General features: G+C 40.7%; 72 protein-coding genes, 1 tRNA gene and 2 pseudogenes (1 of these 75 cut by a window edge). 52 read left to right on the top strand and 23 right to left on the bottom strand.

The window, feature by feature from the left end; genetic code table 11:
• The 3 genes in view from IPM47_10765 to IPM47_10755 are tightly spaced (at most 37 nt apart) and all read left to right on the top strand, a layout consistent with a single transcriptional unit that may run on beyond the window.
• Positions 1–307, top strand: the 3' portion of a protein-coding gene (locus IPM47_10765; GenBank protein QQS27393.1) for an ABC transporter permease. The gene continues 746 nt to the left of window position 1, outside the view; the window shows 307 of its 1053 coding nt (coding positions 747–1053); the start codon falls outside the window, past its left edge; its stop codon occupies positions 305–307.
• A gap of 13 nt (positions 308–320) precedes the next feature.
• The gene (locus tag IPM47_10760) at positions 321–902 is read left to right on the top strand and encodes a shikimate kinase (GenBank protein ID QQS27392.1); all 582 of its coding nucleotides are present in this window, start codon (positions 321–323) and stop codon (positions 900–902) included.
• Positions 903–939: 37 nt separating this feature from the next.
• The gene (locus IPM47_10755; GenBank protein ID QQS27391.1) at positions 940–1797 is read left to right on the top strand and encodes a nucleoside phosphorylase; all 858 of its coding nucleotides are present in this window, start codon (positions 940–942) and stop codon (positions 1795–1797) included.
• 3 nt (positions 1798–1800) lie between these two features.
• Here the strand turns inward: IPM47_10755 and IPM47_10750 are convergent, their stop codons facing one another.
• The 3 genes from IPM47_10750 to IPM47_10740 form a co-directional block, all read right to left on the bottom strand.
• Positions 1801–3336 (bottom strand): hypothetical protein, encoded by a 1536-nt coding sequence (locus tag IPM47_10750; protein QQS27390.1) that lies wholly within the window; start codon positions 3334–3336, stop codon positions 1801–1803.
• Between the two features lie 187 nt (positions 3337–3523).
• Positions 3524–5620 (bottom strand): T9SS type A sorting domain-containing protein, encoded by a 2097-nt coding sequence (locus IPM47_10745; GenBank protein ID QQS27389.1) that lies wholly within the window; start codon positions 5618–5620, stop codon positions 3524–3526.
• A gap of 194 nt (positions 5621–5814) precedes the next feature.
• Entirely contained in the window at positions 5815–7950 is a 2136-nt protein-coding gene (locus IPM47_10740; GenBank protein QQS27388.1) for a T9SS type A sorting domain-containing protein, read from the bottom strand.
• A 265-nt stretch (positions 7951–8215) separates the two neighbouring features.
• Here IPM47_10740 and IPM47_10735 point away from each other — a divergent pair, with 265 nt between their 5' ends.
• The 3 genes from IPM47_10735 (at position 8216) to IPM47_10725 (ending at position 10538) form a co-directional block, all read left to right on the top strand.
• Entirely contained in the window at positions 8216–8674 is a 459-nt protein-coding gene (locus tag IPM47_10735) for a YbjN domain-containing protein (GenBank protein ID QQS27387.1), read from the top strand.
• A 116-nt stretch (positions 8675–8790) separates the two neighbouring features.
• Entirely contained in the window at positions 8791–9648 is an 858-nt protein-coding gene (locus IPM47_10730) for a hypothetical protein (protein QQS27386.1), read from the top strand.
• A 137-nt stretch (positions 9649–9785) separates the two neighbouring features.
• Positions 9786–10538 carry a ParA family protein gene (locus tag IPM47_10725; GenBank protein ID QQS27385.1) on the top strand — a complete coding sequence of 251 codons (753 nt, stop codon included), beginning with the start codon at positions 9786–9788 and terminating at the stop codon, positions 10536–10538.
• A 25-nt stretch (positions 10539–10563) separates the two neighbouring features.
• Here the strand turns inward: IPM47_10725 and IPM47_10720 are convergent, their stop codons facing one another.
• From IPM47_10720 to sucD, 3 genes are all read right to left on the bottom strand, one after another.
• Positions 10564–12186 carry an ATP-binding cassette domain-containing protein gene (locus IPM47_10720; protein ID QQS27384.1) on the bottom strand — a complete coding sequence of 541 codons (1623 nt, stop codon included), beginning with the start codon at positions 12184–12186 and terminating at the stop codon, positions 10564–10566.
• Positions 12187–12372: 186 nt separating this feature from the next.
• On the bottom strand, positions 12373–13119 hold the full coding sequence (gene fabG / locus IPM47_10715) for a 3-oxoacyl-[acyl-carrier-protein] reductase (protein ID QQS27383.1): 747 nt from the start codon (positions 13117–13119) through the stop codon (positions 12373–12375).
• A gap of 46 nt (positions 13120–13165) precedes the next feature.
• A complete protein-coding gene (gene sucD, locus IPM47_10710) occupies positions 13166–14038 on the bottom strand; it encodes a succinate--CoA ligase subunit alpha (GenBank protein ID QQS27382.1) in 873 nt (290 codons plus the stop codon).
• A gap of 116 nt (positions 14039–14154) precedes the next feature.
• Here sucD and IPM47_10705 point away from each other — a divergent pair, with 116 nt between their 5' ends.
• From IPM47_10705 to IPM47_10690, 4 genes are all read left to right on the top strand, one after another.
• Positions 14155–17313: a PD-(D/E)XK nuclease family protein gene (locus tag IPM47_10705; GenBank protein QQS31348.1), complete on the top strand. Its 3159-nt coding sequence runs from the start codon at positions 14155–14157 to the stop codon at positions 17311–17313.
• Between the two features lie 625 nt (positions 17314–17938).
• On the top strand, positions 17939–18292 hold the full coding sequence (locus IPM47_10700; GenBank protein ID QQS31347.1) for a DUF1801 domain-containing protein: 354 nt from the start codon (positions 17939–17941) through the stop codon (positions 18290–18292).
• Between the two features lie 275 nt (positions 18293–18567).
• Positions 18568–18888 carry a winged helix-turn-helix transcriptional regulator gene (locus IPM47_10695; protein QQS31346.1) on the top strand — a complete coding sequence of 107 codons (321 nt, stop codon included), beginning with the start codon at positions 18568–18570 and terminating at the stop codon, positions 18886–18888.
• Positions 18885–19403 (top strand): SRPBCC domain-containing protein, encoded by a 519-nt coding sequence (locus tag IPM47_10690; GenBank protein QQS31345.1) that lies wholly within the window; start codon positions 18885–18887, stop codon positions 19401–19403. The genes IPM47_10695 and IPM47_10690 overlap by 4 nt, the downstream gene beginning before the upstream one ends.
• Before the next feature lie 15 nt (positions 19404–19418).
• Here the strand turns inward: IPM47_10690 and IPM47_10685 are convergent, their stop codons facing one another.
• Positions 19419–19700: a transposase gene (locus tag IPM47_10685; GenBank protein QQS31444.1), complete on the bottom strand. Its 282-nt coding sequence runs from the start codon at positions 19698–19700 to the stop codon at positions 19419–19421.
• On the bottom strand, positions 19681–20484 hold the full coding sequence (locus tag IPM47_10680) for a helix-turn-helix domain containing protein (GenBank protein QQS31344.1): 804 nt from the start codon (positions 20482–20484) through the stop codon (positions 19681–19683). Before IPM47_10680 ends, IPM47_10685 begins: the two co-directional genes overlap by 20 nt.
• 464 nt (positions 20485–20948) lie before the next feature.
• On the opposite strand from IPM47_10680, the gene IPM47_10675 reads away from it, so the two are divergent.
• From IPM47_10675 to IPM47_10645, 7 genes are all read left to right on the top strand, one after another.
• On the top strand, positions 20949–22283 hold the full coding sequence (locus tag IPM47_10675; GenBank protein QQS31343.1) for a beta-lactamase family protein: 1335 nt from the start codon (positions 20949–20951) through the stop codon (positions 22281–22283).
• 265 nt (positions 22284–22548) lie between these two features.
• Positions 22549–23418: an RNA polymerase sigma factor RpoD/SigA gene (locus IPM47_10670; GenBank protein ID QQS31342.1), complete on the top strand. Its 870-nt coding sequence runs from the start codon at positions 22549–22551 to the stop codon at positions 23416–23418.
• A gap of 85 nt (positions 23419–23503) precedes the next feature.
• Positions 23504–24775: a hypothetical protein gene (locus IPM47_10665; GenBank protein ID QQS31341.1), complete on the top strand. Its 1272-nt coding sequence runs from the start codon at positions 23504–23506 to the stop codon at positions 24773–24775.
• Between the two features lie 55 nt (positions 24776–24830).
• Positions 24831–25376 carry a hypothetical protein gene (locus tag IPM47_10660; GenBank protein QQS31340.1) on the top strand — a complete coding sequence of 182 codons (546 nt, stop codon included), beginning with the start codon at positions 24831–24833 and terminating at the stop codon, positions 25374–25376.
• Positions 25377–25871: 495 nt separating this feature from the next.
• Positions 25872–26672 (top strand): hypothetical protein, encoded by an 801-nt coding sequence (locus IPM47_10655; GenBank protein QQS31339.1) that lies wholly within the window; start codon positions 25872–25874, stop codon positions 26670–26672.
• A gap of 46 nt (positions 26673–26718) precedes the next feature.
• Positions 26719–27111: a T9SS type A sorting domain-containing protein gene (locus IPM47_10650; GenBank protein QQS31338.1), complete on the top strand. Its 393-nt coding sequence runs from the start codon at positions 26719–26721 to the stop codon at positions 27109–27111.
• 478 nt (positions 27112–27589) lie between these two features.
• Positions 27590–29545 (top strand): DUF349 domain-containing protein, encoded by a 1956-nt coding sequence (locus tag IPM47_10645; GenBank protein ID QQS31337.1) that lies wholly within the window; start codon positions 27590–27592, stop codon positions 29543–29545.
• A gap of 161 nt (positions 29546–29706) precedes the next feature.
• Here the strand turns inward: IPM47_10645 and IPM47_10640 are convergent, their stop codons facing one another.
• A complete protein-coding gene (locus IPM47_10640; protein ID QQS31336.1) occupies positions 29707–31767 on the bottom strand; it encodes a T9SS type A sorting domain-containing protein in 2061 nt (686 codons plus the stop codon).
• A gap of 194 nt (positions 31768–31961) precedes the next feature.
• On the opposite strand from IPM47_10640, the gene IPM47_10635 reads away from it, so the two are divergent.
• The gene (locus IPM47_10635) at positions 31962–38303 is read left to right on the top strand and encodes a PKD domain-containing protein (protein QQS31335.1); all 6342 of its coding nucleotides are present in this window, start codon (positions 31962–31964) and stop codon (positions 38301–38303) included.
• A gap of 144 nt (positions 38304–38447) precedes the next feature.
• Here the strand turns inward: IPM47_10635 and IPM47_10630 are convergent, their stop codons facing one another.
• Positions 38448–40031, bottom strand: a complete 1584-nt coding sequence (locus IPM47_10630; protein QQS31334.1) for a GIY-YIG nuclease family protein — start codon at positions 40029–40031, stop codon at positions 38448–38450.
• A gap of 330 nt (positions 40032–40361) precedes the next feature.
• On the opposite strand from IPM47_10630, the gene queG reads away from it, so the two are divergent.
• The 3 genes and pseudogenes from queG to IPM47_10615 all read left to right on the top strand — a co-directional run bounded on the left by queG (position 40362) and on the right by IPM47_10615 (position 44293).
• Positions 40362–41321, top strand: coding sequence for a tRNA epoxyqueuosine(34) reductase QueG (gene queG, locus IPM47_10625; GenBank protein QQS31333.1), 960 nt, complete (start codon positions 40362–40364; stop codon positions 41319–41321).
• Positions 41322–41399: 78 nt separating this feature from the next.
• A complete protein-coding gene (locus IPM47_10620) occupies positions 41400–43016 on the top strand; it encodes an OmpA family protein (GenBank protein QQS31332.1) in 1617 nt (538 codons plus the stop codon).
• Positions 43017–44047: 1031 nt separating this feature from the next.
• A pseudogene (locus IPM47_10615) lies at positions 44048–44293 on the top strand (hypothetical protein).
• Between the two features lie 628 nt (positions 44294–44921).
• Here IPM47_10615 and IPM47_10610 read toward each other — a convergent pair.
• Both IPM47_10610 and IPM47_10605 read right to left on the bottom strand, forming a co-directional pair.
• Entirely contained in the window at positions 44922–47057 is a 2136-nt protein-coding gene (locus IPM47_10610) for an enoyl-CoA hydratase/isomerase family protein (protein ID QQS31331.1), read from the bottom strand.
• A gap of 79 nt (positions 47058–47136) precedes the next feature.
• A complete protein-coding gene (locus IPM47_10605) occupies positions 47137–48342 on the bottom strand; it encodes an acetyl-CoA C-acetyltransferase (GenBank protein QQS31443.1) in 1206 nt (401 codons plus the stop codon).
• A 153-nt stretch (positions 48343–48495) separates the two neighbouring features.
• On the opposite strand from IPM47_10605, the gene IPM47_10600 reads away from it, so the two are divergent.
• The 7 genes from IPM47_10600 (at position 48496) to IPM47_10570 (ending at position 58149) form a co-directional block, all read left to right on the top strand.
• On the top strand, positions 48496–50847 hold the full coding sequence (locus IPM47_10600; GenBank protein ID QQS31330.1) for a CotH kinase family protein: 2352 nt from the start codon (positions 48496–48498) through the stop codon (positions 50845–50847).
• Between the two features lie 232 nt (positions 50848–51079).
• Entirely contained in the window at positions 51080–51574 is a 495-nt protein-coding gene (locus tag IPM47_10595; protein ID QQS31329.1) for a DUF1761 domain-containing protein, read from the top strand.
• A gap of 89 nt (positions 51575–51663) precedes the next feature.
• The gene (xseA, locus tag IPM47_10590) at positions 51664–52890 is read left to right on the top strand and encodes an exodeoxyribonuclease VII large subunit (protein QQS31328.1); all 1227 of its coding nucleotides are present in this window, start codon (positions 51664–51666) and stop codon (positions 52888–52890) included.
• 158 nt (positions 52891–53048) lie between these two features.
• On the top strand, positions 53049–53843 hold the full coding sequence (locus tag IPM47_10585; protein ID QQS31327.1) for a hypothetical protein: 795 nt from the start codon (positions 53049–53051) through the stop codon (positions 53841–53843).
• Between the two features lie 157 nt (positions 53844–54000).
• Complete coding sequence (locus IPM47_10580; GenBank protein QQS31326.1) at positions 54001–55038, top strand: DUF4271 domain-containing protein; 1038 nt, start codon at positions 54001–54003, stop codon at positions 55036–55038.
• A gap of 42 nt (positions 55039–55080) precedes the next feature.
• Positions 55081–55863, top strand: coding sequence for a uroporphyrinogen-III synthase (locus tag IPM47_10575; protein QQS31325.1), 783 nt, complete (start codon positions 55081–55083; stop codon positions 55861–55863).
• A 204-nt stretch (positions 55864–56067) separates the two neighbouring features.
• Positions 56068–58149 carry a thioredoxin domain-containing protein gene (locus IPM47_10570; GenBank protein QQS31324.1) on the top strand — a complete coding sequence of 694 codons (2082 nt, stop codon included), beginning with the start codon at positions 56068–56070 and terminating at the stop codon, positions 58147–58149.
• 15 nt (positions 58150–58164) lie between these two features.
• Here IPM47_10570 and IPM47_10565 read toward each other — a convergent pair whose 3' ends face one another.
• Positions 58165–58521 carry an MmcQ/YjbR family DNA-binding protein gene (locus IPM47_10565; protein ID QQS31323.1) on the bottom strand — a complete coding sequence of 119 codons (357 nt, stop codon included), beginning with the start codon at positions 58519–58521 and terminating at the stop codon, positions 58165–58167.
• 484 nt (positions 58522–59005) lie between these two features.
• Positions 59006–59401 (bottom strand): hypothetical protein, encoded by a 396-nt coding sequence (locus IPM47_10560; protein ID QQS31322.1) that lies wholly within the window; start codon positions 59399–59401, stop codon positions 59006–59008.
• Between the two features lie 76 nt (positions 59402–59477).
• Between IPM47_10560 and IPM47_10555 the strand changes: the two genes are divergently transcribed.
• From IPM47_10555 to IPM47_10530, 6 genes are all read left to right on the top strand, one after another.
• A complete protein-coding gene (locus IPM47_10555) occupies positions 59478–60446 on the top strand; it encodes a hypothetical protein (protein QQS31321.1) in 969 nt (322 codons plus the stop codon).
• A gap of 529 nt (positions 60447–60975) precedes the next feature.
• A complete protein-coding gene (locus IPM47_10550; protein ID QQS31320.1) occupies positions 60976–68286 on the top strand; it encodes a PKD domain-containing protein in 7311 nt (2436 codons plus the stop codon).
• A 231-nt stretch (positions 68287–68517) separates the two neighbouring features.
• Entirely contained in the window at positions 68518–74784 is a 6267-nt protein-coding gene (locus IPM47_10545) for a PKD domain-containing protein (GenBank protein ID QQS31319.1), read from the top strand.
• Positions 74785–74910: 126 nt separating this feature from the next.
• Entirely contained in the window at positions 74911–76146 is a 1236-nt protein-coding gene (locus tag IPM47_10540) for an MFS transporter (protein QQS31442.1), read from the top strand.
• A gap of 11 nt (positions 76147–76157) precedes the next feature.
• Positions 76158–76838, top strand: coding sequence for an oxidoreductase (locus IPM47_10535; GenBank protein QQS31318.1), 681 nt, complete (start codon positions 76158–76160; stop codon positions 76836–76838).
• A gap of 78 nt (positions 76839–76916) precedes the next feature.
• Positions 76917–77804 (top strand): T9SS type A sorting domain-containing protein, encoded by an 888-nt coding sequence (locus IPM47_10530; GenBank protein QQS31317.1) that lies wholly within the window; start codon positions 76917–76919, stop codon positions 77802–77804.
• Positions 77805–78012: 208 nt separating this feature from the next.
• On the opposite strand, the gene IPM47_10525 is transcribed toward IPM47_10530, so the two are convergent.
• Positions 78013–79296 (bottom strand): glucosaminidase domain-containing protein, encoded by a 1284-nt coding sequence (locus IPM47_10525; protein QQS31316.1) that lies wholly within the window; start codon positions 79294–79296, stop codon positions 78013–78015.
• 442 nt (positions 79297–79738) lie between these two features.
• The gene (locus IPM47_10520) at positions 79739–80668 is read right to left on the bottom strand and encodes a TIGR01777 family protein (protein ID QQS31315.1); all 930 of its coding nucleotides are present in this window, start codon (positions 80666–80668) and stop codon (positions 79739–79741) included.
• Between the two features lie 285 nt (positions 80669–80953).
• Here IPM47_10520 and IPM47_10515 point away from each other — a divergent pair, with 285 nt between their 5' ends.
• From IPM47_10515 to IPM47_10505, 3 genes are read left to right on the top strand one after another with little or no spacing between them, the layout of a single operon-like run.
• Positions 80954–82747: an ABC transporter substrate-binding protein gene (locus IPM47_10515; GenBank protein QQS31314.1), complete on the top strand. Its 1794-nt coding sequence runs from the start codon at positions 80954–80956 to the stop codon at positions 82745–82747.
• A gap of 52 nt (positions 82748–82799) precedes the next feature.
• The gene (locus IPM47_10510) at positions 82800–84221 is read left to right on the top strand and encodes an ABC transporter permease (GenBank protein QQS31313.1); all 1422 of its coding nucleotides are present in this window, start codon (positions 82800–82802) and stop codon (positions 84219–84221) included.
• A gap of 36 nt (positions 84222–84257) precedes the next feature.
• Positions 84258–85586 (top strand): ABC transporter permease, encoded by a 1329-nt coding sequence (locus tag IPM47_10505; GenBank protein QQS31312.1) that lies wholly within the window; start codon positions 84258–84260, stop codon positions 85584–85586.
• A gap of 441 nt (positions 85587–86027) precedes the next feature.
• On the opposite strand, the gene IPM47_10500 is transcribed toward IPM47_10505, so the two are convergent.
• On the bottom strand, positions 86028–90488 hold the full coding sequence (locus IPM47_10500; GenBank protein ID QQS31311.1) for a S8 family serine peptidase: 4461 nt from the start codon (positions 90486–90488) through the stop codon (positions 86028–86030).
• Between the two features lie 887 nt (positions 90489–91375).
• Here IPM47_10500 and IPM47_10495 point away from each other — a divergent pair.
• Both IPM47_10495 and IPM47_10490 read left to right on the top strand, forming a co-directional pair.
• A complete protein-coding gene (locus tag IPM47_10495; GenBank protein ID QQS31310.1) occupies positions 91376–92866 on the top strand; it encodes a hypothetical protein in 1491 nt (496 codons plus the stop codon).
• A gap of 158 nt (positions 92867–93024) precedes the next feature.
• Positions 93025–93195: a hypothetical protein gene (locus IPM47_10490; GenBank protein ID QQS31309.1), complete on the top strand. Its 171-nt coding sequence runs from the start codon at positions 93025–93027 to the stop codon at positions 93193–93195.
• Between the two features lie 667 nt (positions 93196–93862).
• On the opposite strand, the gene rfaE2 is transcribed toward IPM47_10490, so the two are convergent.
• From rfaE2 to IPM47_10465, 5 genes are all read right to left on the bottom strand, one after another.
• A complete protein-coding gene (gene rfaE2, locus IPM47_10485; protein ID QQS31308.1) occupies positions 93863–94342 on the bottom strand; it encodes a D-glycero-beta-D-manno-heptose 1-phosphate adenylyltransferase in 480 nt (159 codons plus the stop codon).
• Positions 94343–94461: 119 nt separating this feature from the next.
• The gene (der, locus tag IPM47_10480) at positions 94462–95769 is read right to left on the bottom strand and encodes a ribosome biogenesis GTPase Der (GenBank protein ID QQS31307.1); all 1308 of its coding nucleotides are present in this window, start codon (positions 95767–95769) and stop codon (positions 94462–94464) included.
• Positions 95770–95940: 171 nt separating this feature from the next.
• Complete coding sequence (gene era, locus IPM47_10475; GenBank protein ID QQS31441.1) at positions 95941–96828, bottom strand: GTPase Era; 888 nt, start codon at positions 96826–96828, stop codon at positions 95941–95943.
• A 116-nt stretch (positions 96829–96944) separates the two neighbouring features.
• Positions 96945–97016 (bottom strand) — tRNA-Met (locus tag IPM47_10470).
• Between the two features lie 136 nt (positions 97017–97152).
• Entirely contained in the window at positions 97153–98826 is a 1674-nt protein-coding gene (locus tag IPM47_10465; GenBank protein QQS31306.1) for a hypothetical protein, read from the bottom strand.
• A gap of 213 nt (positions 98827–99039) precedes the next feature.
• Between IPM47_10465 and IPM47_10460 the strand changes: the two genes are divergently transcribed.
• The 7 genes from IPM47_10460 to IPM47_10430 all read left to right on the top strand — a co-directional run bounded on the left by IPM47_10460 (position 99040) and on the right by IPM47_10430 (position 108048).
• Positions 99040–99567, top strand: a complete 528-nt coding sequence (locus IPM47_10460) for a TlpA family protein disulfide reductase (protein QQS31305.1) — start codon at positions 99040–99042, stop codon at positions 99565–99567.
• 231 nt (positions 99568–99798) lie between these two features.
• On the top strand, positions 99799–100302 hold the full coding sequence (locus tag IPM47_10455; GenBank protein QQS31304.1) for a hypothetical protein: 504 nt from the start codon (positions 99799–99801) through the stop codon (positions 100300–100302).
• A 56-nt stretch (positions 100303–100358) separates the two neighbouring features.
• Entirely contained in the window at positions 100359–101114 is a 756-nt protein-coding gene (locus IPM47_10450; protein QQS31303.1) for a CPBP family intramembrane metalloprotease, read from the top strand.
• 65 nt (positions 101115–101179) lie between these two features.
• Entirely contained in the window at positions 101180–101968 is a 789-nt protein-coding gene (locus IPM47_10445) for a 2-oxo acid dehydrogenase subunit E2 (GenBank protein ID QQS31302.1), read from the top strand.
• 62 nt (positions 101969–102030) lie between these two features.
• Positions 102031–102462 (top strand): ester cyclase, encoded by a 432-nt coding sequence (locus tag IPM47_10440; protein ID QQS31301.1) that lies wholly within the window; start codon positions 102031–102033, stop codon positions 102460–102462.
• An 89-nt stretch (positions 102463–102551) separates the two neighbouring features.
• On the top strand, positions 102552–105290 hold the full coding sequence (locus tag IPM47_10435) for a T9SS type A sorting domain-containing protein (protein ID QQS31300.1): 2739 nt from the start codon (positions 102552–102554) through the stop codon (positions 105288–105290).
• 193 nt (positions 105291–105483) lie between these two features.
• Complete coding sequence (locus IPM47_10430; GenBank protein ID QQS31299.1) at positions 105484–108048, top strand: choice-of-anchor L domain-containing protein; 2565 nt, start codon at positions 105484–105486, stop codon at positions 108046–108048.
• 89 nt (positions 108049–108137) lie between these two features.
• Here IPM47_10430 and IPM47_10425 read toward each other — a convergent pair whose 3' ends face one another.
• Positions 108138–109322 (bottom strand): hypothetical protein, encoded by a 1185-nt coding sequence (locus tag IPM47_10425; GenBank protein ID QQS31298.1) that lies wholly within the window; start codon positions 109320–109322, stop codon positions 108138–108140.
• Positions 109323–109607: 285 nt separating this feature from the next.
• On the opposite strand from IPM47_10425, the gene IPM47_10420 reads away from it, so the two are divergent.
• The 6 genes and pseudogenes from IPM47_10420 (at position 109608) to IPM47_10395 (ending at position 115276) form a co-directional block, all read left to right on the top strand.
• On the top strand, positions 109608–112547 hold the full coding sequence (locus IPM47_10420) for a TonB-dependent receptor (protein QQS31297.1): 2940 nt from the start codon (positions 109608–109610) through the stop codon (positions 112545–112547).
• Between the two features lie 317 nt (positions 112548–112864).
• On the top strand, positions 112865–113539 hold the full coding sequence (locus IPM47_10415; GenBank protein QQS31440.1) for a succinate dehydrogenase cytochrome b subunit: 675 nt from the start codon (positions 112865–112867) through the stop codon (positions 113537–113539).
• 55 nt (positions 113540–113594) lie between these two features.
• The gene (locus tag IPM47_10410; GenBank protein ID QQS31296.1) at positions 113595–114071 is read left to right on the top strand and encodes a hypothetical protein; all 477 of its coding nucleotides are present in this window, start codon (positions 113595–113597) and stop codon (positions 114069–114071) included.
• 106 nt (positions 114072–114177) lie between these two features.
• Positions 114178–114804: pseudogene (locus IPM47_10405) on the top strand (IS1634 family transposase).
• A 2-nt stretch (positions 114805–114806) separates the two neighbouring features.
• On the top strand, positions 114807–114980 hold the full coding sequence (locus IPM47_10400; GenBank protein ID QQS31295.1) for a hypothetical protein: 174 nt from the start codon (positions 114807–114809) through the stop codon (positions 114978–114980).
• Positions 114950–115276 carry a hypothetical protein gene (locus tag IPM47_10395; protein ID QQS31294.1) on the top strand — a complete coding sequence of 109 codons (327 nt, stop codon included), beginning with the start codon at positions 114950–114952 and terminating at the stop codon, positions 115274–115276. Before IPM47_10400 ends, IPM47_10395 begins: the two co-directional genes overlap by 31 nt.
• Positions 115277–115343 lie beyond the last annotated feature (67 nt).

The following is a 115343-nucleotide window of genomic DNA, read 5'->3' as shown; positions in this document are numbered from 1 at the left end:
AAGAACTGCTCAGGCAAAAGGGTTGAGCAAGTATAAAATAGTTTTTAAACACGCTTTGCGAAATGCACTTAATCCGGTTATCACAGCAATTTCAGGTTGGTTGGCAGGGCTTTTAGCAGGAGCTTATTTTGTTGAAATCATATTTGATTATAAGGGGTTAGGGTATTTAACCATCAATGCGCTTAACAATCTCGATTTTCCTGTTGCTATGGGTGCAGTTTTATTTACAGCTTCGCTGTTTGTGGCTATCAATATTTTGGTGGACATACTTTATGGTTTGTTAGACCCCCGAATTTCGTATAAATAGATAAGGCTATCAAATGGATAAAAGCACGAACAAGAAAAAAGAAAAACCTGCTCATGGAAACCGTATTTTTTTAGTCGGGTTTATGGGTGCAGGTAAAACATCTGTGGGAAGATTGCTGGCAAGTATGCTTGGTTATCAGTTTGTGGATACAGATACTTTAGTTGAACAAGCTGAAGGACGCTCTGTTTCTGAAATATTCAGAGAACATGGGGAAGGTTATTTCAGAGAAATTGAAGCTGTTTGCCTGCGAAATGGTGTAATCCCAAGCGGTAATATTATCATTGCTACAGGAGGCGGAACCCCATGCTTTCATCTGAACATGAAATGGATGAAAGAACAAGGTACTACAATCATGTTGCACACACCACCTCATGTTTTGACAAACAGATTGTTCGTTTTGATGGCACATCGCCCGCTTATTGCAGGATTTAACAAAAAGAAGCAACTGCTGACTTATGTCGAAAACCAGTTAGTGATGCGTCATTATTACTATGATCAGGCAGACTACATTGTATATTGTAAAAAGAAAGAGGTGTTTTCTGTTGCTCAGGATTTAAAAGTTTTAATTGAGCGCATTTACAGCAAAGATCAATAACCCGGAAAACTTCTATTTTAAATTTAATTGACCGGTTATGATATCCAACTCAGAGTTAGTTTTAAACGATGACGGTAGTATTTACCACCTTCATTTACACCCTGAACAAATTGCCCCTGTAATCATTACCGTTGGTGATCCGGACAGAGTTGAGATGGTTTCAAAATATTTTGATGCCATTGAATTCCGTATTCAAAAACGGGAATTTATCACTCATACCGGAAGAATTGGCAATAAAAGACTGACTGTAATTTCAACAGGAATAGGAACCGATAATATTGATATTGTTTTAAACGAGTTAGATGCTTTGGTCAATATTGATTTAAAAACCCGAATCATCAAACCAAATCTTACCCCTTTAACCATTGTAAGACTGGGCACATCAGGTGCTTTGCATCCCGAAATTGCTGTGGATAGTTTTGTTGTTTCAACCCACGGTTTAGGGTTAGAAGGTTTGTTGCATTACTATCAGTTGTCGAATAATAAAAAAGAAACCGCAATCATTAACGCTTTACCTTTATTGAACCCTGATGTTCACCCGTATCTTACCGAGGGCAGTAGCTTGTTGCTCGATAAAATTGGTAACGGGATGATTAGCGGAATCACAGCAACCTGTGGTGGGTTTTATGGCCCTCAGGGAAGACAATTAAGGCTGCAACCTGCTATAAATGATATTTTAACCCGTTTGCAGGCGTTTAACCATCAAGGATATCGGGTTACTAACTTTGAGATGGAAACAGCAGCAATTTATGGGCTTTCCCGTCTTCTCGGACATCAAGCACTTTCTGTCAACGTAATTTTAGCAAATCGTGCAACAGGCCGGTTTAGCAGCAATCCTTCCAAAGCCGTTTCGTCTTTAATAACAGCTATGTTACCCAAAATCGCTGCTTTGTGAAATTTAACTCTTTTTGCGATTCAGATGTATGTCAACTCCTATTGCAAAAAGAAGAGCATTCCGTTTATAGGTATTTGTAAATGTCGAAGTCTCGACACTTGGAAAAGGAGCAGGAGCCGGTACAGGTGTATGGGTATATGAGGTAGATTCCTTTGCAAAAACAGATCTCATAACTCCTAAGTTAATTTCAATTTTTTCAGAAAATGCATATTGCCCTCCAATTGCTAAAGTGTGGCTATTGGTCCAAAAATCAACATCGGTTTGATACGCCGGCATCACACTCCAGTTACCAAATGTATATCCTCCGCTTATCGTCAAATCGGGATTTAGATGATACGCTAATGCTGTTTCTATTTCATAGTAGTTCTTTTCAATCAGCTTTTCTCTTCCATTATAATTGGCTTTTTTACTGAACACATAACGACCTCCGGCTGCAACCGTTAGTTTTTTATTCAGTATTTTATAGGCAACTCCTCCGGCTAAAATAGCGGGCAAATCTGACCTGACAGTTGAACCGTCTATAAAGAGCGGATCACTTGCCGGATTGCTTAAAACTCTTCCATCTTTTCCATCATTCACTTTTGTGGTGATATCTACATTCGTATTGAATTCATACTTGATGCCAATATCTAACCCATCAAAAGGCTGAACATGAACACCAAACATAGGGGTAAAACCATTTCCGGTTTGAACAACATCAATTTCCCTGTTGCCGGTATTGGCATCTAATTGGTCGGCAGCAACATTGAGAATGACAGCACTTAGAGGGCTGACAGTTGTGGTCAAAAATCTGCAATATTCTCCCGGACTAATCCAGTCGTTGTAAGTATCCGGAAAAATAGTTAAATCTCGTGTATGCCCTTCTGAAGAAATACGGGCAAAAACATAACGAACACCTCCCGCAACCGATAAGTATTTATTGAAGCGATAAGCTCCCCCAATTTGAGCACCGGCAAAAAAAGCAACACCGGTCGAACGAAAATCTACATTGTAAGCATTGATGTTTCGGTACTGACTATCTACCTGTGCCATCCCGAAAATATTTTGCAGGTTTGGTATAATATCGGCAATATTGCGTTCGGTAACGGGCAAACCTTTAAACTCTGCACCTCCACCGCCGGCAGTCGGATTAACTCCAACCGAAATGGATAATTTATTCCGGCGGTAAACAGCATATAAAGCCGGAAAAACAGGCGTGCTGACCGACCCCTCAAATTTAGTCGGAATGCTGTTCATATATTTGTAATCACTTTCGATTGAGGTTTCCTGACGTAATGCCAGATTAGAAATTGAAATATGAAACCCTTCAGGTAAAAAAGCAGTTCCGGCGAGATTATAAAAAACTGCATCTACATCTGTGCTGGCACCTCTGGAGGGCATTCTAATAAAATCACTGCTTTGAGTTGGGAGGGCGAAAAAATTAAATTTTTGAGAGGCTGCCAATTGTTGTTCAATGCTTGGCTCAGATGGAGTTTGAGCAAATAAACATTCAAAGTTCAACCATAGCAACAATAAAAATGGAGTAAATCTAAAGTGCATGTACAATAATTTTAAATAGAGTGATGAATATTTAACCTAAAGCCTGAAAAATGAATAATCACCAGAAAAATAAGGGCAATGCTACGACTTTTTAACGAAAATTTTAAGGGCAAAAAGAAGATAGAACAAAAAAAACGGGCAACCCTGAATAGATTGCCCGCTGCCCAAGTATAGCAATAAATTTTGCTTATAGCTTAACAATTTTTTTAGTAATGCTGTTCGAGTTTATGTTAACTCTTATAAAATAAACACCATTTGGGATATTTTTTAATGAACTCAAAGGTGTTTGATAGGTTCCTGAAGATTGTAAAACAGGGCTTAACACTGTTTCTATCTTCCGGCTCGACAAATCATATAATTCTATACTTACTGTAGCTTCAGAGTGTAAGTGATAGGTCAGGTAAGTATTGTTGAAATTGCTTGGATTGGGATAAACTTCGAAATTAAATCCGGTTTGTTCTGAAGGGGTAATTCCGCTGATAACAAACTGAGTAGTCTCAGAAGTGGCAGTACAACTGTTTAGTGTATAAGTAACGCTATAAGACCCTGATACCAAAGGAGTAAAAGTATTTGAGTTAGCCCCGTCAACAGGGATTCCATTCATATACCACTGATAAGTTTGGTAATCAGATGGAATTGATAAAACATTGTCATTTTGAACAATGGTTTCTGTACCAAGTGGTTCGGTTACCGTGATGTCAAATTCTGCAGTAATATCGTCATAGGTATAAGTAATTGTATGAGTTCCTATCCCTGCAACAGCCGGAACAAAAACATTACCTGTTATACCGGGACCTTCAAGAACGCCATCAGCAGGTGCAAACTCAAGTGCAACTTCCGGAGCATCTACACAATAAACAGAACTGGAAGCACTGACATCAACATAAGGGATCGGGCTTCCGGTCGTATATTGAATGATAGAAATCATCATTTCGTTATCTGTAGTTAGCCCGACTGAAACTGCTGAACTTCCAGTATTGTTATAGGTCGCTCTGTGATAAAGCCCTACTCCGGATGGCAAATTGTACATGGGTTCAAAATATCTGACCGGAGGATGACTCCAGTCATAAAATCCCAAATCGCATCCGCAGTTTTGATAGTCATAATATCCTTCGAAAAGCTGTTCTCCGGGTCCTCCGCTTAACTGTCTGTAAATATCAAAATCAACTCCATATTTATGAGTATGAGAGCTTAACATCCAGATGTTCCATTGCTGTGGGTTGTAAACAGGTTCTTGTAAAACATGAGTGCCCGGCGGAATGGTAAAGAAAATTGGGTTTTGAAAAATCAACAAATCAGATTGCATTTCTTTAATTGCTGTTCCTGTTGGTTGTGTATATACATTTATATAAACATCCGAAGGCAAAACAAGTCCGGCACTGTAGTTTGGAATATGGTAATTGAGATCGAGAATGGTGTTTTGATTCCAGAAATAAGCAGTGCCGGCAGGCAATCTGAAATCGTCAGAATATTGCCAAACAGATACCAAATTCGTTCCACTGCCTAACAAGGGGTTCTCACCGAACAAAGAAACTTCTCTAAGACCGTTTGAAACGCCATTAGCTGCTGAAGTAGAATTAAACTTGTAAAGGATAAAATGATGTGAACTTTGGTTCATAAAGGCTTCCATCCGTTTGATTTCGATGGCACTGCTTAACTGCGGGTTGTATTTTAACAAATATTCCTTTTCATCTAAAGAAGCGACAAAAATAGGCCCAAGGTGAATTTGAAAACCTTTATCCGGCGGAGGAGGAGCAGGACGATCTATAGGCTCAAAACCGCCCTCCATAAAATACTGGTCCACCAAATTTTCTGAAGCAATAGTTCCATTGATAGGCGCGCCTGCATAAATCCATTGTCTGATGATTTCAATATCCTGATTTTGAAGAGGTATGCTATAAAAAGGCATAGGTGCGCCTTCCTCTAAATCCAGATTACCTCCATCCAAATCGTGTACATAGCCGTTGCCGATTTTACGGAGTAAAAAACTTTTATAGGGATGTCCGGGCATAATCAGTTTTTGTCCTTTTGCGGCGGCGGCACTATTTTGTGGAGTTACATTCACAAGATTTGTATGTACTTGACTCGCAGTTCCACCTAAGTTCAACCCTCCTGAAGGGGCAACACCACTATGACAGGACGCACAGTTGTTTTGAATTAAAGTATAAACTCGGTTGAACGTTCCTGTTTGGGCAAAAGTTAATGAACTTAAGCATAAAAAAGCAGTCATCAAAATCGCAGAAAAGCGATTTATTTTTAAAAAAGGTGAAAGAGATTTTTTCATCAGAGATATTTTTGGAAGTCACTTATTTAGTTGATTTCAGGAGTTGAATCTATGTGAAACTATTCAACACACAAAAAAACCTTGCGGGAAGGGATTGATTTGTCATCCATTTTCCCGCAAGGTTTTGGTTAGCGCATGTTTGTCAATTGAACTTGTATGAACAAGAAATTTAGTTGAAAAAACCTTTTTGTAGATTATTGTTCAACTATTTTTTTAACTGTAGTAATGCCATCAATGGTAATTTTTACGATATAAACTCCGGCAGCCAACCCTTTTTCCTTAGCACTGAAAATATAAGTGTATTGAGCCGGTGCTTGTTGAGCATCAACCAGAGTAGTTACCAATTGACCTACTGTATTAAAAACTTCGGCTTTAACCGTCGAAGTTTGTGCTAATACATAAGAAATGTTAACCTGATTCTGATAAGGATTGGGAAAAACATAAATCTGCTGACCGTCAGAAATGTTGTTTTCAATCCCAACAACGCTAAAGTTAAAAGGCTCTGAAACGACTGAGCAACCATTCATAACGATTTCAACCGTATATTCACCGGGAGCTTGAGGGCTATAGAAAATTCCTGTAGCACCTGAAATCGGGTTGTCGTTAAAATACCATTGATATGAGTCGTAACCCGAATCAGTTCCGAGATAACCATCGTTATACGTTACTTCAGGGGCTTCGGGAGCAGGAACTACTGTAATGGTATAAGTAGCAGTCAAACCTTCAGCGGTGTAAGTGATATCATGTTCGCCAACTCCTGCCTCTGCAGGTATAAAAACGCCATCAACAACACCAGGTCCTGCCAAAACTCCACCGGCAGGATAAAGATTAAGATTTGCGGATTGCTCAACACAATAAGAACTTGCAATATTGGTAATTCCGACAAAAGGAATAGGTTCGCCTTCTGTATATTGAACCATAATCAACATCATTTCATCGTTGGTCGTCAAACCAAAAGTTACCCATTCATCGGAAGTATTGTTGAATTTTGCTTCCTGAACAAGTCCGGTTCCTGCAGCAACAGGATAGTAAGGTTCATAATATCGAATGGGTGGATGTTCCCAATCATAGTACCCAATATCACAATTGCAATAGGTGTAATCCATATATCCTTCAAAGATTTTTTCACCTTTATTCCCTTGAGGAGTTTGTACATAAAGGTCATAATCTGTTCCATATTTATGGGTATGAGTTGTCAGCATCCATAAATTCCATTGAGGGCCTATATCTATGTTTTCCGTCAAAGTCCATTCTCCCGGAGGCAATGTAAAGAACCCGCTGACTGATGGAGGCCATATAGTACTCGCATTATACAATATAAGATCGGACTTCATTTCTTTAATAGCCGTCCCCGTTGGTTGAGTATGTACATTCAGATAGAGATCGGCCGGCATTATGAGACCACCACTATAATTGCGTATATGGTAATTTAGGCTCAATACAGTATTGGCATCCCAGAAAAAAGCAGTTCCCGCAGGCATACGGATATCAACATCGTTTTGCCAACCGGCAACAAAAGAAGTGTTACTCGGTTCAATAGCAGTACTGACAATACTTACAGGATGTAACCCGTGGGAAGTTTCTTCGGCAATGGTTGGATTGTCATATTTATAGAGAATGAAGTGATGAGACTCGTCATTCATTTTAAGATTTAACCGGTTGACCTCATAATTTGAAGGCAAGTTTAAATCATATTTTACGTCATATTCCACTTCCTGATTGGGTTCTAAGAAAAGAGGGCCTAAGTGAATTTGAAATCCATTGGCCGGATTAGGTGGAGTTGGTCTGTCTAACAAAGGCAAACCCCCATCAGCATAATAATCCATAATAACCTGTTGATTGACCGTATAGCCGGACACTCCACCGGAAGGATTTAACTGAGCGCCTGCGAAAATCCATTGGCGAACCATTTCGAGTTCCACATTGGTCATGGGTTGTTCAGTTGCCCCGTAAGGAGGCATAGAACTGCCTTCTGCAGGAGTAAGAATTCCACCATCGTGCTGGTGAATTAACCCATTGTTAGCTTTAAGCAACAAAAAGCTGCGATAGGGATGCCCGGGATATACTAATTTGTGTCCTTTTCCGGCAGCAGTAGCATTGTCGGGAGTTACACCGACTAATTTTGCATGAACTTGCTCCGGTGTTCCGGTCATGTCTAAATTTCCTGTGAGATTTGAAGGGTTATGGCAACTTGCTGCACATTTAGACTGTAAGGTTGGATAAACCCTATCAGTAAAAACATTACTTTGAGCAAGAACCAAAGCCAAACTTCCGGTGAAAAGCCAAACAGCTAAAATCGCCAAAAAACGGGTAGTTTTACCTCTCATCATTGATATTTTATGGTTTGAAATGATTTACAAAATTCTGATTTAAACTAAAGTCTAAAATTCAATGCTTGCACTGAAAATCAGCCATAAAAATACTGCAATTTTTATTTAAAAAAAATGTTTCGTACTTCATTGTTACAAAACAATGATGGTTTTTTGAATTAAAGAGAAAAAAATTAAAAAAAACTTACGAGAGCATGGCAGATTCAAAAAAAACAACCTATTTTGCACCGTTAACCAGCAATCAAAACCTTTAATTAGTTTTAATATGGAAGACTTGAAAGTTTATTATGACATGGTCGAAAGTTGTATCACCCGTTTAGGTGTTGATGCAGTTTCGTCCAGAGGAACTGAAGATGGGCAATGGTCTTTGGTAAAAGGTTCGGCCAAAGTTTGGCTTGACCTTTGGCATATCGAAAAAGAAAGCCGTGCATATTTTCAGGTTCTTTCTCCGGTGTTGAAAGTTACTGATGTAGTTGCAGACAAAAAAAGTGAATTTTTAGACGAATTGCTCAAAATCAACCATTCTTTGTATGGAGTAGCATTTACTATTCACAATGACTTTTTGTGGATTAAAGTGATTCGCGAAGTAAAAGGATTGGATGAAGACGAGGCAATGGCCATGATTTCCAGAGTTGGTACTTATTCAGACGAATATGACGACTATTTGAAAGACAAATATCTTCCACCACCACCTCCTCCTCCAGCTCCTAATTCTCCGGTGTAAATTTAATGCGGTATTAATACTTAAATCAACCCCCTGTAATTATTTTATAAGTTGCAGGGGGTTGTTTTGTTTGGTACTTGTTGTAGTTTTGTCGCTGTCCACTAAATTTGCTGTACATGAAAGTAAATTACCCAATTTTACAAATCATTCTGGTTTTTTGTTGTTTATGTCATCATCTTCAACCTGTTTTTGCAGGGAATGATAAAAGAACCTTAGGAGGGAAACAAGCTGCAATGGGCAATACTTCGGTAACTTTTACCGATGTTTATGCCGTATTTTCAAATCAGGCAGGTTTGGCAGGTTTGAACAACTTTTCGGCAGGAATTTATGCTGAAAACAGGTTTTTGCTCAAAGACCTGAGTATGTTTGCGGTGGCTTTGGCTCTTCCGTTAAAAAGAAACGCCGGAACTTTTGGTTCGGGTATTACCTATTTTGGAAACAGCCTGTACAATGAAAGGCATATCAATCTGGCTTATGGCAGAAAACTATTTAAAGACTTATCTATCGGGATAGAATTAGATTATGTTGGAATTGCCATTGCAGATTATGGTTCTGCCCATGCTTTTACCTTTGGAATAGGAGCGCAGTATGTCTTTCTTCCCAAATTGGTCGGTGGTGCTCATATCTACAATCCTTTGCGTTGGCGTTTTACCGATTTCGAAGAAGACAGATTACCCACTATTGTTAAAGGGGGCTTGACTTATCTGCCTTCTGAAATTTTAACTATTGCGGTCGAAGCTGAGAAAAATTTAGATGCCCCGATGATGTTTAAATCAGGAATAGATTACCGCATTATTGAAAAATTATCGCTTCGGGCGGGAATTTCTACTTCTCCTTTTACCGGCACTTTCGGAATAGGGCTGAATTTGGGAAATTTAAAAATAGATTTTGCAAACAGTTTTCATCCTGTTCTTGGTTATTCCCCTCATTTTGGACTAATCTATTCGGCCTCGAAAAGAAAATCGCAGAGATAAGACAAATAACCAAGGTGCCCAACCTAATCGGTAAACACCAAGCCCTGTACAACTAAAGTTTGTTATCCTTTAAATTTCAATCGTCAAATTGCTGTTTTTTTACCAACTTTGCGCCAAATTTAATACAGGGCAAGGTTATGGCAGTTATTATTTCTTTCAGCAATCATAAAGGAGGGGTTGGCAAAACAACTTCAACGGTTAATGTGGGTGTTGCTTTGGCAAAAAAATTAGGCAAAAAAGTATTGATGATAGATTTAGACCCACAGTCAAATCTAACTCAAAGTATATCAGTTCCTGCAACTGAATACAATATTTATGGTGCGCTGATCGGGAACCATGGATTAGTGCCGGTACGGGTAGATCACAATTTATACATCATCCCTTCAAATCTCGATTTGTCCGGAGCTGAAATTGAACTGAGCGCTGAACCCGGAAGAGAGTTTATTTTGAGGGAAAAACTTGAACCCATCAAAAACAATTACGAATTTATATTGATTGACACACCGCCATCATTAGGACTGTTGACTATCAATGCTTTTGCGGCATCTAACAGTGTTTTTATCCCATTACAGGCCGAATATTTAGCTTTACAGGGTTTGGCAAAACTGACAGAAGTGATTTCCAAAATTCAGAAACGCCTGAATAAAAACCTGCAGTTGGGCGGTGTATTTATTACTCAATATGATGGCAGAAAAATATTGAATCGCGAAGTTGCCGAAACAATCGAAAAACACCTGAGTAGCAAAGTTATGCAAACCCGTATCAGAGAAAACGTAGCACTTGCCGAAGCCCCTTCTGTTCATCGGGATATTTTTGAATATAACCCTCATTGTAACGGAGCTAAAGACTACCTGAATTTGGCCAAAGAAATTGCAGAAATCTATAAATAACCGGCTGCTTTGTGTAAATCCATAACTAAACGGAATACATCTCTTCGCGCAACACTTTAAACTCCGGATTGGTGATGTATTCGTCAAACTCGGTCAGTTTGTCTATGCCTCCTTTAGGGGTAAGTTCAATGACGCGGTTTGCAAGTGTTTGGGTGAATGCGTGGTCGCGTGATGTAAACAATACCATACCTGCAAATTCTTTCAACCCACTATTGAATGCGGTTATGGCTTCCAAATCAAGGTGGTTCGTTGGTTCATCCAAAAGCAAAACATTGCCTTGCTGAAGCATTGCTCTTGAAACCATACAACGAACTTTTTCACCCCCCGAAAGAACGGATACACTTTTTTGGGTTTCTTCGCCAGAAAACAGCATGCGTCCTAAGAACCCACGAATAAATGACTCATCTTTTTCAGTTGAATACTGACGAAGCCAATCAACGAGGTTAAGGTCCACCTCATGGAAGTATTCGTGGTTTTCGTTGGGAATATATGCGGGGTTAATGGTTTGTCCCCATCTAAAACTACCTTCTGTGGGTTGTTTTTCACCCATTAATACCTGATAAAAGGCAGTACAGGCACGGCTGTTTCTCGAAATGATTGTGATTTTATCGTCATGCCCCATTTGAAAACTGACATTGCTGAACAATACTTCTCCTTCGGGGGTGGTATATCCCAATTTATCCACTTCGAGGATAGTTTTACCTGCTTCGCGTTCTTGTTTAAAAAATATGGCAGGAAACCGGCGATTGGATTGTTTCAACTCATCTATGTTGAGTTTTTCCAGAGCCTTTTTACGGCTTGTGGCTTGCTTGGACTTTGAAGCATTAGCACTGAACCGTTGGATAAATTCCATCAACTCTTGCCTTTTTACCTCATCTTTTTTATTTTTTTGAGATTGTTGCCGTTGCAGCAACTGACTCATTTCATACCAAAAGGTATAGTTTCCGGAAAACAACTGAATTTTACCAAAATCTATATCACAAATATGTGTACAAACCATGTCTAAAAAATGACGGTCGTGCGAAACAACAATCACCGTATTTTTAAAATCGGCTAAAAAATCTTCCAGCCAAATTGCGGTTTCGAGGTCAAGGTCGTTGGTAGGCTCGTCCAAAATCAACACATCGGGATTGCCAAAAAGTGCCTGAGCCAACAAAACCCGTACCTTTTCATTGTTGGTTAAATCTTTCATCAACCGGTAATGATTTTCTTCTTTGACACCTAAATGGCTTAACAGCTCTGCCGCATCGCTTTCAGCATCCCATCCGTTCATTTCGGCAAACTGCGCTTCCAAATCACCTGCTCTTAAGCCGTCCGCTTCCGTAAAATCTTCTTTGGCATACAAGGCTTCCTTTTCCTTGATTACATCGTAGAGTTTTTTATAACCCATAATAACGGTTTCGATAACCGGAAACTCATCAAACTCAAAGTGGTTTTGACGAAGCACCGCCATTCTTTCTCCCGGGCTAATTTCAATACTTCCGGTAGTGGCATCTACATCTCCGGCAAGTATTTTTAAAAAAGTAGATTTACCGGCTCCGTTTGCTCCGATAACACCATAACAGTTATTGCCCGAAAATTTAAGATTAACTTCATCAAAAAGAGTGCGTTTTCCGTAACGCAAAGATAAATTGGAAACCGAAATCATGGATTGTATGGCAAGGATAAATTATGAAAAAGCCAAAGGGGGTGCTTTTGGCGGTGCAAAGGTAATTGATTTCGGGGGTTTTCGGTTAGCAGGATACAAATTAAAAAATCCTCAGCCAAATAATTGGAATTTGAGAAATTGTCCCGCACTTATTTAAGTTAAAACAGTATCCCGAAACCGGTATTTTCAGGTATTCATTGACCCACAAACACTGATGACCTGACCGGAAACATAGCTCGACAAATCTGAGGCTAAAAAAACGGCAACATTAGCCACTTCATCGGGATGTCCAAACCTTCCTAACGGGATTTTTTTTAAAAACTCGTCGCGATTGGCTCCTCCCAGATTTTCGGTCATCTCAGTTTCGATAAAACCCGGAGCGATTACATTACAACGGATGTTTCGCGAACCCAACTCCTGAGCTACCGATTTGCTGAACCCGATAATACCGGCCTTAGAGGCGGCATAGTTTGCCTGACCCGCATTACCCCTCATTCCGATTATAGAACTCATGTTAATAATGGAGCCATATTTGTTTTTAAGCATTGGGCGCAATACCTGTTTAGTCAGATTGAACATGGATTTCAGGTTGTTATTTATCACCTCGTCCCATTGAAGTTCAGTCATACGCAACAAAAGGTTGTCCCGGGCAATACCTGCATTATTGACCAAAATATCAATATTGCCAAACTCGTTCAAAACTTCCTGAACAAGCTGAGTGGCTGCCTCAAAAGAGGAAGCATCAGATTGGTATCCTTTTGCTTTGATTCCATTCAGACTAAGTGCTTCTGCCAAAACATTTGCCCTTTCGACAGAACTTCGATAGGTAAAAGCAATGTTTGCTCCTTCTTCTGCAAATTTTCGGGCTATTGATTCTCCGATCCCTCTCGAAGCGCCGGTTATTAAGGCTGTTTTTCCGGATAAAAGACTCATGTTAAAATGGATTGATAGAGTATAAAATAAGTGGAAACAGATAAAATTACCCTATCAAAACTTTGGCAACTGTATGCCCTATAAATGCAGGAGATTCGACCACATGTATTCCACATTCCTGCATAATTTTCATTTTTGCAGCGGCTGTATCGTCTTTTCCACCAATAATCGCTCCTGCATGTCCCATTCTTCTTCCGGCAGGTGCTGTTCTTCCTGCAATAAACCCGATCACCGGTTTTGTTCCGTTGGCTTTTACCCATCTTGCAGCATCTGCTTCCATGTTTCCGCCAATTTCTCCGATCATTACAATAGCTTCTGTTTCAGGATCATTCATCAGCAACTCAACGGCATCTTTGGTAGTGGTTCCAATAATCGGATCTCCGCCAATTCCGATACAGGTAGATTGACCCAATCCTTCTTTGGTTACCTGATCAACGGCTTCATAAGTCAACGTACCAGAGCGGGAAACTATGCCAATGGTTCCTTTTCGATGAATAAAGCCCGGCATAATACCTACTTTTGCTTCATCAGGAGTAATAATTCCGGGACAGTTTGGCCCGATTAACCTGCATTTTCTATTCCTAATAAAATCTTTGGCGATAATCATATCCTGAACCGGAATACCCTCGGTAATGGCAACAATAACATCAATACCGGCATCGGCAGCCTCCATTATTGCATCTGAGGCAAAAGCCGGCGGAACAAATATGATGGAAACATTGGCACCTGCTTCACGAACAGCCTGAGAAACATTGTTAAAAACCGGAAGATCTAAATGAGTGGTTCCTCCTTTTCCTGGAGTAATTCCTCCTACCACGTTGGTGCCATATTCAATCATTTGTTCGGCATGAAAACTGCCTTCTTTGCCGGTAAATCCCTGTACAATTACTCTGGAATGTTTATTGACTAAAACGCTCATATCTGTTTTATTAAACGATGTTGTGTATTTTGTGCGCAAAAATAGACTAATTCATCTGATTTTGCTAAAATACGCACAGTTTTGAACACTGCAAATTCAGTTAACCTTTTAATTCTATGCCTAATCTTCCTTTTTTACAAAAAATTGTTGAGGACATTCAACTCGAAGGTGATGATTTGGGCTGCCTGAAAGATCATTGCTATATATTTCCAACCCGTCGCGCCGGAGTATATTTTAAAAAATATCTGACTCAACGATTTAAAGGGAAAAAATTTTGGTCGCCTTATGTCCTGAGCATTGTTGAGTTTATAGAATTGCATACCAGTCGGGTAATTTTAAATCCGGTTACCTTGGTTTTCGAATTATATAATATTTACAAAAACTACGAACCAACTGTCAAATTTGACACCTTTTATCCGTGGGGACAAATCATTTTAAAAGACTTTGATGATATTGATAAATATATGGTGGACGCAGCAAAATTGTTTACCAACTTAAAAGACATCAAAGACATTGAAGAAAAATTTGCACTGACGAAAGAACAGTTAGCTTTTTTAGAACAATTTTGGGTCGTTTTGAAGAAACCGAAAAACTCAGAGGTGGAAGAAGATTTTATCCGTATCTGGGAAGTATTGGGTAAGGTTTATGCCGATTTTCAGGAATCTTTAGCCCAAAATCATGCCGCCTATGAAGGGTTGGCTCAACGCATGGTGTTGGAAAACCTCCGTGAAGGGCGATTAACGCTGCCTTATTCCAAAATTGTTTGGGCCGGCTTTAACGCATTAACCACTGCTGAAAAAGGAATCGTTGAGTTTATTTCTGAACATTACAACACAACTGTTTATTGGGATACAGATGATTATTACATGCAAGCCAGATCGCCGCAGGAAGCAGGTACTTTTGCCCGCAGGTATTTTGAGATCTGGAAAAACCATCCGGCTCACAACTGGACTGCCAAAACCGATTTTGTTCAAAACGATTTAACAATTCATACCATCGGCGTTCCGCTAAGAGTAGGCCAGGCCAAATATGTCGGAGAGGTTTTGGAAAAATTGATTAAAGAAAGAAGTATTTCATTGCCCGATTCTGCTGTTGTGTTGGGTGATGAAGGGATGTTATTTCCCATGCTTTACGCAATTCCGCCCAATGTGGAAGCGGTAAACATAACGATGGGTTATCCTTTGCGCGATACACCACTATACATACTGCTTGAAACCATTGTTCAACTGCAAAACACAAGACAAGACCCATCACTCAAACCATCTGACGACACACAAACTACCAAAGAATCAAAAATAACGGATGACGAACCCGATCAGGAAACAGAAAAGGAAAAATATATCCAAAAAATTTATCTCCCGGAACAAGTAACCTTATTTTACAGCAAGTTTGTTTTGCAGTTGCTCCAAAACCCGTTCATCAAACAGTTTAATCCCAACGGCATTGAAGGCTTTATCAAATATATCAACAAATACAACCTCATCTATATCTATAATTTTAAAATTACTAAAGAAATTACTTCAAATGTTGCCAAAGAATCAACTTCAGAAAAAGAATCCAAAAAAGAAACAGAAGAAAGATTTCCGGCTATTCTTAAAACCTTGTTCTCTAAAGCCGATGATTTTTTACAATTAATCGCTATATTTAAAGAGGTTTTGAATGCGCTTTTTAGCCACATAAAAAATAAAAAGAATTTGGCAGAAAAAGAAAATGAAAACCTGAAAACCCAAGAAGTTGACTCGGAAGATTTGACGGCAAATCCGGATACACCGGAGTTTATGGAAATGGAATTTATTTACCACCTCCTCCTTAACCTCAACGTTCTGGAAGAAACTTTACTAAAATACAGGCAGCTAATTAGTATTGATACTTTTTGGAAAATTTTTCGCGAAATTATTCAAACCGTAACCCTCCCTTTCACCGGCGAACCTTTGAGAGGATTGCAAATTATGGGGTTTCTCGAAACCCGAACCTTAGATTTTGACAATCTGTTTGTTCTCGGTTTGAACGAAGGCATTATTCCTTCCTCAAAATCAAACATGACCTTCATTCCTTTCAATCTTAGAAGAGGATTTCACCTACCTACCTTTTTGGATCAGGATTCCATTTTTGCCTATCATTTTTATCATCTCCTCCAACGCAGTAAAAACGTTTATCTGTTTTACAATACCGAAGTCAGTGGAATGGGCGGGGGAGATAAAAGCAGGTATTTACTCCAGTTGGAACAGGAATTAAGTTTAATTCCAAACAAAAAAGTAACGATTCACAACTATATTGTTTCAACCCCTTTGGTACTTACCAAAGAACGCAATTTGATCTCAGTACCCAAGTCTGAAGCGGTGATGGAAAAGCTAAACAGGTATCTGTTCCATGGAACATCTTCCGGAAACGTATCTCAGGCTAAATTGTCGCCTACTGCGCTGAGTACTTATATCAATTGTCCGGTTCAGTTTTATCTGAAATATGTAGCTCAACTCTATGAAATTCAGAACCTGAACGAAGAAATCAACAATCTGATCTTTGGAAACGTTTTGCACAAAACCATTGAACTGTTGTATCAGCCTTATATTGACAATAATATAACCTCTGATATCATTCATCTGTTGTTGAATAACGACCTTTTGATTTCAAGAGCCTTGAACCGCGCTTTTAAAGACAATCAGTTTAGCCACCACACGGAAGGCAAAAACCTGTTGATGAAACGAATACTTAAACGATTAGTCATCAAGGTATTAGAAAATGATTTACAGGACACCCCCCTCAAAATTGTAGGATTAGAAACCAAAGATTATACCCATGTTTTGCCAATCGGAAACGGAAAAGAGGTGGTTATCAGCGGCTCGATTGACCGTTTAGATAAAATTTTGCTGCCCGATGGCGAAGCTTTCAGAATTTTGGACTATAAAACCGGAAATGTTACACTTCAAAGAGCCAATGCTTTGAAATCGGATCTGTCAACCTATTTAGATGGTTATTTTACGAACCCCGACCTGAAAACCGGGTTTCAGGCTTATTTGTATGCCTATTTGTTTTGGGTTCAACAAAACCGGAATGTACGGTTAAAAGTGGGGATATACGCCCTTAAAAAAATGAACGAAGGTATTGTTTACCTTCGAAACGGTGAGTTAATCTCTAACGAACTGCTAATGGCATTTGAAAATCATCTGATAAATCTGCTTCAAAATCTGTTCAACAAAGAAGAACCCTTTGTTCAAACAGACGATATAAAAAGATATACTTATTCTCCTTATCAAGGTTTGGTTGGTCTTTTTTAAAGTGAAAAACTTAGATTTGCATTTTTTGCATTTCGTCCTGAATTTAATAAAACCGAAATGCAGGTAAAACCAGATGACTGCAAATTAATAAGACAACGATTGGTTTTGTAAAGAAAAAATTAAGGAAAAAGAACAACCAACCCTCAAAGTCAATCTTTGTTTGCTTCAAAAAGCCCAATTTTAAGTCAATTAAAATTAAAAATGAAATAAGAAATGGTTCATTTCTTTCTTCATTCACCAATAAAATTATAATTTTCCTTTTTTAAAAAACAATTTTAAAGCCCCAAAAAGCAATATTATTCCTTAAAAAGTGAATTAAAATCTTTCAGATTGCAATTTCCGATGTTTTTAAAGTAAGAATTGCCCCAAATCTTGTTTCAAAAATCCTTAAAAAAGCAATTCCCTTTAATAAAATTGCAATTTTATTGGCAAAAATGTCAAACTTCTAAGTTTTAATTTACTTTTTTTTCCTAAAAAGTGAGTTTATTCTGAGTAGTAGCTGTTTGTTCTGCAATCTGTCAGGCTTGTAAAAACAATCAAGCACTATATTACGGAAATCTGATTTTTTCTATTGTATCAGATATTATACCCAAGTTTTTTAAACCCTTGATACTCAAAGTTAAAAATGAATGAAATAGAAAATTACATTTCACAATTCCCGGAAGAAGTACAAGATATTTTGATAAAAATCAGAACACTGATTAAAGAAAATGCCATTGATGCAGAAGAGCTGATTGCTTATGGAATGCCTGCATACAAGACCAATAAAAAGCCCTTAGTTTATTTTGCAGCTTATAAAAATCACATAGGATTTTATGCAACTCCAACAGGACATAGCGAATTTAAAGAAGAGCTATCAAAATTTAAACAGGGAAAAGGTTCTGTTCAGTTTCCACTCGATGAACCAATTCCTTATGAATTGATTGAAAGAATTGTGAAATTCCGGGTGATGGAAAATAGCATTAAAAAAAAGAAATGAGTTCGAAAATTGTGTTAAAAAGTCTTTTTGTTACCATTTTAAGCTTTAAGATACAGTCAATTCTTTTTGCTAAAATACCAGGCTTAGATCTGCTTCATGGATGGTATTTTTATTTTACGATCCTGACATTTGGGATTGTTTTAACCCCGCTTTCTCTTATCACAAATCAAAACCATTTTTTTAGATTTTTTTAAAAAAATTGGTGAAAAACATTGCGAAACCAAAAGGTTGCGTATATTTGCAACCAATTGGCTTCACAATAAATATATTTACAAATGAGAAGAGACATTTTTCAGGCAATCGCTGATCCGACAAGGCGTGCAATCATAGCTTTAATAGCTTTGCAAGCAATGACACCTAATGCCATAGCCGACAACTTCAACACTTCAAGGCAGGCAGTATCAAAACATTTGCGAATTCTTACCGAATGTGAATTAGTCAGGCAAGAACAGCAAGGAAGAGAGATTTACTATTCCCTTGAAATTGAAAAAATGAAAGAAATTGACAAGTGGTTAGAACAATATCGAAAAATTTGGGAGGATCGCTTTAGTCAACTTGATCAACTTTTAATAACCATTAAAAATTCAGAAAAATGAAAACTGATTTATTGTTTGATTTTACCGTTGACAAATCAACAAACACTATTTTTATAAAAAGAGAATTTAATGCCGGGCTTTCATCAGTTTGGGATGCTTTTACCAAAAAAGAAATCCTTGATAAGTGGGGTGCCCCTTCACCCTGGGTGGCAAGAACCAAATATATGGATTTCAAAGTGGGAGGCAGAAGACTTTATGCAATGGTTGGTCCCGATGGACAAGAGTTTTGGTCAGTACAGGACTTTATTTCAATTTCGCCCATGACAAATTTGAAATACATTTCCGGCTTTACTGACCAGGATGAGCATATCAACCCCGAATTTTATGGTTCTGAAAATAACCTTGATTTTAAAGAATCTCAGAGCATAACTACAGTAAGCATCACCATAAAATACAAGTCTCTGTCCATATTAGAGATGATGATTGAAAAAGGATTTAAGGAAGGAATTGCTTTGACCTATGAAAATCTTGAAAATTACCTCTCCACTTTTCCACAGGATCAAAACAGTATGTAATACGGAAATGACATTTTAAACAGCCCAAAAGGTATTTAAGCAGATATATTGGTAACTACAGATAGATTTTACCATATCCGGTGTAATGTTATTTATTGTTTCAGTAAAGAAGTTGCTGATTAGTTCAAGGCTTGTGAAGTGTTTGTTGGTGAACTTTCTTTTGATGTGGTGCCATATTTTTTCAGCTGGATTGAGTTCGGGACTGTAAGGAGGCAGAAAGACAAGAAAAATATTTTCGGGTATTTTGAGCTTTTTGCCTTGTGGAAAGCCCCGTTGTCTAAAACAATGATTTTGTATTCAGCAGGAGTTTGAAGGGAAAATTCATGGAGAAACACCTGAAAGGTATTTGCACTGCAACAAGGCATTTCCAACTGAAACTGATCCTGGTTACGGGAGAAAATGCTCCGAAAAGATAAGTGTATTGAAACACCTGCTGGAAATTGCAAACCGGCTGTATGCCTTTGGCGGTCAATCCCCTCCCGTGCCTGGTATGCAGACCAAAGCGGCTCTCGTCCTGAAAGTATAAATTTATGCTGTCATAGCATGGCGGAACAGACAACGCTATTTCCGCTATTTTTGAACTAAAGTTTTTAAAAAAAACTACAGCCTCCATATCCTTTTTCACATGACTTTTGCGTGCTGCCTTCACTTTGCTGCCAAATTTCCTGCCCGCATATTTTAGTAGCGTGTTATACTTAACTTCCTTTTTAAATTCCTGCTCTACCCATTGCTGCAACTCTATATACCCCGCCAAACCATTATTAGGATCCTTTAACTTCTCTTCTATTCTATCTTGTTCTTCTTGCGTAAACACCGAGTGTCTGCCTGTTTTTCCTTTTCTGCCATTGTGAAGCAAGGCTTCTATTCCCCCTGTTCTATAATTTTTACGCCATGTGTTAATACTTTGACCCCATACCCCTACTCGTTCCATTAACTGCTGCTTCGTAATACCTTTTTCTCCGACCTTCTTCATCTCTATCAACATCAACAGCCGTAAACGAATCATCGCAGGTGACGGACGAAGTAGTTTCCTTATTTCCTCAAAACTCTCTTTTACAGGTATATATAGTGCCTTTGACATAACTATGACTCGGTTTTAAAATGACAAAGATAAAATTAATAACACAATTACTAAATCAAGGCTAAATTGTTTTTCATTTCCGTATAATTACGGAACTGTTTTAATTTTCGGGTAATTGTGTTCATCATAGCCATTATACATTACAATCTATAGCTTTATTAACTTGGAGAGTGTTTCAGGAAAGTGTATGTTGTTAACCTATAGGTTTAGCAAAGTTCCGGGTGTCTGTTTGAGATTTTCCTTTGATTAATAGTTAGGGGTTATCTATAACCATCTTATTTCAAATCAAAAAACAATTTTGACCATTGCCTTAAATATATCGTTCTGTTGACAAACTTGCGGAAAAATTCTCAGGTTGGTTTTGAAATAAAAAAGCTTTGTACATTCGAGTTTTTGTAATCAGAAAAATTTTTCAAAAATTTTTTCTCTATCAATAAAAGCGTATGACAGTAAAGCAAAGCCAAATGAAACAAAAGGTTTCCAAATTTATCTGGAATTTGTTTTTAGCCTTTTTAACTGTTGCGAGTGTTAATGGGCAAACAAATCCAAATCCTAATCCGGCACTTGACGAGTATATTTTAGATGAAATGAATTTTGAACGTTTTCCGGGTGCCTCTACCGTAATCGTAAAAGACAACAAAATTGTATGGATTCAGTCGTATGGATTTGCGGATGTTGAAAACGCAGTTCCGGTCAGCGATTCTACCGTTTTTTTATTGGCCTCGGTCTCAAAAGTATTTACGGGAACAGCGGCTATGCAGTTGTTTGAGAACAATGTGATTGATTTAGACGAGGATGTCAATTTATATTTGCCCTGGACTTTATCAATACCGGGATTTTCAGGAAATCCTGTTACGTTCAGACACCTGATGACTCATACCTCTTCAATTAGGGATAATTATACGGTCATGGAAACCTATTACGATAACCCTGACCCGACTATCAGTTTAGCAGATTGTATGCACCGATATTTTTCTACAATCGGAATTGATTATGAACCCGGTGCAAATTTTTTACCAAATGCCCCCGGAAGTATCTTTGAGTATTCAAATATGGGAACAGCTTTGAATGGATATTTAGTCGAATTAGCAAGTGGTATGCCTTTTGACCAATATTGCAACCTCCATATTTTCGATAAGCTTTGCATGAATAAAACATCCTGGTTTTTTTCAGAATTCGACTCCGCAGAAGTGGCAAGACCCTATCAATATACAGGTGGCAGTTATGTTCCCTACCCGCATTATGGATTTGCAGATTATCCTGATGGTCAGTTAAGAAGCAATGTTACAGATTTGGCGAAATTTATGATCGCCTATCTGAACGGAGGAACATTTGGTGCTAACTCCATTCTAAGTGCTTCCTCAATAAATCAGATGTGGTCGCCACAGATACCTGCTATAGATCAATATCAGGGTTTGAACTGGTATCAGGAAGAACTTTACCATGATTCCGGAACTACATGGTTGTGGGGACATAATGGCGGAGAAATGGGAGTATCCACCGAATTGTACTTAGACCCTGTAAATAAAATTGGGGTTTGTGTTTTGACAAATGGAGAAGGCGATGCACTCTATATTTGTGATGAACTATATAATTATGCACTGACCTTAAATTCCACGAACGGGATAGCTCCTGAATGTTTAACAACCAATATTCCTGATATTCAGCAGGTCGTTGCAGAAAAGAAGCTCATCAAAATCATTGATTTTTTTGGTCGGGAGACTTCTATAAAACCAAACACCCCACTAATAAAAATCTATAGTGACGGAAGTTCTGAAAAAATATTTATTGTAGAATAAGGTCTTGTTCCGCTCACTGACTTTTGTTTGATTCCGGCTTCACCAATATTTAATTAACTCTTCAAAGTCTTGGAATCAGTTAAATTTAAATGATATTTTGGAATGCAAATTAAATTTGGTCTTAGCAAGAAACATACAGAGTCTTTTTTTTTGGAATACTGTTATTTGTTTTCCGTTAAATGTTACTACCTTCGGTTTTTGATTAACTGCGTATCATTTTTTAAGAAATGTATATTCCAACCAACAAATTTGAGAAAAGACCCTTATGAGGCAATTTAAGATCAATCACAACATTACAAACCGCGAAAGTCCTGCATTAGAGAAATATTTACAGGAGATTTCAAAAGAAAAAATGCTTACCCTTGAAGAGGAGATTGAACTTGCCCGCCTTATACGTCAAGGAGACGAAAAAGCATTAGATAAGCTGATAAAAGGTAACTTGAGATTTGTGGTGTCTGTTGCCAAACATTATCAGCATAACGGGATGCAATTGATTGATGTAATCAACGAAGGGAACCTTGGACTAATGAAAGCAGCGAGACGTTACGACGAAACCAGGGGGTTTAAATTTATCTCTTATGCGGTATGGTGGATAAGGCAGGCAATTATTCAGGCATTGGTAGAACATTCAAGAATTATCCGTTTACCCGGCAATAAAATAGATGCATACCAAAAAATCAACAAAGCCTTGTTGCAATTTTTACAGGATTATGAACGCGACCCCACTGTAGATGAATTGTCACAAATGACCGGATTGTCTGAAAAAGATATTCCGGAACTGATGAAAATTGGAAGCAAACATGTCTCAATAGATGTTTCTTTAGACGACGAAAACAGCGATTCTGATTCTTTATCAGATATGTTAGTGTCTGAAAATGAAGCAGGAGCCGATGCAATTTTTAACGTGGAATCATTAAAAAATGAAATTGTAGAAGCCCTGAATTATTTGACAGACCGGGAAAAAGGAATCCTGATTTGTTTTTACGGTTTAGGTGATACGGCTCCTATGGATTTGGAAGAAATTGCAGAAAAATTTGAAATCTCAAAAGAACGTGTCAGACAAGTTAAGGAAAGAGCTATCCGGCGTTTGCGAAGAACGTCCCGGAGTAAGTTGTTGAAATCTTATCTGAATTAAATATCTGGCCCAAATATTGCTTATTTATTAGCAGCAGTTTCGGATATTTATCAGATTGAATTACCATTTTTCAGACCTCCTGAACATGAAAACACAGTTAGCTTTTTTATTTAAACTTTTGAGTTCAGGATTTTGTAAAACCCTGAATCTGTTTAGCTCTGTAATTTGGTTGGCTTTTTTCTTTTTTTGGACTTTGAGTTCTGTCAACGGACAAGATGTTTCAGACATTAAAGACGAATTTGCAGAATTTAAAGTTAGTGATTCTTTAGTCGGTATAAAACACCAATTGTTTTCCCTTGAGGCAAATCAGTTAATCAAATATTTAAAGGCGTTAGAACAAAGGGAAAAACGATTTAATGGCAATGCCCGCTTTGGTTTTGCCGGGGACAAAACAGATATTGCTTCTTTATATAAAATCAATGGTGGAATTTCTGTTTACAGAGGATATTATCCCGACAAGTTTGAATTTACCAACGATGTCGGCATCGTTATCAGCAACGGGGTATTTACCGAAAACGTCTCCAATATTTTTATGACATATGACCATACGCTTATGGTTGGCGACAGCCTATTTTTAGAAGACTACGCTGTGATGAGCCGGTTTTCGGACGAGTTTTTAGGAATAGAACAACGTTACGAATTGGGAGGGGGCATCATCTTAGCACATTGGTCTAAAAAATTGACCAAAAACGGTAAAGACGAACTTCGCCAAATCTCAAAGCTTAGAATAACCCCACCTCAAAAAGGAACTGATAGTCTGACTATGTGTGTTGACGGTGATTGTCTTCGCTTTAAACGAAATAACTCAGCGAGCAATGAAGAATCACAAATTCACCAATCCCAACAATTAGCCAAGGTTGCTGTCAGAAAAAAATACAACAAATTCAGAGCTGCTTTACTTGCAGGATTGATATTTGAAACAGAAAAAGGCTTTGCCGCCGATACAATATCTACGGCATTCGGTACCCAATATTTTTATCACTCTTTTAATGCTTCTCAATTCCTAAGATGGGAAATACGTCCAACTCTTGATCTGAAACCAAATGACTATTTTACATTAAAAATCAGACCTTTTTTCAAAATGCCAATGCCTTGGGAGTGGTACAGCGAAGAATCTAAAAACGGGATCGTCAGTAAAGCAGTTGATTACAGAATAGATTTGCAAACCAACCTGAATATTAAATTGTCAGAAAAAATGAACAAACAAGCCTCATTTGAATTGCAGTTCAGGATTTTATATGACAATGCTCCCCGAAGAACATTTTTAGATATACCGGATGGAGAAGGCAATCCGGTTTTTCTTAGCGCTCAAAAAATCCATCAATTGGTCAGACTAATGTTTCAGGTCGGTTTTTAATATATAGTTCGATTTTGCCATCGCGATTTTATTGTCCCTTCAAAACTTTACGCCTATGAACCTGCAATCTTCAACTACCTATTCCTTTCGACTCATCATTTTGTTTGTTTTGCTTGGTTGTAGCAGCAGTAAAAACATTCATTTTAGCACCGGTAAGAGTTCTTGGCCTTATACAGAATATCAACGTGCAGACTTATATACCTTTAACGAAACCTACCCTGCTGAAAACGAAACAAACCTTCCTGAAACTTCCATTATGGTTCAGGAAGCTATCAATCCAAAAGCAACTTTTTCAAGCGAGTTAGAACCTTATGATATACAAAACATAGTCGAAATACTCAATCAAAGCAGTGATTTGGTTGCCAAAGGTTTGAGTAAATGCTTTATTCCAAGACACGGCATAGTGCTTTTCAATTCGACTGATAGTATTGTGGGGCACCTTTCTCTTTGTTTTGAATGTGATCAGATTGTTGCTGTTCCTCCAATCCGCTATAAAAAAGTAAGCAAAGAAAATAGTGTTTGGAAAGAAAAAGACATCAAAAAAGCCGAGTATGACATTGAGTCTATCGAACAAATAGTGTTGAAATATAATCAAAAATAAATACCCTCTAAATCACTGACATTAAACGGATATGTATTCTTTAATTCATTGAAATTGGCAATTCGATTTCTGTCATGTACAACCCTCAATCTTTGTAAAAATAAATACAGATAGTATTTTGGTCAAAATGGGAATAAAAAACCAGGATTAGAGGTCTTATACTATGATATAACAAATTGGAAATACAACTTAAACTATGTTGTAACAAGTACCTTTTTTTAAAAAAACTGTATTCTTCACTCAGATTTTTAAAGATACTAAACCGGTTTTGATTCGGATAAAATTGAACAATTGATAAAAAACAGAGGTCTTTGTACCTACTGAAGTAAAAATTCAAAATTTGCTGTAAATTTGAGGCAGGCAATATACTTTCGTTAAAAAATAGCTACTTTTGAACCGAACTAAACTTAAACAACATTTAACTGAATTTTACAAACAAGCATAACCGCCGATTTTTAATCCTTTTAACTTCTATAACCACCCTTATCATACAACATGAGACCAATTGCTACGCTTTTTATATGCTTTATCTTTGTCTTGTCGTCAGGATCTAAATTGTTAGGACAAGCGAGTTGTGTGGGTACTGCTACTTTAAATGTAACTATTAATACCTGTGTAACCGGAGAGTTGGTACAGGCTTCAGCTTTTTTACAAGGTCCTTATAATAATGGAACAGGGAATATGGTTGTACCGGCCGGTTTTTTCAACTTAATTCCATTGAACCAACCCTATAACCGTCCACCCTGGAATTATTCCGGTACTGAAAGTATTGCTTCAAAACCTGCCTCGATGATAGATTGGGTATTGTTAGAGGTTTACGACATAACCGGCACAAACCTGATAGAAACTAAGGCTGCCTTATTGTTGAACAACGGAAGCATTGTAGATCCTGCTTATGCAACAAACCAAACTATTACAGGAGTTTATTTTAATAATATAATCACTAACAATTCTTACAGATTGGTGGTCAGACATAGAAATCATTTGGCAATTATGAGCAATACCGCCGTTTCTCTGCCCAATACTACCCCTTATCAGTTTACGAATCCCTCCAATGTTCTTGGCGGTAACGGTCAGTTAGCCAATGTGGGAGGCGGTAATCATGCTATGTTGGCAGGAGATTTTAACAGCGACGGTGTTTTTTCATTGTCAGATTACAACGGATATGCCGCAACCGGAGCAACCAACCAATATTTAGATGGTGATTTTAATTTAGATGGTTCTATAACCGTTGGTGATTTTAACCTGTATCGTCCCAACTCAAGTATCATTGGTATGGAAAACATCAGGTATTAATTTTCAGGCAGAGAGTTAACTTTATCTATTTTAAACAAATTCATTTATGAAACGCGATATTTCAACTTTGTTTGTTGTCCTGATTTTGGTAGTAACCGGAATTTATCCTCAATTTGTTACTGCCCAAACTTCTTCGTGTATCGGCACTGCAAGTTTAGATGTCGTCATCGAAGATTGTACCTCCATAGAAGATGTCAGTTTTGACCAATCTTACCGGTTGTTTCCAAACCCCGCAAGCCAAAGTATTACTATAGAAACCAATCATCCACTTCAACAAGACGCAGTTGTAAAATTGGTAAACATGTTGGGGCAAACATTATCTCGAAACAACCTTTCCCAAAGGCTTACCCTCGACATCAGCGCATATCCTGCCGGAGTTTATTTTGTGATAGTTGAAAGCCATCAAAATATTGCAACAAAGCAGATTCTTATTCAATAAAGTATATTTCCCCTCTACCTTTGTTTTTAAGCCCTACTTAGCAAGTCCATTGGTTCAACATTAAAACATATAGATGCTGAGTATTTTTCATATATATTGATGAACTTGGAGTTTTTCAATTGCCTTTTTCGGTACATATTAGACTATACCTCTTAAGTAAAGCGAAGTCAAATCTAAAGGCTCCCTACTCTTTGGTAAAAGTTAAACAGCATTGGTTTATTCAGCATGACTCTGATTTAAAACTACTTTTCCATTTTAGTTAATCAGATTAACCAATATAATTTGCGCTGTTATTTTTAAATGTGAATTTCTTTTTGGCCCTGTTTTCACAAAAAAGGAACTCAATTCTCTTAAATTATCACTGTAAAGTGGCTGATAATACAGACATCTTTGTATATTTGCATCCATTTTTAAAAATTTGCGCCTTGTGCGTTGGTTTTGTTCTTACCACTTTAACACAATTTTAAAGTTCTGCATTATGAAAGAAACTGCAATTGCACGTCTCGAGCAACTTATTCAGGATAACAATCCTCAGGTATTGAGAAGTCAATACAAAACAATCAGAAACGATTTTAATACCGCAAAGCGAAATTTGATTGCACAAATGCGGGAAGTATTTGAAACCGAATGGAAAGAGCGGTTGAAGGACAATGAAGTTACAGCAGAAGCACAGCAAACTGAAATCTCTGCAGAAGCGCCAGAGAAGCCAAAATTTGATCCGCCAACTGATCCCTTAGATGACCAGTTTGAAGATTTGCTCAAGCAGGCTGAAACGATTGTTGCGGAATATGAAAAACAACTGGCAGCAGGGCGAGAGCAAAAGCTGGCAGAAAAAAAACAGATTTTAGAAAATCTGACTCAATTAGCTCATTCAGTCGGAGCAACCGGTATTGGTGAAACCTTTAAGCAATTCAATGCACTTCAGGACTCATGGAAGTCTTTAGGCAATATTGATGACCCCAGATATAAAGATATGCAACTCAATCACAGCTATCAGGTGGACTTGTTCTATCACAATGTTAACCTGATGAAAGAAATGAGAGAGTTGGATTTTAAACTCAATCTCGAAAGGAAAAACATCATCTTAGACAAAATGCAACAGTTGACCGGGTTGGATTCTATACCCGAAATTGAAGCCTTGGTCAAGGAATTGCAGCATGAATGGAAAGGAATTGGGCCTGTTGCCAATGAAGTTAAAGATGAGGTGAATCAGAAATACCGGGAAGTGATTGATGCAGTTTATTCCAAAATCCGCACACATTACGGAGAACGCAAACTTAACCTACAGGAAAATCTGCTCGCAAAAAAGAATCTGATAGAACAGATTGAAGCTTTGCTCCAAACCGACCTTACCGGGCTGAAAAACCTTCAAGACAAGACAGAACAGGTTATTGGCGTTCAGGAAGCCTGGAAAAAAATTGGGCCTTCTGAACAAAACGAGGAGTTATGGCATACATTCCGTGAAACCTGTGATAAGTTTTTTGAAGCAAAACAGTTGTTTTTTAAATCCATTGATCAGGAACGCGAAAAAAACAAACTCCAAAAAATAGCCCTGTGCGAAAAAGCAGAAGCCCTGCAACATGATCATGACTGGAAACATACCACCGATACTTTGGTCAATTTGCAAAAGGAATGGAAAGAAGTTGGGCCAGCAAAACCAAGCGAAGAACGCAAGTTGTGGGATAGGTTTAGAAGTGCCTGTGATAGATTCTTTGAAGCAAAAAAAGAACATTTTAGCAGCCGGGGAAATTCTGAACAAGAAAACCTTGAAAAAAAGCTTGCCCTCATTGCTAAAGTAGAAGCCTATGAATTTGTAGAAGACCGCGATGAGAACTTCAGAATGTTACAGGAAATCGGAAAAGAGTGGAAAGAGATTGGGTTCGTTCCCATTAAGGAAAAAGAGCGCCTGCAAAAGACATTCAGTGCCGCTTTAGATGAAAAATATGAAAAATTGAAATTAGGGCGTGAACAAAGAATTGCCATGAAATTCAAAAGCCGTGTCGAAAGCCTCGCACATTCGGGTAATGTGGACAATGCGGTAAAAAGTGAACAACAAGCGATTAAAAACCGGATTACCGAACTGCAAAACGATATTGCTCAATACGAAAATAACCTTGGCTTTTTTACCAATGCCAAACCCGATAATCCTTTACTCAAAGAAGTAAGAAACAAAATCGAAAAATTGAAAAATGAAGTTGATGACTTAAAACATAAGCTTAAAATGTTGACACAGGCTAAAGAAGAGGTTAAATCAGAACAAACCTCCTCCCCTGCAAAAGCCGAACCAGCAACTGAAATTAAAATAGAAGAAACTGCGGAGGTTGATCAGGAAGTTTTGAACGAGACAGGCACTAACCACGAAGATACTGAATCTAATAAAGAAGTTGAAGAATTACCGGTTAGCACCAACGATGCAGAAGAAGGAGAAGCATAGTATCTGACTCTTATAGTTTAACTTAAAAACCTGCTGTTTGCAAATATGCCTGACAGCAGGTTTTTTTTGTTTCTAAAAAAAGTGTATTGCTAAGCACAAAAAAGAGACCGGATGTTATCAAACCTGTTCGTTTGAAAAATCCTGTTCGTTTGAAAAATTGCTTACCACTTTACTAAACAACCAGTGGCTGTTGCTTGATCACTTTTGACTTGAATAAAATATAACCCTGCAGGAAAATCGGACAAGGACAGGGTCACTTGATGTGAATCAGAGGTCGGTAAAATGTTGTGGTAAACTTCTTTTCCCGATACATGGTAAACAGACAAAAGGGCGGATTGCGGGTCAGTAAATTCTATTAAAAGCTGGGCTGTGGAATCTTTAACAGGATTTGGAAATACCCGGATAGAAACGGGATTGTATATAGTTTCATGTACAGAAACAGGAAAAGGCAATTCTGAATCTACACAAAAATCGGTTACCTCCTGAAGTCCAAAGTTAACCTGTTGCAAACTTGCCAAAACTGTGCCGGCATTGTCCAACAACTGATAATTCCCGTTTGTTGGAGCTTGAAGCCCATCTCCATAAGAATCTTTGACTATTAACTGATAGCAACCATTCGGAATACAGATTGCTTCCTCATAGGTCGTTAAACTTGCAAAACCATTGCCGGATTGAAGAATACTGCCATTAGTCGGATTGACAATTTCCCATGAAGTTTCGCTGCCGTAATTATCGGTTTGTAACATTAAGGTCAATTGGTTATTGCCATAAGCAAATGACTTTAGCAATAAGTCGTTGTTAATGTTTTCATCAAGGCCGGAATTGGCAACAGCAATCAAAACTTCAAACGTGTGATTTTGCGCATCGTAAAGCGTGATTCCCGGAAATTCAATTGCCTCTGACTGAGCAAAATCGAGGCTGCCGTTCCAAATAACAGACTGGAACTCACCCTCATCCAACCGGTAAAGCAGCACAACATCGGTTAAAACTTCGCTGCCATTGTTTCTAAGCCGGACAGAGGGCGAAAACTCATTTTGGCAGGAAATGTCAGGCAATCCATTCAGATTGACCAATTGAGCATCTAAGCCAAACTGAGGAGTTGCACGGTAATAAATCAACTGAGAAGAAAGGATATAATAAGGTTCCCCTCCTCCGGTACAGGTACCGCCTGCACAGTCTGCACTTGTACAATTTGGGTTATTGGGACTACAGAGGTTGATAAAGGGTTGCATGTTGTAATCGAGTGTGAAAGGAGCACCCGCCTCAATCAAAAAAGAAATATCTGCATCAAAGGGCGTTGCATCATCGCCCGGGCACCAACCGGCGCGGTTATACTGCCAGGTTCCGGCTTGGGGCGAAAGAGGATTGAGTGCGCAGTCGTCGCGCCAAAGAAAATTAGGGAAGTCTTGTTCTGCTGTTCCATTCACTAAAAGGTGGTGCGTTTTAGGTGAGAACTCAGCAGCGTTATCACTAAATCCAAACCCGTGTCCGGTTTGATAAATTCTGACTTTTGCAAGGTGGGCATCATTATCGGCATTCAACCCGATTGGAGGCAGGTAGTTTTCTATCGGACTGTTTACATTGCCATAAGACAAGTACCCGTAATTCCAAAGATTGACAATTTTATAGGCTTCTATTTCAGGAGTTCCTTCTATCATTTCAAAAGAAATACTGACTTCCCAACCAGGATTTACCCAGGTATCTATATATGCCTGAAGGGTAACCTGATTTGCCAGCAAAATGCGATAATCTGTTACGTCTGTTGTCCACAACCAACTCCAGTTTGCACCAAAAGAACCTCCGTATGGCGTAATAAATCTGAATATTTCAAAAGCCTCAGTTATTTCAAACGGGGGATTGAAAAGGGTGTCAATTTGTAAAATATTACCGGAAGCATCAAATATTGTATCAATTTCTGCTATGGTGCTATCCATCAAACCGGTTGGATGGATGACTTTAATATCGCCATACCTGTCCCATGGATCACAACCTCCCGAAGGGCAGCCAAGTGTAAAGTGCATCAGAATTTGGCTAAAAGAAATATTGTCATCAGGAAAGGTAAATGTTTCAGTAACCACCCTATTATTTTCCGCACCAAAATTAATATGCTCTTCGGAAAAAGTATTTACCGTTATTGTATTTGACTGACCTGATACAAACTGAAAAACCAAAAGCAAAACCGGGAAACAGAAATCTTTAAGTTGAGAAAAATAATTGTACATAAATTTCTGAGGGATGAGTTTAAAAAATTGACTTCGACGTTAAACTGATATGTCATGTAATTACAAAGTTAACAAATTGTTACAAAAAGTTAAAAAAAACATAGGTAAAGCGGCGCAATAACGGAAAGATACTATTACCTTTCTAATAATTAACAAGCTATTTTGTTTCTTATTCACTTCTTAATTCCAACACCATGAAAAAACAAGTACTTTTATTTGTCGGGTTGTTGGTTTTACTGCTATTTAGCAGCGCACAAGTGGCACTTGCCCAATTGACAATCAGCGGAACTACCCCTGTTTGTACCGGCAATTGTTATACGTACACCGTTTCTGGCGGTAATACTAATCCCTATAACTGGACTATCACAGGTGGAACGCCTGCCAATCAAACCGGCTCAACCGTAAACATTTGCTGGGGACTGCCCGGAACAGCTTCTATTAATGTCGCTCAAATCGGCAGTACCACAGCTACTTTAAATTTAACCATAAACCCAAAACCAACTCCTATAATTATCCCTCCACCTCTGCCAAATTGTAATTTGGGAGGTTCTACTTCAGGAGATCCGGCAGGAAATGATTCACCTCCCGATCTTTGTGTAGATGCGTGCGCCTTTTCTACTTTAAGCTATTATACGATATTTAATCCGGGAAGTACCTATACCTGGTCGGTTGGCAGAGGCTCAGACCTGATTACCTTTACCAACCCAAACGGAAATCAGATTGATGTCCTTTGGGGACCTGTTGGCAATAGCTATGTAAAAGTTGTTGAAGTGAACCAGTTTGGGTGTGTTGATTCTACCAAACTTTGTATTCATGTCATTCCTTCACCGGTTGCTTCTTTTAATACACTTCCTGCAACCATCGCCGGTACTGTTACAATATGTCAGGGACAGGCCGTATCTTTTTTAAATACTTCTACCGGCTTTAACTGGGCACAATGGAATTTCGGCGATTCCAGTCCTTTGCTGACAAGTACCAATCCGATTGTAACCCATCCTTATACAACACCCGGAACTTATACCGCTACCCTAATAGTCAGGAACAGTTGTTATTGTACCGATACCGCTTCCGTGCAGGTTGTTGTAACTCCCGGCTCTTCGCCGGACATCGAATGTGTGTCAACGGTTTGCCCGATGGATACCGCCTGTTATTCTACCAACCATATTTGCAGTACTTACAATTGGTCGGTAACAGGGCATTTGAGTTGGGGAAACTTTGCACCCGACTCTATCTGGGTAGTTTGGGGAAACGGACCTATTGGAACCATTACTTTATCAACCCCCTGTGCTACCTGTCCTATTCCTACAGTAGTGCAAGTGCCTATTATTTCACCAACAGTACCTATTTTAGGCCCGGTTTTAGTTTGTTATGGAGCCATTGAAACCTATTCTTTGCCCATCGCTTTTTGTGGAGGAACTGAATATAACTGGACGGTTACAGGAGGGACCATTTTAGCCGGACAGGGCACCGACGATATTACCATAGAATGGGACGATTGGTTCATGTTTCCCACAGTAGGAACCATTAATGTTACCTATTATAACTGCTATCTGGATTGCGGAGGATCCGGAAATTTAACTGTCCTTATCAGGCCTGAATTGGCAATTACCGGTCCTGAAGAGGCTTGTGAAAATAGTGCCTCCAGTTTCAGTGCCGGCGGATTGCCCTTTGGTTTCCCGGCCGGAGTTTGTAACTGGGATATTGTTACGCCTGCCAATGTACTGATACCAAATGTGGCTATCAATTCACCTACTTTAAATTATATTTGGAGCAATGGCCCCGGTACTTATACGGTAAAAGCTGCTTCGGTTATTCCGAATGCTTTTTGCAACGACACCGCCTTTTTAACAGTAGATGTTTTACCGGCCCCACCTGCACCTACTGCTATTATAGGTCCGAATTTTGTGTGTCCTAACGGCAATTATACCTATACGGCCGTTGCTACTCCCCCTGCCGGAACATTTACCTGGTCAGTTGTTAACGGAACATTAAGCGCTACAACAGGCAGTTCTGTGAATGTACAATGGGCTTCTTCCGGACCTTACAGTATTTCTGTAACACAGACCATGATTAATTCACCTTTCTGCCAATCTTTGCCATTTACGTTAGTTGTAACGGCTTTGACAACACCTGTAATCACCGGCAACACAACGCCTTGCGTCAATCAAACCGTAACTTATAGTGTGCCTTTTATAGCGGGGGAAAACTATACGTGGACTATTTCACCGGCAAATGCCGGCAGTATTGTAAGTGGTTCGGGCAGCAATAGTATCAGCGTTCAGTGGAATCTGGCAGGAGGGGCGGTCGTCACCGTATCTGTTTGTGGGTTTACATCTAATCTGATTGTCAATGTTACCCCAACATTTTCTGTTTCAGTTTTGGGTCCGGGAGTATTATGTACGGGTAATAGTGCTCTTCTGACGTTGAGCGGCAGTTATTGTGCTCCTTTTGTTTGGCAAAATGCAAGTGGCGGAACTATTTCTACCGGTGCTACTGCTACCATCACTCAGGGAGGAACCTACTATGTTACTGTTACCAATTGTACGACCGGTTGTTCGGGAGTTGGCAGTATTAATGTAACCGGATGCCCGCTTCCAGACGCAGCAATCACCACTTCAGGAATTACCGTCAACTGTACTTCGGCTTTCGGCTCTTTATATGCGCTGAATAATGCAGTGGGCTATACTTATCAATGGTATAATGGCGGCACACCGATTGGAGGGGCAACCTCATTTAACTACAACATTTCTGCATTTGGTTCTTATTCTGTGGTTGTAACCAATTCCTGTGGCTGTACGGCGCAATCAAATGTAATAACAGCCGGTGCGCCTTGCGGTTGTTCCGGCCAACCCCCATGTCCTCCGGGAAATTGCACCCCAGACGGCAGCGCAGCCTTTATCTATTCATCAGGTACGACCTGCGACTTTTTCAGTTTCGATGCCTCCTCGTCTGTCAATGCAAGCGCTTATAGCTGGTCTTTTGGCGATGGTAATTTCGGTTCAGGAATCACCACCTCCCATAGCTACACACAGCCGGGCTATTATCAGGTGATCCTTAGTGCAACTGTTCCTAATCTTACCCCGCCGCCGCTAACTTGTACAGTGATAGCTATGCAGACCATTTTGGTGCCAATGGTGGCAGATTTTACTTATAGTACCGGATGTAATCCTATTTTCTTTACCGATGCAAGCACTTATGTTCCGACCACTTCACTGGCCGGCTGGAGTTGGAATTTTGGCGATCCTTCAAGCGGAGTCAATAATACCTCTACCCTCCAAAACCCCTCTCATATATTTACTACCCCCGGAACTTATACCATCACCCTGACTGTACTTTCCAGTGCCGGATGTACTTCTACAGTTTCACAAACAATCACAGTACTCAATCCACCAGTGCCTTCTATCAGCAGCAATGCCCCTGCCTGTCAGGGAGATGGAGTTGTTTTTGGCGGCTCATCTACCAATATCATTACCAACTGGAACTGGAATTTTGGCGATCCTCCGAGTGGATTGGCCAATACTTCTACATCCCAAAACCCGTCACATACTTACTTTATTCCGGGAATTTATACAGTTACACTCACTGTAACTGATACCTATGGTTGTACCGGCTCGACCAGCCAAAACATCACCATATACTCAAACACCATGTCCGGGGTGATCATAGCTTCTCCATCTACCCCCCAATGTGACGGAACATCCGTAACTTTAACTGCACCGGCAGGGGCTGTTTCTTACTTGTGGAATACGGCAGCAACCACACCGGTCATTACTGTTACCACAAACGGAACATTTACAGTAACGATGACCGATATCAACGGTTGTCAGTATATTCCACCCCCAAAAACGGTTAGCTTTAACCCCAATCCAATTATTCAAATTGACGGGCCTACCGAAGTTTGCGAGTGTGAGGTTGCTCAACTCAAAACCCTTCCCTGTAACAACACTAATTACAGCTATCTTTGGTCTAACAGCTCCACTTCCTGCAATATTTATGTCAATCCGCCATGGTTCCCTTGTCAGACACCACCGGGTACATATACTTATAGTGTTACAGTAACCGACAATCTGACCAATTGCAGTTCGGTTGCTTCGCATACGATAATTGTTCACCCCTTGCCTGCTCCATTTACAATAACGGCAAGCCCCGTTGGGCCGCATTGCGCCGGTGATACCGTAACCTTTACCGCACCCAATCAACCCGGAATTTTATATGCCTGGAGTACCGGACAACTGGGTGTGAATAACATTACCGTAGTAGTAGAAGAAGGCCCTTACTTTGCCATGGCCATCGATTCTATTACCGGTTGCGAACGGAAAAGCAATGTAATTTATGTCAATCCAATTCCCGACATCTGTGTCGTTCCTTCCGGTTGTTATAAAAGATGCGGACCCGATACTATCTGTGTGCCGAATATCTATGCAGGCTATCAATGGTTGCTGAACGGGAACCCAATACCTCCTCCCGCCGGAACAAGCAATAATTATGTGGCTACCGTTAGCGGAAGTTATCAGGTCATACTGACCAATAGTTTTGGATGTACGGCTATGAGCAATCCTTTGAATTTGACTCTGATACCCTGTAATCCATGTGCGACTGTTGAGCATGATACTATCTCATGCGACCCGGTAAATCCAGGATATTATCTCTATAATTTCCAGGTGTTTAACAACTCAGGATATACCGTCAACCAAATCAACCTGTTCAATTTTTCAACAAGCGGAAACGGAGGCGTTTTTGCAACTCCCACAGTATTTAATGTTACGTTACCAGACCAAACCACCTCTGCGGTGCTGACAACCAGCATTGGAGGTCCGGGTGCTATGCCCGGAGATACTATCTGTTTTCAGCTCAATTTGTTTGCCCTTGATCCGGACGGAAATGAATTTTGCTGTACTATTGACAGTGTTTGCATTGTCTTGCCCGAATGTGGGGGCTGTGAATGTGATATGGAAGAATTTATCAACAACGTCAACAACGGATTTACGGTTATCCCCATAGATACCTGTAAGAAGTATGCGTTTGTTGCCAATTCTTTAGGAGTTTGCGATTCTATTCAATGGATTATTCAGGATAATTTTACCACTTACTTCTATTACGGAAACGGAAATGATGTCATCACTCATATTTTCAGTTCTTCCGGAATCCATTCGATTTGTATGCTGGCAACTCAGTATGATTCTAACGGCAATATCTGCGGGATGTACGAACATTGTACCACCATCAATATCCCACCTTGTTGTGAGTGTGATGAAGACTTCTATGCCCAGGCAAATTTGGGATTCTTTTATTCCCTGACCGGATATAACGGAACATTTACCCCTTATGGAAATTTAGATCCCAATTGTGACGAAGTTACCTGGAGTGCCACAAACGGAATACAATCTACTATTTTTGCAGTTACCCAGGGCAATAACCCCGCGGTTTATACTTTTCCCGGATATGGGTTCTATTGTATATGCATGACGATCCGTCGGTATTCACCAAACGGCGATTTGTTGTGCGAAATCTCCGTATGCCGCAAAGTGTTTGTTCCTAAAATTGTCATCGGCCCAGATAATCCCGACGACCCCACTACGGTCATCAGCGGGTTCAATATTGTGGTCGTCAATCCGTTGCCATTTATCTGTACAGCCCCGCTTCCCCCGCTCGATATAAATATTACCCTTCAACCTGCCAACGGAACAGTAGTATATGATCCGCTTACCGGTGAATTCAATTATACTCCTAATGCTGATTTTGAAGGCACAGATGTATTTATATACTATGTTTGTGTTGAAGGGGTTCCGGGCAGTTGCGATATGGTGATTGCGACTATCACCGTAAGCACCGGCCTGTTTATTCCGGTTCAGATGCAGGCATACTTAGAAGGGGCTTATGATAATGTTTCGGGTTTGATGCGAACAACGCTGAAAACCAACGACCTGCTACCAATCACACAGCCCTATAGCTTAATGCCTTGGCAATATGAGGGAACTGAAGGCTATAGAAACACCAGTGAAATACCGGATAATTCGGTGGATTATGTGTTGGTTGAAGCCCGAAGCGCTGCAAACCCGGATATTGTGCTCGAAACCCGTGCGGGAATGTTGGCATCCAATGGTACTATAAACGGGTTCTTCCCGGCCACCATTATTTGGGGTAACTCACTTCCAACCATGAAGTTTTACAATCTGGAAGCCGGTCAAAGCTACTACTTTGCGCTACGGCACCGTAACCATTTAGCGGTGATTACTTCCGCTCCGGTCAGTATTCCGTTTACCGGATCAGTGAACTTTACCCTCCCTGCTCAGGTAATGGGCGGAACCGGTCAGCTAAAACTTTTGCCGAACGGCATCTATGCCTTAAATGGGGGCGATTTTAATGCCAACGGGGTGATGACCGTAGCTGATTTCAATTTGTTTAGCACGCAGTCTTCCGGTGTAAATCAGTATCTGCGTGCCGATTGTACTTTAGATGGTAACGTTACGGTTCACGATTTTAATATCTTTATGCCCAATGCTTCTAAAATTGGCGTTCCGTTTATCCGGTACTAAGATTTAGTATTGACGAATTTACTCCTTATGTCGCAATTTTGAACCCAATCAAAATTCTGACATAAGGGGTTTTCGTTTATCATTCTTTCAATTCCAGATTTGATGCGCCTGTTTTTCCTTTCATCCGCAATTGTTCCTTCTTCTTTAGTAAGTAATTATTGATACGCCTTGTTTGTGCAGTCTCAAATAGTTTCGGATGATTCTCTGAACATCGGGGTTATCCCTGAAGGGAATTAAATACTCCTGAGTTAGTTTTACCAAATTTTCGGGGAAATCCAAAGCAGAAACCGGCAGATACGCATATCCTGCATACACATTATTGGCAATCATGACAACTGAAAACTCTTCTGCATTTTTTCCCTGATCTATAATCAGCATATTGTGAGACGGATAGCTGTAGCTTTGCAATAGCTGCATGACCCGTTCATTGTGAAGGTCAGTTGTTTCGGCGTAAAATTGCTCAGGAATTGTTGAATTGACCTCCGATTCGGTGGCTAAGGACTCTGTAAGTATCTCAGATTGGGTACCGATTTTTGAGCCTGAAACGGAAAAATTGTCTTCGGAATCTGCCTCATCGTCTAAAGAAAGCGGCATATCGAGAGGAATGGATGAAATAACGGGAATGTCCGTAGTCATATTCCTTTGATTTGAGGTATAGAATGTTTTAGCAACTTCAAGCTGATGCAGATAAGGTCCTAATCCACAGAGGTTTGGGTTGATTCCATATTGCATAGCTGCATGCAGAATGAAGCGGAAAGCCCTCCATTTGTTCGGGAATTTCATCAATAACCAACCGTCGCCATTTCCGAGAGAGGTAACCTGAAAATGCAAATACCCGTCGGGCTGAGGGTTGATGTAAATCCCTTGTGTGTATTTTACCCGACGTTGCGCGCGGTTAAACTTAGGCATATACCTTTTGATTTCGTCCGATTCGAGCAATAACGACACTAATTCACTGCCGGTTAAGCGGTATTGTATGTCGTGGATGGAGTTTTTCATTTCAAACCTCGTAAAATCGTCCAAATCTGAATTGAAATGCGTGAAAACTCGTTTTTTTATGTCGTTACTCTTTCCCAGATAAATGATTCTCCCTTTGTGATCTAAAAAATAATATACTCCCAAAGCATTGGGCAGACTTTCAACTTTGGAAAACGAGAGGTTTGGAGGGAGTTTTGTGTTCAAGGCAAATTGCTGTACCAAACTTTTATCTCTTCCTGAATGGTTCAGCTTTTTCAGAAACAGCTTTTCGAAAAGTTTGCTCAGCCCTTTAACGCGTTGTTCGAGGTGAAGTTTATAGTCGAAAACAATGTTCAGTTTTCTGCAAAGGTTGCCCAATGACTGAATATTGAGTTCATTACAAGCCTTTTCTGATAATCGGCTCAGACAGATTTGCTTATGAACAAACCGTATTCCTGTCTGCTTGAATGACCGCCGCATCAGTGCATAAATAAAGCGAATATGCAAACCGACTAAAATTGAGTCGGAGCAAAACCCGGCTATCTCGTTTGCTACTTCTTCAAATTCCGGGGCGGTTTCAAAAGCAGTCCGGTCAAAATCTACTAATGCTATGACAAAATCGCTGATTTCTTCGGGAGGCTTGATAATTTTATGAAACCTTGCTTTACTCCCATCGCGGTTGATTCTCAACATTGCAATTTCTACGAGATAATTGCGGCGAAGCCCGCTTCCCGAATATTCTATTTCTACGATGGTAAAATCAAGCGACATGTAGTTGTGATAAATTGGGGGAACTGAACGGTTTTGTGCAAATCGCTTTTACTGCAAAGTTCCTGAAAGTTAAAGCAAAGTTCGTCAAAGGATTTATTTACACCAAGTTTCTGCCCATTAAGATAGCTGAACCTTTTGCAAACAGGGCAGTTTACCTCCTGTTTTGATTTGCCGGAAGGCAAAAATCAGAATATATTTATACCTTCGTTTATTCACGTTGACTTTACCGATTTTCTCAGGTATTCTTGCCGGCAAGCAGTCTGCCGGGAAATAGATTTTGTGGTGGAAAGCGATTTTTTGATTATTTTCAGGTAAAACGCCAATCATTCTATGGCTTTGAACACAACCCAACACACGCATCTCATTAAACAGGAGGCTTACCGGTTAGGATTTCAATATGTTGGCATTTCCCGTTCGGGTTTTCTGGAAGAAGAAGCCCGGCATTTGGAAGAATGGCTGAAACGGGGCTATCACGGAAAGATGGGGTATATGGAACAGCATTTCGACAAACGGTTGGACACTACCAAATTAGTTCCCGGCTCGAAATCGGTAATTACCTTGCTTTACAACTACCAAACGACCAAAAGACAGGAAGACCCGACCGCTCCGAAAATCTCAAAATATGCCTATGGATTAGATTACCATATCGTCATCAAAGAAAAGTTAACCGGGCTGCTACATTTCATCGAAGAACAGATTGGGCAAATCAGCGGTCGGGTGTTTGTCGATTCTGCCCCTGTCCTGGAACGCGCCTGGGCTGCCAAAAACGGAACGGGTTGGGTGGGGAAAAACTCATTGCTCATCACGCCCCATTCCGGCTCTTTTTTCTTTTTGGCCGAGCTCATCATAGATTTGGAGTTAGATGTTGACGGTCCGGTAAAAGATTATTGCGGCACATGCACCCGCTGCATAGATGCCTGCCCGACTGAGGCTATTGTGGGCAATAGAATAGTGGACGGAAGTAAATGTATCTCCTATTTCACCATTGAACTAAAAGACGAATTGCCTTCTGACATGAGCGGAAAGTTCGAAAACTGGATGTTTGGATGTGATATTTGTCAGGAAGTTTGCCCCTGGAACCGTTTTGCCCAAAACCATACCGAACCAAAGTTTGAGCCAAAGCCCGAATTGTTGAACAAGAGCAAACAAGCGTGGACGGAGCTGACCGAGGAGGTTTTCGGCCATTTGTTCAGACAGTCTGCTGTTAAAAGAACCAAATACAAAGGATTGATGCGCAATATCGGTTTTTTATTAAAAAATGAATCGAAACCGGTGCATAATCCCCTATAAAAATCATAGATTGTAACCGTTTCTGTACCGGAATTTTTCAACCGGTTTTTCTTACCTTTTTGTAAAATCCATACGACCATGAGCACAAAATCTATCCTGTTTGTAGCATTGGTATTGTGGTATTTGTTTTCCGCTTACTGGTATGTTTGCCGCATTAAAAATCATGCCTGCAATTGCTTTACCTCCCAAGCCGGCATACCTCCTTTGATAATCAAAGACAACGAAAAACAAATTGTCAACATACCCGATAACTTTAAATTCACGCAGTCAGCAGCCTCTCCGGTCATCAGTACTCCGGTTAAGGAAGCACTGAACCAAACTGCAAACTATCTGCTTCAACATCCGAATCGGGCCTTGATCATAAAAGGACATTACACCCCCGAAGAAGTGAACCAAACCCCGTTTGACAATCTCGGAATTGCTCGTGCTGATGCGCTGAAACGGCAACTGATGGCTTCAGGAATACCTGAAACGCGCATCCTGACCGCTGCGTCTGAGGTGAAACCCATGCCCTTGTTTTCAGATCAAACCTTTTTTGGAGGTTATGACTTTGAATTTACCGATGCCGGAGATACCAATGCCCTTCCCCGATTTTTGGTGCTTGACAGCAACACTACGGTGGTGGATGTAGCAGACAATTTTTCGTTCAGGGAATCGGAAGCCAAACCCGTTTTTAGCCCTGCTGTTCAAAAAGGAATGGAGGATTTAACGGTTTATCTGACTGCCAATCCTAAAAAACAGCTCGTGCTGACCGGCAGCTATGAGGCTAAGGAAAGGAACAACACGATGTTTGACAACCTCGGCCTCGCGCGGGCAGATGCACTGAAGCAACTCCTGTTGGCAAAAGGAATTCCGGCGGACAGAATACAGGGGGCCTCCCGCCAAAACGACGCTTTACCCCGAACCCCGAACGGACAAATCACCGGCGCTGTTGCTTTTTCGATGAATACTGCCACACAGAGTGAGTTGCCGACATTTACGGTAAAAGACGGCTCTGAAACAGTGGTGGATGTTCCCGATAATTTCAGGTTCAGGGCTTCTTCAGACAAACCCGAAATGAGCAAAGAGGTTCAAAACGGATTGGCAACCCTTGGGCATTACGCAAAAACCCATCCTGACCGAAGGTTGAAAATTACGGGCAGTTTTGCTCCCGAAGAAAAAAACAATACCGCTTTTAATAACCTCGGAATTGCCCGGGCCAATGCCCTCAAAACTCAGCTTGTAGCTTTAGGGGCTGATAGTTCTAATATAAACATTGACTCCAAACCCGATGCGCAGTTGGTGCAAAACAACGGCTCGATTACCGGAGGAATTGACTTCATGTTTCAGGTTACGGCAGCCCGGAAAGTTGACCTGACCGCGCAATCCAGAACCCTTTACTTTAATTCGGGAAGCGCAGAACTCGCAATGACAGACGAGTTGAGACAATATTTTAAAGACGTAAAAACCCTGTTGGAACAAGACCCAAAAGCAGCCGTAAATCTGACAGGTCATACGGATAATGTTGGAAATCAACCCTCGAATCAGAAGTTAGGGTTAAAGCGCGCCAACGAGGTGAAACAGCAATTGGTTCGTATTGGTATTCACCAAAAACGCGTCAGCACCGAATCGAAAGGACAGACAAATCCGGTTCAAAGCAACGAAACAGACGAAGGAAAAAAGGCAAACCGCCGCGTAGAAATGATCATCAAATAGCCCTGCCGATGTAATTCCTCACTTATTTAGTTCGGCAATTGCGCGTTAAAAAACAAGTAATCGCTAATCCTGCAACCTAAAATCAACCCACACAAATACTTATTGTTCACCGACAAAACATTTCAATTATGTCTCCATTCTGGATTGATACCATACAAATATTATTTCTCCTTTTGGTTACCTCTGTGCTGACTTATCTGGTGTTCAGTTATCGGAAGACCTCGACGATGGCGCGCGAAATTGATGACCTGAATTTGACAATAAAAGACCTACGGGCAGAAAATTCCTTATTGAAAGACCGCAACTACAAGTTAGAGATAAATTCAGAAAAATTTAAAGCTAATTTAGACGAGGCTAATACTATGATTGGCACTTTGAGAGCCGAAAACGGAGGGCTTAAGGAGCAAATTGCCGAAAAGACCAATCAGATTTTAATACTTCAGGAAATTGAATCAAAATACAACAACCTGAACAGTCAGTTTGGTGAAATTCAAACTGAAAACAACGGTTTGAGGATTCAATTACAAGAAACTAAGGAATCCCTTCACCAAATTACCAAAAAAAACAGCGATTTGTCGGCACATTACGATGCCCTTGAAGAGCGATACAATGCTTTGCTGAACAGTTCAAACCAACTTCGGGCAGAAGTGGATGCTTTGGAATTAAAACTTGCTGCGGCAAAATCCGACAACGAACAATTAACCTTGATGAACAAATCATTGTCGCTACAACCCGGCGGAAACGGAGGAGCATCGGTGGAGGTAGGTTCTGCATCTGATAACAGTTCGGTATCTGCCGATTTGGAATCTTTGGTACATGCGCTTTCGGTTCAGGTGGGCGATCTGGAAATGGGTAAAGTAGAATTAGAACAAAAAATAACCCTGCTTAACACACAATTGGCAGATAAAGAAGACCATAATATCCGGTTAAAACGAGATTTGGACGATTGCCGGAAAAAATATAAGGCAACCGCTTCAGAATTAGCCGAAGACGAAAAAAAATTAGAAGCCATTCGCCAAAAAATGGGATTGATCAACTTTGAGCGAATTGGCATTGCAACAGAAAAAGAAAAAGACGATCTGAAACTGATTAGCGGCATTGGACCCTATATTGAGCGCAAACTCAATGCTTTGGGCATTTATACCTTTCGTCAAATCGGTAATTTTACCCCCGAAGATATTGCAAAAGTAACCGAAGCTATCGAATTTTTCCCCGGACGCATCATCAGGGACAATTGGGTGGAACAGGCTAAAACTTTGGCATCTAAAAACAGCTAACCTGAATTTTAGACAAACAACCCGATTGCCTGATGCCGGTTTTAGAACCATAACCTTTTAACTTTTTGGGCTGTTATTGCCCAAAACAAGGTTAACTACCAAATTTATCCATAATTCAGCGCAATCCGTAAGCCTGCTTTGTTTACGGCAAAGAATGTTAAGGCATTTTCTGACAGACCTATACTGTCTGACAGACTTTCTAAGTCTTGCGCAAAGGCTGCACACCCAACTTTTCTGTCTGCCCACTCATTTCTTCAGGCTGCACACTTAACTTTTCAGGTTGCATACTAAACTATTGAGGCTGTACGCTAAACGATTGATGCTGCATACTCAACTATTTCGACAAAAACCACCTCTGTTAAATTAGCAGTTCAATAGTTAGCCTTAATTCTTCACTGTGCAGAGAGAAAACTTCGCTATACAGAGAGAAAACTTCGCTGTGTGGAGAGAATTGTTCACTATGCAGAGAGAATTGTTCATGGTGCAGCCCTTGTTTGAGACCTGTAAGGTTTTGAATTCCTTACAGGTCTGCCAGCCGGACGCTGTTCAGCCCGGCATTTACCGGTATTTTACCGATGAATCAAGCGAATCCCGCCGGATTTGGGTTTAAGGGCTGAAGTTTAACAGACTATTGTTTAAAACCTTCCCCTTTCTCCGCCATTTGCAGCAGCAACGCGGGTGGGGTAAACCGTTTGCCATACCGCGCTTCAAACTGTTTTGCCCGGAGAGTAAATTTTTTAATGCCGTAAGCATTGATATATTGCAGCGTGCCGCCTTGAAACGGCGCAAAACCCCATCCCAGAATGCTGCCGATATTTGCATCGGCGATGTTCATCACCACATTTTCCTCCAGACAACGAACGGTTTCTATGCTCTGAACAAACAACAATCTTTCCTTCATTTCTTCCATGGGTAAAGGCGTTGAGTTGGTCGGAAAATGTGCAGTCAAATCCGGCCAAAGGTGTTTTTTGCCCGTTACGGGGTAATCATAGAAGCCCTGTCCCGATTTTTTTCCGGTTCTTCCGAGCGTTCTCACCATTTTTTCAAGCAAATAATAGGCGCTTGTCTTTTCATATTCCAATCCGGCCGATTCTATATCCTTCCGGGTTTGTTCGCGGATGTCGAACACTAAAGAAAGTGAAACTTCATCCAACAAAGCAAGCGGAGCAACCGGCATTCCCGCCTGCAACCCTGCCGATTCGATGCGTCTTGGATGCTGCCCCTCGGCCAACATCGTTACCCCTTCCATCACATAAGTTGCAAAAACTCGCGAAGTGTAAAACCCCCGGCTGTCGTTGACCACAATCGGCGTTTTTTTGATTTGCAACACAAAATCAAAGGCTTTCGCAAGGGTTTCGGGCGATGATTGGGTTCCCAAAATGATTTCCACCAACTGCATTTTGTCCACCGGTGAAAAGAAATGAAGCCCGATAAACTGACCGGGTCGTGAGGACTGTTCCGCTAAACCGGTGATGGGCAAAGTCGAAGTGTTGGACGCAAAGACCGTTTCCGGGGAAATTTGCAATTCTGCCTCGCGGGTAACTGCGGCTTTTAATTCGCGGTTTTCAAACACGGCTTCGATAATCAGGTCGCAATCTTTCAAATCCTCTGCCTTGTCGGTGGGTAAAATTCTCGACAGTATTTCGTCCTTTTGCTCAGGTGAAATTTTTGATTGTACTACCTGTTTGGTGAGCAGCTTCGCCGTATAGTCCTTGCCTTTGGCAGCCGTTTCAATGTTAACATCCTTCAGTACTACTTCAATTCCTGCAAATGCCGAAACATAAGCAATCCCCGCCCCCATCATTCCGGCCCCCAAAATGCCGGCTTTCCTGATTTTGTGTTGCGGAAACTGAGCCGGTCTGCTGCTCCCCCTTGTGATTGCATTCAACTGAAACCAAAAGGCTTGAATCATGTTTTCGGCGACCTGTCCGTTCAATAATTGGGTAAAACAACGTGACTCTATTCGGCAGGCTGTTTCAAAATCAACCGTAGCGGCTTCAACAGCAACATTCAAAATCGCCTGCGGGGCAGGATAGTTGTTAAACGTTTTTTGAGTCAACATAGCCGGCGCGACTGCCAGCATTTGTGCTACTTTCGGATGTTTGGCATCTCCTCCCGGAATCTTAGTTCCGGCTATGTCCCAGGGTTGCCGGGCTTGGCGATTTTCTTTAATCCAGTCAACCGCTTGTTTCATTAGCTCCTCCATATTCTCCGCAATCGCATGTATCAATCCCTGCTTAAGGGCATCTTTAGGTTTGAGTTTTCTCCCTTCCATCAGCAAAGGCAAGGCAGCCTGAAGACCGGTCAGATAAACCGTTTTGACAACCCCTCCCGCCCCGGGCAACAAACCCAGACTGACTTCGGGCAAACCGATTCGGATCCGTTCGTCGTTCAGGCAAATCCGGTAGTGGCAGGCCAAAGCGAGTTCGTACCCTCCGCCCAAAGCCGACCCGTTGATGGCGGCAACCACCGGAACACCCAGGGTTTCCAAAAGCCTGAACAGGGCTTTTAGTTCCTGCGCTTCCTTAAAAATGGCTTCCGGTTCGTGCCTCAGCCCGTACAGATATTCCAGATCGCCCCCGGCCATAAAGGTAGTTTTGGCAGAGGTAATGATAATTCCCTGTAGCTGTTGGTGTTGTTTCAGCATTTGCAAGGTTTTGTAAAAAGCGCCGGCAAACTCGGCATTGATGATATTGGCCGGTTTAACCGGATGGTCTAAGGTGAGGATAGCTATATGCTCGGGTAAAATATCGCAGTTTAACATGTTTCTGGGAATAGGTTAAATAATCAAGGTAAAACTGAAATCTTCCGGTATTTAAACGAAAAATGAAAAGTGCAGGTCGTTAAACCCTCTCAATGATAGTTGCGACACCCATCCCTCCGCCGACACAAAGGGTAATCAAGGCAGTTTGCAGGTTGCGGCGCTCCAATTCATCCAAAACCGTTCCAACAAGCATGGCACCCGTAGCCCCAAGAGGATGTCCTAAAGCAATTGCTCCGCCGTTGACGTTCAGACATTCGTCCGGAATGTTCAAATCCCTTTGAAACTTCAGAACCGCAGCAGCAAAAGCCTCATTCATTTCCCAAAGGTCAATATCTCTGGAGTTCATGCCTGCTTTTTTGAGGGCTTTAAGCGCTGATGGCACAGGGCCTTGCAGCATAATGGTAGGTTCATCGGCAACCACTGCGGTTGCGACAATTTTTGCTCTTGGAGTTAGTCCCAACTCCAACCCTTTGTTTTTACTTCCAATCAAAGCCAGAGCAGCCCCATCCACTATGCCGGAAGAATTGCCGGCTGTATGAACGTGGTGAATAAATTCTACCTCCGGGTAACGCAGCATGGCAACGGCATCAAAGCCAAGCTCACCAACCATGGTAAAAGAAGGCGGTAAGGATGCAAGTGCTTCTAAAGTTGTATCCGGTCTTATGTATTCATCCCGTCCAAGTATCAAAAGTCCGTTATGGTCAAAAACCGGTACGATCGAATTTTTGAAATAACCATTCAAAGAAGCATGAGCGGCACGTTGTTGGGATTGAAGCGCATAAGCATCCAACATTTGTCGGGTAAAGCCCTCACGGGTAGCAATCAAATCTGCGCTGATGCCTTGAGGAACAAACCCCAGGCGGCGATTTACTTCCGGATCGGTCATCCACGCCCCGCCGTCACTTCCCATCGGAATTCGGGACATAGACTCTATTCCGCCCGCAACCACCAAATCTTCCCAGCCCGAACGGATTTTCATCGCCGCAAGGTTGATGGCTTCCAAACCGGAAGCACAAAACCGGTTTAACTGCATCCCCCCAATCTTCTGACTCCAACCGGCATACAACACCGAAGTCTTTGCAATATCTGCCCCTTGCTCCCCAATAGGGGTTACACATCCCAACACCACATCATCCACTTCCGAAGTATCAAACCCAAACCTGTGCTCAAGTTCGCGATATAATACAGCAAGCAGCTCGATGGGTTTTACCTCATACAAAGCACCGTTTTTTTTACCACGACCGCGTGGGGTTCTGATGGCATCAAAAATATAGGCATCTCTAATCACCGTATTGATTTTTGTTTGGCGGCGAAAATAATTCTAAATTGTGGTTTTGTGGAATAAAATTGATTCTAAGCGGTCTAAACTTAGAATACAGAAATCCCGTACCTTTGCTATACGGCGTAAAATCTATCATTTTCAACCTTTTTTAACAACATGACCAACATTAAATTCCTCTTTACCTGCTTGTTCTTTTTGTTACCCGTTCTGACTCATCTCTCAGCTCAGAGCCTGCCCCAGCAAATGCGGTTTTCTGACGATGGACTTAGACTGACAACCGGAGGAGTTCCATCAACCGGATTCTATGATGAATCAGTCATCAACACCTTTGAACTGACCTTTGAACAAACCAATTACTGGAACCTGTTGGTTGCCAATTATTCTTCAGGCACCGATCTTGCCGCAACCCTGACTATCAATGGTTATACCCTCCCCTTTCCGGTCGGTGTTCGCTTTAAAGGCCAGACCTCTTATATGAACACGACCTCCTCTCAAAAAAAATCGTTCAATATCAGCCTCGATTTCAACAATGCCGACCAGAACTATGGGGGTTATAAAACCTTTAACCTGAACAATTGCTTTGACGATGCCTCCTTTATCCGCGAGGTATTTTACTACCATCAAAACCGCAACCATATCCCTTGCGCCAAGGCCAATTATGTACAGTTGTTTATTAACGGCCAAAACTGGGGCATCTATCCCAATATCCAACAACTCAACGGCGATTTTTATCCCGAATGGTTTATGAGCAATGAAGGCACTAACTGGAGGGCGTTGAAAACTGCAAGCGGAGGTCCGGGTGGCCCCGGAGGCGGATTTGGTGCCGGCTTTTCTTCAATAAACTGGTTAGGATGGGACACGACGGTCTATAAAGGCTATTATGTCCTGAAAAAAGCACACAAACCCAATCCCTGGGATGATTTGGTAAATACCTGCTACGAATTGAATAATCCCCCTTTAACCGATTTGCCCGAAACCCTGAAATATACTTTGGATATTGACCGCACCCTTTGGTTTTTAGCGTCCGAAATCATTTTCTCAGACGATGACGGCTATGCCCATAAAGGCGGAATGGATTACTATGTGTATTATGAACCTGAAACCGGCAGGATTGTTCCGCAGGAATATGACGGCAATACCTGCATGAAAGTAAACAATGCTTCATGGAGTCCTTTTTACCATGCCGACGACGTAAAATTTGCCCTGCTAAACCGCTTGTTGGCTGTACCCGAATTCCGTCAGCGATATCTCGCCCATCTCCGAACAATTATTGAAAACAGCCTCAACCAAACACAGGCCGACGCACAGATTGATGCCTACTATGCCCAAATCAGCAATTTGGTCGAAAACGATCCCAAAAAACTATACTCTTTTACCGCTTTTCAGAATGAAAAAAACGTGCTGAAAAACTTCATTCAACAACGAAGAACCAACCTGAATGCTAATACTGAAGTAAATGTTACCGGCGCAACCATTGGTGAAGTGATGTTTGAAACCAACGGCATCAGTTATTTACCTCCCAATGCCAATGAAGCAGCAAAAGTTACGGCAGCAGTCAGCGGAACTGTAGGCGTAAATTCCGTTTGGCTCTACTTTGCAACCGGTTATGTAGGTGCTTTTGAAAGAATACCAATGTTTGACGACGGCCTGAACAACGACTCAGCAGCAGGCGATGGCATCTATACAGCCGATATTCCAGGATTTCCAAACGGAACGCTGGTACGGTTTTATATAGAAGCCCGAGCAAATAATACGGCAAAAACTTCAACGTTTATGCCGGTCGGTGCAGAGCATGATGTCTTTGTTTACCGGGTCAATTTGTCCGCCTATGTTCCGGCACCTGTTACCATCAATGAAATTATGGCTTCTAACTCCGTTACCATCACCGATCCAAACGGTGAGTACGATGATTGGTTGGAGCTTTACAATAACGCAGATACTGAAATTGATTTGACCGGTTGGCATCTGACCGATAACGCGAATGACCTGACTAAATGGACATTTGCCAACGGAACCGTCATCCCTGCCGGAGGATACCTCATTGTCTGGTGTGATGAAAACGGAAGTCAGGGCGATTTGCATGCCAATTTTAAACTATCATCAGAAGGTGAAACCCTGTATCTGGTTCATCCTGACCTGAACATAGCCGAAGAAGTCATATTTGGAGCGCAACAAGCAGACATGGGTTTTGCGCGTGTTCCAAATGGAACCGGTGATTTCGTCATTCAAACTCCAACTTTTGCAGCGAATAACAACCTGGTTCAGGTAGGGTTACAATCACCAAACGAATGGGCGAGTACCTTGATTTATCCAAATCCCGCCCGAAACATTGTTCATGTAAGTTTTCCTGAAAACCAACAACAGTCGCTCAAAATCTTCAACCTGACAGGTCAAATCCTGTATCAGTCAGAATTTACAGGCTCTAAAGAAATCAACCTGCAATCATTTAAACCCGGGCTGTATTTGGTTAAAATTGGAAACGAAGTCCATAAGTTGATGATTCAATAGGTAAACATTTTTCCTCTGCTTTAATATTTTACTTATTATTTTATATGCAAGAGGTTGTCATTTGAGACAACCTCTTGTTTTTTTTGCTTAAAATCTTGTGCAGCCAAAAACACAAATTATTACCGATTGCATATATTGTGCAGTTTTTGTTTTCATCTTTGGATAATTTTATTGAAAGGCAAAAGCAATCAACCCAATTACAAACATTTTTTCTGTATTTTAAACACTGATTATGAATTATTTAGCAATTGCAGCAGCCGGATTGGTGCCCTTATTCGTTGGTATGATTTGGTATAACCCAAAGGTGTTTGGAACTCTTTGGATGGAGGTAAACGGTTTTACCCCTGAACACGCAAAAGGAGCTAATATGCCCATGATTTTTGGCATCACCCTGCTTATGAGTTTCTTTCTCTTGGCACCAACCGCTTCGTTGTGTATTCATCAAATTCATATTCATTCGATTGTGGCTGACAATCCGGATATGAAAGACCCCAATTCTGAAGCAAGTATGATGGTCAAAAACTTTTTGGATGCTTTCGGACAAAATTTCCGCACGTTTAAACATGGAGTTTTACATGGTTTATTGGCAGCCATCATGTTTGCTTTACCCATTATTACCATCAACTCGTTATTTGAACGAAGAGGTTGGAAATATGTATTTTTACATGCCGGCTACTGGACTGTTTGCCTGATGTTAATGGGGGGAATTTTAAGCCAATGGGCATAATTAAAAATGAAACCTGCTTTGCTTGGATTTTGCAATTCGTTCCAAACAGCATATAAGTTTAACTAACGGAAAGACCAAAGAAGCCCCCGATGAATTATATAACTCTTGCATCGTTAAACAGGCAGATTAAAGAGACGTTGTCAGATAACATTGCGCCTGAAATTTGGGTGCTTGCTGAAATATCTTCTATTAAAATGGCCGGTTCAGGAGGCCATTGGTATCTCGATTTGGTTGAAAAGTCTAATGACAAAATAACGGCAAAATCAAACGCTGTTATATGGGCATCCTCTTATGGTATCTTGCGCCACAAATTTGGTAATGACCTGAATCTTTTGCTCAAATCGGGCAATAAAGTACTGATTCAAGGCACTGTAGATTTTCACGAACTATACGGGCTTAAGATTATTATCTCCGACTTAGATGCCTCTGCAACAATGGGAGAGTTGGAGTTAAGGCGATTGGCGACCATAAACAAACTAAACGAAGAAGGACATATCGGGAGAAATAGAAGATTAACTTTACCCACTGTCTTGCAAAGAATTGCGGTTATTTCTTCATCAACTGCAGCAGGATATGGTGATTTTATCAATCAACTTGTCCATAACCCTTACAAATTCAACATTCACACTACGTTGTTCCCGTCTTTAATGCAAGGGGATGGTGTAGAACAGGAATTAATTGCACAATTACAGGCCATTGCCGGGCAAAGCGAGCGATTTGATGCCGTTGTCATCACGAGAGGAGGAGGAAGTAAATTAGACCTTGAAGCCTTTAACAGTTATCAAATTGCGGTAGCAATAGCCACTTTTCCGCTACCAGTCCTGACAGGGATTGGCCATCTTCAAGACGAAAGTGTCGCCGATTTGGTAGCACATACAGCACTTAAAACCCCTACTGCAGTTGCCGAGTTTATCCTTAACTCGTTTCTGACTTTTGAAAGCAAGTTGATAAACCTGTTTGGCGATATAGAAAAGAACAGCCTTGCTCTTATACAAAATCATCATTTCAGGCTGCAAACTGCCATCAACAGGATTCAAAACATGGTCAAACAAAAGTTAAATTTACAAAACAGTTTGATCAATACCCATGAAATCTCATTGAACCGCATTGTTAAAAATAAAATACAGTTCCACCAAAACCGGCTTGATTATATGGGAAAAGCCCTGAAATTAGTTAATGTGGAAGGCCTGTTGAAAAAAGGATTTACCATCACCCGTTACAAAGGGAAGGCAATAAAAAGTATTCAAAATCTTGAAAAAGGTGAATACCTAAGCACCGAACTCTCGGACGGAATTATTCAGAGCAGGATAGACTAATGCTTCCAACATATTGCCTTTATTCAGGTTTTGGTTTTGTTTATTTGAACAATAAGTATTGTTAAAATTGAAGAATGTGTTATTTTTACCACAGAAATTAGTACTTTTACCAAAACCTCAGTTTCTATATTTTAAAGGTTTCAAAACACAAAACTGCTATGCGGTATCTTTCTCTGCTTACCCTGTTATTATCAATCTTTCTGTTTTACTCATCTCTGATTGCTCAGGAACAGGTTGATACTTATAAAAAAGCGGTTGATGACATCAATTGTGCATTAGCTAAAAAAATGCTCATCAGTTTTGAGCGGGCATCTCTTGCAAAAAATATCACTGCCTGTACTTATGAAGTTATTAACCGCGAAACAAATAAAATTATAGAAAACCAAACCAAAGGTTATAAACAGGAAATATTGAACATCACTTCTCGAATCAATCAGTACAAAACTAAAATAGACAACCCAAGTGAATACCTCGTCTTTGAAAGCAATTTAGATGAACTTTCAGCTTTTTCAAAAGAGAGTTTTGAAGGAATATGTAATAAATATGCAAAACCAACAAACTCCGTATGCCGCGATTATGACAAAAACAGTGATATGCTGGATCAGGAGCTAACGAATATTGTTAACAGTGCCTTAATAAGCATAGGAAAAAAAACTTATGGCGGGGAAAAAGCCAACAACCGAACACCTAAAACAGAACCTAAAACCGAAGAGAAAAAAGAGGTAAAACCTAAAGAAACAAAATCTTCAAAGGACTCAAAAGTTCAAGATACCAACTCTGCCGAATCCGGTGGAAACAGCAGTAGTTTAGCTTCAATTATTTCGACAATTATTTTAGTTTTATTGATAGCCGCCGTAGGATGGCTATACAAAGAACAACAGGAACTCAAAGAGCAGTTGGAAGATATACGAATGATGCTCAGAGTGTTTAACCGCAACAAACCGGAAAGCTAATTTGCAACGGTTAGTTTCTTAACTTACACAACTGATGCAATCAGTCAGTTAGATTTTACAGGTAAAATTCAATTAACTTTGCAGGATTTTTGCTTACGCCTTTAGGCTTCTGACATTAATATTAAAAAGAAGGATGTTTTCAAAATACACCGTTTTCTTGTGCCTGCTACTATCTTTCAGTTGGGTTAACGGGCAGCCTTCTACTCTTCCAACCGACACCACAACTTTCTTTACTGATTCAACCTGCTATATAAATCCGGTACAACAAATTGCAGTAGATACGATTGTCTATCCTTATTTAATTCGTATCGCTACCCTTCGTTTTCTTTATGAACAGACTTTGTCAGAAATCAAGGATACTATAATCCCTTTTGTTGAAAAATCACCTTCAACCGGGGAATTTAATATATCTGCCGATTCCCTAACAAAAAGCCAAACTATCCCGGTTTCACCACCACAGCTATGGTATCAGGTTAAAAATTTACCGGAATTTACAGACGCTGATATAAAAACTACCTACAACATACAGCCAATCCGCAAAGCCCCTGAATCAAAGACATTTTTGTTTTATATATTTTTGGGGATTGCATTTCTTTATGCCTTTTTGTTAAATACCTATACCAATTATATGAATAAACTGAGAGAATCAGCATTCAATATTTACATAGCAAGGCAATTTTATAAAGATTTTAACCACACAAACCTAACCCTAAACATATTGCTGTTTTTTCTGCCAATCTGTGTTTTAGGATTGTTTGTTTATCTCGCTGTTACATTTTTTGATTTGCTAACTCAAACTAATGATTTTTTACTGCTTTCAGGTTTAATCATAGGGGTAGGTGCCTATCTTTTCTTTCATCGTTTAGTTCTTCTATTTTTAGCATTTATTTTACCCCTGTCAGAATCCATCAACTTCTTCCTGTTCAATACCAAATTGCTCAACATTGTCTTTTGCTTTTTTTTGTTTCCGGTTTTGCTGTTTCTTGCTTTTGGAAGTTATTGGGTTCAATCTGCCTCGCTATATCTGTCCTTAGTAATTCTCTTTCTCTTTATAGGTTTTTTATTCTATCGCGGAGTTTCCATTGTTAAAGAGTTTATTTGGCAGTATAAGTTTCATTTTTTTTTGTACCTTTGTGCCCTCGAAATAGCACCTGTATTAGTGATCATAAAAGTTGCAACTAAGTACCTTGCTTAAACCCAACAATCCCTATTCACCCCTAAAACATTTGCGGACAGCATGACCATACCAACTGTCAATCAAAGTGGGCATAAAAAAATCAAAAACATCTTAGTCTCGCAACCGGAACCAGAAGCAGGGGTAAAAACACCTTACCATGCCCTCATAGACAAATATGATGTCAGCATAACTTATCGGCCCTTTATAAAAGTACAAGGGTTATTAGCCAAAGATTTTCGCAAAAGCAGGATTGTTCCAAACGAATTTACTTCCGTAATTTTTACAAGTCGCAACGCAGTCAATCATTTTTTCAGGCTTTGTGATGAGATGAAAATTAAAATGTCTCAAAACACCAAATACTTCTGCGTTTCTGAATCCATCGCTCTTTATTTGCAAAAATTTATTCTGTACCGGAAAAGAAAAGTCTTTTTTGATAAAACCAGCTCTATTGACGGGCTGAAAGAATTGTTAAAAAAACACCGGAAAACTGAAAAATTTCTTTTCCCTTGTGCAGCCGACCGGAAAGACAATATTGAAATCTATCTAAAAGACGAAAACTACAATTTTGCACCGGCTATCATGTTTGAAACTGTTGCCGAAGATTTGAGCGGTTTGGATATTCATTCATTTGATATGGTTATTTTCTTTAGCCCTATCGGAATTAAATCCCTGATTGAAAATTTTCCCGGACTTAAACAGGGGGATTTGGTTATTGGCGCTTTCGGCCCTTTGACCGCTCAAACCGTAACCGATTCGGGTTTTCGCCTTGATTTTCAAGCACCCGCTCCCGGCATTACTTCTATTACTCAAGCTATTGACAATTATTTGGCAAATAATGCTTAACAATGCCCGTTGAGCTGTTTTCCCAATCTGCCTGAGTCATTTTTTTACTTTAACTTTTCCAAAATTCTCGCCTCTTCATAATTCTTATTGTGGAGAAAGCTATTTTCATGTCTGAAATTCGAAAACTCCTCGCTACTAACAAATTCATGATCTACTTTCATGTAACCCTGATTTGTAGCTTTATCTCATGCTTAATAAAATATCATGAAAAACGATAACAACCTTGAGCCAAAACATACCAACCGCTTGGTCAATGAGTTAAGCCCTTATCTATTACAACATGCTCATAATCCAGTTAACTGGTATCCATGGTCAACCGAAGCGCTTGACAAAGCAAAGCAGGAAGATAAGCCAATATTGATTAGCATTGGGTATGCCGCCTGTCACTGGTGTCATGTAATGGAACGGGAATCTTTTGAAAATGAAGAGGTTGCTTCCTATATGAATGAGCATTTTGTCAATATCAAGGTGGATAGAGAAGAAAGACCTGATTTGGACAATATTTACATGGAAGCACTGACTATAATTTCAGGCAGTGGCGGATGGCCCTTGAATTGCTTTCTGCTGCCTGATGGAAGACCTTTTTATGGGGGAACCTATTATCCACCCAATCCCGGATATGGCAAACCGGATTGGCTCAGTCTTTTGAAAAGTATCGTTCGAACTTTTTCTGAAAAACGACAGGAAGTAGAAGCGCAAGCCAATCAACTGACTTACCACATCATGGCACAGGATAAGTCTGTTTTTGAATCATCTTTGCCAGAAATTGAAGTTGACCAACTATTTGAAGCCGGCTTTGCCGAAACCCTGTTTGTAAGATTTAAGCAGCGTTTTGACAAAGAAAACGGAGGTTTTGGAGCAGCCCCTAAATTTCCGGGCACCATGAATTTACAATGGTTATTGTTTTACTACCATTTAACAAATGACAAAACCCCGCTGCAACATGCTTTATTTTCTCTCGACAAAATGTGTGATGGAGGAATATACGACCAATTAGGCGGCGGCTTTGCAAGGTATTCTGTTGACAACCAATGGTTAGTTCCTCATTTTGAGAAAATGTTGTATGATAACGCCCTGCTGATTGATGTGTTGGCAGATGCGTTTAAACTAACTCATCATACCAAATACAAAGAGACCATAGAGGAAACGCTTGAATTTATAGCAAGTGAAATGACTTCGCTTGAAGGAGGATTTTATTCCTCCTATGATGCAGATTCTGAAGGAGTTGAAGGAAAGTATTATGTATGGGATAAAGCCGAAATTGACCAAATCCTTCAAGACGAATCGGCAGTATTTAATGCTTTTTACGGTGTTTCTGCAAATGGCAACTGGGAAAGGAAAAATATACTCCATCGTTGTTTCACTATAAAAAATTTTTCTGACAAAACAGGTTATAGCGTAGAACAATTAAAAAACCTGTTTCGCCGCTGCAAGCGTATGTTGTTGGCAAAACGTCAGGAAAGGGTAAAACCTGCATTGGACGATAAAATCATTTTGGGTTGGAATGCTTTAATGACCACAGCTTATGCGAAAGCATTTCTGGCAATCGGAAACGAATCCTATAGAGATGCCGCTTTGAAAAACCTGAAATTCCTTTTAGAAAAATTCTCAGATGCCTCCAACACACCTGCATTATTCCACACTTATAAAGATGGGAAAGCTCAATATCCCGCATTTTTGGACGATTATGCTTTTTTAATTGAGGCAATACTCGCTGTTTATGCCATTACCTTTGACGAAAAACTTCCACGGCTCGCTAACACTTATTTGAAGTTTGTTCAAGATAGTTTCACCGACCCCAATTCTCATATTTTTTTCTATACACCAAAATTCCAGACTGATGTTATCGTGCGTAAAAAGGAATTTTACGACAGTGCAATCCCATCGGGCAATGCCACAATGGCAGTCAATTTGAAACAACTTGGAATAATACTTGACCAACAGGAATATGTAGAACAATCGGCGTATATGGTTAAAGCTATTGAAACTTCCATGCTGAAATATCCGACTTCTTTTTCCCGTTGGGCTTTTGCTGCTTTGCAATTTATTTCACCTTCTTATGAGGTTGCTGTAATTGGCCTAAATGCTGTTAACTTAGCACTTCAAATAGGCAAATACTACCATCCCAATATTGTTGTCATGGCAACTACAGACGACAACAGCCCTTACAGTTTATTGCAAAATCGCTTTATTGAAGGGAAAACCCTGATTTATGTTTGCAAAAACAATTCATGCCAACGCCCGGTAGAAACTATTGAAGAAGCCCTTGAACTGATGTTGGAATAAACTCCGGTTTCTTGTTTATTCATCCTTTACCTGCTCCCGCACTTTTTTAGGCAGCCCGTCAAAAACCAACCGGTAGGAATGGTCTATCAAATCAAAGACCAATTGCCGGGGAATGGAGCCGTCCAAAATCAAGGTGTTCCAATGCGATTTGTTCATGTGGTATCCCGGCAGAATGGCGGGATATTCTGCCCGAAGTTCCAAAGCTTTTTCAGGGTCGCATTTCAGGTTAATTTGTGATGGCATTGAATCCAAAGAGAGTAAAGCAAACATTTTCCCCATCACCTTAAAAACTAAGGTGGTTTCGTCGAAAGGGAAGCCCTCCGTAACGGCAGGCTTCCCGATGCAATACAAGCGCAAAATTTCTAAATCCATTTTCAATTGACGATTTTAGATGGACAATTTTGGGATTAACGAATGGCGTAGGCCAGGTAATACCTCTTCACTATCTAAAAGAACCCACCCCTAATCCGCCCCCCCCCTGCACCCCTCAAGTAGGGAAAGGAGGGGAATTTAAAGACGTTTGTCAGTATTTGATGGTGCAAAATTAAATTAGAGTTGGTATAAAAAGAAAACTCCGGACACCCAAAAACTCCCCGAACCTCTGTGGAACCAAAAACCCGGTGAACCTCATCCGCGTAATTGAATTTCTTAATCCCCCCCTTTCCGAAAAAAAATACCCCCTTCCTCAAATTTTTTTCCCAAAAAAGCTTGGATAGTTAAAAAATTTGTATTTTTAGCCATGATTATTATAATAATATCTCAACCCGGAATTTTTTAACCCGAATTCCTCCTTTTTTAACCCTTCGGATGCGTTTTGCAACCCCTTACCGATGTTTTTATGCATCAAACCATCAAATCAATAGCCCCTTACACCACAAAAAAGCCCCCCTGTTCCGGCTTTGATACTTCTTTGCCCCAAAAAAACATGGTTTCTGATGCTTTGAAACCCCCGGTGGCCGCTTTGAAACCCCTGGTGGCCGTGTTGAAACCCCCGGTGGCCGTGTTGAAGCAGTCTGTCGCCGGCCACGATACCCTTCAACACGGCCACGATACCCTTCAACACGGCCACAATGACCTTCAACACGGCCACAATGACCTTCAACACGGCCACAACACCCTTCAACACGGCCACAACACCCTTCAACACGGCCACAATGACCTTCAACACGGCCACAACACCCTTCAACACGGCCACAATGACCTTCAACACGGCCACAACACCCTTCAACACGGCCACAATGACCTTCAACACGGCCACAGTGCTTTTTGCATCCTGCTGAGAATATTTAGATACCAATATTGTACATAAACCTTTAAAATCAAACATTATGACCATACCAAAAAAAGAAATCAGGAAATTTGGATTATCTGATGCGGATATGCTGGAAGAAGCCCGGTTGACGCACAGCTATTTTGAAACCGACAAAGTTGACATGGTAGCTTTTGATGCGACTATGGACGACCCGTTTGCAGACGATTTTCTGGCAGAAATTGACGCTGTGGAGGAAATACCGGATGATGATATTATTATAGACGAACTGACAGAATCAACAAGAACCGTTGAAGAAGCGATGGAAGCCGGTCGTCGTGCTTATCAGCAGTTAAAGTATTTTATTGAAAATGCTTTTGTGAATGAACAAACTATCTGGAATCAATTTGGCTATAACGATTACGAAAAGAAAAACCGTTCGCAGGCAAGTTTCATTCAATTTTTATTCAATGCACATAAAACATCGTTCAAGTATGCCACCGAACTGAATGCAGTAGGTTGTACCAATGCCCGGATAGCCGAAATTAAAACACTGGCCGAAGAAATACAGACCTTTAACATTGCTCAGGAATCCAAAAAAGGAACCCGCCCCGTTGGTACGGAAAGCCGCATAAAAATGTTAAACAGTATTTGGTCAACTTTGAGCCGGATCCGCCGTGCAGGCAAATTAATTTACTTTGACAATTTCGGGAAATATCAGCGTTATCTTGGCCACAGGGCTTCCTCATCTACAAATCCGGTAACCGGCACAGTTCCGGCTTCGAGTGTGGTAAAGGTGATTTCCGGAGGTTTTGTTGCCGAAACTCCTTTTAATTTTAAAAATACAGGAGATACTACGCTGCGTTTCGGACTTTGCCAAACCGCTACCGAAATACCCGATGAATCCGGCATTACCTTAGCACCCGGAGAATCTCAAATCAAAACCGTAGAAATGCTCGGCGATTATGACGAAACACATACCTTTATTAATGTGCTTAACCTTTCGTCAGAAGCAACAGGAAGATATGAAGTTACGTATCTGGAATAATATTTCGAAATCTCGTGGGTAGTTAACCCATTTCACTATCTAAAGAACCCACCCCTAACTCCTCCAGGGAGGGGAATTTAAAGAAGTTTGTCAGTATTTGATGGTTCAGAATGAAACTATAGTTGGTATTATATAGTGGATGACGTTGGTTATACCATTTCACTATCTAAAAGAACCCACCCCTAAACCGGCACCCCCCTGCACCCCTCAAGTAGGGAAAGGAGGGGAATTTAAAGAAGTTTGTCAGTATTTGATGGTGCAGAATGAAATTATAGTTGGTATAACATGGCAAACATCTATTCAGAGTTAATTCAAATTAGCCGAACCGACAAGATAAAGGTAATAAGTCCTCTTAATCAGAAGCCTTGAAATGGTGCAAAAACTTGAAAAATACCCTATCTTACAACTCAATATTGAAAAAAACCGACATTTCTATCAATAAATGGTGGCTTTACTTGAAATATATATATACTTCTACCTATCCAAATGACAAGTTTTGGTTCTCACCAAATCGCAAAACTATTTTATTATGATTAAAAGTTTACTCCTTACCCTCTCTCTTTGCTGCTTTATTGCTATCATAGTTCATGCACAGCCCAACCCCTGCGACCCTGATTCGAGTCCGGTTATCGTTTCTGCCGATATTACCAATGCATGCGGTAACTATTGGACACCATCTCAAGAATATTTGGGCAGTATCAGTGTCAATGCAGCAAACGGTACATTACCTTATACATATAGTTGGTCGCACGATCTTACTCTTAACTCTCCAATTGCAACAGGATTTCCTGTCGGCACTTACTGTGTTACTGTTACGGACGTAAACGGATGTTATGTGTCGGAATGTTTTGATGTCGAGCCGATAGTAAACATTACCATAGAATCAGACCCTGTTATTTATTGCGATACCCCGTATCCAACCACTTATACCCTCACGGCTTATGGTTCAGGAGGATTTTCCAGTTATAATTATTTATGGAATACAGGAAGTACCACCCAATCTATTACGACTTCACCGAGTACACCTACTACCTATACCGTTACAGTAACTGACTCAAATGGTTGTACCAATTCTTTAAGCATCGGCGCTGAGGGGAATATTCCGGTTCAAACAGAACCGGCTACCTGCGGTTTATGCAACGGGAGTATCGGGGTTTCACAAGACAATAGTTATCTTGTTACCGGAAATGGTTTGGGTTCAGGAACTACCCTGTCAGGGCCTTTTGTTTTAGGCGGTTTATGCCCGGGCAATTATCAGGTGCAAACTGTGGACGGCGGCTGTTCAACACCGGCACCGATTGTCAATATAAACTTACCCTTTTCGGCAGATGCCGCCTTTAATACCTCCATCGGAAATGCAGACGTTTTGTATGCCTGCACCGGGCAAAACATACAGTTTACTGCTTCCGAAAGCAACCTGCAAGTCAACTGGGATTTTGGCGAACCAACCTCTCTGACCAATACTTCCACGCTTTTCAACCCTACTTATATTTACCAAAACGCCGGAACTTATACCGTAACACTCTATGCCGAAGGCTGCACAGATGCCGATACTTTAATAAGGACTGTTGTTATAGAACAAGGCATTGCCCCCGATATAACCTGTGCCTCGTTGGTTTGCCCGGGCGAAGAAGAAACCTATACCACCTCTGCCGTTTGCGATAATTACAACTGGACAGTTACGGGAGGGAACATTATAGCCGGTCAAAACACTGCCGGGATTACCGTTGTCTGGGACGATATTCCCGAAGGAACCGTTGAACTGACTATCGGTGACTGTGACGGCAGCACGGTTTGCGACCCAACAGGCAGCATCCTTGTCCCCGTTATCAGCAACAATCATCAAATTGAAGGGCCGGCTTTGGTTTGTCAGGGCGATTATGCCTTATACAGTGTTCCGCAATATGGAGGAGTAACTTATAACTGGAGCATTGTTCCGCCCTCAGCCGGTGAAATTGTCTGGCAGAGTTTTAATCAGGCAGGCATCAACTGGATTTCGGATGGAGTGGTCAGGGTCGGCATGAGCAGTTTCCTGCTCGATTGTACCTCTGTCAACGAATTACCGGTAGAGGTCAATCTCAAATATCAGATTAACGGAACGGAAAATGTATGTGCCGGCAGCCAGATAACCTGTTCCGCTTCCATAGGAGTGCATAACTGGACGGTATCGGGCAATGCAAGTATTGTGGGAAACAGTACCAATGTGAACAGCGTTGTTGTGGAAGCAGGTGATGACGGAAGTTTTACCGTTACGGCAATGCCTGTTAATATAGCAGACTACTGCAATTACCCTCAGCAGTTCCAGACAAATATTACGCCGCTTCCGGCAATTCCTGTTGTTACCGGCAACCTTTTGGTTTGTTCCGGAAATGGTTATTCCTATCAAATTGCTGCCCCGGTAACAGGACTCATTTATCTTTGGACGGTTACAGGAGGAACTCCTGCATCCGGTAACGGGACTTCAAAAAATATTGTCTGGCAGCCGGGATTCGATGAGTATAATATTTCCGTAGTTGCACAAAGCATAAATGAACCTTTTTGCGAGTCGGAACCGGGTAGTTTGGTCGCTGTTCCGTTGCAAAATCTTCAAATTACCGGAACAGACCAAATCTGTGCAGGTGAAAAAGCATCCTATACCGCAACTCCTTTACTAGACGATATTGATTATGTCTGGACAATCAGCCCGCCCGAAGCAGGCAGCGTCATCGGCGGCCAGGGAAGCAATATCATCGAGGTTCAGTGGAATTCGGGAATTCCCGATGCCCTGCTTACTGTTTCTGCCTGCGGTATATCGGCTCAAACCGGCATCACCATTTTCCAAACTATCACACCTGTCATTGTTCAATCGGGCATCTTATGTGCGGGAAGCAGCGTTCAATTGAGTGTTTTGCCCGATACTTATTCCGCTTATCAATGGAATAACCCGGCAGTAACCGGCAATACAGTTACGATTACTAACAGCGGCAATTATATTGTTACCGTTACCGACTCCAACGGATGTCAGACTATCGGGACCTATAGCATACAAAGTGTTCCCTTGCCCGATGCCTATATTTATGTAGAGGGTGAAAATACTTTCTGCACCAATAACCCGCAAAATGTGAACATCAATGCCTTAGTGGGCGAGGGATTTATACATGAATGGTTGGTTAATAATATTCCAGTCGGCAACAATACGCCCATCATCACTCATACCGGTACAAATTCGGTGAGTAGTACCTCTTATAGTGTTCTGGTAACGGACAGCAACGGTTGTCAAAATCTGTCCAACAACGTGAGTATTATTCAAATGAATTGCGGCATCGGAAGCCCTCCTCCTCCAGATTGCCCGGGTTGTCCCATTTGTTACGACTGTGTCCCTCCTGGCCCCGGCCCAAGTATTTGTTATGTTGCTCCGGGAACTGTGGTTTCTTTGACCGCTCTGCCAACTTCGGATTGCAATACGATAGATTTTACCAACAATTCAACAGCTACTCCCTATGGATATTCCTGGGATTTTGGCGATGGCAGTCCCATCGTTACCGTTCCCGACACAGCCCCTCAAACCCATGTTTACAATCAACCCGGGTATTATTTAGCACGTATTTTTGCAAACTATCCGAGCGTTCCGCCTACTGTTCCGTTGGCTTGTGCTTTAGTGGGTACCGAGCCGGTGTTTATCCGTCATAAAGCCGGTTTTGAAACCGCTCCTTTTTGCTTTAATACTCCTACTCAGTTTATTGACTATTCGGTACATATACCAACTACAGTTATAACTACCTGGTTCTGGGAGTTTGGAGATGGAACTAACAGCACCGAAACCAACCCCGAACATCTCTATGCAGCCCCCGGAGACTATAATGTAACCCTGACCATCGGCGACGGAGTTTGCAACAGCAGCATCACCAAAACGGTAACGGTCAAAGATTTACCCGATGCCACGTTTACAACTCCTGCTACCGTATGCGAGGGAACTCCGGCGGCATTTACCCCTGCTGTCAACCCCGATGCCATCTTATGGGACTGGACTTTCGGCAACGGAGCCGCCGTTTCAACCCAATTTCCCGAACAGAGTTATCTTACGGCCGGAACATATAACGTCAACATGACCGTTACTGACAATATAGGTTGTACCAATTCCGGCGTTCAAACCATTGAAGTATTGCCCGTAAACTCCGGTACGATTTCGCTGAGTCCTCCCACTGCTTGCGGATGGGAAACCATCACACTCACCGCCCCAACGGGTGCTACTTATCAATGGTCGAATGCAATGACGAGCGGCAGTATCAGTGTTTGGCAATCCGGAATTTATAACGTTACGGTTACTCAGTCCAACGGATGCCAGTTTACCACACCATCTGCACCGGTTAATATTGAGCCTCTGCCACCGGCGGTCATTTCTCCCAACATCAGTTCGCTTGTGCTTTGTCCGGGAACATCTGTTACATTAAATGCCGATGCCGGTCCGAGTTATCTATATTCTTGGAGTAACGGCATGAATAGCCCGTCCGTCACCATTCATCATTCAGGTATTCCTGCTTCGGGAATAAATCTGCATGTAACCGTAACAGATCCGGAAAGCGGGTGTTTTAATGTTTCTGACGTGGTAAATCTGCAACGCAGCAATATCAATCCGCCACATATTTATCCATACTCCTCTTATTTGTCACCATATTTGCATATTTGTGAAGGAGAAAGTGTTGGTTTGACGGCAACTCATTTATCCCTCAGCAATTTTGTATGGAATACCGGACATGTAGGAAACATCATTACTGTTGACTCTCCCGGCACCTATACCGTTTCGGTAACCAATGCAGACGGATGTGTCGCAGCGAACAGCAAAACCGTTCTGGTCAATAGCGGTGGAGATATGTCTGCCATTCCGGTAGGTTGTTACGATTTTTGTGAACTCGATACTTTCATGGTGCCCAATATCTATACCGGTTATCAATGGTTGCTTAACGGTTTGCCCGTTGCAGGTGCAACTTCCAACGAGTTTGTGCCGCCTCAGTCCGGCGATTACCAACTTCAAATCACAACCGTCTGGGGATGTAAGGACACTTCGGATGTCATCAGCCTCAACCTCTTGGATTGTTTGGATTGCATTGTCAGTTCTTCTTTTATCTTTGAAAATAACTGCACGGAAGTTTTGTTCACCTCTCTGTCGGACGGAAATGGAACATTAGAATATGAATGGAATTTCGGAGACGGAAACACGTCAAGTATTCCCAACCCTATCCATGTTTACAGTTTTTCGGGCAACTACAATGTATGTTTGACAACGATCAATACTGCCGCCGATGCCGATGTTTGCTCTGAAACCTATTGCGAAACCATCACTGTTTTTGGTGCTGAAATTTTGAACATCACTACCGATTCCGTAACCGATGCCGCCTGTGGGGATTCCGACGGCATGATTCAAATCACCGTATCCGGCGTTTCTCCACCTTATCAGTTTATGTGGTCAGATATGTCAACTGACGAAGACCGCTTTAACCTGCCTGTCGGTGTTTACGACCTCACTGTTACCGATGCAGGAGGATGCTCAGTAACGGCAAGTTTCACCATTGCCGGACTACCCATTGATGCTTCAACCCTAAACTGCCTGAATGTTTCAAATAACGAATTGACGGTTTACTGGGAAACGGCCATCGGCGCAACGGGTTATGAAATCAGTCTGGATGGTGATGTACCTATCACCTTAACTCCCGATATATTAGATTACACCTTTACAGGTTTATCTCCCGATACCGATTACACGATAATCCTATTGGCACTTGCACCTCCGTCTTGCAACAATGGTCTGCCTGCTCAAGTAACCTGCACTACCCTGCCCGACCCTTGCGCACAAAGTACCCTCTCCGCAGTTACCATTATTACCGATGCCGATTGTGGAGAAACCAACGGCAGCATCAGTCTGAACATATCAGATGGACAGCCTCCCTATACTTATCTATGGAACGATTTTAGCACCGATGCCAACCTTACTAATATCGGTGCGGGAAGTTACGCCGTTACCGTTACCGATGCGCTCGGTTGCACTGCTTCCGCTATTGCAAATGTCAGTGAGTTGATAACAACTCCTGTACTTACCTGTCTGAGCGCGACAGAAACTGAAATTGTCATCACTTGGGAAATGGTCATCGGGGCAACGGGTTATGAAATCAGTCTGAATGGCGATACCCCAATCGCCTTGTTACCCGATGTAATAGACTACACCTTTACCGGTTTAGCTCCCGATACTGAATACACGATATCCCTATTGGTACTTGCGCCGCCATCTTGCAACAATGGTCAGCCTGTCCAAGTAACCTGCACTACCCTGCCCGACCCTTGCGCACAAAGTACCCTATCCGCAGTTACCATTATTGCCGATGCCGATTGTGGAGAAACCAACGGCAGCATCAGTCTGAACATATCGGATGGACAGCCTCCCTATACTTATCTATGGAATGATTTTAGTGCCGATGCCTCTCTTACCAATATCGGCGCAGGGAGTTACAGCGTTACCGTTACCGATGCGCTCGGTTGTACTGTATCCGCTATTGCAAATGTCAGTGAGTTGATAACAATGCCTGTCCTCATCTGTCTGAGCGCGACACAAACTGAAATTGTCATCGCTTGGGAAATGGTCATCGGGGCAATAGGTTATGAAATCAGTCTGAACGGCAATACCCCTATCGCCCTGTTACCCGACGTAATAGACTACACCTTTACCGGTTTAGCTACCGATACCGATTATACGTTTACTCTTAACGTACTTATGTTACCGACCTGTATTAATAGTGAACCCGCACAAATAACCTGCACTACCCTGCCCGACCCTTGTGCACAAAGTACCCTCTCCGCAGTTACCATTATTACCGATGCCGATTGCGGAGAAACCAACGGCGGCATCAGTCTGAACATATCTGACGGACAGCCCCCCTATACCTATCTTTGGAGCAACTTTAGTGCCGATGCCTCCCTTACCAATATCGGTGCGGGAAGTTACGGCGTAACCGTTACCGATGCGCTCGGTTGCACGGCTTCCGCTACGGCAAATGTCAGTGAGTTGATAACAACGCCTGTCCTCACCTGTCTGAGCGCGACAGAAAATGAAATTGTCATCGCTTGGGAAACAGTGAGCGGTGCAACGGGTTATGAAATCAGTCTGAATGGCAATACACCAATCGCCCTGTTACCCGATGTATTAGATTACACCTTTACCGGTTTAGCTCCCGATACCGAATATACTTTCAGCTTCACCGTTTCCGCTTCGGAAAATTGCGGAGCAGGTAATACAACTGTGGTGAGTTGCATGACTGAACAATACATCTGTTTGACGGAAAGCATCGGCGCAACCCTGTCCGCCGATTTACTCCTGGTTCAATACGGAGAACCGGTAACATTAAGCGTGAACGCGTTCGGACTTTGGGGCAGTCTGACTTACGAATGGACGGCAGGCGGCCTTCCCTTCGCCTGTCAGGACAGCATCTGCACATTTTACCCCCTCGATCCAACCACTTATACCGTACTTGTTACTGATATATTTGGCTGCACAGCTTCGGCAAGCATTGACATAGATGTCCGAATGCCCAACCGTATGCTCATACCCAATGCTTTCTCTCCTAACGGCGATGCCATCAACAACATCTTCCGAGTTGCCGGATACAATATAGAAAGCTACCGGTTATCGGTTTGGAACCGTATGGGGCAAAAAGTCTATGACGGTGGTTATACATCCGACATCAGCCAAGGCTGGGATGGCCGCTATCACGGAAAAGATGCCGAACTTGGGGTATATAATTATATAGCAAATGTCCGCTACAAGGACGGAACAGAAGAAAACCTGAAAGGGAATGTTACGCTGATACGATAAACATGAAAGACTTTACCGACTCGTAACAATAACCAAACACTTAGGTAATACCCGTCATTCAGGCGCAGGTTCCACAAGGCAGGCAAATCCAGTTACATGCAGCTCAACATTCAAAAAAATACCTACTTTTTCATCAATCAATAAATGGTGGCTTTACTTGAAAAGTATATTTACTTCTACCTATCCAAATGACAAGTTTCGGTTCTCACCAAATCGCAAAACTATTTTATTATGATCAAAAGTTTACTCCTTACCCTCTCTTTTTGCTGCTTATTTGCTATCATAGTTCAAGCACAGCCCAATCCTTGCGGACCCGGCTCAAATCCGGTTATCGTTTCTGCCGATATTATTGGTGTTTGCAATGGTTTTGGAGGGGGTCCTTCCGGTACTTATGGCAGTATCAGTGTTAATGTTGCAAATGGAACATTACCTTATACATATAGTTGGTCGCATAATGCTACTATTAACACTCCGATTGCAATAGGGCTGGAAGTAGGGAATTATTGCGTTACTGTTACGGACATAAACGGATGTTATTCGTCGGAATGTTATGATGTTGAGCCGATAGTAAACATAACCATAGAATCCGACCCCGTTATCTATTGCGATACCCCTTTCCCAATCACATACACCCTCACGGCTTATGGAACAGGGGGGATTCCCGGATATACTTATCTATGGAATAATAGTATTAGCACCCCATCATTTACAGCTTCCCCAAGTACCCCTACAACCTATACCGTTACAGTTACTGACTCAAATGGCTGTTACAATTCTGCAAGTTCAAGTGTACAGGCGAATTTTCCGGTATTTGTAGAGCCGGCTACCTGCGGTTTATGCAACGGGAGTTTGGAAATTCCCACCGACAACAATTATCAGGTCAGCGGTAGCGGTATTCCTTTCGGCAGTATTTTTTCAGGGCCTGTTACCCTTACCGGTTTATGTCAGGGAACCTATCAGGTGACGGATTTGGTCAATAACTGTTCCCAAACGGCAATTGTTGAAAATATAGACCTGCCTTTTACGGCAGATGCTCTCTTTACTACATCGCTTGGCGATGCCGATACGCTATACGGCTGCACCGGACAAATCATACAGTTTACCGCTCCTGATAGCAACTTGACTGTGGATTGGGATTTTGGCGAGCCGACTTCTCCGAACAATACCTCTGCCCTTTTTAATCTTTCTTATATTTACCAAAATCCCGGTACTTATACCGTTGCCCTTTTTGCCGTAGGCTGCACCGACGATGATACGTTTCAGCGCATATTTATTATCGAACAAGGCATTGCCCCCGATATAACCTGCGCCTCGTTGGTTTGCCCGGGAGACGAAGAATCCTATACCACCTCTGCCGTTTGCGATACTTACAACTGGACAGTTACGGGAGGGAACATTATAGCCGGTCAAAACACTGCCGAGATTACCGTTGTCTGGGACGATGTTCCCGAAGGAACCGTTGAACTGACTATCGGTGACTGCGACGGCAGCACGGTTTGCGACTCCACAGGCAGCATCCTTGTCCCCATTATCAGCAATAATCATCAGATTAACGGACCGGCAGTGGTTTGTCAGGGCGATTTTGCCTTATACAGTTTGCCACAATATGGCGGAGTAGCCTATAACTGGAGCATTGTTCCTCCGACTGCGGGCAGTATTGTTTGGCAAAATTTCAATCAGGCCGGCATCAACTGGGTTTCTGACGGAGTGGTCAGGGTCGGCATGAGCAGTTTCCTTCTTGACTGTTCCTCCGACATCGAACTTCCTGTTGAAGTAAACGTCAAATATCTAATTTTGGGAACGGAAAACGTATGTGCCGGAAGCCAAACGACCTATTCCGCTTCCTTGGGATTGCACAATTGGACGGTAACGGGCAATGCAAGTATTATGGGAACCGGCTCCGGCATGGACAGTATAGTTGTGGAAGCAGGCGCAAGCGGAAGTTATACTGTGTCGGCCCTTCCCGTCAATTTAACGGACTACTGCAACTACCCTCAGCAGTTCCAAACAAATATTACCCCGCTTCCGGCAACTCCGGTGATTACCGGCGAACAGGTGGTTTGCCCCGAAAATGGTTATACCTATCAAATTGCATCTCCCGAAACGGGGAAGATTTATTTTTGGACCATTACCGGCGGCGTTCCCGCTTCGGGAACCGGAACGTCTTTATATATTGTCTGGCAGCCGGATATTGACGAGTTCGGCATTTCCATTATTGCGCAAAACCCCGGCGAACCTTTTTGCACATCGGAAGCCGGAACTCTGACGGTAACGCCTCTGCAAGCCCTTCAGATTAGCGGGGAAACCCAAGTATGCGAAGGTACTAAGGCTGTTTATGCGGCAACTCCCTTGATTGAAGACCTCGATTATTTTTGGACGGTCAGCCCGCCCCAAGCCGGCAGCGTTGTCGGCGGGCAGGGAAGCGCTGCCGTTCTGGTGCAATGGAATGAAGGTGTTCCCGATGCTCTGCTTACGGTTTCTGCCTGCGGATTATCGGTTCAAAACAGCATCAGTATCTTGCCGCCGGTTATCCCGAGCATTGTTCAATCGGGGTTATTATGTCCTGGCGATAGCGTTCAGTTAAGCGTGTCGCCCGATACCTTCGCATCATATTTATGGGAATATTATGGATATACCACAAACAGCATCACCACATCCTACATTTATAATTATAAGGTAACCGTTACCGACAACAACGGTTGTCAATCGGTTGCTGCTCATAACCTGTATCAAAACTTAGTGCCTAAACCTTATATCTACGAACAAGGCAGCTCTATTCTCTGCATAGGCTCTGCTTCACAAACAACCATTTATGCGGCTATTATAGACGGATACACCTATCAGTGGTTTGTCAATAATGTTCCGATAGCCAATTACGGTTCTTCCATCATTCATACCGCAACATCGGTTACGGGTAATACCTCCTATTCCATAGAGGCGACAAGCCCCTCCGGATGCAAAAGAAAATCCTCGCCTGTCGTCATCACTCAAATTGATTGTTCGGGCGGCGGCGGTACACTTGACCCTTGTTTTACCGAACCAGGGTCAAACGTTTCTTTATCGTCCGAAACGACATCCGATTGCAATATGGTAAACTTTGTCAATAATTCAACGGGCATTGCAAACTATTATGTTTGGAATTTTGACGATGACTCTCCTTTGGTAAGTGTTGCAGACAATAGCCCGCAAAACCATGTTTTTGACATGCCGGGCTATTATTATGTCCGTCTTTCAGGCATATTTCCAAGCATTCCGCCATCGGTTAATCCTTTATGCAACTTTTTTGATACCGAACTTGTCATCGTTCCCCTGAAAGCCGATTTTGACTTCAATTCCTCGTGTCTTAATGAACCCACCTCATTTACCAACCTTTCCATGTATCTCTACAATACGACTATTACCGGTTGGAACTGGGATTTTGGCGACGGCACAAGCAGTGTTGAAACCAATCCCGCACATACTTATGCCTCACCCGGCGATTATCCCGTAACCCTTACGATTAGCAACGATACCTGCACAAGCAGCATCACCAAAACGGTCAGCATCAACAACCTTCCCGATGTTTCTTTTTCCATACCCGGTATGGTCTGCGAGGGGGAACCCTTATCGTTCATCCCCGCCGACAATCCCGATGCCATCAAATGGCATTGGAATTTCGGCAACAGCGCTTCTGTTTCTATCCAATATCCCGAACAAAGTTATCCTACGGAAGGAACGTTTAACGTCAGCCTGACCGTAACCGGCGGAGATGGCTGTGTCAATACAGGCAGCCAAACCATCGAGGTTTTGCCTGTCAATCAGGAAAACATCACTCAAAGCGCGACTACTGCCTGCGAAGGCGATATCATTACTTTGTATGCTCCGACAGGTGGTGCTTCCTGGCTTTGGTCGGATGGTTCTTCAAACAGTTCGGTTAGCGTTACCCAATCCGGCAGTTTCAAAGTAACGGTAACACAGCCCAACGGATGTCAATATACAACACCCCCTCAGCCGGTCAGCTTCATTCCCCTGCCTCCAGCCAATATCTATCCCGATGTTAATTTCATGGCGGTTTGTCCCGGAACTTCGGTGGTATTAAATGCCAATGCCGGTCCCGATTTCACCTATTTGTGGAATAACGGGCAAAACTCGCCGGCGATTAACATTCCCTATTCCTCGCTCGCATTCGGAGGAGTTGATTTTTATGTAACCGTTACCGAACCGGGCAGCGGTTGTTTCAGTGTTTCCGACCCGATTACACTCAATAAAATTCAAACTTTCAATCCAAGTATCTTACCCAATTCCGCCGTAGCATATCAGCTTTGCAACGGTGAAAGCCTGACGATGACTGCCAGCCACCCCACTTATAACGTCTTTATCTGGAATACCGGACATATCGGCAACAGCATAACAGTTGACGTTCCGGGAGTTTACACGGTTTCTGTAACCGACCCCTATGGATGCACCACCCAAACAAGCAAAACGGTAGGAGTCAATAGCGGCGGCGATATGTCTGCCATTCCATTGGGTTGTTACGATTTTTGCGAATTGGATACTTTCCTGATTCCTAATCTGTACGCCGGTTATCAATGGCTGCTCAATGGTTTGCCTCTTTCAGGTGCTACATCTAACGAGTTCGTGCCGCCTCAATCGGGCGATTACCAACTTAAAATCACTACGGTTTGGGGATGTCAGGACACTTCGGACATAATCAGCCTCAACCTGATTGATTGCCTGGATTGCATCGTCAGTTCTTCTTTTTCCTTTGAAAATACTTGCAGCGAAGTTCTTTTTACCCCCTTATCGGACGGAAACGGCACGTTGGAATTTGAATGGAATTTTGGAGACGGAAACACTTCAACTCTTCCCAACCCAATCCATGTTTACGCTTTTTCGGGCACCTACAATGTATGTCTGATTACAATTAATACGGCTGCCGATGCAGATGTTTGCACCGAATCCTATTGCGAAATCATCAACATTGTAGGTTCTGATGTTTTCAACATCATCACGGATTCCGTTACCGACGCTGTCTGCGGCGAAACAAACGGCATGATAAACATAACCGTTTCGGGCGTTTCACCCCCGTTTCAATATCTATGGTCGGATAATATAACCGATGAAGACCGCACCGACCTGCCGGCGGGAGATTATGATGTTTCCGTTACCGATTCGAATGATTGTTCGGTTTCCGCAAGTTTCAACATTCCCGAATTGCCGGTCGGCACCACCTCGCTCGTCTGCGTGGATGCCGGCCCCGATTTTATCACCGTGTCGTGGACTCCCGTTGATGGTGCAACGGGTTTTGAAATCAGTTTTAACGGAGGCGCATTCAATTGGCTGTCGTCTGAAGTAACCGTCAATACTTTTTACGGATTTGAACCCAATACCGAATATACCGTTTCGCTGCTCATACTCGCCGCCCCCGGCTGTACCGTAGCCAACCAACCGGAACAGATTACCTGCACCACGGCGCCCGACCCCTGCGTAGTATCTCCCCCGTCTGCCGTTCCTTTTATAATTAATGCCAATTGCGGAGAAGCAAACGGCAGCGTCAGTCTAATTCTATCAAACGGACAGCCTCCCTATACCTATTTCTGGAGCAATTTTACCGACGATGCCTCCCTTACCAATATCGGCGCAGGAAATTACAGCGTAACCGTTACCGATGCGCTCGGTTGTACCGTTTCCGCTACGGCAGAAATAGGCGGGACTTTAACTGCTCCGGTACTTTCCTGCCTCAGTGCGACAGAAAATGAAATTGTCATCGCTTGGGAAACGGTCTTCGGCGCTTCGGGTTATGAACTCTCCATAGACGGAAATCCCCCGCTGTTCCTGCCTCCCGATTTCACCCAATTTACCTATACCGGTTTAAGCCCTTTTAACGGATATACTTTCAACCTCTCTGCTTCCGCTTCCGAATATTGCGGAGCGGGTAATGCCACAGTGATTAGCTGCATGACCGCCGAACCTGTCTGTGTTCCCGACAGTGTAGGCGCAAACATCACCGCCGATTTACTCTTGGTTCAATACGAAGAACCGGTAACATTAAACGTGAATGCGTTCGGACTTTGGGGCAGTCTGACTTACGAATGGACGGCAGGCGGCCTTCCCTTCACCTGTCAGGACAGCATCTGCACATTTTATCCCCTCGAACCGACCACTTATACCGTACTTGTTACTGATATATTTGGCTGCACCGCTTCGGCAAGCATTGATATAGATGTCCGTATGCCCAATCGTATGCTCATCCCCAACGCTTTCTCTCCTAACGGCGATGCCATCAACAGCACCTTCCGCGTTGCCGGATATAATATAGAAAGCTACCGGTTATCGGTTTGGAACCGATGGGGGGAGAAAGTCTATGACAGCGGGGAAACCACAGATATAGGCATTGGTTGGGACGGACGGCATAATGACAAGGATTCCGAACTTGGGGTGTATGTCTATATGGCAAATGTCAGATATACAGACGGAATGGAAGAGAACCTGAAAGGGAATGTGACGCTGATACGATAAGGGAGAGCATTTAGGATAAGCCCACAACAAGTAAATATCATTAACTCTCCGGCATAAGTGAATAAAAAGTTTTGCAACTTTGTGCCGAACAATCAGCTAATACAAACTAAACTCCCTCATTCTAAAATGACCGGTGCAAACGACACACATACCTCTAACCCATTCAATATCATAGTCATAGTTGCAGCATTGGGTTACTTTGTTGATATCTATGACCTGATCCTGTTTGGTATAGTTCGCAACCCAAGCCTTACAGAGTTGGGATATTCTGGAGCAGAATTAACTGCCAAAGGATTGATGCTTTTTAACTGGCAAATGACCGGCATGTTGCTTGGGGGCATCATTTGGGGAATATTGGGCGACAAACGCGGGCGCGTATCTGTCTTATTCGGTTCCATCTTCATGTACTCGGCAGCCAATGTTGCCAATGGTTTTGTGAACGATACCACTACTTATGCCGTACTCCGCTTCTTGGCGGGAATTGGTTTGGCGGGTGAACTCGGTGCAGGCATTACCTTAGTTTCTGAAACTATGACCAAAGAAACCCGTGGATACGGAACCATGATTGTTGTAACTTTTGGTGCTTTAGGAGCAGTAGCGGCGGCACTTGTTGGCGATTTTTTCACCTGGCGAATAGCTTATTTTGTAGGTGGCGGATTGGGTTTTGCTTTGTTTGCCCTTCGTTTAGGTACTTATGAATCGAGTATGTTCAAAACCATGTTGAACCATTCGGGCATCAGAAGGGGTGATTTTTTTCAGTTATTTACCAACCGCAAACGAGCAATCAGATATTTGAACTGTATATTGGTTGGCTTACCTATTTGGTTTTCCATCGGTATTTTAATTGTGCTTTCTCCCGAATTTAGTCGTGAAATCGGGGTATCAGGAACAGTTAAAGCAAGTACTGCCATCATGTTTGCCTATATCGGGCTTTCTGTGGGTGATTTTGCAAGTGGATTGCTGAGTCAGATATTTAAAACCCGTCGAAAGATAGTTATCGGATTTTTATCTACGCTTTTGATTGTTATTACTTTGTATCTCTATCTTAGGGACATCTCATACATTACCTATATCTTCCTGTGCTTTTCTATTGGCGCAGTTGCAGGCTATTGGGCTATTTTTGCAACCATTGCTTCTGAACAGTTTGGAACCAACCTTCGAGCTACAGTAACCACTACGGTTCCCAATTTTGTAAGAGGGGCTGTCGTTCCCATTACTTTGTCTTTTCAGTTCCTTCAACCTTATTGCGGTTTTATCAACAGTGCTTATATTGTTGGAATTGTTTGTTTAGGACTGGCATTTTTTGCCATTTTTAACCTGCACGAAACTTATGGTAAAGATTTGAATTTTATTGAAGAGTAAATCAAACAATTATGAACCCGAACAGCAAAGTAGCCCTGATTGCCGGAGCGAGCGGATTAACCGGTGCTGAGTGTTTAGACTTATTGCTAAAGCATGAAAACTACCATCGCGTTATTGCTTTAGTTAGAAAAACTTTGCCTTTAACACACGAAAAACTTCAACAAATACAAGTTGATTTTGACCATCTTGAAACTTGTATGGACGATTTTAGTGCTGATGATGTGTATTGTTGTTTGGGCACTACTATTAAAAAAGCAGGCTCACAAGCCAATTTCCGAAAAGTAGATTATGACTATATAGTCAATGTAGCAAAAGCCGCTTATGCAAATGGCGCAAAGCGTTTTCTTTTAGTATCTTCATTGGGAGCAAGCAGCAAATCATCCATTTTTTACAGCCGCGTGAAAGGTGAAACAGAAGAAGCGGTTGCAGCAATACCATTCGAGGAAGTACATATTTTCAGACCATCACTGTTATTAGGAAACCGAAAGGAGCACCGCTTTGGCGAAAGCCTGGCCATTAAAGGTTTTAAAGCATTAGGGTTTCTGATGGTTGGGCCTTTAGCCGTGTACAAAGGGATTGAAGTAAAAGATGTTGCAAAGGCAATGATTAGTATCGCCCAGTCCGGTGAGAAAGGCAAACATATATACCTTAATGATGAAATTCAGCGAATTGCCGATAAATCGAAGATTTAAAAAACCGGCACCGGCAACTATTAACTATAGATATTATTACAGACAGTTTTCCCTACCCACAAAATTCAGGAAGTGTTTATGTTTTACAACTATCTGTTTTTCCAGTTGCCAAAATTACTCCGCCCGATTATCTATGTTAACCTCCTGTTATTGCTTTTTGGTTTATTTTTATCAAAAGCTTATTCTCAAAATACCTGTTTAGCTGGAGGAATAACTTTTAGCACTCAAAATGAAATTGATACATTCTCAGAATATTATCCTGATTGTACTAATATTTTAGGAGGGGTCTTAATTGTTAATTCCAATATTTACAACCTGAATGGTTTGTCTCAGATTCAGGATATTGGAGGTTATCTTGAAATTTGGGGTAATGAGAATCTGACAAATCTGAATGGGTTGAACCAACTCAATAGTTTAGGAGGAACATTCTGGCTAACTGAAAACCCTGCTTTAACCAGCCTTGAAGCTTTAGCTCAACTCAATACTGTGAATGGACAAATTTATATCGGATTTAACGATTCTTTGTCAACTCTTAGCGGGTTAGATAACATCAATCCTAATTCCTTTACTGAACTGACTATCAGAGATAATCCAAACTTATCTTTTTGTGAAGTTCAGAGCATTTGCAGTTATCTTTCAATACCTTCAAATTCAGCGACAATTACCGGAAATACGGGTGATTGTTCCAACCGGGCTTTTATTGAACATAATTGTTCGATTCTAAACACCGATTGGAATATACTTACTTCATCTATATCCCTGCAACCTAACCCAACAAACGACAAAGTTTATATTTCCGGTATTGAACAGCATCCTGCCGAAATCAGTGTTTTTACCCTAACAGGCATACCGGTTCTTACAACAATAAGCAACGAAATTGATTTATCCGGTTTGCCTTCAGGTCTATATTTGGTAAACGTTATTATTCAAAATCAGTGTTGGCAAACCAAACTAATAAAAAACTAAAGTTTTATCCGGTTATAAACTTACTAAAACCACATACAATAGAGTAGCACAACTAAATTAACACATTATAGTACAATCAAATCGGATTATTTTGATTGATAATCTGCAATTCAACCAAATCAAGGGTTAGCCTTTCCAGGAATGAAACCAAAAAATACTGACACTCAACCGCAAGGAAAAGTATCAGTATTTAATATGTATGATTAGATTAATTCAGTTTCAAAATGGTCAATTCTTTTAACTGAGTATCCGGTTCTAAGTTGTTGAGTTTGCAGAGTGATTTAAGTTTAAGGCCAAACTCCTGAGATACTTCGTAAAGTGTTTGTCCAAATTTAACAACATGAAAATCTAACCCTTGAATTGATTTTTGTTTTTTAGTACCTAAAAAAATAGGGGTTCCGGCTTTGAGAGTAACATGACTTTGAACTTCATTATATTCCTCCAGTTTGCTTAACTTTAAATTCTTATTTTGAGCCACTTCATACAAATTTGTTTCTTTGTTTGCAATAATCGCATGAATGCCATTGATCAGAGTTTCTGACAGGTTCAATTCATTAACAGGAATTGCATAAGTTGAATTGGTTGTTGTTGGGGCTAAAGAGTTTGTTTCCGGCTTTTCAATAGCATTATTTGACTTATTATCAGCAGCCCTGTTGTTTTGAGGTTTTGGTTCAGAGGTTTTTAAAGGCTTAACCTCACAAGTTGGGCAAGCTATAAAATCAGGAACAGGTTTAGTTTTCTTGTTTGATTGATTAGATTCTTTTTTTGAAGATGAGGTGCTTCTTGCTTCAGGATTTTTATTGTTACTTAAATTGATATTTTCTTGTTTTACGTTTGTTGCATTAAAATCGGCTACCGGTTTGACATGTGGTTCAATTTTGTTTTTTGGAATTGCATAAACTTCCGATTTAGCCGAATTTGTAGTTTGAGCCGGTGGAATCTGAGTCGCATAAACTGAAAGGGGAGTTAAGTTATTCGTATTGTTTGAGTTTGGAATAAATTTTTCAGGTGTGTTTATTGTATTTCGTCTTCCATCCAATTTTTGGTTTCTTACGGTTGCAGTTAAATTTTCAGGTTTTCTGATTTCCCCGCTTGTACTAATGCAATCAAAATTGTATAACTCATATTTTTGAATTACCCCTATTAGTTTCACGGCGTAATTTGTATCTGTGGCATATCCTAAATTCTGTAAACCAAAAGCCCAACTGATATAATCAGTACATCCATACTGAAACAAGTTGCTAAAATACCCATCCCTATGGTATCTTAAAAATTCGGAATGATCTGTATAAGAATCAATTGCTGAATTATATTTTCTGAAACATTCATCCGGCTGGTCATCATCATATAAATAGGTGTCTCCTTGCCAGTAACTTTTACATTTAATACCAAAATGGTTATTCGCATCTATGGCTAACTGACTTGTTCCATAACTGCTTTCTAACATGCCTTGGGCTATCTTAATACTCGCAGGAATACCGGTACGTTTCATTTCATTTATAGCAATATCCTTATATTGGTTTAAATACATGTTAACTTTATAATCCAAAATAAAGTGCGCACATGCACTTTGCTGCGTTAGCAAACCAATCATTATCATTTGAAAGCATAACAAGAAAAGGGGTCTGAACTTTTTTAAATAAGATAAATTTGTTTGAAGTAGGGGTTTTTTCATAAATCATTTAGTTTTTAGTGAAGAGGTTGAATATCTATAAAAAGAAAATTTATCCGTTTTTTTTTGAAACCAAATTTTATGCCATTATGGAAGTTTTCAGAGTAAAATCAAATAATAACCTTTCAAATTCTATTCTTATTAAGCAGGTTAAAGTTAATGAAAAGGTTGAATTAGCATCCTGCATATTTGTTTTTTTGTAAAATATTTTTAAAATAATTTCGGACGTATTTAATTCGTACTATTCTAGGTAATGAAAATGTTAGGGTTTATCGTAAATATTTTTTAACGCACTTCTAAGGTTTGGGAAATTGAAAGAAAACCCAGAGTTCTCAACCTTACTTGATGATGCTTTGGCACTGTGAAAAATTATATCTGCCATTTGTCCCAATCCAATCCGCAGCGCCCATTCAGGAACCGGTAAAGCTAAAGCATATCTTTCTTTGGCACTCAAGATGGACAGAACAAATTCTTTATTTGTTACAGGGTTGGGTGAAACAGCATTGTAAGTTCCGCTCATGTGGGTATTTTCAATGGCATGGATGAACAAGCGACACAAGTCATCAATATGAATCCAGGAATAAAATTGTTTTCCGGTACCAAAATAAAAGCCGGGAGCGCAAAAACGAACAGGTAAATCCATTTTAGGCAATGCCCCTCCTTTGTTTGAAAGTACGATGCCGATACGAAAAATACAAGACCTGATGCCTAATTCATTGATAAAGGGTAGGTAAGATTGTTCCCAAAGACGGGTAGTTTCACTCAAAAAATCGTTTTCTTGCGGCAAATCTGATTCTGACAATAATTGGTCTGCTCTGTTTCCATAATAACCTATAGCAGAAGCTCCGATTATTGTTTTTACCCGGTGTTGTTTTAGCTGACTCAAAGTATTTACCAGTAAAGCAGTACTTTGAGTCCGGCTATTAACAATCTGCCTGCGGTTATGAGTTGTCCACCGTTTATCTCCAATACCTGCACCGGCCAAATGAACCACAATTTCTGTATCACTTAATGCTTCTGCATCAATAATGCCTTTTTCAACATTCCATTTAAAAGTAGGAATACTCGCATTTGGTTTTGGGCTCCGCACCAAATGTTTTACCACATAACCCCGTTCGATCAGAAATTCCGTCAACCGGCTGCCAATTAATCCCGAAGCGCCTGTAATTAAAATCTGCTGTTTTTGTGTCATCTTATTGCCATACGATTTTTTAGTAAAATGAATTTCATCGGCGTTTTTTTTCTAAAAGCAAAAAACTATAGAGTCACTTGAGTTTTGTTTGTCAATTTTTTGCAAAAGCAGACCTCTAAAAATCTTAAATTTGCAAAAATGATAGGCTAACCCCGATTTATAGCTATTTTAGCGGCGTTATAACTTCCATTAAAAATCATTGGATAAAAAATTATAAACTACTTAGGGCTGAAATAATCGAATCAGTCTGAACTGCAACTTTAACATCTAAACTCAAATTTTGTTATGAAAAACATTCATCTTATTTTCGTACAAGCTTCTCTTGTTATTTTGACACTATTCTTGTTTTCCTGTAGTTCGGGTGGTGGTGAAGGCATAGCCAACAGTAAAAAATTAGGCGATAAAAATGTAGTCATCCACGACCTTGCAGATGCAGACGGAATGAACCCGGTAACTTCAAGCAGTGCAAATGCAACATATATTCAAAACAATATTTTTCAGGGATTATTGGGTATAGATTTTATAACACTTAAAACTTATGGTCAATTAGCGGTTGATCGTCCGTTGATTGAAGAAATTTCAGATGGTGAATATGCAGGTGGAATGAAACTTACTTATGAAATCCGCCCGGAGGCAATGTGGGATAATGGTACTCCTGTTTTGGCAAGCGACTATATTTTTACCATTAAAGCCGTTAAAAATCCAAAAACAAGTTGTGGTTCTTTGCGCCCTTATTTAGAATTTATTGATGATATTCAGATAGACCCTCAAAACCCCAAAAAGTTTTCTATCTATTCAAAAGAAAAATACATTCTTGCCGAAGAGTTCAGCGGAACAACGGTAATGCCTGAATACATCTATGATCCTACGGGAATCATGAAAGGTTTTACAGTCAAAGAACTAAACGACAAGAAAAACGCTACCCGTTTGATGAGCGACAAAAAAATTGACGAATTTGCTCAAAGCTTTAACGCTCCGAAACATGCCCGTGAAAAAGGCTTTGTCGTTGGTTCGGGTCCTTATGAGTTTGTGGAATGGGCTACCGGACAATTTGTGATTCTTCAAAAAAAGAAAGATTGGTGGGGCGATAAAGTTGGCGGCAATCTCGTGGGCAAACCTGATAAACTGACCTATAAAATAGTGAACGATTGGACGACAGCGGTTACTGCTTTAAAAGGTGAAGATTTGGATGTGGCTCATGCAATCAGACCCAATGATTTTCTGGAACTTAAAAAAAATCAAAAGTTCAATGAGCTTTTCAATATATCTACACCTGATGAGTTATCCTATATATATTTAGGCCTTAACCGCCGTAATCCAAGGTTGTCTGATGTAAAGGTTAGGAAAGCATTGGCACACCTTGTGGATAAGGATGAGATTATTGAAACGCTTTTGTATGATATGGGTGTTAAAGTAAACGGACCGGTTAATCCCATCAAACCATATTATAACAATAACACTCCTCAAATTCCGTATGATGTAGATAAAGCAAAACAATTGCTGAAGGAAGCGGGATGGGAAGATACTGACGGAAACGGAATAGCAGATAAAATTGTCAATGGAGAAAAATTAGAAATGACTTTACAGTTTAAGTACAATTCTGGAAACGATACCCGAAAAAATATTGGTATCCTTCTCAAAGAAAATGCCAAACGTGCAGGAGTTGAGATTGAAGTCATTGCAAGAGAATGGACTGTATTTTTGGAAGATACTAAAAAAAGAGATTACGATATATTTTGTGCCGGTTGGGTACAATCTCCCATTCTTGACGATTTCAAACAAATCTGGCATACAAGCTCCGACCATCCTGATGGAGACAACCGCGTAGGGTTTGGCAATGCCGAAAGTGATAAACTGATTGATGATTTGAGGGCAACATTGGACGAAAACGAACGAAACAAAATGTATCATAGGTTTCAGGAGCTGATAACCGAAGATCAACCTTATATATTCTTGTATTCCCCCAAAAACCGCCTAACCATTCATGCGCGGTTTGAAAATGCAGAACCTTCAATGAACCGACCCGGATTTGAACAAAAAGCATTTACCCTGAAACAAAACTGGTTGGCTGAAAATTAATGCCGGCTTCTGTTTTTTCCTGTTTTCATGGACTAAAAGCGCTATTAACATTATGTTCAAATACATCGTTCAACGACTAATCATCTTTCTTCCAACCCTGATTGCCGTTTCTTTAGTTGCCTTTTCATTGAGCAAATTAGCACCCGGAGATCCGGTTGAATTATTGGTCAAAGGCCAATCGGGCGAATCTGGTCAAAAGGCTTCTGTTCAGGCCTATGAAGAAGTATCGAGAAGGCTCGGTTTGGATTTGCCGGTCTTCTACGGAGCATTCTCTACGGCAGCATTTCCAGATACCTTACATCAGATTATTAAAAAATCTGAACGGGAAAATCTTTCTGTATTGATAAGCCAATATGGAAATTGGCAACAGATTTCCAATTACTACCTTTCTTTAAAAAAGTTGGAAAGAGATTTGGCCTATATCCCTTCAGATACTTCTATTTCCATTGCCCGTAATACGGTTTCCCGGCATGTTAAAGATTTGCTGATCAATCATAAAAGTAACAGGATAGAGTTCGCCATTCAAGAAATTCAGACAACATTATCCGACAGCAATTCTTTAAGTGTGCTTCGCCCCCTTGCCGGAAATGTGGCAACCGATTATGAAAACATCAAGTCTCAGGCAACAACATATAAAAACTATATCCCTTCCATTAAATGGTATGGATTTAAAAACCAGTACCATCACTGGATTACCAATTTCTTTACCGGTAATTTCGGAATTTCATACTTAGACAACCGACCTGTAGGAAGCAAAATGTGGGACGCTCTTAGATGGACACTGATCATTAACTTTATTTCCATCATATTGGCTTATCTGATTGCCGTTCCGATAGGAGTTACTACCGCAGTTAAAAAAGATCAGGTCTATGACCGCATAGTTACAACGGCATTGTTTATTTTATACTCCCTGCCTTCATTTTGGATAGGGACTATACTCATTGTGTTTTTTACAACCTCCGAATATGGCGAGTGGCTGAACTGGTTTCCAACCGGAGGCGTTACTGACCTGCTGTCAGATACTCCTTTTTTCACCCGGGCGCTCGATATCCTGCACCACCTTGCATTGCCTATCTTTTGTGTAACTTATGGTTCGTTTGCATTTATTTCCCGGCAAATGCGCGGTGGCATGTTAACTGTTATCCGGCAGGATTATATCCGGACTGCCAAAGCAAAAGGGCTTGAAGAAAAAACAATTGTGTGGAAACATGCATTCAGAAACTCACTGTTTCCCATTATAACTTTGTTTGCCTATATTTTTCCTGCGGCTATCGCAGGTGCTGTAACCATTGAAGTTATTTACAGCATTCCCGGTATGGGAAAATTAGCCGTTGATTCCATTGTCGCCCGTGATTGGCCGGTGGTATTTACTATCCTGATGTTTGCCGCAATTTTAACTATGGTTGGCAATCTGGTTGCCGACTTGTTATATGCGCTTGTTGATCCGCGGGTTACATACAGCAACAAATCCTAAACCTCAACCCTAATCCTTTAAAAATACCCTTTATTCATGATTTTTGGCAAAAAGAAAACAAAGCAAATCGAAGAGGCAATCCTAAACAATACGCCAAATAGCGATCAAAGTTATTGGGCGAATGTAAAACGTCAGTTCAATAAAAACCGGTTAGCTGTCTGGTCTTTGCGAATTTTCTATGTCATTCTGTTTATTGCCGTTTTTGCCGATTTTTTATCCAATGAACGCCCGTTGGTTTGTAAATTAGACGGAAAGCTGATGTTTCCGGTATTAAAACAGTATTCCGTCAGCTTGGGATTAGGTAAATGGGATCAACAATTTGTAACCAAACGTTGGGACGAACACAATTACGATTTTGCAGTTTGGCCACCTATACCTTATTCTTCTACAACTATTGACAAGTCAAACCGAAATTTTGTCAGCCCATTTGCCGAACAACGGGTAAAATCGTGGCGGTGGAAGCATATTCTGGGTACGGACGAGCTTGGTCGTGATGTTGCAGCAGGAATGATACATGGCACACGAGTAGCAATTTCTGTAGGAATCATCGCAATGTCTATTGCCTCTATGATAGGTATCTTTTTAGGTTCTCTTGCCGGTTACTTTGGAGATAGTCGGCTTCAAATGTCCCGAATCAGGTTATACCTCAATCTTTTAGGTATCGTACTGGCTGTATTTTATGCTTTTATTGCCCGGGGTTATGCGATGGGAGAAGGTGCTGCCGAAAGTGGAGGTTTTATGAAACAACTCCTGATCAGTATTGGCATTTTTACCGGCATCCTGATAATTGTAAACCTTTTAGCAACTGTTTTGAAAAAAGTTCCGCTGTTAGGAAATAGGGTCAATATAGCAACAGACCTTCTCATCATGCGTCTGATTGAAGTTTTCAATTCAATACCCGGTTTATTGCTGATTTTATCTATCGTAGCCTTAACAAAACCTTCTATCATCAATGTGATGGTAATTATCGGATTTATATCATGGACAAGTATCGCCCGCTTCATACGGGCAGAGTTATTGAGAATCCGAAATCTCGAATATATCGAAGCTGCACAGGCAATGGGTTTTAGCGAAGCTCGGATTATTTTTCGTCATGCCATACCTAATGCGCTGACACCCGTGTTGATAACCATTGCTTTTGGAATTGCAAGTGCTATTTTAACCGAAGCCTTTTTGTCGTTTTTAGGAATTGGCGTGGCTGCTGAAGAAGTTACCTGGGGTTCTTTGTTAAATCTGGCAAGAACTCATTTCCCCGCCTGGTGGCTGGCTATTTTTCCGGGTACTGCCATCTTTATCACAGTTACTATTTTTAACCTCATCGGCGAAGGATTGACTGATGCTTTAGACCCTCGTTTGAAACAGTAACAAAGAATTGAAATTGTTAAACAGACATAATGGTGTTAAATAAAACAACAAACCCTCAAAGAACAATTTCGATTATCTTTAAGAAAGGTTGTTTAAAAATCTGGTACAATTCCTCCCATTATTGAAATATTTGTCTTCTCGGAAGTTTACAAGTTCTTTTGGGGTTTCACTGAAATCGTCACCCAAATTTCAGGGTCCCCCCCTACTGACACCTTTGATAACACCACTTTTACCCATCAATCTCGATAATTTACTTGGCAATGATTTTGTCTATTACACAACAATCGGATTGCCCAAATTTATAACCTACTGCTTTCGTCCCAAATACATTGCGCCCAACGCTATGAAAGTGCAAGGAGTGAGGCAAACTATGAATCCAAGGCATCGGAGGCTTAGTTGATTGACTGTAACACTTTTTTATAATGGACAAAACAACTCAAACTATAACTCAATATTATACCTCACCATATTTACCCCAATACTACTGATATTGGGTGCAAGCGTTTGAAAGTCGGTTGCATTAACATTGCCATCTAAGTTACAGTCGTTTCGGTGATATTGATTGCTCATGTTTGGGTTTGTTGCGTAGGCATTGTAATCTCCAAAATGTATCACTCCATCTGCAAAAACATCTCCTGCTTTCATCGCGTATTGCCCGCCTACGGGTGTGAGTTGGTTGCTGCCCAAAGCCGCACCGGGTTGTAAGGTAAAATTAAAGGTCATCAGGTTGCCTGAGATGGGTAAGGGTGTGCTGCTTGCAACGGCGAGGTGGTTTCTGTGCCGTACTATCAAATAGTAAGATTGGTTTGCCGAAACCAAATCGCCCGTAAGCGTTGATTCTAAGCGCACTCTTCCGGGTATCGGGTTGATGGCATCCTGTATGCTACCATCGTTCAATAAAATGGCTGCTTTTTGCCAAACGATAGCGTTTGTAACGGCATGACGAAATTCGAGCAAGACCCAATCAACTGCATTTGAAGGAAGGTTTGCCGGCGAACCCGCACTTTCCGTACCTGGATAAAACCATGGAAGAACATGATAGGGTTGTTGTACCGGTAGCAGATTACTGCTGCGTAATGTCGTATTCATTTGCGGTGCACCTATAAAGATATCACCGGGTATAGCACCCTGAAGCAATACTTTGGCATTGAGTAGAGGCGCTTGTTCTTGTGCAAGATACTCGAAAACCTGCATAGATGCGGTAGCGCCGGCTCCCATAGGAATAAGATACCCGTTGTTGTCTGTAACGGAAGCGCCGGTAACCGGCATACTATAAAGCGGCGGGTCGCCTGCGGGCAGTTCGTCCACCGTAACTTCCAGCGTAGCCACCTTGCCAATTGCCGACACATTGGTATGATTGATGCGAGTGATGCCCACATAGAGCAACTTGCTCACCGTATTCACCTTATAAGAAGCGATGAAATCAACCCCCGGAGTACCGAAACAGGAACCCCCGAAATGCAAACGGGGATTCACCCCATCATACTGAAGAGTAAACGCCAACCCGTAGCAGTTGATAGCGCCGCCATTGACTGTATTTTGTAAGGTGATATCAATAAACGCGCTGTTGTTCAGCGCAACTACGGGGGTATTAGCTTCCGATGATATCAACGCTTCGGGAAAATTGTCAAAATCGTCCGTGCTTGCCGGGCCGGTGCCCGAACTTTGCCCGAAATTCTGAACTATGGCCGTTGTATCGGCTGCATTGACAATACCGCTGCCGCTGCAGTCGGCGTGTTTATGGTTGATGCCCGTAAACAGTTCTCCGGTAAAGGAAGTGGTGAAATTGGCAGCCGGTTTGGGACTGAACCCGATAGTTTGGTCGCTTCGCGGAGCGCCGGTTTTATTGTACGCCAACCCCAGCGCCAACCAATCCATCATATTGACAACGCCATCGGCATTGGCATCGCCCGGCCAAACGCAATCGGACGAAACTGTTACCGTCTGCGTGTATTCGTTAAAACAAGTTCCGTTATAGGCTTCCAACTTTAGAATATAGCTTCCGGCGGCGGGGAAAGTATAAGTCAGGTCAGTATCGGTACTTACGTTAATTCCGTTTACATACCATTGGTAGTTGGTTGCATTGGTTGAGGTGTTGGTGAAAATAGTTGGTCCGTAGGCACAAGTGATTGGGTTGTTTGTAAAGGATGGGACAGATGGACATGGTGAGGGGCAATCGCTTAAAACAGTAATAGCTCCAATCGATCCAATCCACTTATTCTCGTTTTCATCTAAAACAATACACACAACCGAATTATAATATAATCCTGAATTAGATGAATTATACGTAGTCCAATTTGTTCCATCAAATTTTGACACTCCTAAATTAGTTCCGATCCATTTATTTCCGGCAGCATCTATGGAAATAGAAAAAACATAATTATTAGGTAATAACGAATTAGAGGTATTGTAAATAGTCCAATTAGTGCCATCAAATTTTGCTAAACCTCCCCATGTTCCAATCCATTTAACTCCTGCTGGATCTATAACTATACTTTCAATGTAATTGTGGGGCAATCCGGAATTTGAAATATTATAAGTTGTCCAATTCGTTCCATCAAATTTTGATAACCCTCCTCCATAAGTTCCAATCCATTTATTTCCTATTGCATCGATTACAATTTCCTTAACGGAATTGTTAGGTAATCCTGAATTATAAGACCAGTAATGTGTCCAATTCGTTCCATCAAATTTTGCTAACCCTCCTCCATTAGTTCCAATCCATTTGTTGTTTGAGGCATCAATAGTTATTGGATGAACTATATAGGAAGGTAATTCCGAATTAGAAGTATTATAAACAGTCCAATTTATACCATCATATTTTGCTAGACCAGCATTTGACGTTCCGATCCATTTAACCCCATCAGTGTCTATAGCAATACCTGTAACGTTATTAGAAGGTAAGCCTGAATTAGAAGTATTATAAGTAGTCCAATTTTCACCATCAAATTTTGATAATCCCCCACTCCCTATCCATTTATTCCCGTTCAAATCAATCACAATACGAAACATAGAATTAAATGGCAATCCTACACTAGCAGAATTGTAAGTAGTCCAATTTTCTTCTATTCCATCGCAAGGATTATTACTAACTGATATACTTTGGCAGGAATTATTAATACCGCAAGAATTGCTAACCGACAGGCAAACACTATAAGTTCCAAAAGTTGTATAAGTATGAACAGCATTTTGCCCGTTACTTGTATTTCCATCTCCAAAGTTCCATAAATAACTCGTTGCGATGGAAGTAGTAGCTGAAACCGATAGTATTAACCCGTTTTTAGTATAAGTAAAACCAGATTCAGGTAGAGCGGTAATAGTTATATCTTGCGTGCTAGCATGGTTACAAGTGGCATTGGCAGCTATAAGTGTAATGGTGTAAGTACCGGATGAAGCAAAAGTATAAGAAAGATTAGTGCCTGTACTTTGAAGTACATTATTGACCAACCATTGGTAACTTGTTGCCCCGGTAGAAGTATTGACAAAAGTTAAGGGTTGATTAACGCAATTACCCGCAGGAAGCGTGAAGCTGGACAAAGCGTTACAACAATTGGCATTGTTCAATGCCTTAAAGACATTTAACCGCCCTCCGGTTACACACTTTCCCGCCAATTCCGGCACTACATCCACTTGACTTAGAATAGCCGCTTTAATATCGGCATAACCCATACCCGGGCAATAAACCAAAGCGGCAGCGCCTGCCACATGAGGTGCAGCCATAGAGGTGCCGCTATAACTACTATAAGCACCCTCAAGTACTGTACTAAGAATTGCCGTGCCGGGGGCTGCCAAATCAACAGACGTTGTGCCGTAGTTGGAAAAACTCGCTAATATATCGTTTGGCGTAGTTGCTGCAACAGAAATGATATTGGGTAGCGTGTAGCTTGAAGGATAGTGCGGCACATCATCGTTATTGTTTGCCGAGTTGCCTGCTGCCGCCACAAAAATAGAATTGTTGTTTTGTGCGTTCAAAATGGCATTGTACAGCGTTTGGGAATATCCACCACCTCCCCAACTGTTGTTGGTAATTTTTATACCCATATTGGTTGCATAATTCAGTGCTGCTACAGCATCAGAAGTATAGCCACCTTGACCCGAAGCACCAAAAAATTTTAACCCCATGAGTTTAACCTGCCAGCATACTCCTACAACACCCAAACCGTTGTTTCCTTGTGCGCCGATAGTGCCGGCACAATGTGTTCCGTGTGAATTATCGTCCATTGGGTTGTTGTCGTTATTCTTAAAATCCCATCCGATAAAATCGTCCGCATAGCCGTTTCCATCGTTATCTATTCCGTCTATATCTCCCGGGTCAAATTGCCATACCCCACCGATATACTCTAAAACATGTCCGTCTCCATCAGCATCTTCGCCTAAATTTTGCCAAATATTGTTCACCAAATCGGGATGAGTCCAGTCTATGCCGGTGTCAATCACGCCCACCACCACATCGCTGCAATCGGTTTCGGTATCCCAGGCTTGGGGAGCCTGTATCTTGTTCATCCCCCATAAACTGCCCAACATTGGGTCGTTGGGGGTTAGGCTAATGGAATAAATATAATTGGGTTCGGCATATTCTATGTATGGGTGCGGGCTATTCTTCAAATATTCGCCCAATTCTTCGGGGTTGTTTATGGTTCGTCCGTTTATGGTCAGCATGTCGGGTATTTGCCATACCTGCACCTCTGTTCCGTAAATAGTGCTTAATTTATGAGCCCCCAGCAAATCTAAAGCAACCCGTTCTTCACCGGCTGCTTCTATTCCCGGTGCTAATTTTACCAAAACTTCATTGTCAACATAGCGTTCTGAGGCGGGCAACGACTGCGCTTGTACTTTAAATGTCAGCATAGAAAAGAGCAGAGTGGAAACCAAAAAACGGAAGGGTAAGAATCGGGTTAACATATTTTGTGAAATTTATCAGGTGTATGGAAATAAACGGTTATCTTTATGCTTCACAAAGATAAATATTTAGCGTTTTTTCAACTAATAAATCTTTACTGCGTTTGCACCTTTTTCCCCCGTCCTTTTTCTTGGATTTTCCTGCATAAATGCTTATTAAACAAGGCTTTTGTGAAATGCAGTCATTATGTTTTGCACTGTTTTAATGAGATTTAATGCTGAGGTGTTGTTATTTTTTTAACTTTTTCCTGCATTTTTTACCCACATATCGCCCATTCATGAAGCAAATCTCACGTTTTGATTTGTAGATTGTGCGTCTTATTCCCCTCTTTTTTCCCACATTGAGGGGCAGGGGGGTGTTTGGGCAAGGGGTGGGTTCTTCTTTTTATTCCCAAATACCAAAAGCCATAAACCCGAATTTGCTGCAATTTACAATCAACCCACCTCAACCCCTCCGGGGAGGACTAACTCCACGCTTCGTTTGAGCCAAATTCCCGGACTCGGAAAGGTGTTGTTCCTCTTTTTCTATTCTTCCTTTCTTAGAAGATTGCATCATTGATTTTAGGATTGCTGATTTGGAAAAAGTTGCCGGCGTTCAGGTTTGTTAGAAAAGGAGGTATTTTTGATAATATTTTAGAGCCGATTAGTATTACGTTACCGACACCTGCTTTCGTTGTTTTAGTTTAGGTGTCGGTAACGTATAGACGGCTCATGAAATAAAAGTTTAGGTGTCGGTAACTTTTACTTATTACTTTTACGTTACTTTACGTTTTCCGTTACCGACACCTGTTTTCGTTATTCCGGTTTAGGTGTCGGTAACTTTTAACCAACTTTCGATATATAGGTTTAGGTATCTGCAACGTTTATTTTGTAACGTTTAATTATTTCGAATGAGCAAGTTATATTCACTGCTGCAAACCCTCGACACTACGGAACGGAAACGATTTACCCAATACCTTCACTCGCCGTTTTTTCATTCTGCAAATGTGGAAATGCCCGAAAAATTGTTGACGGTTCTAATTAATACGCCCCCAAAAAACGAACCCGGCAATGATGCCTTAGCCGCCATCTTGTTTCCCGAAAAGGAGGTATCCAAAGCAGAGTCTTTTGTCCGCAAATGCAAATCGGAATTATACCGCCTGCTGCTTCAGTTTTTGGCTCACAGCACTTTGCTGGAAGACAAAGCAGCCCTCACCCGCGCTAAACTTGCCGAACTTGGACGGCGCAAGCAAAACAAAATTTATGAAGAACAATGGAAGGTATGGAATTCCGAATACCAAAAAAAGCAGGTAAGCGGTTCGTTTAATTATTATGAAGAAGATTATATGCTGCATTTGGATTACTATAATCATCATCTTGCTTCAGACAACCGTTATCCGGAAGCCAATGAACTCCGCTTTAAAATCGCCCGGAAATTGGACGTTTTCTACCTCGCCACGCAGTTGCAGTGGCTGGTCGTTTTGTTGAGCGGTCAGGATATTGTCTATCCTTTACCGGCAGACGAACACGAGAAAACCGGTTTTAAATTGCAAAACCTGCTGTATATGACCGAAGCCGTAGATTGTTTGTCGGAACCTATCGTAAAAATATATTACCATTTGGCTAACCTGTTTTTGAAACAAAATACCCACGAGCATTTGGCCCGAGTGAAAGACTGGCTGAATGAATACGTTCAAATTGCCGCAAGAGCCGATTTAATTCCCGTATGCAAATTGGCCTGCAATTACTGTATCGGTGAATTTAAACGGGGGAATACAGGCTTTTTAGCCGATACCGACTTTTTTTACGAATTTAGATTTGCCCATAGATTGCTTCCCGAAGAAGGAGGGCGTATCGTACCGGCAGATTTTAAAAACATCGTTACCATAAAATGCCGCCTCGGGCTGTTTCGGGAAGCCTCCGAATTTATCCTGCAATACGGGCATTGTTTACCCGCCTCGCACAAAGAACTGCCGGCATATTGCAATGGGCAGATTGCCTTTTACGCAGGAGATTTTGAAAAGGCTACCGAATTTTTGGAGCAGGTAGAAAGAAAAGACAATTTGGACTATCTGCAAGTAACCCGCCTGTTGATAAAATCCTATTTCGGAATGCTGCCCGTTAAAAGCGACCTATTGCTTTCTAAACTCAAAACGGTCGAAACGCGGTTGTATCAGTTAGAAAAAGAGAAGCGGATTACATCCGGCACAAAGAATGTTCAGCTTGTTTTTACGACATTTTGCAACAAACTTTTAAAAATTGCCATGTTTCATAGTGGCCGGCAAACTTCGGAAAAATTAACCGGTTTGGGAATTGAACTATATAACGAAATAGAAACCCAATACAACTTTGCCGATAAAGACTGGTTATTGGCAACTTGTAAACGAATAACCGGGATTTGACAAATTGGGGATTTTTAGGGTCGTTCTTCGGGGAATCGGTCATGATTACAACCTTTGGAGGACTCGCGGATGGGTAAAATGAAAAATTTATACCGCTTCACTAAATAGTCGTCCCTTAACAACAAACCGAAGCCTTTCTGTCGTTTTTAGGAATTGGCGTGGCTGCTGAAGAAGTTACCTGGGGTTCTTTGTTAAATCTGGCAAGAACTCATTTCCCCGCCTGGTGGCTGGCTATTTTTCCGGGTACTGCCATCTTTATCACAGTTACTATTTTTAACCTTATCGGCGAAGGATTGACAGATGCTTTAGACCCAAGATTAAAGCAATAAATAACAATACAATAAAGATTAAAAAAGCAAAGATAATTCGCCTGCAATCAGTTTGAACCAGAAAATAAGACGTTTTTCAACGCTAATATCCTATTTGCAAACTATCGCTGAAAAACCATCTAACAGGAAACCATTGGTGGGAAATCAAATTCTTGTTTTTCTGTAAATCATCTCCATTGTTAACAACAAAATGAGTTTTTTTTATCAAACAAAGTCGTGTTAACCCTGAAAAAATGATAATTAAAAACAAAAATGAAATAAGAAATGAACCGTTTCTTGTTTCTTTTACTTCAAAAAAGTCAATTCCCTTATTAAAATTTGAGATTTAAAAGGATTAAAAAGTAATTTTTGCCTTTTCTATTGTAATTTTATTCTTTTCGATTGACTTTTTACGCTTTAAAATTGTCATTTTACTTTTTAAAATTGACAATCTTTTCATTTTTGAAACAAGAATTGATTCAATTCCAGTTTCAATTTTCGAAAAAATGTCAATTTTATTTGTTTTTGAAACAAGAATTTGTTCTAAAATTTAGACTTTTTACCCCTAAAAAAGAGCACAAAAGTTCGTTTTTGGTGGAGGATAACGAATTTAGGTTGCCGGAATATGGGACTTAACAATTAAATTTCAGGACAGTGCCTCTGCTTTAAAAAATGAGACAGCAAGATGCTATAAGCCAAGAATTTGGGTGGTAGAATACCCTTTTAAATAAGGTACAATGACTACTTCTCCCCCATTTTGGGTAACAAGATCATGCCCAACAATTTGTTCTTTGGAATAATCTCCGCCTTTTACCAAAACATCCGGCATTATTTCAGAAATTAGTTGAAAAGGGGTGTCTTCCTCAAAAATTACAACTGCCGTAATATAAGAAAGAGATGCAAGCAGCAATGCCCTTGTTTGCTGAGATTGTACAGGTCTTTGTTCCCCTTTTAACCGTTTGACAGAATCATCTGAATTCAGCCCGACTATCAAAACATGACCATGTCCGGCAGCCTGAGTAAGTGTATAAAAATGTCCTAAATGCAACAGGTCGAAACAGCCGTTGGTAAAGACTATCTTTTGTTCTTTAAATCGCCATATATTCAACTTGAACTGCAATTGACTAAGCGTTAGAATCTTACTTTCTATTTGCTCTAATTTTGTCATGTCTTATGGTTTAAAATCAAACAAAATGTCTGTTTTTTTGGGTAAAATGAATAGGTCGCTCGCTTATATTTAAACGAAAAAGTTTGTTTACAAGTTAAATTGCTTAGAACCTCAAATCTCTATTTTTGACGGAAAAATATGGTCAGCGGGACACCTGAAAAGTCAAATCGTTTCCGCATTTGGTTTTCAACATAGTTTCGGTACGATTCCTTGATATATCTCGGATGATTACAGAAAAAAGCAAAAGCCGGGTAAGCCAAAGGCAATTGCGTAACATACTTGATTTTGATAAACCTGCCTTTTTCAGAAGGCGGGGGATTTTGTGTAGTAATTTCTTCCAAAAACTCGTTGAGTTTGTGGGTTGGAATTCGGGTTTGTCTTCTTTTGTAAACTTCTAAGGCTTCTTCCATCGCTTTAAATATCCTCAATTTTTCGGTTGCAGAAATAAAAATGATGGGAACATCGCTAAAAGGAGCAATTCTTTGTTTAAATGCTTCTATATAAGTTTTAGTGGTATGTGTATCTTTTTCAACAGCATCCCATTTATTGACCAAAATTAAGATTCCTTTCTTTTTTCTTTCGGCAAGTCTAAAGATATTGATGTCCTGCATTTCAATACCAATTTGAGCATCAATAACCAATAGACAAACATCGGCATTGTCTAAAGCATTGATTGCCCTCATGACTGAATAAAATTCGAGGTTTTCATGAACTTTCGCCTTTTTACGGATTCCGGCAGTATCTATGAGGATAAATTCCTTTTGAAACATATTGTAATGTGTATCAATCGAATCGCGGGTTGTTCCTGCAATTGGTGTAACAATATGACGTTGTTCTCCTACCAAGGCATTGACCAATGATGATTTACCCACGTTTGGTTGACCGATAATAGCGAAACGGGGAATATGCTGTATCTCAGGTTGCGGTTCGGGTTCTTTAATATATTCTGCAATGGCATCTAACAATTCTCCCGTTCCGCTTCCACTTATAGAAGCAATGGGGAATAATTCGTCGAAACCAAGACTGTAAAATTCAGCCACATCAGACATTCGGTTTGCATCATCTACTTTGTTTACGGCTAACAAAACTTTTTTGTCCGAGCGGCGGAGAAGCCTCGCCATTTCGTCGTCAAGGTCGGTAATTCCGGTAGTAACATCCACTAAAAACACAATGATAGATGCCATTTCAATGGCTATTTTCACTTGTTCTTCGATAGCACGTTCAAACAAATCGTCTGAATTTGGAACAAATCCGCCGGTATCTACAACGTTAAACGTTTTACCATTCCAATAACTCTCGCCGTATTTTCTATCGCGGGTAACTCCGCTGTAATTGTCCACGATAGCTTCCCGTTTTCCTACTAAACGATTGAACAACGTTGATTTTCCTACATTTGGTCTGCCTACTATGGCAACTGTGAAACTCATATTATTTAGTATAAATTTAAACTTCGATGGTGTTAAGATTGCTTGATTGCTCCTCAATTAACCTGTAAAGGTGAAATCGTGTCCGGTAATTTATTTTGTTTGATGCTTGAATTCTTATACAAAATTCCTGTAAAATCAGATTGTGAGTGTTCGGAAATTCCAATATTCAACTTACTCATACCCCCGGTTCTTTAAAAACTTTTCATCATCCCTCCAGTTTTCTTTTACTTTGACAAACAACTCCAGATAGACTTTTTTGGCCAAAAAAGTTTCGATGTCAACTCTGGCTTTACTGCCTACATTTTTTAATTTCTTACCGTCTTTGCCAATCAAAATAGGTTTTTGCGAAGCCCGGTTCGTAATTATATCCGCCCTTATATAAGTGATGTCGGGTTTTTCTTTAAATTCTTCTACCGAAACTTCAACAGAATAAGGCACCTCATCTTTATAGGTAAGCAGTATTTTTTCGCGGATGATTTCAGCAACAAAAAAGCGTTCAGGCCGGTCAGTCAGTTCATCTTTATCATAATAAGGCGGTGAAACAGGAAGCAGCGAAACGATGATATCTTTCAGTACATCGAGATTATACTGAGACAGTGCTGAAATTGGCAAATATCTGGTGCAGGCAGGTACATGCTCTTCCCAATAGGTCAGCAACCTGCGAATGTCTTCTTCGTCAATGGTATCAATTTTGTTCAGCAATAAAATAACGGGGGCTTCCGATTGTTTCAGTAGTTTCACTGCATCTTTAACCTCTTCAAAACCCTGTTTTACATCTACTAAAAACAAAATAACATCGGCATCATAGAGCGAGGTTTTGACAAATCGCATCATTGCCTCTTGCATTTTATAGCTGGGATCAATGATTCCGGGTGTATCTGAATATACAATTTGGTAATGCTCTTCATTGACAATACCAAGGAGGCGATGCCGGGTAGTCTGAGCTTTCGAAGTGATAATCGCAATTCTTTCGCCAACTAATGCATTCATCAGGGTAGATTTCCCGACATTGGGTTTCCCTAATATGTTGACAAATCCCGCCTTATGTTGCTCTTCCATTAAAAACCAAGGTACTGATAAATACGATACAGCAAAGTTAAACGAAAAAAACGTTGAACTTGCCGGATTTAAGCATACAATAAAAAAGCCGGTCATCGAAACCGGCTTTTTTTGAGTTGCGGGAGCAGGACTCGAACCTACGACCTTCGGGTTATGAGCCCGACGAGCTACCACTGCTCCATCCCGCGATATTGGACGGCAAAGGTAAATCAATTTGCCGTAATAAAAAATAATTCTGCAAATTATTTTTAAACATCCAATCCTTACTTTCTCTAAACTCTGAAAAAGGTGATGGAAAAATTTAAAAAAAGAAACTACCGGATTTTAAAAATTGGTTGAGACATCCAATCTAAATCCACTGAATGCAGGTTCAAACCGGCAAACTCCGCCTGTACAAACTATACCTGCAGGTTGTTTGGCATAAATAAACCCGAAACGGGTTACTTTTTGAGTAAAAAATGCGCCGAGCGAAGGATAGTGAATGTCGTTATCCGTGTTATACATGTCAGATACCGAAAAAGACCAATGAGGGGCTATATTAAATTCCAACAATATCCATGCGAAATCTCCGAGATCCTGTAGTTTGTCCGGATGCGGATCTTCCTGTCCAAACAGGCGGTAGTTTCGTTTGGTTAGCAGGTAAGAGAGTTCGGCTTTGAGCGACTTTTTCTTGTCGAATTTAAAGACCCACTCAGCAAACGGGGTGATCGTATTGACAAAATCGCCTTTTTGTTCAAACCGCGCCTGATTATAGTCCACCATTTGCAATCCGGCATTGAGTTTCCATTTTTTATCTTTTGGTTTAAAGTTGACATCCGCGTTAACTTCCCGGAACAGTTGATCTCCTGTTTCGGGATCTAAAATGTCTGACAGGTTAAGCGCAAAAGTCAGTCCCCGTTTGGGGGTATAAGTAAAATCTGCCTGAATAGCCACTTCATTCAACAACTGAGTTGCGGCATTATAGCGTGAAGTCAAACGATAGGTGTTGATGCGGGTTAAAGAAGGTAAAAAATGAACCAATCCTGCATTGACAATTTCGCTGGGTGCAATTCTGAAATCAAAATTGTTGGTATATTTTCCCTGCAACACAACTCCAAACCCCTTTTGTGAATACGATAAAGTGGTATATGCCACATATCCGTGTTTCGGATTAAACAACTTGCCGGTCAAATCACGCACCACATCCTCACTTTTAAACGAGCCTTCCAAATACCAGCTAAAATTATTGACCGATAAGGTATTGTAAACAGAACCTAAATAAGTACTATATTTGGGCACAAAACGATCTTCCAGTTGATAACTGTTAATTTCCTGTGCCACACCTTCCATAGTTTTAGTGTCAAGGGTACGGCTGACGGCTGAAATACCGGGTTGGAGTTGAACCCTGTTGCTGATTTTTTTACTGCCTTCGATACATACTCCTCTCAGGATGGGTTTGTAAAGTTCAATATCATCCAAATTAAATTGATTTTTCAGTTTTCCGGTAAACCCTCTGATTTGCAGGTTTGGTGTTAGTTGATAAGCTAATCTGATTCCTAACACAGATTGGTCAACCCCTAACAATCTGGCTTCATAAGCTCTGAAAGTTGTTCCTGAACCAAACTGATCGTATATATAACCGGCAGTTATGTCTAATTTTCCGATACTTTTAGCGATATACCATCTGCCAATTCCTTGTTTTGAAGCCTCCCGGGTCGGGTTAAACAAATTGGAATTGTGAAACACATCAAAACGCATTCCTAATTCAAATCCATAAATCCGGTAATTCAGCGTCAGCCAGGAATCCACTCCATACAACAAATAATCGTAAAAGGGAATGCCGGCAGCCCCTCTTAGACTATCTCGCTGATAAAACCTCACATTGGTTTGAAAATCTCCCGAAAACTGACCTCTATCCTTTTCCGGTGCTTGTTCGTTTTGAGCCTGTGTAGTTGTCAGGAAGATAAACCCAAAAATAATTGCCCAAAAAATCCGGCCTGTTTGGTAAAATGTTGTCATTTTATTATGATGAATTTAAACTATTCAATTTAATTTAAGTCGTAAATGTACTTTTTTAATATTGATAGCGTTATATCAGTTTGCTAATTTGGGCAAATATAGACAAAATACTTAGCCCTAAAATGCGATTCCGGTAATTGCATTTTATTGATTGTATCTTTGTGTGTTTTTTAATCCTGACAAAATATTGATCACAAAATAAACAGTATCATCATGAGGTTTGCGACCCGGTTTTTTATTATCCTGTTTTTAATCACATGTAGCTTTTGGGTTTCCAAAGCTCAGAACAGGCAACTTCCGAGTGTTGTACTTTACAATATTCTCGGGCAGAAATTAGATGTTCAGAGTTACGGCGAAAATGGCAAAATTTCAATTTTCAGTTTTTGGGCAACCTGGTGTGCACCTTGTAAAAAAGAATTGACCAATTTAGCTGAATTATATGACGATTGGAAAGAAAAATACAATTTAGAAATCATCGCTGTGAGTACAGATGACCAAAGAACCGCAGCAAAAGTAAAACCTTATGTGGATGGTCAGGCTTGGGAATTTGACGTGTTGCTCGATGTCAACGAAGACCTAAAAAGAGCACTCAATTTTCAAACTGTTCCATATACTTTGGTAGTGGACCAAAAAGGAAACGTTGTTTTTGAACATTCAGGCTATGTTGAAGGGGATGAATATGAACTGGAAGAAGTGGTTAAAAAATTAGCTGCTAATCCCCCGATCCCTGTGCATGACTAACTAAATCAATCTCAAAAAGTTTGCTTTTCAATTTCTTTGAAAGAGCACAGTAAGAAGGTCAACTTCTCACTGCGCTCTTTTTTTTTAACCCTACTATATTTTAAAGGAATTAAGCCAAAGAATTAATCCTGAGTAATTTTTTACTTTTATATTGCAGGCAAAACATGCTTTCAGGTCTTAAAAAACTGGTATTCAGGAAATAGTCAGCTTAAATTCAAGACAATCCAAATTATGGAAACAAAATTGGAATCTGTTTTAACAACATCCATGAAATCTGCTACATTGTCTTATATCGAAGACCATCCTGAAAGTAAGGAAGAGCTAATCTCATTAACCATTTCAAACAAACAGCCCTATGCCTGGAAAGCTGCCTGGTATCTTGGTTATTTAATAAAAAAAAACGACCCTGAAATCATTCAACATGTTGAAACCATACTCGAAATTTTGCCGAAAAGAAATGAAAGCCAACAAAGAGAATTATTGAAAATACTATTAACGATTGACATTGACGAAGAATTTGAGGGCCGGTTGTTTGACCTGTGTATTGAGTTTTGGCAAAACCCTAAAAAGCCCCCGGCAATCCGGTATTATGCTTTTAAACAGATGTATAAAACCGCAAGCCGGCACCCTGATTTAACACCTGAACTTGTGGCTATTCTCGGACCTCAGTATTTAGATTCACTCACCTCCGGAATTGGCGCATCAATTCGAAAAATGGTACGGCACCTTTTATAAATCTTGTTCACAAACAACTCTAATCATCAACTTTTAATACCCAAAATGATGAATCTATGAGCAACAAGTTCAAATTAGGATTGATTCTATTTATTTTAGGATTTCTTGGGGTATTAACCCTTTTAACGGTAAAAATCCCAATAGACAGCCTTCCACCTGAACTTATTGAAAAGTTCTCACCGTTAACTTTAAAATTTTTAGTCCTGATAAATCCAACGGTTTTACTGTTTGTTGCTGTCGTTGTGGGAGTATTACTTTTTGAAAAAGTCGGGTTGACAGTTCCGGCAATTTCATCTTTTTTAAAATCAGAACCACCGAGCATAACATTTGCCGATCAGGTAAAATCAGGCGTTTTCTTTGGGTTGATTGCCGGTGTTTTAATTGTGCTTGTCGGGTTAGTTTTCCGTCCTTCTATACCACTGGAGTTTATTGAGTTGGGGAAAAAAATTGAAATCACCCCGCTTGCCCGTTTCTTATATGGTGGATTAACCGAAGAGATATTGATGCGTTTTGGTTTTATGACGTTAGTAGTTTGGCTGGTTTTCAAAATAACTAACAACCTGATCAATGCTACCTATTGGATTGGTATCATTTTATCAAGTTTGTTATTTGCAGTCGGGCATTTCCCAGTAGCCTTCAGTGAAGTCGGAAATCCTTCTCTTTTGCTTTTAATCTATATATTGATAGGAAACTCTATTGCCGGATTAGTTTTTGGTTGGTTGTATTGGAAAAAAGGACTCGAATCCGCATTTATAGCTCATGGTTTCGCTCATGTAGTGATGATGTTTGGAGAGTATTTGTTCCCAATGTAAATAACCGGATAAAAGCCTCAGTTCTCAGGTCTGGAGTTGAATTCTAACTTTAAAGCCGAATGTAAATGTCAGACTCTAAAACCATACAATTCCCCGATTCTAGGATCGCAACCAATGATGTATGTGCAGTTGGGCTTAATAAACATCATATCGCTGCTATGATTGAAATTGATGTAACAAAAAGCAGAGAAAAAATAAAGTCCGATCAACTGGAAAACAGAAATATATCCTTTACCGCATGGCTGGTAAAAACAATAAGTATAACTGTTAAAGAATACGAAAATGTAGCGGCTTATCTGAAAGGGAAAAGAAATCTAATTGTGTTTAACGATATCAATGTTTCCATTTTAGTTGAAAAAGAAATTAAAGGACATTCAGTACCAATACCGTTGATCATCAATAAGGCAAACGAACGAAGTATCGAATCCATTGCAAATCAAATAAATGAAGCGCGAAAACAACCGCTCACCAAAAATGATCTGGTTCTTGAAAAAAAATCAAACAGGTTGCAACAACTCTATTTCCGGATGCCGGGATTTATCAGACGTTTTTTCTGGCGATATTTGCTTCATCATCCTCAACTTGCTTTTAACAATATGGGCAATGTTGGGATAACTTCTGTAGGGATGATTGGACATGTAAATGGTTGGTTTATTCCGATTTCTGTTCATCCGATTTGTTTCGGGATTGGAAGAATAACAAAAAAGCCAATTGTTATCGAAGATTCAATTGTCATCAGGGAAGTGCTGAACATGACTGTTTTACTTGATCATGACGTAGTTGACGGGGCTCAAATGGCACGTTTCATAAGCAAGTTAACAGAAAACATAGAAAATGGGGAGGGATTGTTTTAGAAAAGTACACAATTTGAATGGTACGCATTGATAAATATTGAAAAACCAAACAAACTAATACTATGGAACAACTTGCAGACAGAGTTAAACAATTTATCAAAGATTACATTAAGGAAATTTGGAACAATCGCGAATTTTCCAAGGCTGATAAATATTGGGGTGCTGATTTTAGAAATGTATTTGCTCCGCAATTTGAGCATGGACCAGAGGCTATGAAATCGCAAGTTGCTTATTTTCTTAGTTCATTCGACCCTTTCCATTTCGAGATTAAAGACATCATGGTGGATGGCAACAAAATTTCCATGTGGGTAGAGATTAGCGGAACTCATACCGGCGAGTTGTTTGGTATTCAGCCAACTAACAAGCAGGTTCTGTTTCGGGAAGCTGTTTGGTACACGATGAAAGACGGTAAGTTGGACGAAGTCTATCCGTTTGTGGACTGGAATTCCCTGTTTGAGCAATTAGGAGAATACCCTAAGTTGGAGGCCAAATAACCCAACTACGCAAAATCTAAGAGATTCAGTTAGCAAGTTTAAACTAAATCTGTTTGTATGTATCCTAACTTATACAAAAAGTTGGCATCATGAAATTTTTAACTCTACTTCCCGGATTACTGTGCCTTTTGTTTTCAACTTATCCAATATTAGCTCAAGACTCTAATTTTCCTGAAAAATTACCGGCACAGGCGCAGGAATCATTTAGCTCTTTCAGACAAAAGCAACTTGAGTTTTACCAAAAATTAAATTTTCAAACAGAAGAGCAATACGATAGTTTTTATATCGCAATGAATGAAGGGTTAGGAATGAAGACTATGGAAGACACAGATAATAAAGTTTCAGAATCTGAAAAAATGGAAGAAACTTGTACACTAAACCGGCAGATATACGGTTGGCATCCTTATTGGCATGGCTCTTCTGTGTTCAATAACTACAATTATTCATTGATTTCTACCTTTAGCTATTTCTCTTATGAGTTAAATCCTTCTACAGGAAGCTACAACAACATTCATTCGTGGAAAACTACAAATTCTATCAATTTGGCAAAAGCAGCAGGCAGCAAAGTTGAGTTATGTGTAACCAATTTTGGCACTACCAATAACATAACTTTTCTGACAAACCAAACCGCCTGGGTTAGATTAGCTGATAGTTTGATCGTTTTACTCAACTATCGCAATGCAGATGGAGTAAATATTGATTTTGAAGGGATCCCCGGAAGTCAGCGCAACAATTTTACTGCTTTTATAACTTATTTGAATACCCGTTTTTCTGAAGATCGCCCCGGCACATCAATTACTATGGCATTATATGCTGTTGATTGGACAAATGTGTTTGACATTGCTGCGCTTAATCCTTTGGTTGATGCTTTTATTGTGATGGGCTATGATTATCATTATTCTGCCGATGTTCAGGCAGGACCGGTTTCCCCTCTGTATCATGGAACACAATGGGGAACTTACACCCTCAGCAGAACCGCTGATTATTATCTCAATCAGGGGGCTTCTGCTTTTAAATTACTCATGGGTGTTCCATACTATGGTTATGACTGGAAAACAAATTCGACCGCTGTTCCCTCCTCTACTGTCGAAACGGGTGTTGCCCGGCTTTACAACTATTTGAAAAACAACTTTTTCGGAACATATACCCGTCTATGGGACCAACACAGTTTTTCCCCATACTTTATATATACTTCAGGAGGACAAACCCGTCAATGTTGGTTCGAAGATGAGGAAAGTCTCGCCTACCGTTATGATATGATCCTCAACAAACAAATGGGCGGTATAGGAATCTGGGCTTTAGGGTACGACAATGGATATGATGAATTATGGGATTTGCTGCAAGAAAAATTTACAGATTGCAGCACTAATAGCAGTGGTATTTTTTATGACTCGGGAGGTCCTCTTGGCAATTACAGGAATAACGAAAACAGCGTTTTTACCTTAGCATCCCCCTATCCGGATGAACCGGTTTCAATTCAGTTCAATTCTTTTGATATTGAAGCAAATTTTGACTACATTCACATTTACGATGGGCCTGATATTAGCAGCCCTTTGTTGGGCAGTTTTACCGGTTCAGATAATCCGGGAACTTTCAGCTCATCAGGAAACGCTTTGACCATCCGGTTTACTTCTGATGGTGCTACAATCCGGCCGGGGTTTCAGTTGGAATGGTTTTATGGCTGTTTTCACCAAACTAAAATCCAACCACTTACCCCTCAATATTCCGATAATTTCATAGTGTCTTATTTAGATACAGACAATTGTCTGGCTGAGGTGAAGGATGCTTTCTATCAGGTACAACAATCATGGGGAGGCGAATGGAGAAGCAACCAACATCTTGGGTTCTTCAACGATGATTTCAATACAACATCTGTTCATCCCGAATGGACCTCAGTTTCCGGAAACTGGCAAATCAGTTCCGGTAGCTTGTATCAAAGTAATCAATCAATAAATAATACCAATTTGTATAGTGAAGTAATTCAGGCAAGCACAGAAACATGGTTGTATCATTGGCGTGCAAAAACAAGCGGTTCTGATGGTTTTAGCCGAAGATCGGGTTTGCATTTTTTTGCAACTGAAGGAATGGGTGAAAACAGAGGAAACTCCTATTTTGTATTTGCAAGAATGGATGACAACAAAGCACAAATTTACAAAGTAACTGATGATGTTTTTGAATTGAAAGTCAACGCAGATTTTAATTTTAACCCTGACGAATGGTATGATTACAAAGTGAGTTACAGTCCAGTTACAGGACAAATTTCATTTTATGTAAACAATCAGGAAGCTGCAACTTGGACAGATCCAACTCCTTATACATCCGGTCAGTATGTTTCCTTAAGAACCGGTAACAGCCAAACTTATTTTGACTTTGTCAGGGTGTATCGGAAAAGGGGCAATGAAACTGAAATCACGATGGGCAATGGGAACTTATATATGGTAAATCCAACAGCACATGAATGCAGAATTTTGTCACTCACAAATTATACTGATAACCGTTGGAGTAATCTGGCAATGGCAGAAACAGGAATATCCTATTCTGTCAATATCGAAAATCCAATTTTTTCTGAAGCAGTCAACACTTTAAACATCTATCCAAACCCTGCTAAAGAAAAAATACAAGTTGTTTTTCAGGCAAAAGAATCCGGTACAACGCCGGTTAAAATATATGATTTCAATGGCCGGGTTGTATGGTATAGTCAGTTTAATTATACTACGGGGAATAACTTTCTGGAAATTAGTATAAACCAACTACCTGCCTCTATTTACCTTTTAACAGTTGAGACCTCTCTCGGAATTTTGCAGCAAAAAATGGTCAAAATTTTCTAACAGTAATACAAGAAATTTTATTATATCAAAAGCTTCATTATTAGAATGAAAATTTCGGGCTTTTTGTCCGATAAATTACATGAGGTAAAATAAAATGTAAGAAAGTAGGTGCCTAAATATAGGGTGCAATCAATTTTGTGGTAAATTGTCTTAAAATTGTAAAAGAAAACTTAATCACAAAATTTTGCAGACTATGAAAACAAGTTTTACGCGTCAGCATTTTGCTCAAATATGGCTGCTGGCCATATTCTTTTTCATGATGTCCTATACTTCAGTACAGGCTCAGTTAATCGTTACTCCCGGCACTCCTCCGGAAGATATGGTAAACATGCTGACTGGCGGCGGCGTATCAGTTAGTAATATTACGCTCAATTGCCCCGATGGTGCTTATGGCACTTTCAATGGTTTGGCTTCTAATATAGGTATTGAAACAGGAATCATGCTGGCTACCGGACCTTTGTCAATTGCTGTAGGTCCAAATACAAGCGGCAGCTCCGGTCAGGATAATTTTGGAGCGGGTTATGATATGCTGACCGATATTGCTGGTTTTCCTACATTTAATGCCTGTATTTTAGAGTTTGATATAATACCTGAAGGCGACATTCTGTCTTTTAATTATGTTTTTGGTTCAGAGGAGTATAACGAATTCGTTTGTTCAAATTACAATGATGTTTTCGCATTTTTTGTTACAGGCTTAAATCCTGCCGGCCCCGATTACAGCAATACCAATGTTGCCATTATTCCCGGTACAAATATTCCGGTAGCTATAAACTCGGTCAATAACGGTACGGTCGGTACCTCAGGAACAGCCGGTGGTTGTATCAGTTTGGACTATGCTGAGTTTTATGTGGACAATGCAGGCGGAATTTCAGTTCAATATGACGGTTTTACTGTTGTTCTTTCAGCCACTGTAGAAGTCGTGCCTTTCGAAACTTATCACTTTATTTTAGCTATAGCTGATGCCGGTGACGGCGGTTGGGATTCCGGAGTATTTCTCGAAGCCGGTAGTTTTGTTTCTTTGCCCGATCTCTCTATTTCAGATCCGACAACTGCCGTAGAAGGATGTGTTGATGCCACAGTAACTGTGTTTATTAATGAAGCACAGGCATCCGATACAGGTGTTCCTCTGACTTATGGAGGCACTGCAACTTTTGGGGTTGATTATCTTCCTTTGCCAAGTGTTGTAGTAATTCCTGCAGGCGAAACTTCAGCAAGTTTTACCGTTGAAACTTTGGCTGACGGATTTCCCGATCCTTTTGAAACCATTATTATTACTTTAACAGAAACCGGTGCTTCTACTACTGTTACTATTTTAGAGCCCGATTTGCCGGAGGTAAACTTAGGTCCTGATGGTTTATTCTGTGCAGGCGATGTAATTCAGTTAAATGCAGCTTATCCTTCTGCCACCGCTTATTTATGGCAGGATGGAAGTACGGGTTCTACATATATAGTAAGTGCTCCGGGAACTTATTCGGTTACCGTAACATCTGAATGTGGTGAAGCAACCGATGAGATTACTTTTACCACAGAGCCTGAGTTAACCGTTTCATTGGGCGATGATATTACTACTTGTTCCCCCGTTGTTTTAGATGCAACAACTCCCGGAGCTTTAGCTTATGAATGGAGTACAGGAGCAACAACACCTATGATTACTGCAAGCACAGGCGGTAACTATTCGGTAACGGTTAGTAATAATTGCAGCGAAGCCATTGACTTAATAACCATTACCATTGGTGGAGGCATCTCTGTTAATCTGGGTGGCAATCAAAATCTTTGTATTGAAGACCTCACTGTTTTGAACGCATTTAACGAAGATGCAACCAGCTATTTGTGGTCTGACGGAAGTACAGAACCCACACTGACCATTACCGAAACCGGAGTTTATTCTGTAACAGTAACCGGTGAATGTGGTGTGGGTACTGATGAAGTTTGTATTATACTCGAAAGTTGTGATTCTGCTTGTGATAATATGTTTATTACACAAATTGTTGATTGTACTACCACACTTCCCGAAACCTATCAGGTTTATGCCAGTGTTGCCGGAGGGACTCCTCCATATACCATAACCGGTGATTACAATGGGGTTATGGATGAAGATAACCTGGTATTTTTGTTCGGACCACTTCCATTCAACACCTTCTATCTCATAGATATTACTGATGCAAACGGTTGTGTTCGAAGCATTCTTGGAAAACCTGTTTGTTCTACCCTTCCAATCACTTTGACAGAATTTGATGGCCGTACTCTGGAAACTTCCAATTTATTGTGGTGGAATACTTCCTCTGAGGTTAATAACGCATTCTTTACTTTGGAACGATCTGATGACGGACTTAACTTTAGTCCCATAACCACTATTGCAGGTGCAGGAAACAGTTCTACAGCCCGATCTTATGAGTTTACCGATAAAAACCCATTGAAAGGAGCCAATTATTACCGCCTCCACCAAACGGATTTTGACGGACAAACTCAAATAGTAGGTACTGTTCTTTTAAACAGAAAAGGAATTAATACCACTACGCCAATTATCGTGTTGCCAACTGTTACCAAAAACGAGATTACTGTATTGGTCAACAACCATAATGAGTCAAGTGCAAAACTACAACTCTACGACACTGCTGGAAGATTGCTGGCCTTTAAGTCTGTACAACCGGGCACACAATCCATTTCCTTTGAACTCAGAGATTACCCCGCAGGACTGTATCTGTTGCGCTACCATTCTGAAAATGAGATTTATTCCGTTAAAGTTGTAAAACAATAAACTGTAAATACGGGTTTTGGAACAAGTTTTATAAAAAAATCCCCCGACCAGAATATGGTACGGGGGATTTTTTTTTAGGGATAGTAAGATTACTCTAAATCCCAGCGATTTTCCTGTACGTTAATGACCGCTTTTTTAAGAGATGGTTTTATGTCAGGGGCGATGTTTTGCAGGGTTTTAAGAGCTTGTTCAGCTTTAGACTTGTCGGCATGAAAACGGTAAACGATACCGCAGACTTCTTCGTTGTTCTGATAAACATTGACTACGTGGGGGATATCTAATCCTTTGTTTAAAAACACATTTTTAATTTGTTCGGCTGTTGTTCTGCAACCTAATGTCTCGTTGTTTTGAGCGTTATTTTTATCAACCTTTACATCCTGAACCCATACCATATAAACAGGTTGAGGTATTTCACCGTTGGCTAAGATATCTGAAAAATTCCTGGTAATATTTTGGATGATTTTTGTATATCTTGAATTAGGATACTCAGTAGCATAGCTTTTTATTTGTTCCAAATCAGTGGCAAAAGGGTAAAAATCAGTTGACAACCCCCCACCGGTGAGAAACGTGTTTTCAGTTTGACCGGTCAAAGCTCTGATATCCGTCAATACAGTCAAGGCTATATAAAAATACTCTCTGATTTTTGGTGCATATTCCGTTTCCTGATGATTAAACAGAAGTTGTTCGCCGATATACACCATCTTTTTCTCTCCGGTTAAGTCCAGATACGGGTATTCGCCTTGCCATGCTTCTGTTTCAGCATTGTTAAATTCAATGTATAAACGGAAAGGCTCTGAAGCAAGACTTTTTAACTGAGGTTCTAAAACAGGGGCAGTTCCGAGAAACACATACATGCCTTCGGCAAAAATACCGGACATTCCAATGGATTTAAGTTCGTTCAACAGTTTTTCCCCCTCCTGACTATTAAACAAGTCCGGATTTTGTCCACTCAGGTTTTGAAAAAACTCATGCAATTCGGGCATCAATTCTTCTTCCCGTTGGACAAAGATATCCTTTAATATTTGTTCGGAAGTTACAAGATGATTTGCATTCAATACCGTATAGGCATAATCATTAACCAACTGTTTTAAGGCTGATTTCTTTTCCAAAGTTTGATGTAGCTGAGGTAATTTTTTTTGTAAAAAATCGGCTTTACTCGGAAGGCGTTGAGCATTATTTTCACCATCAGAAGAATTTGAAGAACTGTTGCAACCAAAGCAACAGATCAAAATGAACAAGAATGAAAATATGATGCCGGCAATTTTTTTTGACATAGTTTTAAAAATTAGAAACTGAGAAATTCAGATTACCTATCAAAAAGCAAAGCAAAAGTACAACATTGGAAAGATAGCTGGCAAATTGACTTAAAAAAATGTGAGAATAACATTGATTAAGGATATTCCTGCAAAAAGAATACGGTTGAACTTGATTTATTCATATCTTTTTACCGATTTTTGCAGAGTTTGTACATGGGTTATTAAATTCCATTACTTTTGTAGCAAACCCCAATTTCTTTTAGCAAACATTTAATTTTTATAACAAACCAAATCAGCTTAATTATGAGGTATTTGTTTACAACATTATTGCTCATCTGCTTTGTGGCGTTCCAGTCCATAAAAGCACAAGACATACAGGTGAGTGGAAAAGTAACCGATGGAGATACCGGTGAAGCGCTTTATGGTGTAAATATTGTAGTAAAAGGCACGACTATCGGAACAATTTCCGATTTTGACGGCAACTACGAAATGAAAGTGCCACGCGGCAGTACATCTCTTGTTTTTTCTTTTGTGGGATATGACCTGATTGAACAGGAAATTGGCAATGGCGGCAAATTTGATATAGCACTTAAACCCACTTCTTTTGAGTTAAATGCCACAACCATTACCTCAGGCAGACGCAAAGAACGTGCGTTAGATGCTCCGGCTTCTATTTCTGTAATTGAAGCCAAACAACTCAAGAATGTAGTTACAGCCAGTCCAAGTGATTATCTCACGACTGCTTCGGGAGTGGATGTTATGAAAACGGGATTGACCGGAAATGCGGTGGTGGTAAGAGGTTTTAACAATGTTTTTGGCGGCTCGCTGCTAACTTTGGTGGATTATCGCATTGCAGCAGTTCCGTCTTTAAGGGTAAATGCCCAACAAATGATTCCGACCTCCCCCTTTGACATTCAGCGTATCGAAGTCCTGAAAGGTCCGGCTGCAGCTATGTATGGCCCTAACAGTGCCAACGGAGTTGTTCATATCATTACCGAATCTCCGCTTGACATGAAAGAAAGTTTCAGAACTACTTTAGCAGCAGGTGTTGGTTTAAGGTCAAAAGTGGACGGCATTTTAGATGACAACGTTGACGATGCAAAACCTCCACTTTATGACGATGGCAGCCGTCATGCAATTACCGGAACACTCAGACATGCCGGAAAAGCCATGAATAAAAAAGACGGAGTAAAAATCGGTTACAAAATATCAGGCAAGTATTTTACCGGATTTGATTGGCAATATGACGACCCCAACGAAATAGGAACTATTACAGATATCAACGATCCAAACTATGGCAAAGTTATCGTCCTAAACCGCCAAACGGCCGAAGGAACCATTTATACCAACGATACTGTTCCTAACCTTCGCGATAATGAAATCATCAATTACAATTTTGAAGGTAGAGTTGATTTCAGATTTAAGAAAAACATGGAACTCATTTTTACCGGCGGGCAAAACAGTTTTACAGGTATCGAAATGACCGGTTTGGGTGCCGGACAAGGTAAAAACTGGAGATATACTTTTGGACAAGCCCGTTTTATCTGGAAAAATCTGTTTGCTCAGGCATATATCAACACCAGCAATGCCGGTGAAACTTATTTGTATCGCTCCGGCAACTTAATTATTGATAAATCAAAGTTTATTTCCGGCCAAATTCAACATAGCAGCACTTTAGTTCAAGACCGCTTAAAGCTAATTTATGGGGTAGATGCTTTGCTTACCCGCCCGGATACTGAAAGCACCATCAACGGTAGAAACGAAGACGATGACAATATCAACGAAATTGGTGGTTATTTGCAGGCAGACTTCAAAGTAATTGACAAACTCAACCTGTTGTTAGGTGGTCGTGTTGACAAACATACTTTTGTCGAAGATGTATTTGTATCTCCAAGAGCTGCTGTAGTTTTCAAACCTAATTACAACACTACGTTGAGAGCAACCTATAACCGTGCCTTCGGTTCGCCCTCTGCTTTGAATACTTCTTTAGACATTTTGAGCGGAGCCCTTCCAACAGGAATTCAGGTTCGTGGAACCGGCAACCGCGATGGTTTCTTCTATAGCCGCGATGATGGAGGGTTACCTCAATATCGAACCCCTGCTTCCGCATTGTTCGGATTACCCACAAGTACCTATTACAACTTAGGTTCGGATAACGGTGCCACAGCAGGCTATCAGTTAATCGTTACAGGGTTGAGTAATGGTCTGAAACAAATCATCGAAGACAGAGGATTGCCCATAGCCCCTTGGGTGGTTGACTCAATTGTGGCTAAAATTCTCCCTGCCTCTCTTACCGGTGTTGGAAGTAAAGTAAGAATGTTAAATCTTGCCACACGAGAGTTTGACGAGGTGGACCCTTCAACAATTGCTGATTTTGGATCGGTTAAAAATTCAACCACCGAAACTTATGAATTAGGTTATAAAGGCATCATCAAAAACAAACTGCTCATTACTGCTGATGCTTATTATACAAAAATCAAAGATTTTGTTTCTCCCTTAGTACTTCGTACTCCAAATGTATTTTTAGATCCCGTATCCTTAAATCAATATATAGCACCATTGATTACTGAAAATATGGCTAACCCTGCAAACGTTGCATATGCAGCAGTAGTCAGTCTTGCCTTGGACACCGCACAGGTTGTTAATGGAATTACCGTTAACGGAAACTCAAACGGAACAGGAACAGATGAGTTGATTACCCTTATCACTACAGCCGGTGCCATTGCTCCTTACGGAACTATTAACCCAACTTCATGGAATGACCCTGCAATGTTGCTTACCTATGCCAACGTTGGAAATGTAAAAGTATGGGGAGCCGAACTTGGCGGTACTTATTTTGTAAATGACAACTTCCGTATTGGGCTAAACTATGCTTTTGTTAGCGATGATGAATTTGAGTATGAGGTAGGAGAAGAAACCTATACTTTAGCTTTAAATGCACCCCGCAACAAAATACAAACAGCTATTGACTATAGTTTGACCAAAATTGGACTCGATATTGGTCTTAAATATCGTTGGTTACAAGCTTTCCCTGTCAACACAGGTGTTTATGTCGGAGATGTAGATGCGGCCAATATTGTTGACCTCGCTTTAGGCTATGCTTTGCCGTTCTCAAAAGATACGCAGATTTCATTGAGCGTTCAAAATGTTTTAGGCACAAAATACCGCTCAGTAGTAGGTGCTCCGCAAATTGGAAGGTTTACCCTTTTCCAAATTGCACACACTTTCCGAAGTAAAAATTAATATTGCTTATTTCTAAAGTTCAAGCCTCTTTCGTATATTGCGAAAGGGGCTTTTTTTATGTCTTGTTTAATTTATGATGAATTTGAACAATCCTATTTGAATGACCAACTTTTTATTTCCAGGCTTGTTAATCAAAATAAGTAACTTATCAACTATCAAATAATTACAAAGGCAAATTTGTTTAGACGCGATATAAATAGGTATAAAAAAAACAACTAAACGTACAACCTAAACGGATATGCCCTAATTTTACAGGCACAAAAATTTATTGAAATATGTCGAATCCTATCGCTGCTAACCCAAACTCATTAAAGTGGATGGGGCACTTTTTCAGTTCATCATTTGGTCGCAAATTGGTCATGAGTCTTACCGGTTTGTTTCTATGTCTTTTTTTGGCAGTACACATGACCGGCAATTTGCAGTTGTTAAAATCAGATGGAGGGGAAGCCTTCAACAAGTATGCTTATTTCATGACTCATTTTGGCCCGATAAAAATCGTCTCATACATCACTTATTTCTTTATCCTTCTTCATGCCGTTGACGGTTTGGTGCTTGCTTTTAAAAACAGGCAGTCAAGGCCCGTAAAATACGCCGCCACTCCTAAAGGCAGTTCCTGGGCAAGCCGCAATATGGCGGTTTTAGGCACCGTAATTTTGGTATTTCTGGTGATTCATCTCAAAAGCTTTTGGTTTGAATTCAAATTTGGAACTTCTACCCCTATGGTAACCTATGATGGTGTGGAATATAAGAATTTGTATGCCATAGTGGTAGCAGCATTTTCACAGTGGTGGTATGTTTTGCTTTACTTAGTCTCGCTGCTTGCTTTGAGCTATCACCTGATTCACGGTTTTCAGAGTGCATTTCAAACACTTGGAATCAACCATAAAAAATATACCCCAATCATCAAGGCATTAGGTTGGATTTTTTCCATCGGTGTAACTTTAGGTTTTGCAGTTCAACCGGTTTACCTTTATCCTGACTTTGACAGTTAAATGAGATAACCCGTTAATAATCAATGATAATAAGAAATAAGAAACCGCAATTGTAGTGGCAACTTTTTTTCTTAGGCTATTGTTTTTAAGACAATATGCTTACATTTGCGGTATGTTTGTAAAAGCCACTAAATCTAAAAACCATACGTATATTCAGTTAGTGGAATCTTTTCGTGAAGGAAAGACTACCAAGCACAAGGTAATTGCCAACTTTGGTCGCCTTGACCAGTTGCGTGATTCAGGATTCCTACTATCAGTTGGGCAGAAATTGCTGTCATTGAATAACACGCCTTGCATTGGGGCAGAGAATTTGCAGGAAACTGCACGCTTCTGTTATGGTCATTTGGTCTATAAAAAAGTATGGGAGCAACTTGGCATCGGAGAAATTATCAAAAAATGTGCTAAGGGAACAAGGATAAAGTTCGATATAGAAGAGGTGATTTTCTATTGTGTGATTCATCGTCTGTTGAAAAGCAAATCAAAACATCAAGCATTTAAAGATCAGAAATTGTTTTATGGGCTGGAAACATAATTGGGTTGCAAGAAATTTACCGAAGTTTAGATTTTTTGTGTGATAAAAAGCAGGCAATTGAGACACAACTGTTTTACCATAAAAAAGGCGTTTATGCTAAGCCCATCAAGTTGCTTTTTATGATGTAACGAATTATCACTTTGAGACAAACAGAGCAGATGCTTTACGCGAATTTGGGTTTAGCAAAGCTGGAAAGTTTAATGAAGTACAAGTGGTGATGGGCTTATTTATAGATAGCACAGGCAGACCGATAGGCTACGATCTTTTTCCGGGTAATACTTTTGATGGTCAGACGATGGTAGATGCGCTGAAAATGTTAGAAAAGCAGTTTAATATAAGAAAAGTCATTGTAGTAGCCGACAAAGGTCTCAACTCGAAAGAAAATTTTAATTTAATACGTCAAGCGGGCTATGACTACATTGTTAGTGCCCGCTTAAAATCGATGCCCCAAAAGTTGGTACAAAAGATTTTGGCAACTAATGATATGGAGACAAAGACTGTGTGCGAGGATACGGGTGAAGTAACATTTAGCTGGAAAGTGTTGGATTACGAAACAACCTACAGCGATGCCAATAAAAAGAAACAAAAATTGCAAGATAAACTCCTAATTACTTGGAGTGCCAAAAGGGCAGCCAAAGACGCAAGAGACAGGGAAAGACAAATACAAAAAGCAAAAGTCAAATTAGACAACGGAGCGGACTTGCAAAACAAAAGGGGGCTAACCGATTCCTGAAAATGGCGGAGAGTACCAATACAAAAGCTGCTGAAATAGACCAAGAACGAATAGATGAAGATGCAAAATGGGATGGTTACTACGGCATACAGTATAGTAAAACGGATATGACGAACGAAGAAGTCTTGGCAAACTACCATCAATTATGGAAAATAGAAGAAAGTTTCCGGTATTGAAGACCACCCTATCCACTCGACCAATTTTTCATTGGACACCCAAAAGGATAAAAGGACATTTCATGACCTGTTTTTTAGCATTCATGCTCGAACGGACGGTGGAACTAACCCTAAAGTTTGCAAACATCAACTTAAGTCCATGCAGTATTAAAGAAGAACTCAATCAAATGCAATTGTCTGAACTAACAATTGATGATAAAAAGTACTTGCTGAAAGGTGCTGACACAGCATTAACCAACAAAATCCTTTCGGCATTTCGTATCCCTCCGTTCAAAGACTTAACTCCAGCGAACTAAATAACCCGTTTTGTAGTGGCAACTATGCCATTTTGAGAAAACTTAACTCGCTGATTATCAATGGTTT

The sequence above is a fragment of the Sphingobacteriales bacterium genome, from assembly GCA_016700115.1.
Taxonomy (GTDB): domain Bacteria; phylum Bacteroidota; class Bacteroidia; order Chitinophagales; family UBA2359; genus UBA2359.
Note: the sequence above shows the minus strand (reverse complement) of the source record. Positions and strands in the feature narration are given on the sequence as shown.

What these genes read in the sequence shown, in the direction of transcription:
- IPM47_10620 (QQS31332.1), top strand. Translation starts at nt 41,400, where the DNA reads ATGAGCACAAAATCTATCCTGTTTGTAGCATTGGTATTGTGGTATTTG.
- IPM47_10720 (QQS27384.1), bottom strand. Translation starts at nt 12,186, where the DNA reads ATGATTTCGGTTTCCAATTTATCTTTGCGTTACGGAAAACGCACTCTT.
- IPM47_10690 (QQS31345.1), top strand. Translation starts at nt 18,885, where the DNA reads ATGAAAACTGATTTATTGTTTGATTTTACCGTTGACAAATCAACAAAC.
- IPM47_10555 (QQS31321.1), top strand. Translation starts at nt 59,478, where the DNA reads ATGACCATACCAAAAAAAGAAATCAGGAAATTTGGATTATCTGATGCG.
- IPM47_10540 (QQS31442.1), top strand. Translation starts at nt 74,911, where the DNA reads ATGACCGGTGCAAACGACACACATACCTCTAACCCATTCAATATCATA.
- fabG (QQS27383.1), bottom strand. Translation starts at nt 13,119, where the DNA reads ATGAGTCTTTTATCCGGAAAAACAGCCTTAATAACCGGCGCTTCGAGA.
- IPM47_10735 (QQS27387.1), top strand. Translation starts at nt 8,216, where the DNA reads ATGGAAGACTTGAAAGTTTATTATGACATGGTCGAAAGTTGTATCACC.
- IPM47_10550 (QQS31320.1), top strand. Translation starts at nt 60,976, where the DNA reads ATGATTAAAAGTTTACTCCTTACCCTCTCTCTTTGCTGCTTTATTGCT.
- IPM47_10705 (QQS31348.1), top strand. Translation starts at nt 14,155, where the DNA reads ATGCCTAATCTTCCTTTTTTACAAAAAATTGTTGAGGACATTCAACTC.
- IPM47_10430 (QQS31299.1), top strand. Translation starts at nt 105,484, where the DNA reads ATGAAAACAAGTTTTACGCGTCAGCATTTTGCTCAAATATGGCTGCTG.
- IPM47_10465 (QQS31306.1), bottom strand. Translation starts at nt 98,826, where the DNA reads ATGACAACATTTTACCAAACAGGCCGGATTTTTTGGGCAATTATTTTT.
- IPM47_10570 (QQS31324.1), top strand. Translation starts at nt 56,068, where the DNA reads ATGAAAAACGATAACAACCTTGAGCCAAAACATACCAACCGCTTGGTC.
- IPM47_10515 (QQS31314.1), top strand. Translation starts at nt 80,954, where the DNA reads ATGAAAAACATTCATCTTATTTTCGTACAAGCTTCTCTTGTTATTTTG.
- IPM47_10575 (QQS31325.1), top strand. Translation starts at nt 55,081, where the DNA reads ATGACCATACCAACTGTCAATCAAAGTGGGCATAAAAAAATCAAAAAC.
- IPM47_10535 (QQS31318.1), top strand. Translation starts at nt 76,158, where the DNA reads ATGAACCCGAACAGCAAAGTAGCCCTGATTGCCGGAGCGAGCGGATTA.
- IPM47_10675 (QQS31343.1), top strand. Translation starts at nt 20,949, where the DNA reads ATGAAACAAAAGGTTTCCAAATTTATCTGGAATTTGTTTTTAGCCTTT.
- IPM47_10680 (QQS31344.1), bottom strand. Translation starts at nt 20,484, where the DNA reads ATGTCAAAGGCACTATATATACCTGTAAAAGAGAGTTTTGAGGAAATA.
- IPM47_10530 (QQS31317.1), top strand. Translation starts at nt 76,917, where the DNA reads ATGTTTTACAACTATCTGTTTTTCCAGTTGCCAAAATTACTCCGCCCG.
- IPM47_10400 (QQS31295.1), top strand. Translation starts at nt 114,807, where the DNA reads ATGGCGGAGAGTACCAATACAAAAGCTGCTGAAATAGACCAAGAACGA.
- IPM47_10495 (QQS31310.1), top strand. Translation starts at nt 91,376, where the DNA reads ATGAGCAAGTTATATTCACTGCTGCAAACCCTCGACACTACGGAACGG.
- IPM47_10730 (QQS27386.1), top strand. Translation starts at nt 8,791, where the DNA reads ATGAAAGTAAATTACCCAATTTTACAAATCATTCTGGTTTTTTGTTGT.
- IPM47_10645 (QQS31337.1), top strand. Translation starts at nt 27,590, where the DNA reads ATGAAAGAAACTGCAATTGCACGTCTCGAGCAACTTATTCAGGATAAC.
- queG (QQS31333.1), top strand. Translation starts at nt 40,362, where the DNA reads ATGGCTTTGAACACAACCCAACACACGCATCTCATTAAACAGGAGGCT.
- IPM47_10740 (QQS27388.1), bottom strand. Translation starts at nt 7,950, where the DNA reads ATGATGAGAGGTAAAACTACCCGTTTTTTGGCGATTTTAGCTGTTTGG.
- IPM47_10640 (QQS31336.1), bottom strand. Translation starts at nt 31,767, where the DNA reads ATGTACAATTATTTTTCTCAACTTAAAGATTTCTGTTTCCCGGTTTTG.
- IPM47_10525 (QQS31316.1), bottom strand. Translation starts at nt 79,296, where the DNA reads ATGAAACGTACCGGTATTCCTGCGAGTATTAAGATAGCCCAAGGCATG.
- IPM47_10755 (QQS27391.1), top strand. Translation starts at nt 940, where the DNA reads ATGATATCCAACTCAGAGTTAGTTTTAAACGATGACGGTAGTATTTAC.
- IPM47_10635 (QQS31335.1), top strand. Translation starts at nt 31,962, where the DNA reads ATGAAAAAACAAGTACTTTTATTTGTCGGGTTGTTGGTTTTACTGCTA.
- IPM47_10420 (QQS31297.1), top strand. Translation starts at nt 109,608, where the DNA reads ATGAGGTATTTGTTTACAACATTATTGCTCATCTGCTTTGTGGCGTTC.
- IPM47_10745 (QQS27389.1), bottom strand. Translation starts at nt 5,620, where the DNA reads ATGAAAAAATCTCTTTCACCTTTTTTAAAAATAAATCGCTTTTCTGCG.
- IPM47_10695 (QQS31346.1), top strand. Translation starts at nt 18,568, where the DNA reads ATGAGAAGAGACATTTTTCAGGCAATCGCTGATCCGACAAGGCGTGCA.
- IPM47_10460 (QQS31305.1), top strand. Translation starts at nt 99,040, where the DNA reads ATGAGGTTTGCGACCCGGTTTTTTATTATCCTGTTTTTAATCACATGT.
- IPM47_10700 (QQS31347.1), top strand. Translation starts at nt 17,939, where the DNA reads ATGAATGAAATAGAAAATTACATTTCACAATTCCCGGAAGAAGTACAA.
- IPM47_10455 (QQS31304.1), top strand. Translation starts at nt 99,799, where the DNA reads ATGGAAACAAAATTGGAATCTGTTTTAACAACATCCATGAAATCTGCT.
- IPM47_10660 (QQS31340.1), top strand. Translation starts at nt 24,831, where the DNA reads ATGAACCTGCAATCTTCAACTACCTATTCCTTTCGACTCATCATTTTG.
- IPM47_10585 (QQS31327.1), top strand. Translation starts at nt 53,049, where the DNA reads ATGCGGTATCTTTCTCTGCTTACCCTGTTATTATCAATCTTTCTGTTT.
- IPM47_10450 (QQS31303.1), top strand. Translation starts at nt 100,359, where the DNA reads ATGAGCAACAAGTTCAAATTAGGATTGATTCTATTTATTTTAGGATTT.
- IPM47_10760 (QQS27392.1), top strand. Translation starts at nt 321, where the DNA reads ATGGATAAAAGCACGAACAAGAAAAAAGAAAAACCTGCTCATGGAAAC.
- IPM47_10750 (QQS27390.1), bottom strand. Translation starts at nt 3,336, where the DNA reads ATGCACTTTAGATTTACTCCATTTTTATTGTTGCTATGGTTGAACTTT.
- IPM47_10630 (QQS31334.1), bottom strand. Translation starts at nt 40,031, where the DNA reads ATGTCGCTTGATTTTACCATCGTAGAAATAGAATATTCGGGAAGCGGG.
- IPM47_10415 (QQS31440.1), top strand. Translation starts at nt 112,865, where the DNA reads ATGGGGCACTTTTTCAGTTCATCATTTGGTCGCAAATTGGTCATGAGT.
- IPM47_10510 (QQS31313.1), top strand. Translation starts at nt 82,800, where the DNA reads ATGTTCAAATACATCGTTCAACGACTAATCATCTTTCTTCCAACCCTG.
- IPM47_10440 (QQS31301.1), top strand. Translation starts at nt 102,031, where the DNA reads ATGGAACAACTTGCAGACAGAGTTAAACAATTTATCAAAGATTACATT.
- IPM47_10670 (QQS31342.1), top strand. Translation starts at nt 22,549, where the DNA reads ATGAGGCAATTTAAGATCAATCACAACATTACAAACCGCGAAAGTCCT.
- sucD (QQS27382.1), bottom strand. Translation starts at nt 14,038, where the DNA reads ATGAGCGTTTTAGTCAATAAACATTCCAGAGTAATTGTACAGGGATTT.
- der (QQS31307.1), bottom strand. Translation starts at nt 95,769, where the DNA reads ATGAGTTTCACAGTTGCCATAGTAGGCAGACCAAATGTAGGAAAATCA.
- IPM47_10725 (QQS27385.1), top strand. Translation starts at nt 9,786, where the DNA reads ATGGCAGTTATTATTTCTTTCAGCAATCATAAAGGAGGGGTTGGCAAA.
- era (QQS31441.1), bottom strand. Translation starts at nt 96,828, where the DNA reads ATGGAAGAGCAACATAAGGCGGGATTTGTCAACATATTAGGGAAACCC.
- IPM47_10600 (QQS31330.1), top strand. Translation starts at nt 48,496, where the DNA reads ATGACCAACATTAAATTCCTCTTTACCTGCTTGTTCTTTTTGTTACCC.
- rfaE2 (QQS31308.1), bottom strand. Translation starts at nt 94,342, where the DNA reads ATGACAAAATTAGAGCAAATAGAAAGTAAGATTCTAACGCTTAGTCAA.
- xseA (QQS31328.1), top strand. Translation starts at nt 51,664, where the DNA reads ATGAATTATATAACTCTTGCATCGTTAAACAGGCAGATTAAAGAGACG.
- IPM47_10655 (QQS31339.1), top strand. Translation starts at nt 25,872, where the DNA reads ATGAGACCAATTGCTACGCTTTTTATATGCTTTATCTTTGTCTTGTCG.
- IPM47_10650 (QQS31338.1), top strand. Translation starts at nt 26,719, where the DNA reads ATGAAACGCGATATTTCAACTTTGTTTGTTGTCCTGATTTTGGTAGTA.
- IPM47_10425 (QQS31298.1), bottom strand. Translation starts at nt 109,322, where the DNA reads ATGTCAAAAAAAATTGCCGGCATCATATTTTCATTCTTGTTCATTTTG.
- IPM47_10520 (QQS31315.1), bottom strand. Translation starts at nt 80,668, where the DNA reads ATGACACAAAAACAGCAGATTTTAATTACAGGCGCTTCGGGATTAATT.
- IPM47_10505 (QQS31312.1), top strand. Translation starts at nt 84,258, where the DNA reads ATGATTTTTGGCAAAAAGAAAACAAAGCAAATCGAAGAGGCAATCCTA.
- IPM47_10665 (QQS31341.1), top strand. Translation starts at nt 23,504, where the DNA reads ATGAAAACACAGTTAGCTTTTTTATTTAAACTTTTGAGTTCAGGATTT.
- IPM47_10610 (QQS31331.1), bottom strand. Translation starts at nt 47,057, where the DNA reads ATGTTAAACTGCGATATTTTACCCGAGCATATAGCTATCCTCACCTTA.
- IPM47_10545 (QQS31319.1), top strand. Translation starts at nt 68,518, where the DNA reads ATGATCAAAAGTTTACTCCTTACCCTCTCTTTTTGCTGCTTATTTGCT.
- IPM47_10445 (QQS31302.1), top strand. Translation starts at nt 101,180, where the DNA reads ATGTCAGACTCTAAAACCATACAATTCCCCGATTCTAGGATCGCAACC.
- IPM47_10500 (QQS31311.1), bottom strand. Translation starts at nt 90,488, where the DNA reads ATGTTAACCCGATTCTTACCCTTCCGTTTTTTGGTTTCCACTCTGCTC.
- IPM47_10595 (QQS31329.1), top strand. Translation starts at nt 51,080, where the DNA reads ATGAATTATTTAGCAATTGCAGCAGCCGGATTGGTGCCCTTATTCGTT.
- IPM47_10395 (QQS31294.1), top strand. Translation starts at nt 114,950, where the DNA reads ATGGAAAATAGAAGAAAGTTTCCGGTATTGAAGACCACCCTATCCACT.
- IPM47_10435 (QQS31300.1), top strand. Translation starts at nt 102,552, where the DNA reads ATGAAATTTTTAACTCTACTTCCCGGATTACTGTGCCTTTTGTTTTCA.
- IPM47_10565 (QQS31323.1), bottom strand. Translation starts at nt 58,521, where the DNA reads ATGGATTTAGAAATTTTGCGCTTGTATTGCATCGGGAAGCCTGCCGTT.